Origin of the sequence: Pseudomonas sp. Nvir, from assembly GCF_963778085.1 — a bacterium.
Classification (GTDB): Bacteria; Pseudomonadota; Gammaproteobacteria; order Pseudomonadales; family Pseudomonadaceae; genus Aquipseudomonas; species Aquipseudomonas juntendi.
The window spans coordinates 2,903,322-3,018,664 of record NZ_OY970405.1; the positions used below are offsets into that span (position 1 = coordinate 2,903,322).

The 115,343-nt window shown below is 58.8% G+C and carries 100 protein-coding genes and 10 pseudogenes (1 of these 110 only partly in view); 47 read left to right on the forward strand and 63 right to left on the reverse strand.

The window, feature by feature from the left end:
* From AACG97_RS13985 to AACG97_RS14030, 10 genes are all read right to left on the reverse strand, one after another.
* Window positions 1-321: the 5' portion of an NUDIX hydrolase gene (locus AACG97_RS13985; RefSeq protein ID WP_154211752.1), read on the reverse strand. Its footprint begins 213 nt before the window's first position; only the first 321 of its 534 coding nucleotides appear in the window; it begins with the start codon at window positions 319-321; the stop codon falls past the left edge of the window.
* A gap of 92 nt (window positions 322-413) precedes the next feature.
* A complete protein-coding gene (locus AACG97_RS13990; protein ID WP_154211751.1) occupies window positions 414-1,265 on the reverse strand; it encodes a universal stress protein in 852 nt (283 codons plus the stop codon).
* 11 nt (window positions 1,266-1,276) lie between these two features.
* Window positions 1,277-2,764, reverse strand: a complete 1,488-nt coding sequence (locus tag AACG97_RS13995) for a SulP family inorganic anion transporter (protein ID WP_154211750.1) — start codon at window positions 2,762-2,764, stop codon at window positions 1,277-1,279.
* Between the two features lie 685 nt (window positions 2,765-3,449).
* Window positions 3,450-4,697: an IS256 family transposase gene (locus AACG97_RS14000; protein ID WP_105642849.1), complete on the reverse strand. Its 1,248-nt coding sequence runs from the start codon at window positions 4,695-4,697 to the stop codon at window positions 3,450-3,452.
* 54 nt (window positions 4,698-4,751) lie between these two features.
* The gene (locus AACG97_RS14005; protein ID WP_049275687.1) at window positions 4,752-5,120 is read right to left on the reverse strand and encodes a histone-like nucleoid-structuring protein, MvaT/MvaU family; all 369 of its coding nucleotides are present in this window, start codon (window positions 5,118-5,120) and stop codon (window positions 4,752-4,754) included.
* A gap of 97 nt (window positions 5,121-5,217) precedes the next feature.
* Window positions 5,218-7,266: a DUF3732 domain-containing protein gene (locus AACG97_RS14010; protein ID WP_232555153.1), complete on the reverse strand. Its 2,049-nt coding sequence runs from the start codon at window positions 7,264-7,266 to the stop codon at window positions 5,218-5,220.
* On the reverse strand, window positions 7,263-7,724 hold the full coding sequence (locus AACG97_RS14015) for a three component ABC system middle component (RefSeq protein WP_049275689.1): 462 nt from the start codon (window positions 7,722-7,724) through the stop codon (window positions 7,263-7,265). Before AACG97_RS14015 ends, AACG97_RS14010 begins: the two co-directional genes overlap by 4 nt.
* The gene (locus AACG97_RS14020) at window positions 7,721-8,911 is read right to left on the reverse strand and encodes a hypothetical protein (protein ID WP_154211864.1); all 1,191 of its coding nucleotides are present in this window, start codon (window positions 8,909-8,911) and stop codon (window positions 7,721-7,723) included. The genes AACG97_RS14015 and AACG97_RS14020 overlap by 4 nt, the downstream gene beginning before the upstream one ends.
* Window positions 8,912-9,163: 252 nt before the next feature.
* Window positions 9,164-12,682 (reverse strand): DEAD/DEAH box helicase, encoded by a 3,519-nt coding sequence (locus tag AACG97_RS14025; RefSeq protein WP_110606487.1) that lies wholly within the window; start codon window positions 12,680-12,682, stop codon window positions 9,164-9,166.
* Window positions 12,666-13,445, reverse strand: a complete 780-nt coding sequence (locus AACG97_RS14030) for a Hachiman antiphage defense system protein HamA (RefSeq protein WP_049275692.1) — start codon at window positions 13,443-13,445, stop codon at window positions 12,666-12,668. The genes AACG97_RS14025 and AACG97_RS14030 overlap by 17 nt, the downstream gene beginning before the upstream one ends.
* Window positions 13,446-13,920: 475 nt before the next feature.
* Between AACG97_RS14030 and AACG97_RS14035 the strand changes: the two genes are divergently transcribed.
* The 6 genes from AACG97_RS14035 (at window position 13,921) to AACG97_RS14060 (ending at window position 17,751) form a co-directional block, all read left to right on the forward strand.
* Window positions 13,921-14,082 (forward strand): hypothetical protein, encoded by a 162-nt coding sequence (locus AACG97_RS14035; protein WP_154211866.1) that lies wholly within the window; start codon window positions 13,921-13,923, stop codon window positions 14,080-14,082.
* Between the two features lie 90 nt (window positions 14,083-14,172).
* Window positions 14,173-14,856, forward strand: a complete 684-nt coding sequence (locus AACG97_RS14040) for a metallophosphoesterase family protein (protein WP_049275694.1) — start codon at window positions 14,173-14,175, stop codon at window positions 14,854-14,856.
* A gap of 449 nt (window positions 14,857-15,305) precedes the next feature.
* Complete coding sequence (locus AACG97_RS14045) at window positions 15,306-15,524, forward strand: MbcA/ParS/Xre antitoxin family protein (protein ID WP_049275697.1); 219 nt, start codon at window positions 15,306-15,308, stop codon at window positions 15,522-15,524.
* Window positions 15,525-15,721: 197 nt separating this feature from the next.
* Window positions 15,722-16,252, forward strand: coding sequence for an HAD domain-containing protein (locus AACG97_RS14050; protein ID WP_065426120.1), 531 nt, complete (start codon window positions 15,722-15,724; stop codon window positions 16,250-16,252).
* Window positions 16,253-16,309: 57 nt separating this feature from the next.
* The gene (locus AACG97_RS14055; RefSeq protein WP_049275699.1) at window positions 16,310-16,585 is read left to right on the forward strand and encodes a hypothetical protein; all 276 of its coding nucleotides are present in this window, start codon (window positions 16,310-16,312) and stop codon (window positions 16,583-16,585) included.
* Between the two features lie 134 nt (window positions 16,586-16,719).
* Window positions 16,720-17,751: a tetratricopeptide repeat protein gene (locus tag AACG97_RS14060; RefSeq protein WP_232555154.1), complete on the forward strand. Its 1,032-nt coding sequence runs from the start codon at window positions 16,720-16,722 to the stop codon at window positions 17,749-17,751.
* Between the two features lie 163 nt (window positions 17,752-17,914).
* On the opposite strand, the gene AACG97_RS14065 is transcribed toward AACG97_RS14060, so the two are convergent.
* Entirely contained in the window at window positions 17,915-20,170 is a 2,256-nt protein-coding gene (locus AACG97_RS14065) for a hypothetical protein (protein ID WP_154211867.1), read from the reverse strand.
* 1,293 nt (window positions 20,171-21,463) lie between these two features.
* Here AACG97_RS14065 and AACG97_RS28050 point away from each other — a divergent pair.
* Window positions 21,464-21,640 (forward strand): annotated as a pseudogene (locus AACG97_RS28050) (DUF7693 family protein); the annotation flags it as partial.
* Between the two features lie 287 nt (window positions 21,641-21,927).
* Here the strand turns inward: AACG97_RS28050 and AACG97_RS14070 are convergent.
* Entirely contained in the window at window positions 21,928-23,085 is a 1,158-nt protein-coding gene (locus AACG97_RS14070; protein ID WP_197885094.1) for an alpha/beta hydrolase family protein, read from the reverse strand.
* 173 nt (window positions 23,086-23,258) lie between these two features.
* Window positions 23,259-24,212 (reverse strand): LysR family transcriptional regulator, encoded by a 954-nt coding sequence (locus AACG97_RS14075; protein ID WP_197885093.1) that lies wholly within the window; start codon window positions 24,210-24,212, stop codon window positions 23,259-23,261.
* Window positions 24,213-24,482: 270 nt separating this feature from the next.
* Here AACG97_RS14075 and AACG97_RS14080 point away from each other — a divergent pair, with 270 nt between their 5' ends.
* From AACG97_RS14080 to AACG97_RS14140, 13 genes and pseudogenes are all read left to right on the forward strand, one after another.
* Window positions 24,483-25,424, forward strand: coding sequence for a VOC family protein (locus AACG97_RS14080; protein ID WP_009684878.1), 942 nt, complete (start codon window positions 24,483-24,485; stop codon window positions 25,422-25,424).
* A gap of 3 nt (window positions 25,425-25,427) precedes the next feature.
* Window positions 25,428-25,814 carry a Rieske (2Fe-2S) protein gene (locus tag AACG97_RS14085; RefSeq protein ID WP_009684877.1) on the forward strand — a complete coding sequence of 129 codons (387 nt, stop codon included), beginning with the start codon at window positions 25,428-25,430 and terminating at the stop codon, window positions 25,812-25,814.
* 107 nt (window positions 25,815-25,921) lie between these two features.
* Entirely contained in the window at window positions 25,922-27,043 is a 1,122-nt protein-coding gene (locus tag AACG97_RS14090) for an FAD-dependent oxidoreductase (RefSeq protein WP_009684876.1), read from the forward strand.
* A gap of 85 nt (window positions 27,044-27,128) precedes the next feature.
* Window positions 27,129-28,811, forward strand: a complete 1,683-nt coding sequence (locus tag AACG97_RS14095; protein ID WP_197885092.1) for a DUF1302 domain-containing protein — start codon at window positions 27,129-27,131, stop codon at window positions 28,809-28,811.
* Window positions 28,812-28,825: 14 nt separating this feature from the next.
* Window positions 28,826-30,193 carry a DUF1329 domain-containing protein gene (locus tag AACG97_RS14100; RefSeq protein ID WP_009684874.1) on the forward strand — a complete coding sequence of 456 codons (1,368 nt, stop codon included), beginning with the start codon at window positions 28,826-28,828 and terminating at the stop codon, window positions 30,191-30,193.
* Window positions 30,194-30,250: 57 nt separating this feature from the next.
* Complete coding sequence (locus AACG97_RS14105) at window positions 30,251-31,309, forward strand: WD40/YVTN/BNR-like repeat-containing protein (protein ID WP_009684873.1); 1,059 nt, start codon at window positions 30,251-30,253, stop codon at window positions 31,307-31,309.
* Window positions 31,310-31,312: 3 nt separating this feature from the next.
* Complete coding sequence (locus AACG97_RS14110; protein ID WP_009684872.1) at window positions 31,313-33,772, forward strand: efflux RND transporter permease subunit; 2,460 nt, start codon at window positions 31,313-31,315, stop codon at window positions 33,770-33,772.
* A 100-nt stretch (window positions 33,773-33,872) separates the two neighbouring features.
* The gene (locus AACG97_RS14115; RefSeq protein ID WP_009684871.1) at window positions 33,873-34,646 is read left to right on the forward strand and encodes an SDR family NAD(P)-dependent oxidoreductase; all 774 of its coding nucleotides are present in this window, start codon (window positions 33,873-33,875) and stop codon (window positions 34,644-34,646) included.
* A 10-nt stretch (window positions 34,647-34,656) separates the two neighbouring features.
* Window positions 34,657-35,229, forward strand: a complete 573-nt coding sequence (locus tag AACG97_RS14120) for a cupin domain-containing protein (RefSeq protein ID WP_115294362.1) — start codon at window positions 34,657-34,659, stop codon at window positions 35,227-35,229.
* A complete protein-coding gene (locus AACG97_RS14125; protein ID WP_197885091.1) occupies window positions 35,226-36,218 on the forward strand; it encodes a fumarylacetoacetate hydrolase family protein in 993 nt (330 codons plus the stop codon). The genes AACG97_RS14120 and AACG97_RS14125 overlap by 4 nt, the downstream gene beginning before the upstream one ends.
* Complete coding sequence (locus AACG97_RS14130) at window positions 36,209-37,207, forward strand: NAD-dependent epimerase/dehydratase family protein (RefSeq protein WP_125855196.1); 999 nt, start codon at window positions 36,209-36,211, stop codon at window positions 37,205-37,207. The genes AACG97_RS14125 and AACG97_RS14130 overlap by 10 nt, the downstream gene beginning before the upstream one ends.
* Complete coding sequence (locus tag AACG97_RS14135; protein WP_125855197.1) at window positions 37,194-37,988, forward strand: cyclase family protein; 795 nt, start codon at window positions 37,194-37,196, stop codon at window positions 37,986-37,988. The genes AACG97_RS14130 and AACG97_RS14135 overlap by 14 nt, the downstream gene beginning before the upstream one ends.
* Before the next feature lie 230 nt (window positions 37,989-38,218).
* Window positions 38,219-38,872, forward strand: a pseudogene (locus AACG97_RS14140) (transposase).
* Here AACG97_RS14140 and AACG97_RS14145 read toward each other — a convergent pair.
* The 7 genes from AACG97_RS14145 to glnT form a co-directional block, all read right to left on the reverse strand.
* On the reverse strand, window positions 38,847-39,260 hold the full coding sequence (locus tag AACG97_RS14145; RefSeq protein WP_445261811.1) for a TatD family hydrolase: 414 nt from the start codon (window positions 39,258-39,260) through the stop codon (window positions 38,847-38,849). The pseudogene AACG97_RS14140 and the gene AACG97_RS14145 sit on opposite strands and share 26 nt — an antisense overlap.
* A gap of 454 nt (window positions 39,261-39,714) precedes the next feature.
* Window positions 39,715-40,386 (reverse strand): cupin domain-containing protein, encoded by a 672-nt coding sequence (locus AACG97_RS14155; protein ID WP_115294361.1) that lies wholly within the window; start codon window positions 40,384-40,386, stop codon window positions 39,715-39,717.
* 257 nt (window positions 40,387-40,643) lie between these two features.
* Window positions 40,644-41,969 carry an ammonium transporter gene (locus AACG97_RS14160; RefSeq protein WP_197885090.1) on the reverse strand — a complete coding sequence of 442 codons (1,326 nt, stop codon included), beginning with the start codon at window positions 41,967-41,969 and terminating at the stop codon, window positions 40,644-40,646.
* A 206-nt stretch (window positions 41,970-42,175) separates the two neighbouring features.
* Window positions 42,176-43,498 carry an FMN-binding glutamate synthase family protein gene (locus AACG97_RS14165; protein ID WP_115294359.1) on the reverse strand — a complete coding sequence of 441 codons (1,323 nt, stop codon included), beginning with the start codon at window positions 43,496-43,498 and terminating at the stop codon, window positions 42,176-42,178.
* 15 nt (window positions 43,499-43,513) lie between these two features.
* Entirely contained in the window at window positions 43,514-44,197 is a 684-nt protein-coding gene (locus tag AACG97_RS14170; protein ID WP_115294358.1) for a protein glxC, read from the reverse strand.
* An 11-nt stretch (window positions 44,198-44,208) separates the two neighbouring features.
* Complete coding sequence (locus AACG97_RS14175; RefSeq protein ID WP_115294357.1) at window positions 44,209-45,114, reverse strand: class II glutamine amidotransferase; 906 nt, start codon at window positions 45,112-45,114, stop codon at window positions 44,209-44,211.
* A 73-nt stretch (window positions 45,115-45,187) separates the two neighbouring features.
* The gene (gene glnT, locus AACG97_RS14180; protein ID WP_115294356.1) at window positions 45,188-46,522 is read right to left on the reverse strand and encodes a type III glutamate--ammonia ligase; all 1,335 of its coding nucleotides are present in this window, start codon (window positions 46,520-46,522) and stop codon (window positions 45,188-45,190) included.
* A 275-nt stretch (window positions 46,523-46,797) separates the two neighbouring features.
* Here glnT and AACG97_RS14185 point away from each other — a divergent pair, with 275 nt between their 5' ends.
* The 8 genes from AACG97_RS14185 to AACG97_RS14220 all read left to right on the forward strand — a co-directional run bounded on the left by AACG97_RS14185 (window position 46,798) and on the right by AACG97_RS14220 (window position 55,294).
* Window positions 46,798-47,400: a cupin domain-containing protein gene (locus tag AACG97_RS14185; protein WP_115294355.1), complete on the forward strand. Its 603-nt coding sequence runs from the start codon at window positions 46,798-46,800 to the stop codon at window positions 47,398-47,400.
* A 246-nt stretch (window positions 47,401-47,646) separates the two neighbouring features.
* Window positions 47,647-48,513 (forward strand): formyltetrahydrofolate deformylase, encoded by an 867-nt coding sequence (purU, locus tag AACG97_RS14190; protein WP_115294354.1) that lies wholly within the window; start codon window positions 47,647-47,649, stop codon window positions 48,511-48,513.
* Window positions 48,510-49,415, forward strand: a complete 906-nt coding sequence (gene folD / locus AACG97_RS14195; RefSeq protein ID WP_115294353.1) for a bifunctional methylenetetrahydrofolate dehydrogenase/methenyltetrahydrofolate cyclohydrolase FolD — start codon at window positions 48,510-48,512, stop codon at window positions 49,413-49,415. The genes purU and folD overlap by 4 nt, the downstream gene beginning before the upstream one ends.
* A complete protein-coding gene (locus tag AACG97_RS14200; protein WP_197885089.1) occupies window positions 49,397-50,638 on the forward strand; it encodes an FAD-dependent oxidoreductase in 1,242 nt (413 codons plus the stop codon). The genes folD and AACG97_RS14200 overlap by 19 nt, the downstream gene beginning before the upstream one ends.
* Window positions 50,639-50,648: 10 nt before the next feature.
* On the forward strand, window positions 50,649-50,948 hold the full coding sequence (locus AACG97_RS14205; protein ID WP_115294351.1) for a sarcosine oxidase subunit delta: 300 nt from the start codon (window positions 50,649-50,651) through the stop codon (window positions 50,946-50,948).
* The gene (locus AACG97_RS14210; RefSeq protein WP_197885088.1) at window positions 50,945-53,842 is read left to right on the forward strand and encodes a 2Fe-2S iron-sulfur cluster-binding protein; all 2,898 of its coding nucleotides are present in this window, start codon (window positions 50,945-50,947) and stop codon (window positions 53,840-53,842) included. Before AACG97_RS14205 ends, AACG97_RS14210 begins: the two co-directional genes overlap by 4 nt.
* 1 nt (window position 53,843) lies before the next feature.
* Entirely contained in the window at window positions 53,844-54,425 is a 582-nt protein-coding gene (locus AACG97_RS14215) for a sarcosine oxidase subunit gamma (RefSeq protein WP_115294349.1), read from the forward strand.
* Between the two features lie 89 nt (window positions 54,426-54,514).
* The gene (locus AACG97_RS14220; RefSeq protein ID WP_115294348.1) at window positions 54,515-55,294 is read left to right on the forward strand and encodes an IclR family transcriptional regulator; all 780 of its coding nucleotides are present in this window, start codon (window positions 54,515-54,517) and stop codon (window positions 55,292-55,294) included.
* A 10-nt stretch (window positions 55,295-55,304) separates the two neighbouring features.
* Here AACG97_RS14220 and AACG97_RS14225 read toward each other — a convergent pair.
* Window positions 55,305-55,949, reverse strand: a pseudogene (locus AACG97_RS14225) (LysR substrate-binding domain-containing protein); the annotation flags it as partial.
* Between the two features lie 88 nt (window positions 55,950-56,037).
* Here AACG97_RS14225 and AACG97_RS14230 point away from each other — a divergent pair.
* From AACG97_RS14230 to AACG97_RS14250, 5 genes and pseudogenes are all read left to right on the forward strand, one after another.
* A pseudogene (locus tag AACG97_RS14230) lies at window positions 56,038-56,187 on the forward strand (SDR family oxidoreductase); the annotation flags it as partial.
* A 148-nt stretch (window positions 56,188-56,335) separates the two neighbouring features.
* Window positions 56,336-57,151 (forward strand): annotated as a pseudogene (locus AACG97_RS14235) (energy transducer TonB).
* A gap of 88 nt (window positions 57,152-57,239) precedes the next feature.
* Entirely contained in the window at window positions 57,240-57,962 is a 723-nt protein-coding gene (locus tag AACG97_RS14240; RefSeq protein ID WP_115294346.1) for a MotA/TolQ/ExbB proton channel family protein, read from the forward strand.
* A 1-nt stretch (window position 57,963) separates the two neighbouring features.
* Window positions 57,964-58,365, forward strand: coding sequence for an ExbD/TolR family protein (locus tag AACG97_RS14245; protein WP_115294345.1), 402 nt, complete (start codon window positions 57,964-57,966; stop codon window positions 58,363-58,365).
* Window positions 58,366-58,622: 257 nt separating this feature from the next.
* Window positions 58,623-58,955 (forward strand): annotated as a pseudogene (locus tag AACG97_RS14250) (sigma-54-dependent Fis family transcriptional regulator); the annotation flags it as partial.
* Window positions 58,956-59,482: 527 nt separating this feature from the next.
* Here AACG97_RS14250 and AACG97_RS14255 read toward each other — a convergent pair.
* The 8 genes from AACG97_RS14255 to AACG97_RS14290 form a co-directional block, all read right to left on the reverse strand.
* Window positions 59,483-60,859 carry an LLM class flavin-dependent oxidoreductase gene (locus tag AACG97_RS14255; RefSeq protein WP_197886078.1) on the reverse strand — a complete coding sequence of 459 codons (1,377 nt, stop codon included), beginning with the start codon at window positions 60,857-60,859 and terminating at the stop codon, window positions 59,483-59,485.
* A 227-nt stretch (window positions 60,860-61,086) separates the two neighbouring features.
* Window positions 61,087-61,554, reverse strand: a complete 468-nt coding sequence (msrA, locus tag AACG97_RS14260; protein ID WP_182366038.1) for a peptide-methionine (S)-S-oxide reductase MsrA — start codon at window positions 61,552-61,554, stop codon at window positions 61,087-61,089.
* Entirely contained in the window at window positions 61,551-62,471 is a 921-nt protein-coding gene (locus tag AACG97_RS14265) for a homocysteine S-methyltransferase family protein (protein WP_125855271.1), read from the reverse strand. The genes msrA and AACG97_RS14265 overlap by 4 nt, the downstream gene beginning before the upstream one ends.
* Entirely contained in the window at window positions 62,468-63,529 is a 1,062-nt protein-coding gene (locus tag AACG97_RS14270; RefSeq protein ID WP_371928202.1) for an ABC transporter substrate-binding protein, read from the reverse strand. Before AACG97_RS14270 ends, AACG97_RS14265 begins: the two co-directional genes overlap by 4 nt.
* A 5-nt stretch (window positions 63,530-63,534) precedes the next feature.
* Entirely contained in the window at window positions 63,535-65,622 is a 2,088-nt protein-coding gene (locus AACG97_RS14275) for an ATP-binding cassette domain-containing protein (RefSeq protein ID WP_197886077.1), read from the reverse strand.
* A gap of 317 nt (window positions 65,623-65,939) precedes the next feature.
* Complete coding sequence (locus tag AACG97_RS14280; RefSeq protein ID WP_225786393.1) at window positions 65,940-66,857, reverse strand: ROK family protein; 918 nt, start codon at window positions 66,855-66,857, stop codon at window positions 65,940-65,942.
* A gap of 13 nt (window positions 66,858-66,870) precedes the next feature.
* Entirely contained in the window at window positions 66,871-67,851 is a 981-nt protein-coding gene (locus tag AACG97_RS14285; RefSeq protein ID WP_197886072.1) for an alcohol dehydrogenase catalytic domain-containing protein, read from the reverse strand.
* On the reverse strand, window positions 67,848-68,348 hold the full coding sequence (locus tag AACG97_RS14290; RefSeq protein WP_125855269.1) for a lactoylglutathione lyase family protein: 501 nt from the start codon (window positions 68,346-68,348) through the stop codon (window positions 67,848-67,850). Before AACG97_RS14290 ends, AACG97_RS14285 begins: the two co-directional genes overlap by 4 nt.
* A 91-nt stretch (window positions 68,349-68,439) precedes the next feature.
* On the opposite strand from AACG97_RS14290, the gene AACG97_RS14295 reads away from it, so the two are divergent.
* On the forward strand, window positions 68,440-69,330 hold the full coding sequence (locus AACG97_RS14295; protein ID WP_009684858.1) for a LysR family transcriptional regulator: 891 nt from the start codon (window positions 68,440-68,442) through the stop codon (window positions 69,328-69,330).
* 82 nt (window positions 69,331-69,412) lie between these two features.
* On the opposite strand, the gene AACG97_RS14300 is transcribed toward AACG97_RS14295, so the two are convergent.
* The 5 genes from AACG97_RS14300 to AACG97_RS14320 all read right to left on the reverse strand — a co-directional run bounded on the left by AACG97_RS14300 (window position 69,413) and on the right by AACG97_RS14320 (window position 72,805).
* The gene (locus tag AACG97_RS14300) at window positions 69,413-70,393 is read right to left on the reverse strand and encodes a TerC family protein (RefSeq protein WP_009684857.1); all 981 of its coding nucleotides are present in this window, start codon (window positions 70,391-70,393) and stop codon (window positions 69,413-69,415) included.
* Window positions 70,394-70,544: 151 nt separating this feature from the next.
* On the reverse strand, window positions 70,545-71,003 hold the full coding sequence (locus tag AACG97_RS14305) for a DUF3429 domain-containing protein (protein WP_009684856.1): 459 nt from the start codon (window positions 71,001-71,003) through the stop codon (window positions 70,545-70,547).
* Between the two features lie 34 nt (window positions 71,004-71,037).
* Window positions 71,038-71,598 carry a GTP cyclohydrolase I FolE gene (gene folE, locus AACG97_RS14310; RefSeq protein WP_009684855.1) on the reverse strand — a complete coding sequence of 187 codons (561 nt, stop codon included), beginning with the start codon at window positions 71,596-71,598 and terminating at the stop codon, window positions 71,038-71,040.
* Complete coding sequence (locus tag AACG97_RS14315; RefSeq protein ID WP_197886075.1) at window positions 71,583-71,996, reverse strand: thiol-disulfide oxidoreductase DCC family protein; 414 nt, start codon at window positions 71,994-71,996, stop codon at window positions 71,583-71,585. Before AACG97_RS14315 ends, folE begins: the two co-directional genes overlap by 16 nt.
* 95 nt (window positions 71,997-72,091) lie before the next feature.
* A complete protein-coding gene (locus AACG97_RS14320; protein WP_115294336.1) occupies window positions 72,092-72,805 on the reverse strand; it encodes a DUF72 domain-containing protein in 714 nt (237 codons plus the stop codon).
* A gap of 209 nt (window positions 72,806-73,014) precedes the next feature.
* Between AACG97_RS14320 and AACG97_RS14325 the strand changes: the two genes are divergently transcribed.
* Together AACG97_RS14325 and AACG97_RS14330 are read left to right on the forward strand one after the other, a co-directional pair.
* Window positions 73,015-74,139: a mechanosensitive ion channel family protein gene (locus tag AACG97_RS14325; protein ID WP_009684852.1), complete on the forward strand. Its 1,125-nt coding sequence runs from the start codon at window positions 73,015-73,017 to the stop codon at window positions 74,137-74,139.
* Window positions 74,140-74,264: 125 nt separating this feature from the next.
* A complete protein-coding gene (locus AACG97_RS14330) occupies window positions 74,265-76,619 on the forward strand; it encodes an FdhF/YdeP family oxidoreductase (protein ID WP_225786394.1) in 2,355 nt (784 codons plus the stop codon).
* A gap of 70 nt (window positions 76,620-76,689) precedes the next feature.
* Here the strand turns inward: AACG97_RS14330 and AACG97_RS14335 are convergent, their stop codons facing one another.
* The 10 genes and pseudogenes from AACG97_RS14335 to AACG97_RS14380 form a co-directional block, all read right to left on the reverse strand.
* Window positions 76,690-76,848 (reverse strand): hypothetical protein, encoded by a 159-nt coding sequence (locus tag AACG97_RS14335; protein ID WP_009684850.1) that lies wholly within the window; start codon window positions 76,846-76,848, stop codon window positions 76,690-76,692.
* Window positions 76,849-77,031: 183 nt separating this feature from the next.
* Window positions 77,032-77,523, reverse strand: a complete 492-nt coding sequence (locus AACG97_RS14340) for a DUF1543 domain-containing protein (RefSeq protein WP_054911546.1) — start codon at window positions 77,521-77,523, stop codon at window positions 77,032-77,034.
* Window positions 77,524-77,642: 119 nt separating this feature from the next.
* The gene (locus AACG97_RS14345; protein ID WP_182366031.1) at window positions 77,643-77,987 is read right to left on the reverse strand and encodes a hypothetical protein; all 345 of its coding nucleotides are present in this window, start codon (window positions 77,985-77,987) and stop codon (window positions 77,643-77,645) included.
* Window positions 77,984-78,682, reverse strand: a pseudogene (locus AACG97_RS14350) (GTP-binding protein); the annotation flags it as partial. The pseudogene AACG97_RS14350 and the gene AACG97_RS14345, both read right to left, overlap by 4 nt.
* Window positions 78,683-78,708: 26 nt before the next feature.
* Window positions 78,709-79,050 (reverse strand): annotated as a pseudogene (locus AACG97_RS14355) (SDR family oxidoreductase); the annotation flags it as partial.
* A 6-nt stretch (window positions 79,051-79,056) separates the two neighbouring features.
* Window positions 79,057-79,435, reverse strand: a pseudogene (locus tag AACG97_RS14360) (MFS transporter); the annotation flags it as partial.
* A gap of 53 nt (window positions 79,436-79,488) precedes the next feature.
* Window positions 79,489-81,912, reverse strand: a complete 2,424-nt coding sequence (locus tag AACG97_RS14365) for a TonB-dependent siderophore receptor (RefSeq protein WP_197886070.1) — start codon at window positions 81,910-81,912, stop codon at window positions 79,489-79,491.
* Between the two features lie 108 nt (window positions 81,913-82,020).
* Complete coding sequence (locus AACG97_RS14370) at window positions 82,021-82,944, reverse strand: FecR domain-containing protein (protein WP_197886069.1); 924 nt, start codon at window positions 82,942-82,944, stop codon at window positions 82,021-82,023.
* Window positions 82,941-83,456 carry a sigma-70 family RNA polymerase sigma factor gene (locus AACG97_RS14375; RefSeq protein ID WP_029886101.1) on the reverse strand — a complete coding sequence of 172 codons (516 nt, stop codon included), beginning with the start codon at window positions 83,454-83,456 and terminating at the stop codon, window positions 82,941-82,943. Before AACG97_RS14375 ends, AACG97_RS14370 begins: the two co-directional genes overlap by 4 nt.
* 597 nt (window positions 83,457-84,053) lie before the next feature.
* Window positions 84,054-84,419: a histone-like nucleoid-structuring protein, MvaT/MvaU family gene (locus tag AACG97_RS14380; RefSeq protein WP_009684832.1), complete on the reverse strand. Its 366-nt coding sequence runs from the start codon at window positions 84,417-84,419 to the stop codon at window positions 84,054-84,056.
* 216 nt (window positions 84,420-84,635) lie between these two features.
* Here AACG97_RS14380 and AACG97_RS14385 point away from each other — a divergent pair, with 216 nt between their 5' ends.
* Window positions 84,636-85,043: a DUF2946 family protein gene (locus AACG97_RS14385; RefSeq protein ID WP_009684831.1), complete on the forward strand. Its 408-nt coding sequence runs from the start codon at window positions 84,636-84,638 to the stop codon at window positions 85,041-85,043.
* A gap of 78 nt (window positions 85,044-85,121) precedes the next feature.
* Window positions 85,122-87,173: a TonB-dependent receptor gene (locus AACG97_RS14390; protein WP_197886482.1), complete on the forward strand. Its 2,052-nt coding sequence runs from the start codon at window positions 85,122-85,124 to the stop codon at window positions 87,171-87,173.
* 70 nt (window positions 87,174-87,243) lie between these two features.
* Here AACG97_RS14390 and AACG97_RS14395 read toward each other — a convergent pair whose 3' ends face one another.
* Together AACG97_RS14395 and AACG97_RS14400 are read right to left on the reverse strand one after the other, a co-directional pair.
* Entirely contained in the window at window positions 87,244-89,295 is a 2,052-nt protein-coding gene (locus tag AACG97_RS14395; protein WP_197886481.1) for a TonB-dependent receptor, read from the reverse strand.
* 412 nt (window positions 89,296-89,707) lie between these two features.
* Window positions 89,708-90,748, reverse strand: coding sequence for a zinc-dependent alcohol dehydrogenase family protein (locus tag AACG97_RS14400; protein WP_197886480.1), 1,041 nt, complete (start codon window positions 90,746-90,748; stop codon window positions 89,708-89,710).
* A 180-nt stretch (window positions 90,749-90,928) separates the two neighbouring features.
* Here AACG97_RS14400 and AACG97_RS14405 point away from each other — a divergent pair, with 180 nt between their 5' ends.
* Complete coding sequence (locus AACG97_RS14405; RefSeq protein WP_144188405.1) at window positions 90,929-91,411, forward strand: Lrp/AsnC family transcriptional regulator; 483 nt, start codon at window positions 90,929-90,931, stop codon at window positions 91,409-91,411.
* Between the two features lie 196 nt (window positions 91,412-91,607).
* On the opposite strand, the gene AACG97_RS14410 is transcribed toward AACG97_RS14405, so the two are convergent.
* The 3 genes from AACG97_RS14410 to AACG97_RS14420 form a co-directional block, all read right to left on the reverse strand.
* Window positions 91,608-91,820: a hypothetical protein gene (locus AACG97_RS14410; protein WP_125855654.1), complete on the reverse strand. Its 213-nt coding sequence runs from the start codon at window positions 91,818-91,820 to the stop codon at window positions 91,608-91,610.
* Between the two features lie 179 nt (window positions 91,821-91,999).
* Window positions 92,000-92,404 (reverse strand): RNA polymerase-binding protein DksA, encoded by a 405-nt coding sequence (gene dksA / locus AACG97_RS14415; protein ID WP_009684822.1) that lies wholly within the window; start codon window positions 92,402-92,404, stop codon window positions 92,000-92,002.
* Window positions 92,405-92,434: 30 nt separating this feature from the next.
* Window positions 92,435-93,781, reverse strand: coding sequence for a dihydroorotase (locus tag AACG97_RS14420; protein ID WP_054906192.1), 1,347 nt, complete (start codon window positions 93,779-93,781; stop codon window positions 92,435-92,437).
* A gap of 146 nt (window positions 93,782-93,927) precedes the next feature.
* Between AACG97_RS14420 and AACG97_RS14425 the strand changes: the two genes are divergently transcribed.
* Complete coding sequence (locus AACG97_RS14425; protein WP_009684820.1) at window positions 93,928-94,359, forward strand: DUF4440 domain-containing protein; 432 nt, start codon at window positions 93,928-93,930, stop codon at window positions 94,357-94,359.
* A gap of 81 nt (window positions 94,360-94,440) precedes the next feature.
* Here the strand turns inward: AACG97_RS14425 and AACG97_RS14430 are convergent, their stop codons facing one another.
* Window positions 94,441-95,058: a dTMP kinase gene (locus AACG97_RS14430; RefSeq protein ID WP_197886478.1), complete on the reverse strand. Its 618-nt coding sequence runs from the start codon at window positions 95,056-95,058 to the stop codon at window positions 94,441-94,443.
* A gap of 135 nt (window positions 95,059-95,193) precedes the next feature.
* Here AACG97_RS14430 and AACG97_RS14435 point away from each other — a divergent pair.
* A pseudogene (locus AACG97_RS14435) lies at window positions 95,194-95,514 on the forward strand (LysR substrate-binding domain-containing protein); the annotation flags it as partial.
* A gap of 135 nt (window positions 95,515-95,649) precedes the next feature.
* Here AACG97_RS14435 and AACG97_RS14440 read toward each other — a convergent pair.
* A complete protein-coding gene (locus AACG97_RS14440) occupies window positions 95,650-97,293 on the reverse strand; it encodes an acetolactate synthase large subunit (protein ID WP_054881147.1) in 1,644 nt (547 codons plus the stop codon).
* Between the two features lie 184 nt (window positions 97,294-97,477).
* On the opposite strand from AACG97_RS14440, the gene AACG97_RS14445 reads away from it, so the two are divergent.
* The 4 genes from AACG97_RS14445 to AACG97_RS14460 all read left to right on the forward strand — a co-directional run bounded on the left by AACG97_RS14445 (window position 97,478) and on the right by AACG97_RS14460 (window position 101,847).
* Window positions 97,478-98,359, forward strand: a complete 882-nt coding sequence (locus AACG97_RS14445) for a LysR family transcriptional regulator (protein WP_009682269.1) — start codon at window positions 97,478-97,480, stop codon at window positions 98,357-98,359.
* Between the two features lie 119 nt (window positions 98,360-98,478).
* Window positions 98,479-99,663 carry an MFS transporter gene (locus AACG97_RS14450; RefSeq protein WP_009682270.1) on the forward strand — a complete coding sequence of 395 codons (1,185 nt, stop codon included), beginning with the start codon at window positions 98,479-98,481 and terminating at the stop codon, window positions 99,661-99,663.
* A gap of 134 nt (window positions 99,664-99,797) precedes the next feature.
* Window positions 99,798-100,793 carry an aldo/keto reductase gene (locus AACG97_RS14455; RefSeq protein WP_009682271.1) on the forward strand — a complete coding sequence of 332 codons (996 nt, stop codon included), beginning with the start codon at window positions 99,798-99,800 and terminating at the stop codon, window positions 100,791-100,793.
* 97 nt (window positions 100,794-100,890) lie between these two features.
* Window positions 100,891-101,847: an endonuclease gene (locus AACG97_RS14460; protein WP_029885110.1), complete on the forward strand. Its 957-nt coding sequence runs from the start codon at window positions 100,891-100,893 to the stop codon at window positions 101,845-101,847.
* 33 nt (window positions 101,848-101,880) lie between these two features.
* On the opposite strand, the gene AACG97_RS14465 is transcribed toward AACG97_RS14460, so the two are convergent.
* The 8 genes from AACG97_RS14465 to AACG97_RS14500 all read right to left on the reverse strand — a co-directional run bounded on the left by AACG97_RS14465 (window position 101,881) and on the right by AACG97_RS14500 (window position 110,970).
* A complete protein-coding gene (locus tag AACG97_RS14465) occupies window positions 101,881-102,843 on the reverse strand; it encodes a 2-hydroxyacid dehydrogenase (RefSeq protein ID WP_029885111.1) in 963 nt (320 codons plus the stop codon).
* A gap of 11 nt (window positions 102,844-102,854) precedes the next feature.
* Complete coding sequence (locus AACG97_RS14470) at window positions 102,855-104,147, reverse strand: MFS transporter (RefSeq protein WP_009682274.1); 1,293 nt, start codon at window positions 104,145-104,147, stop codon at window positions 102,855-102,857.
* Window positions 104,148-104,205: 58 nt separating this feature from the next.
* Window positions 104,206-105,156 carry a sugar kinase gene (locus AACG97_RS14475; protein ID WP_197885878.1) on the reverse strand — a complete coding sequence of 317 codons (951 nt, stop codon included), beginning with the start codon at window positions 105,154-105,156 and terminating at the stop codon, window positions 104,206-104,208.
* The gene (locus AACG97_RS14480; RefSeq protein WP_115294322.1) at window positions 105,149-105,928 is read right to left on the reverse strand and encodes a sugar phosphate isomerase/epimerase family protein; all 780 of its coding nucleotides are present in this window, start codon (window positions 105,926-105,928) and stop codon (window positions 105,149-105,151) included. The genes AACG97_RS14475 and AACG97_RS14480 overlap by 8 nt, the downstream gene beginning before the upstream one ends.
* A gap of 67 nt (window positions 105,929-105,995) precedes the next feature.
* Window positions 105,996-107,015 (reverse strand): LacI family DNA-binding transcriptional regulator, encoded by a 1,020-nt coding sequence (locus AACG97_RS14485; protein ID WP_115294321.1) that lies wholly within the window; start codon window positions 107,013-107,015, stop codon window positions 105,996-105,998.
* A 166-nt stretch (window positions 107,016-107,181) separates the two neighbouring features.
* Window positions 107,182-108,429 carry a cytochrome c gene (locus AACG97_RS14490; protein ID WP_009682278.1) on the reverse strand — a complete coding sequence of 416 codons (1,248 nt, stop codon included), beginning with the start codon at window positions 108,427-108,429 and terminating at the stop codon, window positions 107,182-107,184.
* Window positions 108,430-108,441: 12 nt separating this feature from the next.
* Window positions 108,442-110,226, reverse strand: a complete 1,785-nt coding sequence (locus AACG97_RS14495) for a GMC family oxidoreductase (protein ID WP_115294320.1) — start codon at window positions 110,224-110,226, stop codon at window positions 108,442-108,444.
* Between the two features lie 3 nt (window positions 110,227-110,229).
* A complete protein-coding gene (locus AACG97_RS14500; RefSeq protein ID WP_009682280.1) occupies window positions 110,230-110,970 on the reverse strand; it encodes a gluconate 2-dehydrogenase subunit 3 family protein in 741 nt (246 codons plus the stop codon).
* Window positions 110,971-111,191: 221 nt separating this feature from the next.
* Between AACG97_RS14500 and alkB the strand changes: the two genes are divergently transcribed.
* Window positions 111,192-111,839 (forward strand): DNA oxidative demethylase AlkB, encoded by a 648-nt coding sequence (alkB, locus tag AACG97_RS14505; protein WP_009682281.1) that lies wholly within the window; start codon window positions 111,192-111,194, stop codon window positions 111,837-111,839.
* 150 nt (window positions 111,840-111,989) lie between these two features.
* Window positions 111,990-112,277 carry a hypothetical protein gene (locus AACG97_RS14510; protein WP_029885118.1) on the forward strand — a complete coding sequence of 96 codons (288 nt, stop codon included), beginning with the start codon at window positions 111,990-111,992 and terminating at the stop codon, window positions 112,275-112,277.
* A gap of 74 nt (window positions 112,278-112,351) precedes the next feature.
* Here the strand turns inward: AACG97_RS14510 and AACG97_RS14515 are convergent, their stop codons facing one another.
* The 4 genes from AACG97_RS14515 to AACG97_RS14530 form a co-directional block, all read right to left on the reverse strand.
* Window positions 112,352-112,612: a DUF1652 domain-containing protein gene (locus tag AACG97_RS14515; protein ID WP_033690293.1), complete on the reverse strand. Its 261-nt coding sequence runs from the start codon at window positions 112,610-112,612 to the stop codon at window positions 112,352-112,354.
* A 244-nt stretch (window positions 112,613-112,856) separates the two neighbouring features.
* Window positions 112,857-113,723, reverse strand: coding sequence for a pirin family protein (locus tag AACG97_RS14520; protein WP_225786395.1), 867 nt, complete (start codon window positions 113,721-113,723; stop codon window positions 112,857-112,859).
* A gap of 96 nt (window positions 113,724-113,819) precedes the next feature.
* Window positions 113,820-114,692, reverse strand: a complete 873-nt coding sequence (locus AACG97_RS14525) for an alpha/beta fold hydrolase (RefSeq protein WP_029885121.1) — start codon at window positions 114,690-114,692, stop codon at window positions 113,820-113,822.
* Between the two features lie 21 nt (window positions 114,693-114,713).
* Window positions 114,714-115,343 (reverse strand): LysE family translocator, encoded by a 630-nt coding sequence (locus tag AACG97_RS14530; RefSeq protein ID WP_009682286.1) that lies wholly within the window; start codon window positions 115,341-115,343, stop codon window positions 114,714-114,716.

Sequence of the window (115,343 nt, forward strand, 5' to 3'; positions counted from 1 at the left end):
TTGATAAAAATGCGAGGTCATGTGCATCAGATCGTACTGTGGCTTCCAGTAGGGCCGGTACTCCTCGATGTAACCGTAGTGCTGGAGCACCTGTATTTCACGAGCACCAGTCTCTTCCTCAAGCTCACGCTTCAGGCCTGTGACAATGTCCTCGTCACCATCAAGGCCGCCTCCAGGAAAGCTGAAGTCGTTATAACGCTCGGTGAACAGCAACAGGATCTGTTCATCCCGCATCACGATGCCGCGTGCTGCATGTCGACGGAATACTCTGCCCTGTTTGGATTTCAGCTCGGGGTGAACAATTTCAGTTATGAGTTGCATGTGGTCTCGTTACGGCAAAATCAGTTAGTCATCGTCCAGGGTGGCCACGGCATTTCCGCAGTTCTGGAAATACTGTGGCCAGTGGAACTGGCTCAGCGAAGCAGCAATACGGGTAAAGTGGATGTTCGCAGCATCGTCGTGGTCGTGCTGCCTACCAGAAACTGCCTGATGCGTGAGTGCCCGTACGCCCCCATGACTAAGAGGTCAATGCCGTGCTCTGCCTGATACGCATGAAGTACCGACTCTACTTCGCCTGGGCGGATCTCGGCATGCACTAGCAGGCCATAAGAGGCAAGTGTGGATCGTGCTTTCTCCAGCTCGTTCTGGTTTTCTTCAGAGTCCGTACCAACCATGACGATATGAATTGGCAGGCCTTCGCACAGCGGGCTTGAAGCAAGCATCTGTACGGTCTTGTGGCCTGTAGCGCTGCCGTCAAATGCCACCATGACCGTTTCAGGTTTCCTGAAATGGCTGGTTGTAATCAGGATGGGGCGGTGGATAGTTCGGACTACCGCTTCAATCTGGCTGCCAAGACTTTGGGCACTGCGCGTGCTGTCCTCACCGACTCTTCCAATCACCAGTAACCGAATATCGTCTTGGAGATCGCTCAGGCTTTCGACGAGATGGCCATGGCGCTGCTTCATATCAGGTGACATGGCGCCAGAGTGGACTGTTCGCTCGCGAGCTTTTTCAAGCATGTGCTGCCCATGCTCCAAGGCCAGTTTTGCCCGCTGCGCATCCAGCGTGGCCAACTCCTCCAGTAGATGTTCTCTGCTGCCGAGACCGATATTGCCGCTGAGGTCAGCGGATGCAGGATATTTCTCCTTATCCAGCACATGAAGCAAGGTCAGGGGAGCGCTGAGTCGTTGCGAGGCCCATGCTGCGTAATCGCAGACCGCCAATGAGGATTGTGAGTTATCAATGCAGGCCATTATGTGGGTCATTGTCGTTCTCCTTAGTGGCTCATGAGCTTGTCGATGGCACCGGGTTTGTCATGCACGCCGAAGCGGTCAACGATTGTTGCGCTGGCTTCATTGAGACCGAGCACTTCAACCTCAGCGCCTTCGCGTCGGAACTTGATCACGACCTTATCCAGGGCTGCGACGGCGGTGATATCCCAGAAATGCGCCTGTGTGAGATCGATGGTGACCTTGTTGAGCGCTTCCTTAAAGTCAAAAACCTCAGTGAACTTGTCCGCAGAGCTAAAGAACACCTGGCCCACGACGTAGTAAGTCCTATGTGATTTCGTCTCTTCCAGAGTGCTCTTGATATCCAGGTAGTGCCCGACCTTATTGGCAAAAAACAGCGAAGCCAGCAGCACACCTACCAGTACGCCGTAAGCCAGGTTGTGAGTGGCCACGACGACCACGACGGTCGCCACCATGACAAGGTTGGTCGACAGCGGATGCTCTTTCAGATTACGCAAAGAATCCCAGCTAAAGGTGCCGATGGACACCATGATCATCACAGCCACGAGTGCGGCCATAGGGATTTTGGAGAGCCATTCGCCAAGAAATACCACCATCAGCAGCAGGAAAACGCCGGCACACAATGTCGAGAGACGGCTGCGGCCACCAGATTTCACGTTGATGATCGACTGGCCGATCATGGCGCAACCTGCCATGCCGCCAAGCATGCCGGCAGCGATGTTGGCCACACCCTGGCCTTTGCACTCGCGGTTTTTGTTGCTGGTGGTATCGGTAAGGTCGTCGACGATGGTCGCGGTCATCATTGATTCGAGTAGACCCACTACTGCCAACGCAGCCGAGTACGGGAAAATGATGCGCAGGGTTTCAAAATTCAGCGGAACTTCAGGCCAGAGGAAGATCGGGAGCGTATCAGGCAGTTGGCCCATGTCACCGACGGTGCGGATATCCAAACCGAGGTAAATGGCGATGGCAGTCAGCGTCAGAATGCACACCAATGGAGAGGGAATCAGCTTGCCGATCTTAGGTATATACGGAAACAGGTAGATGATTCCAAGGCCCGCTGCGGTCATCGCGTAGACGTGCCAGGTCACGTTGGTCAATTCAGGTAACTGCGCCATAAAAATCAGAATCGCCAATGCGTTCACAAAACCCGTGACCACAGAGCGAGAGACGAAGCGCATCAACGAGCCAAGCTTCAGGTAGCCGGCAAGGATTTGAAGTACGCCACATAGTAGAGTCGCGGCCAGCAAGTACTGGAGTCCATGCTCTTTTACCAGCGTAACCATCAGCAGTGCCATGGCGCCTGTCGCCGCCGAGATCATTCCGGGGCGTCCGCCGACAAAGGCGATGACAGCACAGATACAGAAGGAGGCGTAGAGACCGACTTTGGGATCTACCCCGGCGATGATGGAAAAGGCGATGGCTTCCGGGATCAGCGCGAGTGCGACCACCAGTCCCGCAAGCACGTCGCCACGGACGTTGGAAAACCACGTTTGTCTAAGTTTTTGCAGCATAGAAAATATCCAAGGCAAAGCATCGCGCACGCCAAGGGAATGGCGAGCGAATCGATACAAATTCAAATTTTGAGGATTTTTTGCTGTGTGCTTAAGGTGTAAAACCAGGCGTACAGCAGTGCGCACCCGCGAGCGAGGCTAGCGGAAGCAGGGTGTTGCGAGGGGGCGTAGCGCTAAGGCGGCGTAGGCTGCCAGTAGATCGTTTGGAGTACAGTCATACTGATGTTCCTGTAGCTCAAGGGGTATGCGGAGCAGAAGTATACAACGAAGCCATCGTCTATTGCGACCCGCTGCCAAGCTCAGCATGGGCTACGTCAGATACAGGCTTACTCAATGGGTATACCTGCGGCCAAGGCTTTTTTCCACTCGCTCTTGTTTGAGCTGGTCTGTGTGCTGAGGGGTGAGTTGGCCAGACGGTTACGGTGTCTCAGACTCGGCGATGGCCATCCGGCTCAAGGAGCTGGAGTTGGTGCGCTGGCCTTAGAGCGGGCAGGGCGTTCTGGCTATACCTGGAGCGCGCAGTCGGCGGGAGTTGTTGGATCGCCCAGAGAGGCATCCACTTTTTGGGCAAGTAAAAAAGGGGCCCTCACGAGGCCCCTTATCTTTGCTTCTGAAGGGTTACTTGAGAGTGTCAGTTTTTTTGTGTGCGGGCCGATAACGGCCTGCCGCCAGGCAGGCCAGGCTTTTACCAGGTCGGCCTGATAAATCGATCTCCGTACAGAATCGCAAATTGATTCATCGCATTTTTCCAATCATGCGCCGCCGAGCCCCAGTTTGCCGTAATGTTGCGCAGCCCAAGCCAGATCAGCTTGGTCGCTGCGTCATCAGTCGGGAAGTGGCCTCGCGTTTTGATGATCTTGCGTAGCTGGGCGTTGATGCTTTCGATAGCGTTGGTCGTATAGATCACTTTTCGAATGGCAGGTGGGAAGACAAAAAATGGGATCACTCGATCCCAAGCTCGTCTCCAGGCCGCCACGACCGCTGGGTACTGCTTTCCCCAAGGGCCATTTTCAAAGGCACCCAGTGCTTCCTCAGCCGCTTCTGCGGTGATGGCCTGATAGACCGGTTTAAGCGCCTTGGCCAGCTCACGGCGCTTATCCCACGCCGCATAATCGAGGCTGTTGCGGATCAAGTGGACGATGCAGGTTTGCAGCGTTGTCGCCGGAAACACTGCACTTAGCGCCTCTGGCATGCCTTTGAGACCGTCGGTAACGGCTATCAGCACGTCTTCTACGCCGCGGGTCTTGAGGTCGTTGAATACCTTCATCCAAAACTTCGCACCCTCAGTGTTTTCGATCCAGATGCCAAGAATATCGCGCGTTCCATCGGGTAAAACACCCAGCGCTAAGTAAATCGCCTTGTTGCGGACAAGGCCTTCTTCGCGGATCTTGACCCGCAGCGCATCGAAGAAAATGACTGGGTACATCGGCTCAAGCGGTCGCTGTTGCCACGCACCAATTTCCTCCATCACCTCGTCAGTGACTGAGCTGATGAAGTCATGGGAAACGTCCGTCCCGTATTGCTCAGAGAGGAAAGCGCGGATTTCTCGAACGGTCATGCCTCGGGCATACATGGCGATGATCTTGTCATCAAAACCGGTGTAACGCCGCTCATGCTTGGGGATCAGAATGGGGGCAAAACTGCCATCCCGATCACGGGGAATCTCCAGCCGCAGCGGGCCATCCCCTGTCAAAACCGTCTTGCCCGTTTTGCCGTTGCGCTGGTTGGTTTCATCCTCTGGGCGCTGCGCGCCCGGCGGATACCCCAGGTGGTGACCGAGCTCAGCACTCAATGCTCGCTCAATCAAAGCCTTCTTGAAGGCCGCAGAAGCGTCTTCGATAGCCTCTGCGGTCATCAGCCCTTCACCGAACTGCTCGAGCAGCTCCTTGGGGATTTTTGGTAGGTCACGCAGGGGTTTCTTTTTGGTTGGCATACATGCACCTCTTACTCATGTTATGCCCGAACACAAAATTTCTGACACCCCCGGTTACTTAGCTAACCAGCTCTCGACTTCGTCAGCACCATGCTGGCTTTTCCACTCTTTCAAGGTCTTGTGGTTACCACCCTTGGTTTCGACGCGCTCGCCTGTGTGAGGGTTGTTGTAGACCTTGAGCTGACGGGGCTTGCGACTGGACTTTTCAGCCACAGCTGCTGGTGCACGTCGACTGCCAGATTCAGGGTCAAGAATGGCTATGATATCGCGCAGGCTGTAGCCGTACTCCGATAGCAAGCTACGGAGCTTTTTTTCAAACTCGATTTCGCGCTTAAGGCCATCATCGTTTTTGAGGGTCTCAAGTTCGGCCAGCTGAGCAGCCAGTTGTTGCTCTAACTTACGGAATTCGGCGAGTCTGGACATTTGATGCTCCTGTATATGGTGCGTCGAGTATAGGGGTGGGACTACAGGCCATCAATGCGCAGGTTCAAGCCGATGCCTGAGGCTAAGGTCGACCTCATTAAGTATCCTGGCTTACCTCGCCTTCGGAGTCTCCCACTGGCGGGGAAGCCTGATCAGCGATGAACCCACGATCTCGCCAGCGACGACGAACAAATGAGTTGAAGTCGTAGGGATCTTCGAGATCCAAATTATCTGCGTGGTCTGAGACGATGACCTGGGGCATCAAGCCTGTTTCTGTCTCTGTTTCCACACAGAACGCCGCCAGCTGACTGAACATATTGTTCACTGCCACCAGATCTGCATCCTTTTTGTCGGATCTGTTTGCTGCCTCGGAGGCTTTCGTAGCCTCGAATGCTTTGTGCTTATCCAGCGCCGGGAAGTACACCTGGGTAGGTTGGTCGAGGAAAAGAATTGGCGGGATCCTGCAGTCTTGGTCGTCGTGTCGCGCAAATTGATAGTGCAACGCCATGAAGAGCGCCAGATGGGAGTAAAGCCAATTCGCGCCACTGCCCATGGAGCGCAGGTAAACCCGCTTCTCATCGCTTTGCTGGTACCAAAGCTCAAATGTGGTGAGGTCAAATTTCAGCTTGCAGGGTGTGTAGGTTTCTTCGAAATTGAACCTGTCACCGTATCGAGCGAGCGCTGCATCAATTTTCTCAGAAAGAGCGGCTACCTTGGTCTCTACGTCGTAGGCCTTGATCAACCGTTTGAGCTCTTTCACCTCATCCCTGAGCTTGAGCTCTTGTTCGCTGAGCGAAATGCCCGATTTCAGCTTCTGATTCCTCAGTCCGATCTCCAGTTCCACCTTGACCGAGATCGCCTGTTCATTGGGGTTCTTGGTCGTCTTGAGCTTTTCAAGTTCGGCGTCGAGGGGGTCGATGGCGACCTGGATTTTAGCGAGCGCGTCGTTGAATTTACCGATCTCTTTGATGAGGGCGCGCTCTTCGTCGGCATAGCTCTCTACGGCATAGCTTGAGAGGTTTAGCTCGCCATTAAGCCAGGTAATAGCGTCAAAGAGCTTACCTGCCGCTACAGCGGGTAGATCGGTGTGAGAGTCACACATCGGGCAGTGGGTATGTGAGATCTGAATCGATTTCGGCGTCCCGTCTGCCCGCATAGCCTTGGTCAAACTCTTCGCAGATATTATCGATTCACGCACCTGAGCAAGTTGTCGAGTAGCTGCCCTTTTCTTCGGCAAGATCACGGCAGCGGCATCCTCGTGCGCCTGACGTTTTGCCTCGATCGAGTCCGACTGGAAATTGATTCGCACCGCGCGCTGGGAAATTTCTTCTAGATACTTCTGGGGTTTGGCGTAGAGCTCATCTGCTGTGGCGTTGGTGAGCGGATGACCGGCCAGGGCTTCGTAGGTATCAAGGAGGTGCTGGTAGTGTTCGACAACCTCTGTCTTTTTCTTCGCCTCACGAGGAATCTGATTCTGGATTTTCTTGAGCGCATCCTCGGCGATATTCAGCTCTTTGACTTTGTCAAAATAGTCTTCATGCACGAGCCCCATCAGGATTTTGAAATGCGCGATGGCTTGCTCACGCTTTTCCTTCTCATCGAACCGATAAAAGACGGCATGCTTGTTGGCCACCAAATTTTGGTGTTGGAGCATGAAGCTTGCAAATGTGCGAATTGAAGGCGTGGGCGATTTCGCCCCGGGAACATTCAGCCTCCAGGCCTCCTCATCCACGTTCTTGAGGGTAATGTTGAAATATCGGCCGAGCTCTTTCTTGAAGCGTGCCTCAGGATACTGATGGCGCTCCTCGGTGAACCGTTCTGGGGCTTCCTGTAACGCTTCGAGCAAAGCTTGATGAGTACCTGGCCATTCCGTGAGGTAGCAGCCACCATCCGAACTGGTTCGGGCCGCCACCAGTAGATGGCTCGGGAACTCAAGCGCGATGAGGTAGATCTTCGCCCGTTCGGTGATGCTTCCCACGGGTATGGTGTTTTCACTCGCACCAAGGCAAAAGTCGAAAATTTCCAAGATCGCGCTTTTACCCGTGGAGGATGCGCCAGTGATGATGTTCAGCCCACGCTCAAACGGGACGTGATGCAGCTGGTTGTCAGTGTCCACCACGCCGATGTAACGCAGAAAACAATTCATAGTGATTTGAGCCCTAACATCCTGTAAATGGTAACGATATGCTCTGTCCCAAAGATGGTAGCCAGGCGTTCAGCCGCCTTCATGATCCTTGGATTGGCATTCTCTGCTCTGTTCTCATCATGCAAGGTCACTCCCAACCGCTGGTCGAAGCCGATGCACCCCTCGGCGGACAGGATCAGTAGGCAGTCGTTAGTCAGTGACTTCATTTGCTGGACTCTCTCGACCAGCCCGGCCAACCTCTCGCGCTTTTCGCACATGGTTCGCAGCGAGCTGGTGCTCTTGGCCTTGTGGAGAAAATCTTGAGTAGGTGGATACAGCACCAGCGGGAGAATGAGGTAGCTCAGCAGCACATCCTGTTCCGTGGTCTCTCTGTGGTTGTAAAACTGGTAGATGACGGGCGCCAGCGCGAGGGGCGATCGCTGCAGCGTGTAAAGATGATCGAATGGGCGAGCATTCATTCGTCCCATAGCCTCCAATGAAATTCTTCATTTCGGGTGCCAGGCTCTTCATCCGCCAGCAAGTGATAGATGCCGTTTCGGAACGTATGAGGAGTGTCCTGGAAACTACACAAGGGAGTAACTGGGGCGGCGCAGCTCTCCGAGAAGAAAAGGCGAGAAGCCGCCAGCTTGGTCGACCTGTCTGAATGTGTGTCAAGTTTTCCCATGGCCGAATCTCTCGCCCAAAAAGCGGCCTCGTGATGATTATCTTGGTAACGTGAAATATCTTCTGGGCTAACAGAGCAGTCCCGGATCATCCCTGAGACGTGCTCGTGCGCCTCAAGCAAGTTCAGGGTGGCGCGTGATAAATGTTTCTCCGCTCCGATCTCGATCAGCTTGCGGGCAAACCGCCGGCTTCGCATGTGAGGCTCAGCTGCCTGACGGCTAATTAGCTCAGTGTTGATAGTGGGGAAGGTCACCGGGCCCACCATGTGCCGTTTGGTAAGCTCTTGGAGCTTGGCGTTGAACTCGCGCCCCTTGATTTCCCAGCCCTGGGCGATACGGCTGGCGTCCATCATGAAGCCGAACAGGTCATTGACGTAATCATCTTTCCGGTTCGGGTTGATGCCGCCCAGTTTCTCTTTTTTGTACGCGGCGATAAGGGCGGCCAGGTTTTGCTGCTCTGGCAGAATCCGAATCTTGGGGATAACGGCGAGGAGTGACTCCCGCATCTCCGTGCTTAAGACAGCTTTGCGTTGCGAAGTGAGCTTACCTTGCTTGGGACTAGTACCATCAGAGGGCAGCTCCGACTCCTGCTTACGTGGCTTGCGCTTGCCTATCGCCGCATTGATGGAGGTGAGCAGACCTAGGCGTTGGGAAGGGTCGCTCTCGTTCCATCGACTAAGCGTTGATCGACTGCCGAAGCTTTGCGTCGTAAGTAGGACTAGCTCCTCAAACCGCTCATGATCGAACGCCGGCTTGAGCCAGTTATGCAGAGTATTCCAGAAATTGGTATGCCTGTCGGAGAGGTCGTCTTCCCACATCTTGACCTCTACAGCGCCCTCCCGATCGACGGCAACATCGCCAAATACCTCGATCCAGAGGGATTGATCATCTTCGAGCTTGTGACAGTACTCGATGGCGACGTGGATCTGGTACTTGATGGCTTCGAAGAGCTTTCGAGCTTCAAAATCGATTGTTGACTGCATGGCTAACCTGGCGGGTGCCCGAAGCACACCTCATTATTATTGCCATGAGGACGTTCGGGGGATGGTGAATCCGAGGCTACTGCGCGGCGGCTCATGCATATTACCGTGACCAGTGGCAGATGGCCATTTTGGATCCTGATTGAGCTGCCAGTTCGCCCATTGGAGTACGCCAAGTTAGCACTGTGCACTCGGCATCCTTGGACAGGAGCGGCAGGTCATGCGCAGCGAGCTATGGGGCAAATCCCAAACTACCTATACGTCAGTCAAGTCCTGTGGGCCCAGATAAATGATGTCGATCGTGCTCGTGTCTTGGCCAACGTTGACGCGCAGCAATCCCTTCCGGGCGGGATTCATCGAATTCTGCAGAGTTCCTAGGAGTGCGCCGTCAACCGCTAACACTTGCGCTTTTCCTGCATGTTCGTACAGCTGAAGCGGGGTACTTGGAGGTGGTGAGGCGTCCAGCCAGTCGACCTTTCCCCAATAAGAACGTTTGGCCCACGTGTGACTCTCACGCGGCTCGAAACTGCCCATGAAGTCGAGCCAGATGTTCCTCGTTTCGGCGGTCGGCCAATTGGGCGAAGCGTTTAGCTGTGTCACTTCTTCTGAAAGAAGCCAGCTCCGGAGCCCATCACTTGTATCGAATGTGGCTCCGGTATCAGTGACGGCCTTGATGGCAGCCATCCTTGAGCTGAAGCCCGCTTGAATCAATAGTGCCGCTGCCCGGTTCAGCGTTCCAGTTTCAACTGCTGCGACGGCCAAGCCAAGCTCAAAATTATCGAGGGGTAGTTCAACGACCGTATCGTCGTTAGCTTCTGCCCGGACTCGGATCGCTTCCATTGCCCAAGGCAGGCGATAGACAAGGCCGTTCTCTATAAATCTCAGGGTTTCTGAGGCTTCATCAGCAGAATGGCTGGTTATTGCTTGACCTTGCAGCCATCGCTTTAGAATGTCCTGCCAGTTTGCAGGTAGTGCGTCGGGCATGAAGGGATAAAAGGAAAACACGTGTTGAGCAATAGCAGTGAGAGCATCGATTGCAACGCTTTCATCATCCTGGATTATTCCCGCGTTCGCCGTCACCAGCAATAGATTGAGCTCCTCTGCCAACGCGTCAAGAGTCTTGCCTGTGGCCAGCCCGATACCTGCCAGAAAGTAGCCTCGACGCTGGACGGAGCTAGTTTGGCTCCAAATCAGTGTGGCACGTGACCTCAGACCTGCTTTCAACGCATTCTGAGTGTTTTCATCACAACGAAGTAATCGGCGATGCCATAGCGAGGATTGAAGGATATCGTCAAGTGCAGACTCAATGTTGCTGTCCTCAACGTCACTTCCGCCGATCAAGCTCAGGACGGCCGTGTCGAGAGTGGCCACATGTCGTTCCCAGGCGGCCCGAGCAACCTGGCTTTCCTCAGGCTTCTCTGAGTCAAGCTCAGGGAAGCTCCACGCCATCGCATTGTTGGCGACGTACTCGACTAACGCGTCAATATCGCCCCCAATTTTTTTCGACATGCGCACTAGCAGCGTGCCAACAAGCTGGACTAGTCCGCTTTCCATGTTGCGGGCGCCTAGGTCACTGATCAATGCTTCCCAATTTTTCCGTCGCTGTCCTGCCTTGTCGAAGATGGGGAAAAGCACCATACCTTCGACATCGACGTAAGCTCGTCCTGCCCGACCAATAACATTCTTGAATTCAGAAATATCAATTGGCTCGCCCGATCGGTGCAAGGAATGCATCACCACTGCGGTGGCAGACAAATTTAAGCCTTGCGCCAAGGTAGGTGAGGATATTGTGACCCTGAGAACACCTTCGCGAAGCAAGCGCTCAACCTCCTTGCGATACGCCGTAGGCAACGCCCCGTGATGCAGCGCAACACCCAGGCGCAGGCATTTCAGGATCGAGCTCTCTGCTCCGAGCCATTCTTCGCCAAGTGCGATGGCAGTCCTCAGCGTGGCGGGATCAACCTCAAGGAGAGATCGGAGCGCTTCGCGCTCGTAGAGATCAATAATCACATCCGCATAAGGTTCGACGCTGCTTCGTTGTGGGCAGAAGATGAGTACGGTTTGCCCTTCATCAATAAGGCGCCAGGCTGTAGCGAGGCAGAGTTCGCGTTGATCATTAGGAAAAATCTTCGTCCGGCGGCGTTTTGGCCGCACCCAGGCTGGGGGAACGCTCCCCTCTAGATAACGTTGCACCCAAGGGCGCTCATCACCAACGCGCAGACTGAGACGGGCGGTGGAGTTGGAGGCATTCCAAGTGACTTCACCGAACCGAAGCCGGGTAGGGCGCCAATCGTTTTTGATCAGATCGCCTGGGTGATCTTTGCGCAGCCAGTTAGAGAAGTCTTCCAACTGATCGCCATCTGGAAGGATTGCCGATAGACACACAATTCGGCGTTGATCAGCGTCTGCACGACGCAGCAAGCGTTGGATTTGCACTTCGTAGCGTACTTCACGTTCGTTGAGACCTATCATATGGCCTTCATCGAAAACCAGCAGACCGACGTCGTTCAGGAGGTCTGGGTCATTGCGCAGGGCAAAGTCTATTTTTTCTGGTGTTGCGACGATGATGTTTCGGCCTCTGATTGAGTCCTCATCAATGCCGCTGACACCAATGCTTCCGTAAAGCGCAGAGATCGTTTTACCAAGAGGCCCAAAGCTTCTCTGCAGAGTAACCTCAGTCTGAGCGGAAAGCGCCCGCAATGGTGTGATAAACGCGACACGCTTGCCAGCAGCCAGGCACCGAAGGATGCAAAGCTCTGCGATTCGGGTTTTCCCCGCGCTGGTAGGGAGCGAAACCACGAGATCGTCAGTTTGATCAGATGCTCGGTGGGCAGCATCGATTTGTGAGGGCCAAAGATCAAGCTCAGCACGAGGTCGCTGGTGCAGTAGGGCAATGAACAGCTCTCGGAGCTGTGGCCAGTCGGCTGCCTCTCCTCCGGTGGGTTGAGGCGGTACATTAACGTGGAAAGTGTTAGACCACAGGTCTGTGATCAAATGAATCGCAATTCGGTACGCCCACCACTGGGGAAGCAGGTTCATTTCACTGGAAATGGCGAGGCCAGTTCCAAGCCGATCCTTCGCTTGCGTAAGCAGTACTTCTTCACCCCGTTCAAGCGCGGATATGAAAAGCGCCATTCCCGCCATGAACGTATCGGTCAATGCAGTGCTGAGACTTTCGAAAAGGAAGTCGTCGCTGTCCTCCGAGGGTTCTCCTGCAGCCTCCAACCTGTCGAGGTTTCCCTGAACCTCCGCAGCGATGGCAGCGTCGCTACCTTGCCCAGATGCACGATAGTCGAAGACCATTGCGCGAAGCTCCTGGAGGTTGCGTCGCATAAGCAAAGCGAGTGCACGCTCTATTAAGCTGAAGTTATTCTCGGATACTACAACCTGAAGCAACGAGTAGGCCCTAGCGGAGAGGTGCGCCAGGTGGTAGCTCGCAGCTGTCATGACGAAGTGAAAGTCTCGATCTATTTCCTCGGGATTGCCCTTGGAGATCACTGCCTCAAGAGCTGTCGCCGCATGTTCGAAAGCCGTGCGAGCTTGCGCTGAGTCGCCCTGAAGATCTCGCAACCTTAACCCCAGGCCGAGTAGGGAGTAGCCGTAAGAGTGCAGGTCATAGCTAAGCTGGGGCGCGAATTCAGGGGCATCAGGGGGGAGCACACCGTCGCGCCAGATAATTGCTCTTGCTTGGCCTCGTGCGATGAGGCGGCCGCGGAAACCTGGGGTTGCCGCTTCGGCAATGGTCGCGACAATTGCTTCAGATGTTGTTGGCATTGGCGATCACCCGGTCATAGACAGCCGCCACGAATAGGGGGTGCTCATCCACATGCAAGCCTACAGCCCATTGCTTAATAGCCCCCGGATAGCGTTTTAAAGCAGCGGTCAGAAGCGCCTCAGGCGCATTGCCTGAAAAAGTAAAGAGCAGATGCCGAACGTCCTTAGGCTGTATACCGTCGATAAGCTGAGCATCATCGATAGCATCCGCCAACGGTTCATTGCCTAACTCCAGCAAACGCTCGGCGATGAACGCGAGCGCGTGAGCAGAAGGCAAACCACCGTCCTTATCAAGACCTTCGCGAGCCTCGGTCAGCACTTGGTTTGTGAGCTTGGCGCGGCTCTTTGCTTCTGCCTTGATAAAGACCAGCCGGTGTGTAGCAGGATCCTCCAGCATGCCAATGACGTCATCACCTCGCATCGCCATGTTCCGGTGGTCTTTCCAGCGAAGTCTCTTGATCAACGCCCGAAAGCCGCCGCTCTGCGTATCAATCCACTCCGTTGCATAGATTTCACCGAGGTCACCTGATCGAATCTGCTTGGACGTCGGAAGCTTCCCTTCAATTAATTCTGCTGCAGCCGGCTTACCAAGACGCGCAAGTGCACGTGCTATGCGTTCTTCTGAGGCGTAATGCCCTGGGACGACAGAGGCGGTCGCTTCAACCCCTGTCTGACGGTTGGCTATCTGGCCCGTCAGCACTCTGCGAAAGTGGTTTCCAACAGGCTCATCAGCGCAATCGCACCAATCGTTGAACTGCACCATCTATTTTCTTCCCTGAAGACTTTTCCGCGATTTGATGAAGCTGTCTACGCTTCCCAGCAAAGGCGCGTAGGGGCCGCCGTGAGTATGAGTCTATCCGCGCGGGGCAAGCCCACGCTATTCAAATTCCCTCTAGACGGCCTGGCATTCGATCACGAACAGATAGCTCCCTACGCCTACCGCAGTATTTGTCGTGAGTACTTCGTCAAAGAAAACGCCGCACTCTCTCTAGCAGAGATGATCGACTACCCTGACGTACCTCAGGCAAATCGCCGATTGCTGGTGGGCTCAGCTCAAGGGCCGGCTTTTGGTTTTCAACACCTCCACCGACACAAGCTCATCTACGATGCGGCGATCTCACAGCGGAAGCGATGCCGGTCTGAAAATCAAGTATTCTGCTCCCAACCGGTTCGTTGCTTGGAAGCGCACGTTGAGGCCAGATATTCCCAGGGCTCTGACTGACAAAGAGTTCATTGACATGATGCAAGAATTCAAATTGGCAGGGCAATGGATGCAACAGCAGTTGGCGCTGAGTCGTGCAGCTCAGAGCGCTGCAGGCCCGGAGCAGGGCAGTAATAGTCCTTCGGAACGACAGGATGCCGCGTCGGTTATCCATCCACTGACCGACGTGCGAAGGTAAAGCGGCGGCTGCCCTAGCAGGCAGTGCTGCACCACGAAGCGTAGTGCCAGTGCGGCATCATCATTGGCTACGATTGCATGAGGGAAACGAGTGATTTGGTTTTTGGGTGATGTTCATGGGCGCTTTGATCATGTGATTAGGCTGGTGAAGCTTCACCGTCCCGAAGCAGTGGTCTTGCTAGGTGACCTCGAATGCGGCTTGCCCCTGGATATGATCCTGCGCCCGATCCTCGACATCACTGAGATCTGGTTCATTCACGGCAACCATGACAGCGATCGTCCAGACTACTGGCATAACCTCCATGGCTGCGGCCTCGCTGATCGCAGCCTGCATGGCAGGGTAGTGGAGATTGCTGGCTATCGTATAGCGGGGCTAGGTGGCACGTTTGAGTCACAAGCCTGGCTACCAGGCAGCCCTGATACCGGCATCCAAAATTACGGGGACTTTCTCGAACGCCTCGCGCTCAGACCTCAGCACGAAGACATCGTAGCGACGAAGAAGCAGCACGCGCTTTCTGCAATCTACCCGGACGACTACTTCTCTCTTGCGATGGAGAAGGCGGACATTTTGGTTTGTCACGAGGCTCCGAGCTGCCACCCGCACGGCTTTTCAGAGATCGATGAGCTCGCCCAGGGAATTGGCGCAAAAATGGTCGTGCATGGACATCATCATGATTGCCTAGATTACAGGTCAGAATGGACAAAGCTGGGGTTCGAGGCTCATGGCGTGGCGTTCAGATCCATCATGGCCATCGATGGCTCGATCATCACCTGATAGGTTGATAACGGCGCTGGCGCTATGTAACCAGATTTCATGTTGCACCAACGAGTGGTGTACGTTGACCATCCTGACTCACCTAACGGAATGGCCCAAGCTTGATCAATTCGGAGAGCAGCGGATGCGAAGGAAAGGACGCCGGCAGAGAGCTCGAACTGGGATCGCAAGGCTGATCACCAAGATCGAACGCCTGGAATCGAACAGAGTAGGGAGGCACAGACTTCGGCTCCGACTGTGGGGACGCATGACTGGCCTAGCGCGTAGCATAGGTCTGGCGCTGATTGGCGTTAAGCTCGTTGACCAAGCCCAGCGAGGACGTTGAACCCGGGAATCTCTCAGCGACGATGCCCGCAGTTAAGAGATCGTACCCAGGCCATTGATCTCGTTTGATCTTGACACAGCAACATACCCGACCTGTACATCGCCAAAGCGGAGCGAGCCTTCAGATGAGCACCTTGCCCCCTGATCAACACGATCGTTATCTGGAAATACTCGAAGCAGCAAAGTGCCTATTCGGCTGCGACCCTGATGCAGCTCTGCAATGGATGGCGCGCCCCGTTACAGCGTTTGGTGGCAAAGCTCCTGCCGCCATGATCACAACAAGGCTGGAAACGGACACGGTCATCGAGTTTATCAGGCGCCTGGAGCATGGGTTTGTTGCGTGAGTTGCCTAGACGATGCCCTCTAGGTGGAAGTTTGGACATTGAGCGGAGCCGCCCAAATAGTGCGTCCGGAAGTAATGCCGGAGCCAGCTAACGCCTGAAACAGCTAACAGAAGCGTGGATGCGCACCCCTAGAAGAAGATTTAAATACATTGATAGACAACCGCCCAGTAATCACAGCCAAGGTCTCTGAGACGATGATGGATCCCAGGCCTCGCAAGCTGAAAAGTAATGACTTGGTGCTCTTCTTGGATTACGACGGCGTGCTGCACCCTGACGCTGTGTACCGCACAAAGCACGGCCTGGAGCTGCGCGCACCAGGTGAAATGATGATGCACGCCCACATCCTCACTAGTCTGCTGCAGGACTTTCCAGATGTACGGATAGTGCTGTCCACGAGCTGGGCCAGGCTCCTGGGCTACAGCCGAGCGAAGGCAGCACTACCGGCCGAGCTGCAAGCACGCGTTGTCTCGGCTACGTGGCACTCTCGAATGACGCGATCCCAGATAGAGGGGTACGACAGTTGGTCGAGGCATGAGCAAATACGTGCCGCTGTTACACGCGCCGGCATCACCCGCTGGTTGGCAATTGATGACGACCCTGATCACAGTTGGCCAGCTCGCGACCACCGCCTAATACGTTGCGAACCCACGGTGGGGCTAGGCAGCGAGGCTACTCAGGTGGAATTGCGTACTAAGTTACAAGCGCTGGTAGACACCGCTGCTGACTAGTACTGATGATCACCCACCTCTATACTGGCCTTTTGCCGCAGCATGCTAAGGAACACCATGCCACTCGATTGGAAGCCATGCGATCAGGAAACTGCACCGGAAGGCTTGTATTGGTTCCACGTCTCTACCTATGAGTCAGAAGAATACGTGGATGAAGACGGTGAGATCGCCACGCGATCTACGGGAAGGGTCATCAACGAAGTTGTGCTGGCCGACCACTCCAAAGATGGATCACGCCATTCGTTTCAGGGCTTCAATGCTGAGAAGCATGGAGCAATGGGGTTCGACAACATCCATCACTACGCTGAAGTAGAAAGGCCCGACGTACCTTAAGCGTTTGATGGGGAGGCCTACCTCCCCATCGACAGCGCGCATCAACCTCACCCTCGTCAGCTTCTACAGTCGCAGATGTATTGCTTGGAATGCACTTCCATCCCAGTGCGCTCAAATGTCTAAAGGAGTAGGAGATGAGCATTTTCAGCTGGCTGTTCAACAGACCCAAAGCTCTCAAATCCGATACCGCAGCAAAGCACCAGTCCGCTCAGGCTCAATCCCTTAACGCTCAGCCAGAGCTCCGGGCCGCTCCCCAGATCCGTCGAGATAAGCTTTTTCTCACAGTCGAATCGCTTGATTTCTCGGGCATCTATCAGCTGTCAAAGTCCAAGAAGTGGGCGATCGCCTGGCGAGACTCTGATCCGTCCGCGGGTCGGGGAGGTCACAGAGAATCTGGCTTAGGGGCATACGTGCTTGCAGATGTGAGCAGCGATACCGTTGTCTGCCATGGGAGTATGCCTAGGCCAAACAATGGCCACGTGTGTGATTCCGGCGTGTTTTGCCTGGAAGATTGGCATTTTGGTAGCACCCTGTCTGGGACGTTCAGCGTTTTCGATCCCAGCGGTTCTGTGATCTTAGCTAAAGAGCTGACGGCAAATATTTTCACCAGCGGTATTTCTAGGCACGGGAAATACGCATTCTGCGCCACCGCCAACAGCCCAACCGAGCACGGCAACAAGGTGTTCCTGTTTGACCTGGTCAATCGGGTCGAAATGTACAGCGTCACCCCGAAGGCCGGATGGCCTGATAGCTACGAAGTGGACGAGAGTACAGGAGAACTCATGGCGTTGTTCAAGGACATGGGGAGCTTCCGGTACAACGTCCACGGCCAATTCATCGATGCTGATCAGCTCGGCGATGCCAACCTCAATTCCTCCCGTTACGACCGCATCATCCTCGCCGCAGAGAAGATTTTAGGGGAGGGCGACCTGACAGACGAGCGCACGCTGGAAGTCCTGACCGCTGTACAGCGTGCCCGTACACTCGGCGCAGATGAAAACCCTGCCTGGAGGCCCACCGCACTCAAAGTCCAGGGGCTTGCGCACGAGCAGCTAGGGCAGTACCCCGAAGCAGTCCAAGTCTATGAGGAGGCGCTGGCTTTGAATCCAAAAATTGGCGTTAAGCGCAGGTTGGCTTCAGTGGGTAAGCGGATCAAGGCTGGGTAGCGGAGGCCATTCTCACCCCCCGATGACGATAGAGGTACTGAGCGCCGGCGGCGCCGGCCAAATGCAGAGCTCCTCACGTCGCCTTGTCCTAACTGACCTCACCAACCTTGCCCTAGTTGTCCGTAGGGTAGGGTAGCGCCTGTGTTAATGGGGGAGAACCTGATTACATGAAATGTAAAGCTTCCTTGAATCGATACTCCGAGGGTTTACAAGAGTTCGCTAAAATTCTAATGGTGATGTTGCGTACCGTCGCTGTAAAGTGAGCGCTTTCACCACTGCACTGCATGTCCTCTGCTGCAGCTCGGCAGACTTCAACAAGCAATTTTGAGACCCAGCTATCAGAAACCGCCACCCCAATTACCCTGCCAGAAAACAATGGGCATCTACCGATAGGAGATACATTATTTTTTTGAAGAAACATCCTATAAGGCAAAAAAACTTCTTGAACATATCTGGAGCTAACAAGGAGTGACCTTCGAGTTCCTTTTTTACCAGGCAGGGAGGCAGTCCACGCACCATTGCTTACATCTAAGCAGTCAAACCTAAGAAGGCTGCCGAACGACTTTATATCAGATCTCGACAGCTTGAGTTCGTTAACTGTATATATTAAAAATAGCATTTTAAGCAAATCCCACCCCTTTAGTAGGGTGAAGGCACCATCGATTACTTTCTGAAATTCAGCCTCACTTGCTCCTTGCTGTACTTTAGGGGTTGCCCGTCTTCTGTGGCTGTAGTGAGCAAAAGAATCGAGATTAAGTAGAGGATTGTAATCAACGGCTCGCTTGGACAAAAGGAAATCAAAAAAACTACGGGCAACAGTGAACTGCCCAGCTGAATTTTCAATTGAAGAGTGATATGGCAGATCTTTAAGGCCTTCTCCGCACTTGCCAGCAATCCAAAATGGACGCCAATTCAGATTTGTCACTGTGAGAACAGCGCCTCTACTATAAGAACCTGCTCTAACTTTAGTGAAGCGTCGCTCATAGGAAGTCCTGATCCAATCTTTTGGTGGAGCCTTGCAAAACTCATTAAACTCATGAAGATCAATCTCACTCAATTCATATATCGGCTTGCGCTTTATGATATAAGTCCAAAGCAGAAGTCGCTCAACGTACTTCCTATATGCCTCATAAGTATTTCGATTCCTAAAACCGCACAGATATTCTTTCGCGTGCTCGTAGGCCTCTCGCGGCTTAGCAGCCTCCGAACAGGAAGCTAGATATAGCAGGGTATCGGGATGATCGTTTACGCTCCCGTCGCTGCGTATCACTTCTAGATAATCGGCAAATAGGGGCCTTGGAATCTCATCGAAATCCGGCGGCACCTCCGAAATTGCTGGAGGCTGCGATCTTTTAGGCCCAGGCGCGACAGAATACAACCATACCTTGTACGCATCGTGAAGACTTTGCATCTTTGCTCGCGAGGCACCATTGCTTTCCATATGACGTAGAGCCTCACGAACTGCATCTTTTGTGATTTTCACCAGCGTGCGTCGACTTACCTGACCGCTACCAATTATCCTTGAAATTATGGGGCGTGAACCTTCAATCTGTGGGTATAATCCTTGGAAATCACAGACTCTCAATAAATAGCGCTGAATGAAATCATCCGGAACAGTTATGTCCCCTGAGTCCAACCTTAGTAACCAGGTATCTTCATTGTGGACAAAGGCATCTAAAGTGATGATGTTTCCTTTGGAGTCGAAAAAATCTGAGCATGCAACATTCAAATAAGCCTGCGCAGCAACTACAAATACCGTGCGCTCATGCATTCTGGGATCCGCGACTGCTAACCTCTCAGCAGCAGATAAAATTTCCGCCCAGTGATTGGATGCCAAGGTTAATTCAATTAGAGGGGTAGCCACCTCAGTCTTTGAGACTTGAGAGATCAGCTCCGCAAATGGATTTCGCAGGGCATTTGACGTCTTGACTAAATAAGCAAAGAACGCCGAGCATCCAGTGAGAGTTTTGTACAGGCTTGAAGGCTCAGTGGGCAGCCGTCCCTTCGCAAATGGTCGCCATTTTGGATTCGGAGTAATCGTCTTCAAACCTGAATTAGAAATCTCATTTCTGAACCGCAAAGGGGCTTTTTCACAAATCCATGAATCTGGTGGTTCCTGTACGAACCAAATGAATTCGAAAGCATCGGCTCTATCGAGGGTGAATACTGATTTCCCTCTAACAAGTAGGGCCCATAAAATTAGCCTTTCAATAGCCGTGCGACAACTTTCATAGCTCGGTAATTCGCGGCGATCCGCGAGGAAGTCGTATGCCAGTTCGTGTACTTCGAAGGGCTGCAGGGCAGGATCAAGCTTGCTCAAAAAAGCTGTGGCCAAAACCTTCACTTGTGACGAGGCTGAAAATTCGCAGTCATCTAGAATACGGGCGGAAGCGAATAGTGGATGAGGTAAAAGCTCCATGAGCTATCCAGAACCTGATGGGCTAAAGCCCATCATAGTCCCTACGTGAATCCCAGGAGGCGCAAAATTAAGGAGGTAAAAGCTACTCGGCAGTTCTTCCTGCCGCATTGTACCAAGCAATCAGTGATCAGCTTTGAACTCTAGAGCCGCAGACTGGTGGCATAGGAGGGCGCCTTTGGGGCATTTAAAATAGGATAACTCAACTAAATAGTCATTTAGTTGAGTTGGGATTTCATCGGGCTTAATTGCGAATGGAGCAGGGTGACTAAGCCTTTGAAAGTCCACTGGCACTATCTCTGCGGTGCACAGCATAGGCATTTTAGATCCTGCTAAGGCGTAGGAGCTGCCTCGGGCCACGTTAACATTTCTTACCACTCCATTTCAAATTGCAGCCTGTGTGAGAGTCAGTACCATTGGAGTGACATCAGCATAACTCAACGACCAGGAGACTAGTGTCGGCTGTGACGCCAGCGGGCGCACCCGTGGACAGCTTAGCGGCAGCCTGCCGTGCGAAACCGCCACGGGGAAGCAGATGCACCGCTGGCTGGGCAACACCTCGGGTGATGTGGCCAACGGAAGGCATTTATACAGCTTCCATTGGTTGCGGGCCATCAATGGTGAGCTAGAGACTGTACGCAAACCATGAATGGCTAAGAGCATCATGCGGTAGCGTAATTTGCGAATCAGCACTCTCGTGATCCCGAGGGCGTATTTCCCTGTAGACGGCACCACGGGGCAAGATAGCCAAAAAATGCGTGACTGGTTGACGTGCAATTTGTGCGTAAAGCGTATTGGAGGCTTGGGAACCCCAAAAAAAGCGCATCTATAGATGGGTACCGCGTGTGGCTAGAAGCGCATCTTTAGCTGGGTATTCGTTGGTTCAGGTTGGGAAAAGCGCTGTCGATCTTGAGACTGGCACTAACAAATGCATGCTCAAGCCATTGATTCGTAAGAGGCGCACAATTAGGTAGGCAAAGGCGCATCTTTACGGGGGCCTGACAACCCTCGGCCCCGGCAGCCCCATACGAGGGTGCGCATAACGCATATTATGTTAAATAGAATACTATGTCATAAGCGGGCCAGTTGGCGCTCCCTGAGATTTTGCGGCCATTCTTTAAAACAAAGTACGCTGAAGTGAATCTTTGTACAAAAAGGTCTCTCTCTAGCGTTTACGCCCTAAATACGCGATGTCTAGCGATCACTTCAGCTGTCCGCTGCTCCCGCCTTTTCAGAAGGCTAAGACTCATCTTAAGTTCCAAAACGCTCATTAGCCCCCCTCATTGCTTGTGATATGGCTGGGTGCTCACGTTCTACAACGACTGCGACACGCTCGACTATTGCGACAGCTGCTACAGCCCGGAGGGACGTGCTTACATTTTCGACTCGCTGCAGTCGTACAGTACTGACCCAGTAGAGCTGTTGAGTACCTGGGAGCACGCACAGCTGGAAAAGCTGCTGAGCGATAGCTAGTCGGTCATCGCAGTTAGCTGCATCTATGTGACCTATTGAAAGCGCTGGTGTGTGCCCGTGCGCAACACTTATGGCCCTGCCGCCATGGTTGTCTGGTCAGTAAGGACAAGCCGCTGTGAGCAGCTCTCCATATGGGCGCCAGCGCCGGCAGTCAGTATCACTTCGAAGTCCGTCCGCGCCAGCTCGCCTACAAGCTCCTACACCTACTCAGGGCTGCAAACGGCAAATTAGAAAGCCGAAAAAAAGGGTGGCCGTAGCCACCCCACCCTTCAAGCCAGCAAATGCCGTCAGGCGGTACGACCACCGAGCGTCTCAGCGACCCAATCCGCAATGTACTGGCCCGCGTTGATGCTGTTGTCGAAGCTGGAGTGCTGCACCCCACCCTCACGATCGGTGAAGATCTTCAGCTCGCGCTTAGGGCTGTTGACCAGTTGTTCGAAGGTACGATGAGCCCACTTCAGTGGAATCTGAGAGTCCTTCTCGCCATGGGTGACCAGGAACGGCACTTTGATGCGATCCAGGATCCCGTCGAGGTGAACGTTCTCGGAGATTGGCATGAAGTCCTCGATATCCTTGGCGCCCCATACCCAGCAAACATGTGCCCAGTAATGAGGGACAGGCAAGCTGCCTTCCTTCTCCAGGCGACGCTTCTGGACATCACGCCAATCGTGGTTTGCACCCCAGACTACGCCGCACGCGAATCGAGGTTCAAATGCCACCGCTCTTGGGCAGTAGTAGCCTCCCAGCGAGACACCTTCCATGCCGATGCGCTTGGAGTCGACTTCAGGATGGGTTTCCAGCCAATCGACCACCCGGCTCGCCCAGTGCTCGCTGTCGAAGCGGGCGGTGAGGTCGTGCAGGCGGAGGGCCTCACCAGTGCCAGGCTGGTCAATGAGCAGCGAGGACACGCCCCGCTTGGCCAGCCAAGCTGGCAAGCCCACGCGGTACTTCATTTCCTTGGTCGAGTCCAAGCCGTTGACCTGCAGCAGAATCGGGGCCGGGCCGTTCACGCCTTCAGCGCGCACGAAGAGCCCGGAGAGGACTTTGCCCTCGTAGGGAATCTCCACACGCTCGCAGTTTTCTTTGGACAGGGAAATACCACGTGCGAAGGTGCTCACGAACTGCTTGTACAGAGCCTCGCGCCCTGGAGCTCCGTGTGCTTGCAGGCGCTCGCAGGTCAGGTAGTAGGTGGCAGCCCGGTTGTACTTCTCGCCCGCCGACAGCAAGCGGCCTGCAGCCTCATCTTCTTCAGCCAGGCCACAGAGCTTGTCTGCCATTTTTGACCAGGTTTCACGAAATGCTGCGGTGCCGGCTGCGTCTGGCTGCTTCGCAGCCTCTTGCAACGGCGCGCACATTTCCTCGATCTCACCCATGCGAGCGCCCATCTCGATGGCGAGGTCGACAGACAGGTTCCAAACGTAATTGGTGGGGAAGTAGCGGAACATTTCTTATTTTCCTTTTCAGTCGGAAGGTGAACCCGGGGCTGGGAAGTACACCAGGCACGATCAGAGAAGGACGTTATTGAGCAGGCTCCGCTTTGGCCAATCGCGAGTGCGGATGCAAGGTATCGCGAAACGCGATGCCTGGATTGAAAACCACGCAGTTTCCGTTTTGTTAGTCAGTGCGCAGCGTCAAGAACTGCGGCCGACTCGGGCGCTGAGGCTTGATCCAGTGCCAGGATTGACGCTCGGACAGCCTCTCTCAGCCAACGATGCATGGGGTCACTGTCCATGCTTCGATGCCACTGCATGATCTCCTTCATCACCGGGAGCTCCACCGGTGGCGGGAGAATCCGCAACGGTAGATATTGCGAATAAAGCTCCGCCAATCTGCGATGCATAGTTGCAATGCGATGAGTGCCGACCAGCAACTGGGGAAGCGTGTTGAAGTCGTTCGTGATCACCTCAAGCCGGCGCTTGAAACCGTACTGGTTCACGAACCACTCTTCGATGCTCAACTGGCGAGTGCGGCCGAAACCGACAGATACGTGGCCCATTTCCATGTACTTTTCCAAGGTAAGGGTCTCGCCTACCAGCGGGTTGTGGTTCCAAACGACGCAGACGTGCTCCTCTTCAAACAGCAGCTGCGAGGGATGCCCATCGATGCAATACCGCTCTGGAACGAACATGAGGTCGATCTCGCCACGACTGGCCATCTCCACCGACTGCTCCCCTGGGGCGTACATCTCGAAGGTGATTCCTGGGGCTTCCTGGTGGATGCGTTGAATCACCCGCGAGAACAGGACGCTGATCAGGTAATCCGACATGACCAAACGGAAATGCCGTTTGCTGGTAGAGGGGTCGAAGACAGGTTTTGAAGTGATTGAGGAGCTAATGGTCAGTAGTACTTCACGGACGGGTTTTGCCAACTCAAGCGCGTAGGCTGTGGGCTGCATTGAGCGGCCTACCTGCACAAGCAAGTCATCCTCGAAGTATTTACGGAGCCTACCCAGCACCCCGCTCGTGGCGGACTGGGTCATGTGAAGGCGTTCGGCAGCACGGGTAATGTTTTGCTCGTCCAGGAGCACGTCCAGGGCCACGAGCAGATTCAAATCCAAGTGGTGGAATCGCATTGCGATGCATCCTTGTGATTGTAGTTATTTTTGAAATACCTTCGTCCGCCATAATCGATACGTCAAGAGGCCGTTTGTTACACCACCGCCCCACTCCCGGATTTCCTTGCTCTGCGACTATGTATCGAGTTCGCAGATGGTAGGCATCCCAAGTTGCGATTAGTCAGTTCAAAAACCTGACTGCACTCTCAATCGCGTCATGCGGCATGCCTAGCGCAGAGACCACCACCGGCCCAGCTGCCGGATCATAATTTCAACGGAGTGGTTTCCATGAAGATCCTTGGACTTGATGCCTTGGTTTTTGGCGTCGACGATTTACAAGCTTGCGCTGATTGCCTGCGTGATTACGGACTGAAGCCAGTTCACCTGGACGCCGAAGGTGGCCGTTTCGAGGCCCTGGACGGAACCGCCATTATCATCCGTCAGCCCGATGACTCATCCCTCCCCCCCGCCATGGGCCCGGCTCCTTCCCTCAGGGAGACGGTCTATGGCGTAGAAAGCACTGCCGATCTGGCCGCGATCGAAGATGAGCTGAGCCGGGATCGTGAGGTGCATCGGGATGCTGCTGGCGCCCTACACACAGTCGATGACCTTGGCTTTGCCATCGCATTCCAGGTTACCTGCCGCCGTCCGTTCAGCGCGTCTGCCGACCTCACCAATGCGCCTGGCAGTGAACCGCAACGCCCGATGAACCAGTTGGGTATCACTCCCGACATGGTCGCCCTGCCCCGGTCACTTTCCCACGTGGTGTACTTCGTTCCCGATGTGGCAAAAGGTGAAGCGTTCTACCGAGATCGCCTGGGCTTCGTGACCACTGACAGCTTCATCGGCGTTGGCCCCTTCATGCGCACGAACGGGATGGATGACCACCACTGCCTGTTCATGATCCAGACGCCGCCTCACATGCAAGGCTGTGAACACTTCACCTTCCACATGGGCAGCGGCACAGAAGTGCTCCTGGCTGGTTATCGCCTGCAGCAGAAAGGCTGGACAAGCTTCTGGGGCCCGGGGCGCCACCTCTTCGGCTCCAACTGGTTCTGGTACTTCAACAGCCCTCTGGGCTGCCATATCGAATACGACGCCGATATGGACAAGCACGATGACGCCTGGGCTGCCCGCCATGCTCCGATGTCTGCTGATAACTCTCAGCTCTTCCTCTTCAGCTCCCGCGACAAATGGGCACCAGGTGGGCCACCTCCGCAGCAGGAGTGAGCCATGGATCGTAGCGTGGTGCTTTGCCCGCTCCAGCAACTGCAAGAAGGCACCGCCCTGGGTTTCGATCCGTTCGAGTCTGGGCGCGCGACTGTGTTTGCACTGAAGCATCAGGGAGAGGTGCGCATCTATCGCAACAGCTGCCCTCACCTAGATGTGCCTTTGGAGTACCGAAAGGATCGGTTTCTTTCAGCCAACGGGGAGCGGGTCATCTGTTATGCGCACGGAGCGCAGTTCATGCCGGACACAGGGCTTTGCGTTTACGGCCCATGCCTGGGGAAGTTTTTAACAGCGCTTGAGTTCAAGTGTGAGGACGAGCTGATTCGCCTTTCGATCGACAGCCTTGGTCAGCCTATCGAAGTATCGCGCAGCGCGATAGGTCGCATCTGAGGACTCGATTAGTCAAATCGGTCGTCTCTGGGGAAACTCAGCCCAACCACGAAAAAGGCTGCCTGTGTAACGGGCGAGCCAAACAAGAACAACACGTGAGTACTTTCATGAATATCGAAAAAGTCCTGATCGTTGGTGGTGGTATCGGTGGCCTGTGCGCAGCTATTGCGCTGCGCCGCAAAGGGATCGCGGTCGACCTGGTCGAGATCAAAACCGAATGGACTGTCTACGGTGTCGGCATCATTCAGCAAAGCAACGTGGTACGCGAGATGGCCAAGCTTGGATTGCTTGATGCCTACCTTGACGCCGCGTATGCATTCGAAGATGTCGGAATCTACAACACCGACGGCGTGCCCCTGGTTCGCATTCCAGGTCAGCGCCTCGCCGGGCCTCAATACCCCGCCAACGTTGGAATCTCGCGTCGTGCGCTACACAAGGTGCTGAGCGAAACCGCCATCGAGCTTGGTACCCAAGTACGCCTGGGCCTGTCGATTGAAAGTTACGAACAGAACGCAAACAGCATCGACGTGGTCATGACCGACGGCACCAAGGGTAGCTACTCGGTGGTTGTGGGTGCTGATGGCCTCTACTCCAAAGTACGAACTCTGGTTTTCGGTGACAAATACCGTCCGAAGTTCACGGGCCAAGCTGTTTGGCGTTACAACTTCCCTCGGTCTCCAGAGATCGATCACCTGGCCAACTACCAGGGCTCCTTCGGCAACGCGGGTCTTGTCCCACTGGCAGATGACCTGATGTACCTGTTCACCACCTCCCATGAGCCAGGCAATCCTTGGATGGACGAGAACCATCTGGCGCAAGAGCTGCGTAAGCGCCTGGAAGGCTTTGGTGGGTTGATCGAACAACTGCGTGAACAGATCACCGACAACACCCAGGTCGTCTACAAGCCGCTCGAAGCCGTCTTCGTTGATGAGCAGTGGTTCACCGGCCGCGTCCTGCTGATTGGCGATGCTGCTCATGCCACCACGCCTCACCTTGGTCAGGGTGCCGGCATGGCCATCGAGGACGCCATCGTCCTCAGCGAGGAGCTGACCTCCGGCGGCACGCTGGCGGAACAGCTTGATCGGTTCATGGCCCGTCGTTTTGAGCGCTGCAAGTACATCAGCGAGCGATCGCTGTTTGCCGGCGAAAAAGAGATTCAAAAAGACCGCGACTTCGACCGCATTGCTTTGGTGAAGCAGATGCTTGAGGTCACAGCACAACCGGTATGAATCCTGGGGTGTATCAGGTCGCAACCTGATGCACCTGACTCGAAAGCCAACACTGACAAACAAGAACAATAATGAGGTGACTTAAATGCTGTCTTGCAAACGCTCGCCCCAGAAAAAATTACCGCCTCTCAAGCCGCTCGCACTGGCCACATCTTTCCTCGCAATTACGGCTGGTATTCCTGATATACATGCGTTTGAAATTGAAACTGGCAACCCCGATCTTCGGGTGCGTTGGGACAATACCCTGAAATACAGCGCAGCCTGGCGTACCAAGAGCCAGAGCAACAAGCTGACTGAAGGTCAAACCGCGCTGAACCAGGATGACGGTGATCGCAACTTCAACAAAGGCCTGATTTCCAATCGTCTTGATCTGCTGTCTGAAATGGATATCACCTACCAAAATGTTGGTGCACGTGTGAGTGGCGCTGCTTGGTATGACGATGTCTATAACCAGGGCAATGACAATAACGATCCCACGCGCTCGAACAGCTATTCAGTAAGGTATGACGCTTTCACCGACGACACCCGTACTCTGCACGGGCGTAAAGGTGAGCTGCTCGACGCATTCATCTTCGGCAAAACTGAAATCGGCGACATGCCAGTAACTGGGCGTGTTGGTCAGTACGCCATGCAATGGGGCGAAAGTCTCTTCTACGGCATGAACGGCATCGCCGGCGGCATGGCGCCCATTGACGTTGTGAAGGGCCTGTCGGTACCGAACACTCAATTCAAAGAGCTGATCCGTCCTGTTCAGCAGATATCCGGACAGCTCCAGCTGACGCCAGATGTGTCCATTGGCGCTTACTACCAATTCGAGTGGGAAGCGAATCGCCTGCCTGGCGCAGGAAGCTATTTCTCCAGCTCCGATAACTTTGGCGACGGCAACGAGCGCATGTTCATTGGCGCACCCCTGTTCCCCGGCGCTCAGCCGCTGGCCTTCTACCATGGGAACGACAAGGAGGCTAAGGACTCCGGGCAAGGCGGTATTCAGCTTCGCTGGAGAACCGAGTCGGTGGACTGGGGCCTTTATGCCATCCGATTCCACGACAAGAGTCCGCAACTGAACGTTCGCCCAGACTTCGCCAACCTCAACCCGCAGTCAGGCAAAGCGGGTGAGTACTACTGGGTTTACCCAGAGGGTATTGAAGCCTTCGGTGCGAGCTTCTCCACGACCCTTGGCAACTACAATATTGCTGGTGAGCTTTCCACTCGCTGGAATCAGCCCTTGGCCTCCACCAGTCAGCGCACGCTGGCAGTTGGCGAAGCGATCGACAACGACTCCGACCCACTATATGCAACTGGGCGGACGCTGCACGCCAACATCTCGTGGCTGTCGAGCATGGAGCCTAACTTCATTTCTCAAGAAGCAACGTTCCTCGGTGAAATCGCCTGGAACAGGGTCATGAGCGTCACCAAAAACAAGGACGCGTTTGATCCGAATGCCGATCGCGATGCGACGAGCCTGCGCGTTGTGTACGAGCCCATGTATCGCCAATTCCTGTCAGGCCTGGATGTCTCGGTGCCTGTTGGCTTCAGCTACACCGATGGCGCCTCCGGGGCCTTGGGTACCGGCTTCGGCGCTGACCATGGTGGCGATATCAACATCGGCATCAAGGGCAACTACCTGAATACCTGGAGCCTGGGTTTGACGTACACCCATTACTACGGCCCAGAAAACACCTTCCTGGACGGCAACAACAATTACACCTTTGAACAGCCGCTAAAAGACCGCGATTTCATCGCCTTTACTGTCAGTCGCACCTTCTGACCGAGGATGTCTCGATGAACCACAATAAAAAGTTTCTTGCTGCTCTTACTGCCTTGAGTGCTGCGCTGCTCTTCTCCCATGCGTCGATGGCTGCGGTTTCGGCTGATCAAGCGGCCACACTGAAATCGACACTGACGCCCCTTGGGGGAGAACGTGCGGGCAATTCGGATGGCAGCATCCCTGCGTGGACTGGCGGTCTCACCAAAGTCGATGCTGCCTACAAGGACGGCGGTAAGCGAGGCGATCCGTATGCCGGCGATCAGCCTGTGTTGACCATTACTGCCCAGAATATGGCTCAGTACGCAGACAAGTTGACCCCAGGCATCCAGGCGATGCTGAAGAAGTACTCAGACTCCTACAAGGTTGTCGTCTACCCAACGCACCGCAGTGCTGCAGCACCGCAATCGGTCTACGACGCGACCTTCGCTAACGCGACTAGTGGCAAGCTGGTGGATGGTGCTTCCGGGCCAATGCCTCAGGGTGCGGCAGGCGGCATTCCATTCCCAATTCCTCAGAACGGTGCAGAGGCTATCTGGAACCATCTGCTGCGTTGGCGCGGAGCCTCCTGGCACTCCAGCTTCACGCAGTACCTGACCACTGCCGATGGGAAGCACGTGCTGACCAACGATTCGCGAGCTGATCTGCAGATGCCTTGGTACCTGCCAGGTTTCAGTCCGGAGAAAGGTGTTTTCTGGTCGATTCGCATGACCAACGATGGCCCTCCACTGCGCGCCGGTGAAGCCATCACTGGCCTTGAAAACCTGAATGCCGATAACTCCGCCGCCTGGAGTTACCTGCCTGGCCAACGACGCGTTCGCCGCCTGCCTAATGCCTGCTGCGACACCCCTACCCCAGCCACTGCTGGCGTCATGAGCTTTGACGAGGTGTACGTCTTCAACGGCCGAATTGACCGTTTCGACTGGAAGCTCGTCGGCAAGAAAGAGATGTACATCCCGTACAACTCGAACCGGGTGTTCACCGCATCGTCCCCAGAGGCCCTGCTCGATGCGCACCACATGAAAGCTGATGCCGTGCGTTGGGAGCTCCACCGCGTCTGGGTAGTTGAAGCAACCTTGAAAAGCGGCGCGCGCCACGTCATGCCGAAGAGCACCTACTACCTCGATGAAGACACCTGGACTGCTGTCCTGGGTGATCGATATGACGCTCGTGGTCAACTGGCAAAGGTGGTGTGGACTTCCCCGGTTGTCCTGCCTGACCTCCCAGGCGTCACCTCGTTGACCAACGGCTTCTACGACCTGCTCTCCGGATCCTGGTTCGTGGGCGACGTGTACGCAGGCAAGAACGAGCAGTACCGCATCGTGCCGCCGTACAAGGACTCGGTTTTCACCGCTGACGCAATGGCGGGCGAAGGAGTTCGTTGATGCTGGCGGGGCGCCTGCCCCGCCTGCTTCTTAGAAGAACAAGAAAGGTTTTACGAGATGAAAAAGATAGTCTCAGGAATGCTCTTGCTTGCAAGCTGCTCACTCACGATGGTCGCGCCAGCCGGGGCCAATGATGGACTCTCCCAAGCCTCAGTGCTTGGGCCTCAAGCATTGCATGCAGTGCTACTGGACATCGATCACGCCGGCGCTCGTTTGATTGCCGTGGGCGAGCGCGGCGTTGTACTGCTGTCTGATGATAACGGCCTGAGCTGGCGGCAAGCTCCAAGCCCAGTGAGCACCACGCTGACCAGCGTGCAGTTTGTGGACTCTTCCAATGGTTGGGCCGTCGGCCACTCAGGCGTTGTGCTGCATAGCGCGGACGCTGGGGTGAGCTGGCAAGTACAGCTGGACGGCACGCAGGCTGCAGCGATCGAGCTCCATGCCGCTGAGCATTCTGGAGATGCCAAGCGCCTTGCCTCCGCTCAGCGTTTGTCGGCGGATGGCGCTGACAAGCCCCTTCTGGCGATCAACTTCAGCGATGCCCACAACGGGATCGTTGTCGGCGCTTACGGGCTTGCGTTGCTTACCCGTGACGGAGGGAAAACCTGGCAGTCCAAGATGGGGGATCTCCCGAATCCTCGTGGATTGCATTACTACGCGATGGCTCGCCACCACGACAAGATTCTGATCGCAGGAGAACAGGGCCTTCTGCTTCGCTCTATGGATGGCGGCGCCAGCTTCAGTGCACTCCAAGGCTCCTACGATGGTAGCTACTTCGCAGCCGCGATTCTGCCCAGCGGACGACTTCTCGTCGGAGGCCTGCGAGGCAAGCTTTTCGCTTCTGACGATGACGGGGCCACTTTCAACGCGATCGATACCCCTGCTCCGGCATCGCTTAACGCCATTCGCGTTGAGGGTGAGCAACTGCTCCTGACCAACCAGGCCGGCATGGTTCTGAAAGGCGGCCTCAAGGATTTGAAGCTTGAACCCATCGCTGTATCTGAAGGACTTCCGCTCAGTGCTGTGACAGCCACGCCCGACGGCAACCTGGTTGCTGTGGGTGTAGCCGGAGCACAACGTGTTGCGCCTTCTTCCCTCTCCAAAATCGCGGATTAAGCCATGCATGTACCAACCTCCTCCGCTCCCCCTTCGGGCAATCTCGAAGACTTCAACAGTGCCTCAGGTTCCCTACTGGAGCGCGCGCTGTTCAACAATCGTGCTTTGGTACTGCTGCTCTGCATTGCCGCTACTCTGCTCCTGGGCTGGCAGGCCACACGCCTGACGCTGAACGCCAGCTTCGAGAAGATGATCCCGCGGGAGCATCCGTTCATCGTCAATTACCTGGAGCACCGCGACGAACTCAAGGGCCTGGGTAATGCCGTGCGCATCGCAGTTGCCAATCCCCAGGGCAGCATCTACGACAAGGCATACCTCAAAGTCCTTGAGCAGATCAGTGATGAGGTCTACCTGCTCCCGGGTGTCGACCGCGCTGCCATGAAGTCCTTGTGGACACCGTCTACGCGCTGGACGGGGGTAACAGAGGAAGGTCTCGAAGGTGGGCCAGTGATCCCTGATGGCTACGATGGCGAGCCCAAGAGTTTGGAGGCGCTGAAACGAAACGTTGAACGCTCGAACGAAATTGGCCAGTTGGTTGCCTTCGATCAGCGATCCAGCATTGTCTATGTTCCGCTGCTGGCGCAGACGCCGGATGGTCAGCCACTGGACTACACCAGCTTTGCTCATGAGCTTGAGCAACTGCGTGCCAAATACCAGTCTCAGGGTGTTGAGATTCACATCACGGGCTTTGCAAAGGTCGTGGGTGATTTGATCGATGGTTTGAAGCAGATCCTGGTGTTCTTCGGCGTGGCCATCCTGATCACCGCTGCAGTGCTCTATTGGTACACCCGCTGCGTGCGCAGCACCTTCCTGGTGGTCATGTGTTCGCTGGTTGCCGTGGTATGGCAGTTGGGTCTGCTTCCGATGCTGGGGTACGAACTCGACCCCTACTCGGTCTTGGTACCGTTTCTTGTATTCGCCATCGGTATGAGCCATGGCGCGCAGAAAATGAACGGCATCATGCAAGATATCGGGCGCGGGATGCACCGCCTGGTGGCTGCACGCTTCACGTTCCGTCGGCTGTTCTTGGCTGGCCTGACCGCCCTGCTGTGCGACGCCGTAGGTTTCGCGGTTCTGATGATCATCAAGATTCAAGTGATCCAAGACTTGGCGGTGATTGCGAGCCTTGGTGTCGCGGTACTCATCTTCACCAATCTGATCTTGTTGCCCATTGTTCTTTCTTACATCGGCGTAAGCCCTAAAGCTGCTCGACGTAGCTTGCGTGCAGAAGAGGCTGAGGCGTCTGGCGCGGACAAGCATGCGGTATGGCGCTTCCTTGATCTGTTCACCCGCAAACGTTGGGCAACAGCCTGCGTCATCGTTGCTGCTGCAATGGCCGTCGCAGGCTACGCGATCAGCCTGCAGTTGAAGGTCGGCGATCTTGATGCTGGGGCACCTGAGCTGCGACCTGACTCTCGATACAACCAGGACAACCTCTTCATCACCCAACACTACGGTGCGAGCAGTGACCTCTTTGCGGTCATGATCAAGACTCCACCGGGGCAATGTTCGGCATTCAGCACCCTCAAGAAAGTCGACGATCTGGATTGGCAATTGCGCGGGCTTGAAGGCGTAGATTCGACAAACTCATTGGCGCTGCTCAATCGGCGTGTGCTGGTTGGCCTCTCGGAAGGCAACCCGAAATGGTACGAGCTGGTGAACAACCAAGCGACCTTGAACATGGTCACTGCGGGCGCTCCTCGCGGCTTGTACAACGATGATTGCAGCCTCCTGACAGTCTTTGCCTATCTTAAAGACCACAAGGCCGACACCCTCACCGACGTGGTTTCGAATGTCGAGCGCTTCTCCCTGGCCAACTCCTCGGAGGGCGCGACATTCCTGATGGCTGCTGGGAGTGCAGGGATCGAAGCGGCGACCAACATCGTTGTGAAGAAGGCCAACCATGACATGCTCTGGTGGGTGTACGGCGCGGTCACTTTGCTCTGCCTGGTGACATTCCGCTCCTGGAGGGCCGTGGTTTGCGCAGTCCTTCCGCTTGTACTCACCTCCATTCTTTGTGAGGCCTTGATGGTGGCACTGGGGATCGGGGTCAAGGTCTCCACCCTCCCCGTCATCGCCCTGGGCGTCGGCATCGGTGTCGATTACGCACTGTATGTGATGAGCATCGTCCTGGCGCAACTGCGTCAAGACGCCAGCTTGTCCCGAGCCTACTACCAAGCACTGCTTTTCACAGGGAAGGTCGTGATGCTGACGGGGGTGACCCTGGCAATCGGTGTGGGTACCTGGATCTTCTCTCCGATCAAGTTCCAGGCCGACATGGGTGTGCTGCTTGCCTTCATGTTCATTTGGAACATGGTCGGCGCCCTCATCCTCCTCCCTGCCTTGGCCTATTTCCTACTGCCTCAGCGTGCGCCTGAAAAGTCAGCGGTTGCTGTTCCTGAGCAGAAGCACACTCAAACCCCACCTTGCAGTGAAGTGCACAAGGCAGTGCCGTGGGCGTAGCGACTTTGAAAGGCTCGGTGGGCTGTCGGTTGCAGGCGACGCTATGTGTGCGGCCTAGGACTGACGCCCATCGCTCAGATTATTCAGGCACAGGTGCTGTATGAACGAACTCTTTTCTCTTAGCGCCAGAACGGCGCTTATCACCGGTGCTACACGAGGAATAGGCCTTGCGATCGCCTATGCCCTTGGGCGAGCCGGCGCCAAGTTGATTGTGAGCAGTGAAAGTCATAGCGAAACCTCTAGCGTCGCCCAGACATTGAATGATGCGGGGATTGATGTCATTGGGATTGCTGCTGATTTGAGCAAGCAAGACGAGGTACATGCATTGGCTGCTCAGGCCATCAGGCATTTCGGGCGCATCGACGTCTTGGTGTGCAATGCCGGCGTAGCGCCGCACTTAGGGGCGATGAGCTCGGCGAGCGATGCAGACTGGGAATTGACCCTCAACGTGAACCTGCGAAGTGCTATCTGGCTCACCAATGGATTACTGCCCGCCATGGCTGAGCATGGCGGTGGCAGCGTCATTCTCATGTCGAGTATTGCTGGCGTGCGCGGCAACAAAGCGCTCGGTCTGTATGGGCTATCCAAAGCGGCCCTCTCGCAGCTCGCCCGCAACCTGGCGGTCGAATGGGGGCCACAAAACATTCGGGTGAATTCGATCAGCCCGGGTGTGATTCAAACCGAATTCGCTCGCCCCCTGACCGATAACGCCGAAGTTATGCAGCGCCGTCTCGCACTGACGCCGCTTCGCCGTGTTGGACGCCCGGAGGAAGTAGCTGCTGTTGCCTTGCTGCTGGCCTCGCCGGGCGGAGCATTCATCAGTGGTCAGAACATTATTGTCGATGGTGGCACAACCATCGGTGACGGAAACTAAAGGAGATCCTATGCAAACCCTTCCTACTTTCAAGCGCGTGGTAACCGGTCACAATGGTGAAGGCCTTGCGGTGGTCGCCAGCAGTGCGCCAACGCCGAACAACTTCCCGCTTAAAGCAGTGCCAGGCACTGTCTTCTACGAAGTCTGGAACAGTGCTACGGCCCCTGCGCCTCTGGACAACGCGGACGATCCGACCTCTCAGCCACTTCAACTGAGCCCTGGCCCTCTGGGCAGCGTTATCCGCGTCGTGGACATTCCGCCAGATAGCGTACAGAACCAGGTCAGTGCCGAAGATGCTGCCGCTGCATTTGCAGAAATTGGTGAGTCTCACGCCGGCACCGGGAAAGCGGACTCGAAGCACAAGCTGATGCACCGCACCGAGACGCTCGATTACGGCATCGTCACTGAGGGCGAGGTATGGCTGGTGCTGGATGAAGAGGAAGTGCATCTCAAACGAGGTGACATCGTTGTCCAGCGCGGCACCAATCACGCCTGGAGCAACCGTACTGAACAGATGTCGCGGATGGTCTTCATCCTGCTTGACGGACGTTACGCACCTGAACTGCAGGAGCTGCTGGGATGAAGCTCGCTACGCTCAACGACGATACCCGGGACGGGACGCTGATTGTAGTTTCCCGAGATCTGCACCATGCAGTTATCGCAGGGCACGCAGCGCCCACAATGCAGGCGGCACTGGAGAATTGGGCGAATGTTGAAGCGCACCTGGCGTCCCTGTACCACCAACTGAATTCTGGTGACGCTGCCGACGCGTTCGTGCTCACGTTTGATCAACTGATGGCTCCCCTGCCCAGGGCACGGCAGTGGTTAGATGGTTCGTGCTTCCTGACCCACGGCAAGTTGATGCAGAAAGCATTTAACCTGGAGCCGATCGAGAACGCCGACACCATTCCGTTGATCTACCAGGGTGCGGGTGACGACTTCCTGGGCCCGAATGAAGACGTTGCGCTTCCCTCTGAAGCGGACGGCATCGATTTCGAGGGTGAGTTTGCGGTGCTGCTGGACGATGTTCCCATGGGATGCCCTGCAGACGAGGCGTTGCGCCATGTCCGCTTAGTGCTTCAGTTGAACGACGTCAGCTTGCGTGCCCTCGGCCCACGCGAAATGAAAACAGGTTTTGGTTTTCTCCAGGCCAAACCCTCCAGCAGCTTCGCGCCTGTAGCCGTGACTCCAGACGAACTGGGTGATGCTTGGGGAGATGGTCGGGTGCATCTGCCTCTGAACGTGGAGTGGAATGGTGAATGGTTCGGACACCCGCACGGGGGTGAAATGCACTTCGGCTTCCACCAGCTGATTGCTCATGCTGCGCGCACCCGCCGACTGAGCGCTGGCACCCTTGTAGGGTCAGGTACTGTCTCCAACAACGACCGCTCCGTAGGGTCAGCGTGTATCGCTGAGCGTCGAGCGATTGAAACCATTGCTAACGGTGCACCTAGCACTCCGTTTATGCGCTTCGGAGATCGTGTCCGAATGGAGGCGAAGGGCGCTGACGGTAGCGCACTCTTCGGGCCGATCGACCAGCGAATTGTGCAAGGAGGTGCGCCATGCGTGTAATGATCAGCGGAGCTAATGGCTTCGTAGGTCGCCAGCTCGTCGAGCGCTTGCTGCAGCAAGGCCAACTGCGCGGACAAAAGATCGAAGCCATTCTTGCTGTAGACCAGACTACCGATGGCCTTCTTGACGATAGCCGTCTTCGCCGGCATGAAGGGAGCATCACCAATCCTGCGCTTCTGCGACGAGTACTGGCGGATGGCATCGATGTTGTTTTCCACCTGGTCAGCATTCCAGGCGGTGCAGCAGAGGCCAACTACGATCTCGGCTACCAGGTCAATCTGCAAGCCAGCCTGGAATTGCTCCAGCAACTCAGAAACCGCCAGCGCCCTCCTGTCCTGGTGTATGCGAGTAGCGTTGCGGTCTATGGAGGGGATTTACCGGCTCGTATGGATGAGTCTCAACCTGCGCATCCGCAACTGTCCTATGCGGCACACAAGCGGATGGTCGAAATCGGCATCGAAGACCTGGTGCGCCGGGGTGAACTGGACGGACGCGTTGTCCGCCTGCCTGGGATCGTGGCTCGCCCGAAGCAGCCGAACGGATTGAAGTCCGCCTTCATGAGCGACTTGCTGCATGCCTACGCGGCTGGCGAAGCCTATGAGTGCCCGGTTTCACCTCAAGCAACCTGCTGGTGGATGTCGGCAAGCTGCTGTGTGGACAATCTTATCCGTGCTGCAGAATTGAGCGAGTCTCAGGGGAATCGAGTCTGGCAATTGCCAGTTCTGCAGCTCTCTATAAGTGAAATCCTTGAGGCTCTTGCATCGCGATTCGGCGCTGAGAACAGCAAAAACATCCGGTTCAATCCAGACCCCCAGCTTGAGGCGCTGTTCGGGAGCCTGCCTCCTCTGCGCACCACACGCGCCCGCGAATTCGGCTTCCGGAATGATCGCTCGGCTTCCCAGCTGATTCGGAACGCACTCGGCAAGTACCCACCCTTCACACGCCTCAAGAGCACGGAAGTAGGGATTACTACTCATGAACTTGGCTAAATTTCGCATGCTCGACCTCTCGGTCAGCCTGGACAACAACCCGTATACAGATCCACCACCCCTACTGCCCAAGATTGACTACATGGATCATCAGCAGGGGTGGCCAGAGATGGCCGCGATGTTCCCAGGGCTTCGCAAGGAGGATTTACCTGGTAACGAGTCGTGGGCGGCAGAACGGCTAAGTATCACCACGCACAGCGGTACGCACATGGATGCGCCCTGGCACTATGCCTCGACAACGGATGGTGGAAAGCCCGCCTACGGGATCGATGAGCTGCCTCTGGAGTGGTGCTTGAAGCCAGGCGTCAAATTGGACTTTCGCCACTTGCCAGACGGGTATGTCGTGAGCATTGCCGATGTAGAGGCTGAATTGAGGCGCATCGGTCACGAGATTCAGCCACTGGAGATCGTAGTGATCAATACCCGCGCCGGAAGCCTTTTTGGGCAACCTGGCTATCTCGATGCGGGTGTTGGGATGGGGCGCGATGCCACCCTATACCTTCTTGCAAAAGGGGTTCGGGTCGTTGGTACGGACGCATGGAGTTGGGACGCGCCATTCAAGTTTACCCGCGAGCGCTTCGCACAGACTGGGGATGCATCAATCGTCTGGGAGGGCCACAAAGCCGGTCGTGACATAGGCTACGGTCAAATGGAAAAGCTGGCGAACCTGGATCAACTCCCTTCATCTGGGTTCTGGATTTCATGCTTCCCCTACAAAATCAGGCATGCATCCGCAGGCTTCGTCCGGGCTGTAGCGCTGCTGGATGACGATCGCTCCTGATGCCATTACCGGTGTGGCCTGATGCTTGTTTTTGCATCGGGCCACACATCTCGAAACGACGGCCGTTACCTCACGAATCTTGAGCTCTACGAGATCTACAGGAAGCAGCGGCTTGTGTATCTCGTTCGCGCATGCCCCACGTCATCTATCGCTTTAATGCTCAACCTGTAGTGGTCTACTAACCCCGGACACCCACTTAGGCGAGAATGCTCGCCACAGAGAGGTGTCCGATGACCAAGCAACGCCGTACCTTTACCCCTGAGTTCAAGCGCGAAGCTGCCTGCCTGGTGCTCGATCAAGGCTACAGCCATGCCGAAGCGGCCCGTTCGCTCGGCTTGGTCGAGTCGGCACTGCGCCGATGGGTTAATCAGCTTCAGCAGGAGCGCGGCGGCGTTACGCCGTCCAGCAAAGCGTTGACGCCAGAGCAGCAAAAAATCCAAGAGTTGGAAGCCCGGATCACGCGCCTTGAACGCGAGAAATCGATACTAAAAAAGGCTACCGCGCTCTTGATGTCGGAAGATCTCGAGCGTACGCGCTGATCCGCAAGCTCAGCGATCATGAGCCCGTTGATTGTTTGTGCGAAGTACCAGGGATCGCAATATGGCAGCCGTCAGTTCCGCCAGAGACTGTGGCGCTACCGCATACGCCAGAGCATGAGCCGCCGAGGCAACTGTTGGGATAATGCACCGATGGAGCGAGTCTTCCGCAGCTTGAAATCAGAGTGGATACCGACCACGGGCTACCTGACCGGGCAGCAAGCTCAACGAGACATTGGCCAATACCTAATGGGCCACTACAACTGGATCCGGCCTCATCAGTTCAACGATGGACTAGCTCCAGCGAAAGCAGAAGAAAAACTCAAAACCCTGTCCGGGATGAGTTGACCACTACAGAGGTCAGCATCTGGGAGTTGATTGAGAAATAGCACCCAAGCTCGACTGCCCGCTTGGCTTCACTGGGCGCCCCGGTGAACCAGTAAAGAACCACAGTCCCCCGGTCACTCGGGAGCAGGTGCTCGATATGAGAAAGCACCTTACCGACACTTCGGATGCTGTGGACAGTGAGAATCTTCCCACCCTGCTCCGAACAGGCCTCGAGTACCCTTTTGAACACTCGCTCCTGGGCCTCAAGACTTCGATAGAAATGAGCGCGCTCGCAGCGTATCTTCGCTCCCGCCACCGTCCACCAGTTCGTGCGGAAAGCCCACACGGGCCTGCACATGATTGATCGAAGTTTCTGAAAACCGCTCCTGCAGCGCAGCACGGCAGTCATTCTGATAGGTACTGGTGCTGTTAGTGTCCCAATAATGACTCACAAGATCTGGCCACCCTGTAGCCACCGCCAGTCAGGTGCTGCTTCGCGGTTCGATCAGTGCGGTGCATGCTTGGTCCAGACCGTAAAATGTATATATACAGTACATGGAAATGAGGCACGCCTTAGGCCCCAAGTGCAATATCGGCCCCGATGTTGGATTCCTGATGAGCATCAAAAGCGCGTTGCACGGGGCCTGTAGCCATTTCCCACTCGCGACCACCCGCCATGCTCGACATCGTTAACCAGGTCATTCACTTGGCAGATTCTCGGGGTCACATACAAATGTGTACATATATACAGCATTCGGTCGGCCACGCCCGCATCAGGCACCCTGCCCTTGCCTTGCCCTTTTCCGCACAAGCGCTAGCCGTTTCTGGGTGATGAGCAAGCAATAAGCAAGGCCGCCCGGCGGTCATGACGTTTGCTCAATCGGACTACGCAGATGGCCCGTTTTGATGAACAGGGTCGCACCTTCAGCTCCGGTTACCAGATCCGGATCGAACCCAGGTGGTAAACGCATCCAGCTTCCCTGGCCCAGGGTCTGCCCTTGAGCCTCTACCTGGCCTTCGATGACAAGCAACTCAGCGCCTGCGGAACATCCCTGGAATACAAGCTCTCCAGGTGGCAGTCGTTGGAGGCTGACATGTTCGTGGGCATTGGCGAAGAGCGGGCAAATATCTCGCCCCGCCGAGCGGACCCAAAAGGCGGGGTCTCTGGTATCGATACGCATTGACACCCTTTCCTCTGGCTGCATTTGCCACAGCTTAACGAAGATCACCGTCCCTTCCAGACTGGAGGGCTGATGAGATGATCCAGGAGGGTTGCGCAGATAATATCCAGCAGGATAGTGCCTGTCATTTTCAGAAAAGACGCCTGACAGAACAAAGATCTCCTCCCCGCCAGGATGAAAATGCTCAGGAAAAGCAGATCGCGGTGCATAGCGCACGATACTTGTCGCCCGGGCCTTTTCGCCGCCGACTCGATCGAGCATCACACGCTCCACGCCTGGCTGCGGTGAGGTGACCCAATGGTAATCATCAGCCATTACGGTGGCAGGTCGGGAAAAATCTGCGTTAACAAGCATGGGCGATATCCAAAAGGGGGGGGCGTCGGGCCGAGGGCGCTGGCCACCCGGGCTGGGTGCTTCAGGCCAGAATACGAGCCCCCATCCCCGCATAACTTACGAGGTTCAATATGAATGCGAGCCACTACCTACTCCGCAGATCTGCTTTCCCGGAGGGAATTATCTGCACGCTGACGTCGCCACTAAAAATTTCAACTTGCCGATTCAGAACCAGCTCACGCGAACCACAACAAAGGTCTTGTAAACAATCAAGGGTGTTAATGATTGTACGCCCGCTCGTTATGCTCACCGAGGTCAAGCCCCATTTCCTCAACGGCGTCATGTGCCCGCAAGCCAACGACGGCCTTCAACACTCTGAGAATGATCCAGCTCGCAATGAAGCAGTACACCGTTGTGAATGCCACCCCTTTGACCTGCGCGAGCACCTGGTCAGCCATGGTGACGTTCTCAACCAATCCGCCCAACGATGGAACACAGAAAACGCCAGTCAACACAGCCCCAATCATTCCACCAATACCGTGCAAGCCGAATACATCCAGGCTGTCGTCGTAGCCCAGGCGAGTTTTGAGCACAGTCACGCTGAGATAACAGAACACGCCGCAAAGCAGACCGATTGCCAGCGCACCACCGACACCCACATATGCACAAGCCGGGGTGATACCGACCAAGCCTGCCAAAGCACCACTGGCTAAGCCCAAAGCACTCGGCTTAGCCACCCTGAGCCACTCGGTGAACATCCAGCCGAGAATACCGGCGCACGCACCGAGCTGAGTGTTGAGCATCACGATGCCTGAAAGGCCACTGAGGCCGCCGCCGGAACCGATGTTGAATCCAAACCAGCCGACCCAGAGCATCGCCGCGCCGACCATCGTGAGGCTCAGGTTATGGGCAGGCATAGGCGCGTTTTCGTAACCCTTACGCTTGCCAAGCAGCAAACAGGCGGCAAGCGCCGCTACCCCGGCGTTGATGTGAACTGCAGTACCACCGGCGAAATCCAGCACGCCCCAGTTGTGCATCAAAGCCCCTGCTCCACCCCATACCATGTGGGCCACTGGCGCGTAGACAAAGGTGAACCAAATGGCCATGAACAGTAGCGCCGATGAGAACTTCATACGTTCGGCAAAAGCCCCGGCAATGAGCGCCGGCGTGATGATGGCAAAGGTCATTTGGAAGGTAACAAACACCCCTTCCGGGATGTCGCCAACCAGGCTTTCAGACGTCATGCCTGCCAAAAATGCGCGGTTCAAACCGCCGACAAAGCTATTGAAGCTGATCTCGCCTTCCACCATGTTGGTGGTATCGACAACCATGCTGTAGCCATAAACCACCCACAGCATCCCCACCAGCCCGGCGATACCGAAACATTGGGTGAACAGTGACAGCATATTCTTGGCTCGCACGAGACCGCCGTAAAACAGCGCAAGGCCTGGCAGGCACATGAACAACACCAGAACCGCCGCCGTTACCATCCAGGCGGTGCTGCCGGTGTTCAATGTGGGGGCATCAGCCGCCTGTGCCAGCGGTATACATGCACTGAGCGCGAGCAACGCAAGAAGTGATTTGCCGGGTAGACGATTAACCATTGTGGAAGCTCCTGCGATGAATGGAAAAGTGTCTGGCAGAAAGCGAGGCGGTGAAGCGCTGGGCCGTTGAGGCCTCTTGAATGGATCAAATCAAGAATGGCCTGAACGCAGGGGCGCACTTGCCCTCGGCGGCGGCGTGCCAGACAACAATTCAGTTGCAGACAGATCGCCACCAAGGACACGCGCGCTCCCGCATCAGGTAATGCTTAGTACTGGCTGCCTGGTATCCACGAAGTCCCTGCCAATGGCACGCGAGCCATAGCGGCGGACTCTACGGTCAAGGCCACCAGATCCTCAGGGTCGAGGTTGTGCAGGTGGGATTTTCCGCAGGCCCTAGCCATGGTTTGCGCCTCCAGCACCAACACACGCAAATAGTTGGCCAACCTGCGGCCGCCTTCGATCGGGTCCAGGCGCTTTGACAGCTCCGGATCCTGCGTGGTGATGCCTGCCGGGTCACGACCGTTCTGCCAGTCATCGTAGAAGCCAGCCGCTGAGCCGATCTTCTTGAGCTCTTCGTCCAGGCGTGGATGGTTGTCACCCAGCGCAATCAATGCGGCCGTACCGATGGCCACGGCATCAGCACCCAGCGCCATTGCCTTGGCAACGTCTGCACCGTTACGGATGCCGCCGGAGACAATCAGCTGCACCTTGCGGTGCATGCCCATCTCCTGCAACGCCTGAACCGCCTGGGGAATGGCTGGCAAGATCGGGATACCGACGTGCTCGATGAACACTTCCTGAGTCGCAGCGGTACCGCCTTGCATGCCATCAAGCACGATCACATCGGCGCCGGCCTTAACTGCCAGCTTGACGTCGTAATAAGGACGGCTGGCCCCGATTTTCACGTAAATCGGTTTTTCCCAATCGGTGATCTCACGGATCTCGGCAATCTTGATCGCCAAGTCGTCAGGCCCAGTCCAGTCCGGATGACGGCATGCCGAGCGCTGGTCAACGCCGATGGGCAAGGTACGCATACCGGCAACCCGCTCGGTCACCTTCATGCCCAACAACATACCGCCGCCACCGGGCTTGGCGCCCTGCCCCAAAACGATTTCGATGGCATCGGCCTTGCGCAGGTCATCAGGGTTCATGCCATAACGCGAAGGCAGGTACTGGTAAACGAGGTGCTGGGATTGGCCGCGTTCTTCCGGCGTCATGCCACCGTCGCCCGTGGTGGTGCTGGTGCCTGCAATAGTGGCGCCGCGACCCAGGGCTTCTTTCGCATTGGCCGACAATGCACCGAAGCTCATGCCGGCGATTGTCACCGGAATTTTCAGGTGGATCGGCTTCTTGGCAAACCGGTTACCGAGGATTACATCCGTTCCGCATTTCTCACGGTAGCCTTCCAGCGGGTAGCGCGATACGCTCGCACCGAGCAGCAGCAGGTCGTCGAAGTGCGGCAGCTTGCGCTTGGTACCACCGCCGCGAATGTCGTAGATGCCGGTCTCGGCGGCACGCTGGATTTCCTGGATAGTCAGACGATCAAAGGTGGCCGACTCGCGCAGGACTGGAGTGGTTTTCTCGCTCATTCTCTTGCTCCTGAATCAGTATGCGGAGGCGTTGTCGACTTTGAAGTTGTACAGCTGGCGAGCCGAGCCGTAGCGCTTGAAGTCACTAGCTTTCTCATTGAAGCCAGCTTTGTTCAGAAGCGCTTGCAACTCTTCAATATGCTCTGGGCGCATCTCTTTTTCGATGCAGTCAGAGCCCAGCGACTCGACCTTGCCTTTGACGAAAATCTTCGTCTCGTACAGGGAGTCACCCAGCGCATCGCCGGCGTCACCGCATACCACCAGGCGTCCCGCCTGCCCCATGAAGCAGCTCATGTGGCCGATACTGCCGCCGACCACGATATCGATCCCTTTCATCGAGATCCCGCAGCGGGCGCCGGCGTCGCCTTCGATCACCAACAGACCGCCATGCGCCGTAGCGCCTGCTGCTTGCGAAGCGCTGCCTTTTACTCGGACGTAGCCAGACATCATGTTCTCGGCGCAACCAACGCCGACGTTCCCGTGCACAGTGATGGAAGCCTTCTGGTTCATACCGGCGCAGTAGTAGCCGGCATGCCCCTGGATATCCACGGACACCGCTTCGTTGACACCGACGGCGATGTTGTGCGCCCCCCCAGGATGAGTGACGACCCACTCTCTTTCCTCTAGGGTCTTCGCTTGATCGTGCAGCGCCTGGTTAAGGTCACGCACCGTGGTGTTGCCAAGATCGAAAGTTTTCATGTGCGTGCTCCTTAAGCCGACTCGCGTTCCCAGATGTACATGGTGGCCGGAACAGGTTCCCAGACCTTGGCTTTCTCGATGCCCGGCAGGCTCGACAGCGCCTGATACTCCGAAGCCATTGCAACGTAGTCGTCGGTTTCGGCAAGAATTGCCGGCTTGCACGCAATCGGATCTCGGATCACGGCGAAGCCATTGCGGGTGCCGATTGCAAAGGTGAAAAAGCCGTCCAGTGCTTCGAGCGAACTGTCCAAGGCGGTTTTCAGACTGTCGCCTTGCTGCAGACGCCAGGCCAGATAGCCAGCCGCGACTTCGGTGTCATTCTCGGTATCGAACTTGATGCCTTCACGGCGCAGTTCCTGACGCAGACGGAAGTGATTGGACAGCGAGCCGTTGTGAACAAGGCACAGATCAGCGCCGGTGGAGAATGGGTGGCTGCCTTCCATGGTGACAGCGCTTTCAGTCGCCATGCGGGTGTGGCCGATGATGTGGCTCCCTTTCATCGAACCCAAGCCGAAGCGCTCCGAGATCTCTTTTGGCAAGCCCATCCCCTTGAGGATCTCGATGCTTTTGCCGGCGCTCATGATGCGCACGTCCGGGGCCAGCTCAGCCAAAGCGGAACGTACAGCAGCTTCCTCAGCCTTGATCTTCAACACGATGGCGCTCGCATTTTGGAACCAGTCCAAAGACGCCGCGAGTTTGCCCTCCAGCGCGCCTACCAGCGCTTTGAAGTCGTAGTCATCGGTTGCTGCTTGCAAGGTCAACTTCACCCAGCCATCAGCGACTTCGTCGCCGTAAATAGCGAAGCCGGCGCTGTCGGGGCCGCGATCAGTCATGGCCTCCAGCATGGGTTCGAAGAGTTTGCCGAGCTGGGGCTCCAGCGTCGGATTTTTCAGATATAGCCCCACAATTCCACACATATCGTTAACTCCTGGGCAGAAGACCCCCTACCCACTGGCAGGGTGTCAGAAAGGGTTGGTTAAATTGGCTAGATCAGAAGAACTCGGTGTAGCGCTTCACTTCCCAGTCCGAGACGTGACGGCTGTACTCCACCCACTCCATGCGCTTGAGCTTGATGAACTCCCCCACGATTTCGCTGCCAAGTACCTCGGCGAACAGTGGGTCAGCCTCAAGGGCATCACAGGCCTCCTTGAGCGACTGAGGTAAGGTCTTGATGCCGCGCGCGGCGATTTCCTCAAGACTCAACTTGTAGAGGTTCTCGTTGCAGATTTGGTCGATTTCCAGCTTGCGGTCGATACCGTCCAGGCCCGCCGCGATGATCGCCGCGGTCACCAGGTAGGGGTTACAGCCAGCATCCGGCAGGCGGAACTCCAGACGGCCGTACGGGACACGAACCATGGCCGAGCGGTTATTGGCGCCCAAGGCGATGAAGGCTGGAGCCCAGGTCGCGCCCGACAAAGAATTGCCCACCACCAGACGCTTGTAGGAGTTGACTGTCGGGGCGGCGAAGGCGCACAAAGCCGGGCCATGCGCCAGGAGACCTGCTGCGAAGTGGTAGGCCATTTTCGACAGCCCCATGCCACTGGGGTCACTCGCGTCGTGGAATAGGTTTTTGTTGGTCGCGCTGCTGATCGACAAGTGGAAGTGCATGCCATTGCCCGCACGCTTGGGATCAGGTTTGGGCATGAATGAGCAGATGATGCCCATGTCGTTTGCAATCTCGCCGGCGGCCATGCGGAAAAAGGTGAACCGATCCGCCGACTCCATGGCATCACTGTAGGTGTAATTGATCTCGAACTGGCCGTTGGCATCTTCGTGATCAATCTGGTAAATGTCGAAACCCACGGGCTGCAAGGTTTCGGTCAGGCGCTCAAGAAACTCACGCGAGCGGGACAGGCCCTTGTAGTCGTAGCACGGCTTGTCCAGATCATCGCTGGCGTCGACCATCTGCAGCTTGCCTTGTGCGTCGCGCTTGAACAGACTGAATTCCGGCTCCAGGCCAGTATTCAGCGTCCAGCCACGATCGCTCAATCGCTCCACCTGCTTCTGCAGGACGTAGCGGCTGTCGTATGGCCAAGGCTTGTTTTCAACATGACCAATGCATACCACGCGGCCGTAACCTGGCTGCCATGGCACTGGCGTGAGCGAAGCCAGGTCACCCTTAGCCATGAAATCGGGGCCATGCGGTTCCATGCCCATACCGCAGATTGCGAACCCTGCGAACCCCGCCCCGGCTTCGGCAATCATCTCCAGACCCGATACGGGTACCGATTTGGTCTTGGCTGAACCATGGATATCTACGAACTGGGCCAGGACATACTTGATCCCGTGTGTCTCGATCAGGCGCTGTGTTTCTTGTGGCAACATGGACATGACTCCTGGCTGTAGCAATTCGTTAGTGGGAGGTCAATTAGTCCCCTGATCATCTTTACAATCAGGAAACTTTCTTTCCCATAAGGAATGCAACGAGCTTGCCAACTCGCCCTTGCTACCAAAAAGTCGTTTCAAGGCGGAGCTTTCCTGCCTTGTTTATGGGAAAATATTTTTCTCTTTATGAATACCGCCTGGCGATCCTACCAGACGAGAAAATTTGCACATTCTCAGTGCGAAAATAAATTTACTGTGCGGAATTAGTGCAAGCCATGAACACACACGAAAGCCAACCCAAGCTCAAGCTCGAGCAGTACCTGGGCATCCAAATAAAACGTCAGCGTCAAGCGCAGGAGCTGAAGCTCGCTGACGTCGCCCGGATCGCCGGCATCAGTCAGGGCATGCTCAGCAAAATTGAAAACGCTCAGGTCTCGACCAGCCTTGAAAATCTGAGCCGTCTTTGCGACGTGCTCGGCATGCCAATGTCAAAACTGTTCAGCCAATACGACCAACAAGGCAGCAGTGCGATTCTGGTCAAGCGCGATGAAGGGCTGGAGGTGGTCCGACGTGGTACTGAGAAAGGCCATACCTACCACTTGCTGAACCATACCCGTGGCCCCAAGAAAAGTTTTGAGGCCTATATGGTGAGCATGGATGACGCCAGCGAAGAGTTTCCGACCTTCTCCCACCCCGGCACTGAGTTCCTCCACTTGCTGGAGGGCGAGCTGGTCTACCGCCACGGTAACCAGCTCTACCACCTGGAAGCAGGTGACAGCCTGACATTCGATGCAGACATTCCCCACGGCCCGGAAAAGCTGATAAGCGTCCCGATCCGCCTCCTGTCGGTCATGAACTACGCGCCTGCAGAGGCCTGACCACACAATGTGCCACGAGTCCGGGCCCAACCTGGACTCGCCTTCTCAGCCTCCCTGCGCCGCGCCCCTAATTTCCTATCAGTAAAAATTCTTTCTCTTACGTGTAGACGTGTGGGCTGATTTCGCCTATAAATTTGGCAGTCGGAATATTTAATTCCCTAAGGGAATATTTGTTCACGGGCGAATCTGCATTTCACCGATGAATCACTTGCCGGAAATCACGCCGCGCACCTCTGAGGACTGACCATGCAACATGAAAAAAACCATTTCATTCTCAAAATCAGCTGTCCTGCGACTTCCGGCATCGTTGCGGCAGTGACCTCCTACCTTGCAGGCAACGCTTGCTATATCGGTGAGATGGCGCAGTTCGACGATGAGTTGAGCGGCAAATTTTTCATGCGGGCGGTGTTTCGTTTCAACGATGGCCACGAAGGCGACATCGCTCAGCTGCAAGCCGGCTTCGAAGACGTCGCTCAAGCTTTCGGCATGCAGTGGGAGCTTTACGATACTCGCCAGCCGATGCGCGTACTGCTGATGGTCAGCAAATTCGACCACTGCCTCACCGACCTGCTCTATCGCTACCACAAGGGCGAAATGGACATGACCATCACGGCCATCGTGTCCAACCACCTTGATCTACGTCCTATGGCCGAGCGCGAAGGCATTCGTTTTATCTACTTGCCGGTGACCAAGGAGACCAAAGCTCAGCAGGAAGCAGCGCTGATGAAGGTTGTGGATGAGACCAGGACTGACCTCGTCGTGCTCGCCCGCTACATGCAGATCCTTTCTGATGATCTCTGCAAGCAGATATCGGGCCGTGCGATCAATATTCATCACTCATTCCTGCCAGGGTTCAAGGGCGCCAAGCCTTATCACCAGGCCTATGCGCGCGGCGTGAAACTGATTGGGGCGACGGCTCACTACGTCACCAGCGATCTGGACGAGGGCCCGATTATCGAGCAGGAAGTCCAGCGCGTCGATCATGCCTATCTGCCAGACGACCTGGTCGCCATCGGACGCGACACTGAAACCGTGGCGCTATCCAAGGCGGTCAAATATCACCTGGAACACCGGGTATTCCTCAACGAAGACAGAACGGTGATCTTCCGATGAGTACTTCCAAACTGATTGACGGCAAAGCGGCATCAGCCCGTGTGTTGAGTCAGGTTCGAGACGATGTCGACCGGCTGAGAGCCGACGGCATCTTCCCTGCGCTCGCTGTAATACTCGTCGGGCAAGATCCTGCCAGCCAGGTCTATGTGCGCAACAAGATCCTCCGTGCAGAAAAAGCGGGAATCAAATCGCTCGAATACCGCCTGAGTGCGGAAACCTCGCAGGGTGAACTGCTCAAGCTGATCGCAGACTTGAATGCAGACAAAGCCGTAAACGGCATTCTGCTGCAGCTCCCATTGCCTGAGCACATTGAGGAAACGCGTGCGTTACAGGCCATTGCCCCGGGCAAAGACGTCGATGGGTTTCACAGTGAAAATGTCGGCGGCTTGAGCCAGGGTCGCGATGTGCTTACGCCGTGCACTCCCAGCGGCTGCATGCAATTGCTGGAAGAGGCTTGCGGCGATCTGAGCGGCAAGCACGCCGTTGTCATCGGGCGATCCAACATCGTCGGCAAACCCATGGCCGCTCTGCTGCTGCAGGCGCATTGCTCGGTCACTGTGGTGCATTCGCGCAGCGTCGATGCCAAGGCCCTGTGCCGGCAGGCAGACATCGTCGTTGCCGCCGTCGGACGACCACGGATGATCGATGCAAGTTGGCTCAAGCCAGGAGCGGTGGTCATCGACGTCGGCATTAATCGGATTGAAGAGAATGGCCGCAGCAAGCTTGTTGGGGATGTCGACTTCAACAGCGCCCTGCCTCAAGTTTCAGCTATCACACCAGTTCCTGGTGGTGTTGGGCCGATGACCATTGCCTTTCTGATGAAGAATACCGTTACCGCTGCGGTTCAGCAGGCCCATGCACAACGCGTTTCCTCGGAGGCCGCATGCCTTTCAATCTCCTGAAATACGGGCTCAGCGCTGAATACCCGGTCGAAGTGGATTTGCCTGCTCCCAAGGCGCTCAAACCTTCCTACGATGTGGTAATCATCGGCGGCGGTGGCCACGGCCTGGCAACCGCCTACTACCTGTCCAAGTACCACGGCATCACCAATATCGCGGTCCTGGAGAAGGGGTACCTGGGCGGCGGCAACACGGCGCGCAACACAGCGGTCATTCGCTCCAATTACCTCACGAGCGAGGGAGTGCGCTTTTACGCCGAGTCAGTACGGATGTTTGAAGGGCTGTCCAATGAGTTCGACTTCAACATCATGTACTCCCATCGTGGCCAACTGACGCTCGCCCACACCGACGCCACCGTGCGCTCGTTCCGTCAGCGTGCAGAGGTCAACAAACACTTCGGCGGGCGCACCGAAATGCTTGACCGTCAGCAGATTCGTGAGCTCGTGTCGACACTCAACCTCGACCCTGGGCATCTCCCGGTGATCGCTGGTCTCTGGCACATAGACGGTGCGACTGCCCGGCATGACGCAGTGGCTTGGGGTTACGCCAAACAGGCGGCCAAGCGTGGCGTGGAAATCCATCAGCTCACCGAAGTCCAGGAGCTGGTGATCGAGAACGGTACCATCAAGGCGGTAAAAACCAATCGCGGCACCATCCAGTGCGGCTGCGCGGTGCAGGCAGTGGCGGGCATGAGTTCGCAGTTGATGAAGAAAGCGGGTATCCGTTCGCCTATTCAGACATTCCCTCTGCAAGCCATGGTGACCCAGCCGTTCAAGCCGTTCCTCGACCCGTTGGTGAGCTCCTCTGCCCTGCACTGCTATGTGCAACAGACCAGCCGTGGCGAAGTGGTGTTCGGCGGGGGCTCGGATCCGTACCCGCTGTTCAACACCCGCTCAACTTTGGATCTGAAAGAAAGCCTGCTGGCACACGCGATCGAGATGTTCCCGTTCCTGGCCAATGCCAAGCTGATGCGTCAGTGGGCCGGGATCACCGACATGACTCCGGATTACAGCCCGATCATGGGGTTGTCCCCGGTGAAGAACTATTACCTGGATGCCGGTTGGGGCACTTGGGGCTTCAAGGCTACGCCCATCTGCGGCAAGACCATGGCCGAACTCGTCGCCGGCGGGGGCAAGGTACCTGAATTGATCAAGCCGTTCGGCCTCGAGCGTTTCTCAACCTTCCAGCAAGTCAACGAGATGGGCGCGACAGCGGCCAGCCACTGAGGAGCAAGACATGAAAGTGATGAATTGCCCACTCAATGGGCCGCGCAACATCAGCGAGTTCACCTACGGCGGTGAGTTCAAGCAGATGCCCGACCCGCAGACGTGTACCGATGCCGAATGGGCCGACTACGTGTTCAACAGCGATGACACGTTGGGCGTGGTTTGCGAATGGTGGATGCACACCCCCTCCAGCTATTGGTTCCTGGCCGAACGCCACACTGGCAGCGATGAGATTCTGCGCACCTTCGATCCCAAAGAGCTGTTCACCACCCGTGTGGAATTCACGACCGCCAAGGAGACCGCGCAATGAGCCGCCTACCCGCTCCCATGGGCTTGTTGATCGACCGCAATCAGCCTCTTCATTTCAGCTTTGATGGCAAAGCGTATCAAGGGTTTGCAGGTGACAGCATTGCAAGTGCCCTGCTCGCCAATGGTCGTTTCCTGCTCTCGCGCTCGTTCAAATACCACCGCCCGCGCGGGCCACTGACCATGGCCGGCCAAGACGCCAATACCCTGGTGCAACTGCCGAACGAGCCCAATGTCCTGGCCGACACTCACCTGCTGGAAAATGGTGTGCAGGTAACCGGGCAAAACTTCAACGGTTCTCTGGACAACGACAAAGACGCGTATCTTGGCAAGTTCTCCAAGTTCATGCCGGTGGGCTTCTACTACCGCTCGTTTTACAAGCCCAAGGGTGCTTGGAAACTCTGGGAGCCAATTATTCGAAAGAAGGCCGGACTCGGCGTGTTGGATCTCAAATTCCAGCCCGAGTACTTCGACAAGGCCTACCTGTTCGCTGACCTCGCCATCGTCGGCGCTGGTCCTGCTGGACTGCAGGCGGCTCTGACTGCGGCCAATGCAGGCGCCAAGGTGTTGTTGATTGAGCAACAACCCATTCTGGGCGGCTCACTGACCTATGCCCGTTTCGATGTCGAAAACAATCGTGCCGATACCCTACGCCGCGAGCTGATCAACGCTGTTGAAGGCCATGCCAACATTCAAGTGCTGAAGAAAGCTACGTGCAACGCATGGTTCACCGATAACTATCTGCCGGTGATTCAGGGCAAGCGCATGTACAAAGTGCGCGCCACCCAGTGCTTGATCGCCAGCGGCTCGTTTGATCAGCCAGTGATTTTCCGCAACAACGATTTGCCCGGGGTAATGCTCAGCAGTGCAGCCCAACGCCTGATGAAGCTCTACGCCGTGAAGCCTGGCAAACGTGCAGTGGTACTCACGGGGAACGACGACGGTTACTACGCAGCACTCGACCTGCACGAGCAAGGTGTTCAGGTTGCAGCGCTAGTGGACATGCGTACAAATCCCGCTGATCGCGCATTGTTGATCGCGTTGGAAAAGCGCGGAATCCCCTGTCATCTGAACAGTACGGTGTTTGAAGCGCTGCATGAAAAAGGCATGCGCCATGTCAGCGGCGTCGACATCCGAAAAATCACCGGCCAGGGCCAGGTCACGACTAGCAGCCTGCATCTGGATTGCGATTTGCTCTGCATGTCCGGCGGCTACATGCCGGTCTACCAGTTGCTGTGCCAGGCCGGTGGCAAGCTGTCTTATGACGATCAACTGGCTGAATTCACCCTTAGCGGCCTGCCGAAAAATCTCAGCGTTGCAGGTTCCGCCCGCGGTTTCCACGCACTGGACAACGTGCTTGCTGATGCCACTCGCACAGCTACCGAGATCATTTCGTCGCTAGGTCTGGCAATCCACATCAAGCCCCTGCCGCTGCGCCCTGAAGCGCAAGTCAATTTCCCATGGCCGATTTTCCCGCACCCAAAAGGCAAAGACTTTGTCGACTTCGACGAGGATTTACAGGTGCGCGATATCATTAACGCCACGAAGATCGGCTATCGAGATGTGCAACTGGTCAAGCGCTACTCCACCGTGGGCATGGGGCCGTCTCAAGGGCGCCACTCAGCCCTGCCAACCGCTCGACTGGTGGCAGCGTCCACTCAGCGCAGCGTCAGCGAAACAGGCGTAACCACAGCGCGCCCTCCCTTTGAGGCGGAGAAGCTGGCTCATGTCGCGGGGCGAGCGTTTGATCCGTACCGCCAGACACCCATGCACCGCCGTCATCTGGAAGCCGGCGCAAAAATGATGCCTGCCGGTATCTGGCAGCGCCCTGCCTACTACGGCAAACCGAGCGAGCGGGATAAATGCATGCAGGCCGAAGCGCTGCACGTGCGCCGGAAGGTCGGCATCATCGACGTTTCGACGCTGGGCGGTCTGGACGTGCGCGGCCCGGACGCTGCCGAACTTCTCAACCGCATGTACACCTTCGCATTTCTCAAGCAGCCCGTGGGCCGCTCACGCTACGCGCTGATGACCAACGAACATGGCGTGGTGATCGACGACGGCGTCTGCGCCCGCTTTGCCGAAAACCACTTCTACGTCACTGCCACCACCAGCGGCGTGGAACGAATCTATCAGCAGATGCTCAAGTGGAACGCGCAATGGCGCCTGAACGTCGACATCGCTAACGTCACTGCCGCGATCTCGGCGGTCAACTTAGCGGGGCCCGGCTCACGCAAGGTGCTGGAGAACGTGTGCTCGGATCTTGATCTGTCCGCTGAAGGCTTCCCATACCTGGGCGTTCGCCTGGGCACAGTGGCCGGGATCAAGGCACGGCTCATGCGCGTAGGCTTCGTAGGGGAACTAGGCTACGAAATCCACGTACCAGCACGTCATGCGTTAAAGCTTTGGGACGCACTGATAGAGGCCGGCAAGGAATTCGACATTCGCCCGTTTGGTGTCGAGACCCAGCGCCTGCTGCGCCTGGAAAAAGGCCATGTGATCATCAGCCAGGACACCGACGGCATGACCCATCCTGGCGAAATCGACATGGGGTGGGCGGTCAGCCGTAACAAGCCTTTCTTTGTCGGTCGTCGCTCCGTGGACATCCTTGAAGCGCAGCCACAGAAACGCAAGCTGGTGGGCTTCACGCTGCCCAAGACCAGCCCACAACCGCTCGAGGGCCATCTGGTTCTCAAGGGGCCGGACATCAGCGGTAATGTGACGTCCTGTGAATATTCGCAAAGCCTTGATCAGATCATCGGCCTGGCCTACGCCGCCTTCGATCAGAGCACTCCGGGGCAGCAGATTCCGATCCGAGTTGAAGATGGTGTGGTCGTCCAGGCAACCGTCGTAAAGCTCCCCTTCTTCGATCCAGACAACCAGCGCCAGGAGCTCTGACATGTCCAATCTCAATGACATCGGGCCGGGCCCACTTCAGCAATGTGCGGTGGTCGACCTGACGGGGCTTCCAAGGGTTGGTTTTCGCGGCGCTCAGAGTGGCGAATACCTGCAGTCCCGCGGCTTCAGCCTTCCTGATAAGCCAAACCAAGCCATTACCCAACCGGACGGTAGCCACGTGGCGCGCCTGTCGCAGACAGAGTATTTGCTCCTGGGCAGCCTGCGAGACAGAGGTGAGCGCATCGCCGATGAAGAAGCTCGCTGGGAGATGGATCATTTGGCCAACTACCTTTTGCCTCGCGAAGACAGTCATGCATGGTTGCAGCTCAGCGGCGCTCACGCGGCTGAAGTCATGGCCAAACTGTGTGGGGTTGATTTACGCAGCGCTGCATTTGCGCATGGCGCCGTTGCACAAACATCAGCTGCAAGGATCAACGTGATCGTCATCAACATCAGTGCTCAATCGCACCCGATCTTTCACATCCTGTGTGATCGCGCTTCGCTCGAGTATTTCAAGGGCGCACTTATGGATGCGATGGTCGAGTTTGGTGGGCGAGCCCTACAGATCGACGCGCTGTACTGAGTGATACAAGTCATGCTGTGCTGACTACGCGTCGAAGCTGTGTCGGCACACATGACATCGCTACCCAGATCCCGGAAGAGCAACGAACGATGATCGACGCCCCCGTTAAGGATGCCGACTACAGCGTACCTGCCCTGGCCCGAGGACTCGCGGTGCTTGGCCTGTTCAACGCTCGAACGCGTAGTCTGAGCATGCAGGAGATCGCCGAGCGATTGAAGGTCAGCACCTCGGCGCTTTACCGGATAGTGTTCACGTTGACCGAAATGGGCTACTTGAACAAACACAACAGTCAGTACGAGCTTGGCGCCCGAGTCATCAGCGATGGCTTCAGTTACCTCGCAAGCCGCGACATTGTCGATGTCGCCATGCCTCACCTGAATCAATTGCGAGATCGCACGTCTCTCTCCTGCCATTTGGCCGTGCGGGAGAATACGGAAAGCCTGTATGTCTACCGAGCATTTGCGGCTCAGCGGCTGTCCGTAAACATTCCAGTTGGCACCCGCATCGCGTGCCATTGCACGGCGATTGGCCGCATGCTACTCACCGGCCTTGACCAGGTAGCACTTGCCGCACTTTACCAACGTATCCGTTTAGACGATTACCCAGCCCCTGCCCCACGGACTCAGCTCGAGCTGCAAGATATGATCAAGGAGGACAGAGCGCGAGGATGGGTGCTGCATCGTTCGGATTACTCGACCGCGATTGCGATGGCTGTCAAAGATCACAGGGGCGAAGTGACGGCTGCAATCAACCTGTCAGGCCCAGATGCCGTGATGGATCCTGAGGGTGCCAAGGAGAAGTTTGAGGTACTGTTGCGGGAGTGCAGCACAAAGATTAGCGCCGATCTTGGGTACATTGATGATCGGTAACAGCGCGGCTTCAAAACACAAAGTTATGCCCTAGCTCGCTCTCCATCCACTCCAGAAACCGTCTGACGCGAGGGAAGTTCGAGTGTGCTTTAGGGAACACCAAATGATGCGCTGTTACAGGGGCCGTCAGGCGCTCTGGCGCCACCTCTACGAGCGCGCCTGACGCCAGGTACTTCTGCGCCAGCAACGTACTTTCCAGGGCGAAACCCAGACCATGGCTTGCAGCCTCAAGCGTCATGTATGACCTATCGAAACTCAAAGCGTAGGGATGTTCCGGACGTGCCAGGCCGTGCTGGGCGAACCACGCGGGCCACTTCAGCAGCGTGGCCTCGGAGAGAATCAAGTCCCGCTCGAAAAGATCCGAAGCCCGGGTAACTGGGTACCTGGCGAGCAATGCTGGAGCTGCCAACACTGCAAACGTTTCGTGCCGCACGGTACGCACTTCGTAGCTCGGCCAATTGGGGTGCCCGTGACGGATGTCGACGTCGATCTTGTCTCTGCTGAAGTGCAACGATTCGTAAGAGCAGGAAAGGTTGATCTGAATGTCAGGGTGGCTATTGCGGAACGCTTGCAGACGCGGCATCAACCAGAGCAAGCCAAAACTGGGTGAGGAATGCAGTCGCAGGCAATCCAGGCTCACGTCACTGTAGTGACGTTTACATAATTGCTCGAGCAGCTGCAAGGGGACACTCTGAGTCATCGATCACTGAGTCGAACCATAAAAACAATCAGAGGTACTCTTCATGCTGCTTCAAGGTAAAGTTGCCATCATCACTGGTGCTGCATCCGAGCGAGGGATCGGTCGAGCCACGGCCATCACCTTCGCTAAAAATGGCGCCAAAGTCGTAATCGTGGATCTCGATGAAGCCTCGGCGAGTGTTGGGCAGGCGGCTGCGCATTTACGCAGTTGCGTTAGTTGGTATGTCTCTTGCTTGTGATTATCACGTAGTTCGTCGACAGCGTTTCATCACGCTATTGCTCTACGAAAAAATCATCACGGAACAGCTGTTCCCGTTTCATTCAATAGCCAGGAGTAAATCAATGGCCAATACCCAAACAGCGAGCGCACTGGATGTGCTCTGGCGCCAGGCGCCGGGGGGCGATTTGCTCGAGCTGGGTCGGGTCTATCGCGGCCCTTTGGCACTGTCGAGGCTGCACACCACACCCCGGCGCATTCTGAGCCGACGGGAAGCGGCGCTGCTGGGGGCTTTCGCTCTGGTGCTGCACGGCGCGGTGATTTACTGAGTCAACAGTTCATCCACACCGCCGCTTGCGCTGGTGCCGCCGGAAATTCCGCCCATGACTATCGAGTTCGCCCAGCCGGCGCCACCTGTTGTGGAGCCTGCGCCCCCACCGCCCGAGCCCATTGCTCAGCCTGTGGTCGAGCCGCCACCGCCAGTGGAGGATGAGCTGGCGATCAAGCCGCCGCCCAAGCCGGCCCCCAAGCCCAAGCCTTTGGTCAAACCCGTGCTCAAGCCAGTGGCCAAGCCGCTTCCTCAACCCGTGGCGCCCGCACCACAACCTGTTGCAGCCCCTGCGCCGCCCGCGCCTCCTGCGCCTCCTGCGCCTGCACCGGTGATCCCGGCCTCGGCCAACGCTGGCTACCTGCACAACCCGGCTCCGGAATATCCGGCCATGGCCATGCGCCGTAATTGGGAGGGCACCGTGCTGCTGCGCGTGCATGTGCTGGCCACCGGCAAACCCGGTGAGGTTCAAATCCAGAAAAGCAGCGGTCGCGCTCAGCTGGACGATGCAGCCGTGGCCGCAGTCAAGCGCTGGAGCTTTGTCCCATCCAAACAGGGCGACAAAGCCATCGACGGCTGGGTCAGCGTGCCCATCGACTTCAAGTTGCAGTAATACCTGACACCGACTCATCGCCATTGCGGGCTACCTGACCAAAGGTGCATCGCCAAAACGATTCATTTGCCTTGCTGGAGAGCCTTACATGAACCTCATCGCCTCACCTTTCGAATCCATAGAACACGCGGTCATCTGGTTGCTGATCGGTTTCTCCGTCGCCACGTGGGGCCTGGCCCTTCTCAAAGGTTTACAGTTCGCCCGCCTGAAGGGTCAGGACAAACGCTTCCATAAGCAATTCTGGGCCGCCTCGAGCCTGGATTCGGCTGCCGGACTGGCACACAACACACCGGGTGCGGCGGCCCGCGTCGCGCTCGCAGGTTACGCGGCCATTCAGGTGCCGGACGGTGCGCAGGCCACGGACCTGAGCCAGTCGATCAACCACCAGGACCGCCTCGAGCGCGCTTTGCGCCAGCAGATCGTGCGTGAGCGTCGCTCGCTAGAAACCGGCCTTGCCATCCTCGCCAGTATCGGCAGCACCTCGCCTTTCATTGGCCTGTTCGGTACGGTCTGGGGGATCATGTCGGCGCTCAAGGGCATCAGTGCAGCAGGTTCGGCGAGTCTTGAAACCGTGGCTGGGCCCATCGGTGCTGCGCTGGTCGCCACCGGCGTCGGCATCGCCGTCGCTGTACCGGCAGTGCTGATTTACAACTACTACTTGCGCCGCCTGAAACTGACTGCAGCGGATCTGGACGACTTTGCCCACGACTTCTACAGCCTGGCGCAGAAAAACGCCTTCCGCGTGCTGTTGCATCCGGTGCTCAAGTCCGGCGCTACTGCCACCAGCCATAAAGTGAAGGAGGCGTCCTGACATGGCTTTCTCCACCCAAGATAGCGATGAAGTACTGAGCGAGATCAACGTCACCCCGCTGGTAGACGTGATGCTGGTGCTGCTGGTGGTGTTCATCGTCACCGCGCCCCTGTTGACCAACTCGATCCCGATCAACTTGCCCAAGACCGAAGCTGTAGCCCCTGCGCAGAACAAGGACCCGCTGGTGGTGAGCATCGATGATCAGGGCAAGCTGTACATCAACAAGGACGAGATTCAGCCCGACCTGCTGCAGAGCAACCTGCAGGCCGCCAAGGACAAGGATCCGGACGTGCGTGTGCAACTGCAGGCCGACAACGGCGTGAACTACGGTGAAGTGGCCCGGGCCATGGCGTCCATCGAGAAAGCCGGGATTACCAAGCTGGCGGTGATTACGGCCAAATGAGGTCCCGGGCCACGACGGTTTGCCAGCGGAAGTGATCTCACTGGTCAACCCGCTGGCAACAAGCGCTTCGACCCACCGGGAGGCTACCTGGACAGGGTCCTAAGCCGAGCACGACGCGAAAGAACAACAGTCTGCTTATTCGAAATTCGAATTTATTTGTATTTTTTTATTACTTCCTTGAAGTGCAGCTATTCAGGCACAGTCCGCTACACAAGGACAGGGCCTGCGCCCGTGCCGGTTTTTATTCATAGCTATGCATTGACAGGAATGACCTGCGCCTGTCCAACCTGCGCATTGACCGGCACGCAGAACCGCATGGTACTGATCAGTCCGCACTGGGGTTGCTGGAGTACGCCATGCAGCAATTGTTCGAAGAACAGGTGGGAAACCTGCACGAGCAGGTCCAGCGCACACTGTTGGGCGCAGCGTACCGTTTCTGCCATCACAACCAGGTACACACCGCCGAGCTGTTGGGCCTGAGCCGTAATGTCACCCGCACGCTGCTAATTAACCTGGGTGAGCTGAAGGTCAACAAGCGTCGCCCTGCCCAAGCGCAAGCCGGTGAGCGCGTGCTGCACCTGTCGATCTAAGCACCACGCGAGCACCAGCAGCGGTGCTCGCAGAGCCTGTACTCAAACCGCCTCGCCAAGTATCGATGCGCTGAGTGCACCACAGGTACAGCGCCAGCAGCAGTCAGCCGAGCTTGAACAACACGCCGCAGCCAGTCTGGAACCAGCGTTTTTTTCCATGTAGCCTAGCGAGCGATAGGCGGCCGGCGGCCGGGCAGCGTCTGGGTTGGCAGCAAGACCATCTACACCTTCGATGACGACTGGCCAACAAGCGGACTGTAGCGGCGCCTACGTGGCGGTGGAAATGCGCTATTGAACAGGTTCACCCTGAACAGCGAACAGTGCCCACGGACTGATGCCTGTCAGTTAAGCGTTACTGGGGCTGCTTTGCAGCCCTTCGCGGGCACGCCCGCTCCTACAGGTTTGGCGCTGAAATCCAGAAATGCGCGATCCCCTGTGGGAGCGGGCGCGCCCGCGAAGGGGCGCAAAGCGGCCCCAAATTATTTGACTGACTGGCGTTAGCCCACGGGCCCCGTTTTTGATGTTGTTTATGCGGGAAAGCGGAAGGAGGATCCGTAGGCCGACGCTGGCAGGCGGTCAGATCTGTCAGCCCTCAATCTGGAACGCAAGCTTCCGCTCTGAGCACCGGTTCGGTAAAGACCTCTCTTTTGCAGCGCCGGCACCACCAGCTCCACGAAATCTTCTAATGTGCCAGGGCTCGTCAACGGGTTGAGCATGTAGCCACTCGTACCCGATATCCGGGCATGCGCCTCGATTCTGTCTGCCACCTGCTCCGCAGTACCTACCAGGATCAGATCGGTGCCCCGTGTCACGTTTGCAAAGCGCTTTCTGACATCTCCGGCGGTTAAAGGCTTGCCGCTTGCGTCGGGTCGCATCATGTAGGAAGTAAGGCCCTCGGTATGAGTCGACAACGCATCGCTGTCCGCATAGCGGCTCAGGTCGATGCCTGTGTCACCGGCATAGCTGACCAGTTGTGCTTCCAGGTGATAATTGCGCTGAAGCTCTTCGTACTTGCGCTGGGCTTCGATCTCGGTTTTTGCCGTCACGATGCGCAGCACTGTCAGCGACTTTACGTCATCGCGAGCACGGCCACGTGCCTCAGCCATCGTCCAGATCTCTTCCAGCCCTTGACGGATTTCGTGCGGGTTCGACTTGGCTATGAAGATCAGTTCGGCATGCTTGGCCGCAAACTCCCGCCCTCTCCCAGACCAACCCGCCTGAACCAGCAGTGGCGTTCGCTGTGGAGACGGGGCGCACAGATGAGGTCCCGCCACTTGGTAGCGCGGCCCTACATGGTCGATGGGCCTGACCCGCCCAGCTTGGGCATACACCTGACGCGCTTTGTCGGCGACCACTGCATCGTCGGCCCAACTCCCTTCCCAAAGCTTGTAGGCCACGTCCATGAACTCCTCGGCACGTTCGTAACGATCGCCATGCTTGATCATTTCTTCCAAGCCGAAGTTACGTGCGGCGCTGGGCAAGTAGGACGTCACGATATTCCATCCAATCCTGCCGTTGGTCATGTGATCGAGGGTACTGAAACGCCGGGCATGGGCAAATGGGTGCTCGTAAGTCGTGGACACGGTAGCGCCAAACGCCAGGTGCTGCGTGATTGCTGCCAAGCCCGGGATGATCATCAGCGGGTCGTTTGCAGGAGCTTCGATAGCCCACTTGACGGCTGCTCCTGCATGACCTGCGAAAACATCATAGAAACCCAGAACATCCGCGAAGAACAGCATGTCAAGGTTGGCCTGGTCAGCGATGCGTGCCTGGTTGGCCCAGAATTCGAAGGTGTTGGCTGCCAAGCGTTCATCTGCCGGGTGCGTCCACAAGCTCGGCGCCCCACCGCAACCGACACTCGCTTGTTCGTAGAGCGCAAACATAAGGGGTATGGGTTCAGACATCACTGTTCCTGTCATCATTGGTTTACCGATCAGCCTCTCGCTGATCCTGAAAGCCTTCATGGCGGTAACGCCTGAGTCGGTGCCGAACAATCTCCAGCCCGTTGGCCTGAAGGCATGACGTGAATGGGAGTGGCCAGCATCTGAGCAGGCAATCAAATCCTGCGGCGAGCGTGATCATCCGCTTGCAACGAAGTGGAAGATTCGGTTACTCAGATCGCCCGAGACATTCAGATTGAGCAGCTGCTCGAACCGTGCTTTTCCAGATATCGCTGGTGATCCTCGTGCGCGAGCTCAAAGTTACCCAATGGAAGGATGACGGTGACCACCGGCTTGTCGAAGTAGCCCGAGACTTCCAGGCGCTGTTTGGCCGCCAGTGCCAACGTTGATTGGCGCGCAGAGTGATAAAACACCGCAGAGCGGTATTTGACCCCGACATGCGTACCTTGGCGGTCGCTGGACGTCGGGTCGTGCAATTTCCAGAAATGCTCGATTATCTGATCAAAGGAGACGATCTTAGGATTGAAGTCTATCTGTACAACTTCTATAGCCTCAGGCTCTGCCGCGGTTGCTTGCGCATAACCCACCCGGCTATCCAGCACGCCTGGCAACGCCCTGAAGGCTGCTTCGGCACCCCAAAAGCACCCGCTTGCGAAGGTTGCCTGCTCGATTTCGAACGTTTCATCTACATCTGTCATGCTTCAATCTCTTCGCTGCTGGGTATCAAGTGCAGGTGCAGGTGCTCGATATGTTCAGGGCCAATGCCGCAGCAACCGCCAATGATGGTGGCGCCCGCGGCAACCCAAGATCTGGCCCATTCCAGATAGGGCGCCGGGCCCAGATCGCCACGCACCTCCAGTAAGGTGTTGTTGGCCTCAGCCTCAGCGCTGACAGGTGGGAACGCGTTAGCGTAAACCCCTAGTTCAATGCGCTGGTCAAGCTGCACAATGACGTTTCGAGCCTCAGCCAGCGCGTGCGCCATGACTTCCGGCTGGCTGCAATTGAACAGCACCGCTCTAGCACCTACCTCGACAGCCACCTTGACCGCCTCAATGACCGGCTCCTGAGAACGCAACCTTGGCGGTGCTCCAGCCTCATCGACGAGCGTGAACGACACCCATAGAGGCCCGGGCTCTGCAACAAGCGCTTCAGCCACTGCACGAACCTCAGCGATCGAGCTTTGGGTTTCAGCAAGCCAGACATCGACGTGTGCCTTCAAGCCGGCGATAAGCTCCCTGTGGATGCCGACTGAACGATGATGATCGAAGAGGTCGGGCCGATAGGAACCCAGCGCAGGTGGTAACGAGCCCGCAACGGTCACATGTTCACGACTGCTCGAAGCGGCCTGTCGAGCCAGCTGCCCGGCACTGGCGGCCAGCGATCGTCCTTCTCGCTCAAAGCGCTCATCACCGATATGAAACGGCACCACCGCGTAGCTGTTTGTGGTAATGATCCGAGCACCGGCTTCAATGAATGCCGTATGTGCCTTCAGCACGAAACCGGGCGCTTCGATCAGGGCTAGCGCAGACCATTCAGGCTGACGGAATGGCGCCCCGATACGCTTCAACTCTCTACCCATGCCGCCGTCAAGCAAGCGCAAAATCGGAGTGCTCATTGCGCTTTACTCACCACCGGGGTTGCCGCTGCCAACCATTGATCAACCGTGGCGCCATTGGCTTCGATCCAAGCCCTGGCGGCCTCGTCAGCCGGTATTTTTTCCCTTTCTATTTTCAGTATCAGCTCATTGAGCTGCGCAGGCTCAATAGCGACATTGCGCAAAAACTCAGCGATTTTCGGCGCACGCCTCTGTAAAGCTGAAGACGCTAGGATATGGACCTTGGCATTAGGGAACGCGCAGGTTATCTGGCTCTTGTTCAACCAATCCGGGTCCACCGTTGGGCTTACGAACTTCCAGCAGCCGTCGGCCTTGTACAGCGGGTCATCCTTTTTGTTGTCCTGAGCGTAGCCATCAAATGCCGGCTCTTCGAGACGGCGCAGATCAAAGGCCGAGAAAATCCAGTCCGGGGTATAGGCATAAAAGACCACCCCACGTTGCGCTTTATAGGCAGCGGCCAGTTTTGCGTAGGTCACCGAAGCTTCGGTCGACACAGACTCGAACTTGTCGGCAAACCCATAATCCTTGGCTTTGATCTGCCCAATGTAGGTCGACTCCCAACCTGCCGGCCCTACGAGCAATTGCGCCTTGCCGCCGCCCAAGGGCTCGAAAAGCTTCGCCACTTCTGGCTTTTTGAGATCGTAAATGGATGTGATCCCGTATTTGTCCTGCAGATATCCAGGGATGTAAAACCCTTGTTCGCCAGCATAGGGATGTGTGTTCGGTACCAGTGAGCGGGTCCCACCTGTGACGTACTTGGCCCACGCCGCAGATTGATTGGGCAGCCAGATGTCGGTCAGCACATCGACGGTGCCGTCACCTTTCGCTGCCGCGCTGAAGAGTACCGGAACATCACCCGCCAGATACGACACATCGCCATCCAGCCGGTTTTGAATAAGCTCCCCGAGAATATGTTGAATGGCGATCGCACCTGTCCAGTTCTGCTCGCCGATGACGATTTTTTCTTTGGCAAGTACCGATGTCGGAAGGATCAGGGCGGCCAACACTGCCACGCGCCCTAGCTTACGCAAGAGGTGTGTCTTCACATTAAGTCTCACTGTTATCAGGTATGCAGATGAGCTTGCTTGCGCAAGCTGGATTGAATGATTCGGTCCGGTACAAGCGCGCATAACACAATCGCCACACCCGCCAGAACGCCCTCGCCCCCCTTGATATTGCGCAGAGCGGTCATCACGTCGTAACCCAGCCCGCCTGCACCGATCAGCGCAGCCACGACAACCATTGACAGGCTCATCACCAGTGTCTGGTTGATGCCAAGCAACAATGAGCGACGAGCCAGCGGCAACTGCACCTTCAGCAGGGTTTGCCAAGGGCTCGCACCATGAGCCTTGGCAGCCTCGACAGCATCTTTGGGGACTTCCTGGATACCCAGCGACGTCAGGCGAATCATAGGCGCCAAGGCAAATATCACCGTAGCGATCACGGCAGGTGTCTTACCCACAGAGAAGAACGCAACGGCGGGTATCAAATAGACAAAGGTAGGCAGGGTCTGCATGACATCCAGCAGTGGTGTGAGCACGCGCCTTACGACTGGACGCCTCGCCAGCAGGATGCCCATCGGGACGCCTACTACCAAGGCAATCAGTACCGATGAACCAACCAGTGCCAGCGTGGCAATGGTTCGCTCCCAAAACCCGAACACCCCAATGTAGAGCAGCGCTGCGCCACTGGTGATCACCAGCCCCAAGCTCGCTGAACGCCACGCCAGAAGCATCAGCGCCAGAGCAGGAACGGGCCATGGCAACCAGGAAAGTACGTTCTCAATGCCTTCGATCACTGTCCGCACCGCAACGATGATGCCGACGAATGCACTCTCGAATGTCAGTTGCGACCAGCTGATGAATTGATCGATGCCTTGGGCCACTAGCAGCAGGGCTTGGCGGTTGGCAGGGAACTCTAGCAACGGGCCAGAGGCATCAGGCGTGCCCATGCGCCAAATCACCAGTGCTTGACAAGCCACCAGCACAACCAGTGGCAGCGCCCAACCCGCTCCGCTTCGCCGCGTGGACCGAGTACCGAGCCAACCCGCCGTGAAGCGGCTGAGCGCCACAACGGCGACTGCTGCCAGAATCGCCAGCCATGATGTAGTGGCAATGCCCTGCACCAGGACCGCCAGAGCCGCAAGCTCAGTGGCGAAAGTTAGCCAGAACCCTCCACCCAGGCCTTGCACAGCCATGGCAGCGGGGCCCAGCAGCAGAGCCTGCCAAGGGCGCAACCCAGGGCTGTAATGCGGCACTGACGGCACATTCTGTTGCGTCTCGGTGGCTAGGGCTTCGACGTGTCGCGAAGGTCCGGATCGAGCGGTGCAGTCCTGGAAGAAATCCGCTACCCCCGCATCAGCCGGGTGCTCAAGCACATCACGAGGCGTGCCCAGTTGCACTAGCCGGCCTCGGCGCAGCACCGCAATGCGGTCGGCGAGACGAATAGCTTCCCCCGGGTCGTGGGTAACCAACAAGGTGGTGATACCCCGCTCACGCGCCAGCCCCAGGAAATGGTTCTGGAGATCGCGGCGTATAGTCGGATCCAAGGCACTGAATGGCTCATCCATCAGCAGGATGTCCGGTTGTATCACCAGTGCCCTTGCGAACCCGATCCGTTGCTGCATGCCGCCTGACAGCTCATGAGGATAATGCTCGGCCCATGCTTGCAAACCTACCGCATGCAGTTGCGCCATTGCTGCTGCATGGCGACTTGACTCAGGCTCACCACGCAACTCAAGGGGCAACGCGACGTTATCCAGCACGGTACGGTGAGGCAACAGGCCAAAATGCTGGAACACCATACCGATGCGGCGCGACCTCAAATCGCGCAGGGCCTTGGTGCCCAGGTCGCTAATGGCCTGTCCGTCGATCAGGACCTCACCACTCGAGGGCTCGATTAGCCGGTTGACATGCCGCAGCAGTGTGGACTTCCCGCTTCCAGATGTCCCCATCAAGCACAGAACTTCGCCGCGCAGGACTTTCAAGCTGAAGTTACTCACCGCCGGCAGCGCCGACGCATTTTTGCGGTGATAGGCCTTGGTCAGGTTGCGCAATTCAAGCACGACCTCGCGCTCACCCGCATATCCGTTGCGCGATGCCGAAGCTGCATGAGATGAGTCGGTTGCCACAGTGGCCGAAGAAGTTTGCATGAGTGTCACGGGAGCTCCGGGCGAGCAACCCCAGGATGCGAGCCACCGGCTCGCCCCAGAGTAGAAAAGTTGACTGGGCGACAGGCCGGGAACAAAACACGGTTAGCCTGACGCCGGGAGGTGCCGCACGCGAGGTACAGCAAGCTCCTGTGGCATAAAGCTAATCGATCTTAAAAACTACCAACAAATATCTTTTTGGAATTAGCTTAAACTCTCGATCTGTTTACCGACCGCGCTGTGGTCCATAGGTGCTCTGACGCTCACACGATGTCCTCAATGCGCCGCTTCCACCACCATTTTCTAACCACCCCGGCACACTATGGTTTCAAGGTGCTCTGAACGGCTCGAATCGCCCCTAGTGCCACTACGAAATCTTCCGACTTCACGCGTTCAACAGTACAAGCCTCCCAGAGGGGTTTGATGGCATGGGCTTCGGCTGCCTGCAAAGCAGCCTCCCAGTACCCTTCGAGCTTCAAAGTTCCACCACCCACTGCCAGACGCGAGGGGTTGAGCAAGTTGATGATAGTGGCAATGCCAAGACCCAGGGCCTGGCCGCCGGCCCTGACTGTATCCATGGCGCCAGGGTCTGCGGCCTCTACCAAACGTGCGAGCTTATCGCCACTGATGCCAAGCCGGTTGGCCATAGCGCCACCGCCGGCTATCTCATCCAGCCGCCTGACTGAACCACCAACACGCAGCGGCAGGTAACCAAGCTCGCCAGCCCAGCCATTGGCACCCCGCAACGCCCGTCCGTGCGTCATGAAGGCAGCACCAATGGCCGTGCCAGCCATGATGACGCCGCCCGTGAACTCAGCGCTGGCATCCTGCATTTCTTCCAGCAGGGCGGCCTCTACATCATTGATGACAGCTATCCGGCACCCAAGTGCTTCGAGTGCAAGCGCCGGACGCCAGCCGGTCAGGCCAGGCAGCACGTCGCAACTAACGACTATGCCATCGCAACCGACCAGCCCCGGTACCGCAATCCCGATAAGAGCCGGGCGTAGCCCCAAATCCTCGATGAAGGCGCGGAGCTGGGCGGCAAAATCGTCAGGCGTATACCCGGGCCCGGTTTCACAACGTCGTGAATGGGCTCCGCATACCAGCAGGAGCTTGGTTCCCCCCAGGTCGGCGCCAATGATGATCTCATTTCCTTCGGGGGCACTGTGCATTGGTATACCTTGGCTATGAATGAAACGGAATGCGAATTCTTCAGGGCACGAGTCTGGGTGGTTCATGCATGCCACGCAATTAGTCGTTTGCGACCCGAATCACGCCTTTGCCGCTGAACGTGCGTTGTTGCAGCCCGGTGAGGTGATCTGGAAGACGCTCGAACGAGGCTACGCTGTAACTGTCAGGCGTCCACTGCGCCCGCCCCATTGAGGTAAGCATGCCCTCGCCCGCGTCCACTAGCGCTTGCCAGGCACGATCATCACCGAACGTATGCAATGCCGCGAGAGCGACCTCGTGCAGCGAAATGGTCCGGGTGAACGGTGGTATGGGCGAGGCGTGGAGCCGGTCTTGAACACATACCAGATGGCCGTTGGCTCTGAGCGCGGGTTCGAGTTGCGCAGCATGTTCAGCGTTCACGGTGTCTATAACAGCATCGAACACCATGGGGCCGCTCCAGGCCTGATCCAGTGGACCCTCCATGCACTCTGCCACCCCTAGATCCGCCAGGCGTTGAGCATGTCGTCGGTGGCTCAGTGAAGTGACCTTCAACCCGCGCCGCACCGCTATCTGAATCAGGTGGTTGGCAACGGAGCCGCCCGCCCCGCTCACCAGCAAAGTCCGACATGATTGCGGCAGCTTTTCCAGCGCCAGCCAAGCGGTCAAGCCTGGGCAAGGGAGACTGGCTGCATGCTCCCAGCTAACCATGGCTGGTACACGAAGCACTGCCCTGGCTCTCACCGGGGTATATTCTGCAAAACTGCCGTGCCGACCAAGGCTTTGATGGTAAGCGACGCGCTGGCCGACCCAGGAAGCGCAGACGTTGTCGCCTACAGCAACCACGACCCCCGCACCATCGACCCCGGGTACGTGCCCGGGCTGCCAGTTGACCAGTTGCCCACCCAAGACTTTCCAGTCCACAGGATTGAGGCCGATCACGACGTTGCGGATAAGAACATCGTCCGCTTCCGGTTTGGGAATCTGAGTTTCAGTGAGCAATAGATCAGCCGGGTCAGCACTGCCCTGCCAGGTAAACGCGCGGTGAGTTGTTGGCAAAATCATGATTGGTATGCGCCTGCAGAATAGGTGAGCTCATAGCTGTGGCTGTAGATCTCCAGGATATTGCCGAAGGGATCCTCCATGTAAACCATGCGCAATGGCTTCTCACCTGGAAAATACTCACGTACCGGCATTCGCTGCTTGCCACCTGCAGCCACGATCCTGGCGGCCAAGCCCTCGACATCCGGGTCTTGCACGCAAAAATGAAAGACACCGGTTTTCCAGTATTCAAAGTTGTCGTCAGGGCGCTGGGCGTTGCGGAATTCAAATATCTCGACGCCGATACGATCGCCCGTAGACAGATGGGCGATGCGGAACGATCCCCATCCGGCACCAAAGACGTCCGTACACATCATGCCAATCGCGCTGTCATCTTCAGCGATGGTGGTCGGCGGCATGATCAGGTACCACCCAAGCACCTCTGTGTAAAATTTGACAGCGCCATCCAGGTCGGTGACCGAGAGGCCTATATGGGAGAAATTACGGGGGTAAACGGACATGACGGACAGTCTCCAGAAAGGTTGGTCCCTACCCTACGCCCGGTCATATATAATGAAAACCGTGCCCACATTATGGTTACGATAAGACTTCATGATGGTTAATCCGCAGTGGCTCCGATCCTTTGCAGTGCTGGCCGAACTTGGGAATTTCACTCGCACTGCAGAACATCTGAATTTGACCCAGGCCGCAGTGAGCCAGCACATCCAGAGCCTGGAAAAGCACTACGGCAGCCTCTTCATTCGCCACCACCGGCATGTTGAGCTGACCCCTGCCGGGAGTGCCGTGTTGGACTACTTCAGAGAAATGGAACGAGCTGGCCGTGCACTCGATGCCCGCCTTAGTTCAGAAGACCAAGACGTAGGCGATATCAGCCTGGTGTCCCCCGGCAGTATAGGGCTGGCCTTGTATCCGCTCCTGCTGGATTATCAAGAAAACCATCCTGGCCTCATTATCCGCCACAGGTTCGCCCCCGACGCGGAGGTGCTCGATGCAGTACTGACCAATCGCTTTGAAATGGGAATCGTGACTCACAAGCCAGACAACATGAGGATCACAGCGCAGCGGTTTGGCGAGGAACCCCTGGAGTTGATATTGCCCACCACTACACCTTATGTTGGCTTCGAAACGCTTTCAGAACTCGGCTTCATCGACCACCCCGATGGGGTCGGAATGGCAACACGCCTGCTTAGCCGGAGATATCCAGACGCCGCCGGCATCCAAGCAATCAAGAAACGCGGCTTCAGTAATCAGGTGAGCCTCATTCTGGAGCCGGTTTCACGAGGTTTGGGCTTTACTGTGCTGCCAAGGTTCGCCAGGCGCGCCTTCCATGCACAGAATGCTTTGCAGGTGGTGGAGTGTGGGAACGCAGTTGTGGACACGCTCTGGCTCATTTACCGATCAGAGTGGCCGCTTTCGTCGAGAGCCAGGCGTGTCATTGATCAGATGCAGCAAAACCTGTATCTAGCCGTTGACCGCACGTGACCTTCACCATGGGATTGGCGTGCTGGGCGATGTTACCTCGACCAGCCCACCCCACCCGCGCTGTTGAGCGCCATGCAAGCCTTCAAACCTTGACCGGCGCTCTGGTTTTCCAGAGTGACAGCAGCACGCCGCCAATCAGCAGGCCAATTGTAACGCTTAAAGAAATTTCAGCAGGCACCTTGCCAACGATATCGTGCAGGAATATTTTCGCGCCTATGAAAACCAGTACCAGGGCCAAGGCGTATTTGAGATAGGCGAAGCGGCTTATCATCGCAGCCAATGCAAAATACAGTGCGCGCAAACCGAGTATCGCGAAAATGTTCGACGTATAGACAATGAAGGGGTCCTGCGTGATGGCAAAGATCGCTGGCACACTGTCAACCGCGAACACCAAGTCGGCGCACTCAATCAGAATCAACGCGAGAAACAGCGGCGTCACCCATATTACCCGCCTGCCGGAGCCATCAGGTATACGGACCAGGAAATGCTGACCGTGCAACTCGTCAGTCACGCGTAGATGACTGCGCAGATACTTGACGAAGCGATTGTTTTCCAAGTCGGGCTCATGGTCCAGTCGAGCGAACAGCATTTTCACACCCGTGAATACCAGGAAGGCGCCGAAGCAGTAAAGAATCCAACTGAACTGTGTAACCAGCGCCGCGCCCAGGCCTATCATGATGGCCCTCAATACAATGACACCCATGATTCCCCAGAACAGCACTCGGTGCTGAAATTCTCTGGGAATGGCAAGAAAACTGAAAATGAGGGCAATAACGAACACGTTGTCCATGGACAACGACTTCTCGATCAGAAAGCCAGTCACATAGTCCATGCTTGCGTCGCTGCCTTTCTGGAAATAGACCCAGACTGCAAATAGCAGGCCCATGCTGATGTAGCCAGCTGACAGGAGCAGGCTTTCCTTGACACCGATTTCTCGATTCCCACGATGGAGAACCCCTAGGTCAAGCGCCAGCAGCGTCAACACGACAGCGAAGAATGAAAGCCACAGCCAGAGATCAGTGCCAAGCACGTCTTGGGAGAGATACGTATTAAGGGCAGACATGAGCCCCTCCTATATAGTCGTAGTTTAACAACTATGACTCCGACATGGCGGCTACTTACCGTCAGAGGGGCCCGGCGTCACACCATCAGATTTTATCCAGCGCAAAAATGTTGCAAGGGGGAAAATTTTGCTATTTGTTTCTTCTGTGACTTCAGTTTCCGAACGCCATGACAATGGCACTCAATACCAGACACAAGCTCGCCACGACCGTCAAACGTACCCGCATAGGCATATACCAGCCGGGCATGAAGTTGGCCAGTTTACGGTCTTGCCAAAAGTGCACGGTAAATCCTGAAGCCAGTACCCAACAGCCCCATGACACCGGTAACAACATGGCAACCCAGCCGATAAGGGCTGGCATGACACTCCACACAAGCCGCTGTTGTCGCTCAGTAGCAGGCAAGGCTGGCAACGTCATCGCGAAACCCCAATGCAGGGCCCCGACAAAACTCAGTATCACGGCCCCATAGCCAACCAACGCTTCAGCCAGGTTATCTCGATACTCACCGCCAAAACAAACCAGCAGTGCCAGACCCAGAAATGGAAGCAAGCCACCGTAGCCCAGGATCGTAAAGCGGCTCGGAGATAACGTATCGAACACTGAACCCATGGGTGCGCCCTCCTCCACGACTCAAAACCAAACTTCAGGTGTGTCGGCCAATCAGCGTGAGGAATTCATGCCGCGTCGTTGGCGAGTCTCTGAATTCGCCTAGCATGACCGAGGAAATCATCACCGAGTTCTGCTTTTCCACACCACGCATCATCATGCACATGTGCTTGGCTTCGATGACCACCCCAACCCCTGCCGCATCGGTCACTTCCTGCATGGCACAGGCAATCTGCCTAGTCAGGTTTTCCTGGATCTGCAAACGGCGGGCAAACATGTCCACCAAGCGCGCTACTTTGGAAAGCCCTAGTACTCGCCCTGTTGGCAGGTACGCGACATGTGCCTTCCCAATAAACGGCAACATGTGGTGCTCGCATAACGAGTACAGTTCAATGTCGCGAACGACAACCATCTCGTCATTCTGGCTTTCGAACAGCGCCCCGTTGACGATCTCACCCAAGCTCTGGGTATAGCCATTGCATAGGTATTGCATCGCTTTGGCAGCACGCTGAGGCGTATCCAGGAGCCCTTCGCGCTGCGGGTTTTCACCCACGCCAACAAGGATTTCACGATAGTGTTCGGCTAGCGAATGTGACATTTGGAGGCCTCACCTTTGCAACGTTGCCCGCCATCGGGATGGGGTAACCAGGCCAGACTTGGCCTCAAGCGACAGAACAATCTGTAAAGAACCGAAAGCACTGGACGCAACGGGCGCCACGCCAAGGGTGCTGCCCAAAAACCCAAACCGGCAGCACGCCAGGCCCACAGGGTCGCGTCCAAGCCGGTGACCCACTGCCCGTTCGCGAACCTTGCGTGCAAACAGGACCGTAGTTCCTCAATCGTCAGGCCCAGCGGTGTGGGATCGAACTCATCGCTGTCGATATCAACCAGGATGAGCTTTGCTGCCGTGCAACGCCTGCGCAGAAATGCGACCTCCCTGGCACACAATGGGCAGGCCCCGTCAAAGTAAAGCGTCAGAGGCCACTCGCAATACATGTACAAAACCTCATTCATGTACAGTTTTTTGTACAAGTTAGCTGAAGCAATAAAATACGCAATAGGCAAGGTGGTTGCGACGGCCGCAGAATGCCCTAACTCAGACACCCTTCGAGCGCCAGCGCATTTCCAAGCGCAGCACCCGAAGCCGTGTTGTCGAAGACGCACCATGTAGCCGCACCGGCAGCGTGGCTGCGCCGCAGCCGTGCAGCCAGCTGTTGCAGGTATTGTTGGGAATACTCGCTGCGGTAGATGCGCGGTTCGCCGTGCAGGCGCCAGTAGACCAAGCCTGGCCAGCCCGCGGGTTGTGCGTCGGCGCCAAAACGCGAAGGGCTCGCCGCCACTTGAGCGATATGCAAGTCGACCAGCATCGACTGCGCCGCTTGCCAACTGGCGTGCCTGGGTTCGACCGCCACCGGCCCGGCATGGCGCTGGCGCAGGCGTTCAAAGAAACGCCGGTCCCTGCCATCATCATGGGCCAGCGATGGCGGTAATTGTACGAGCAGGCAGCCAAGGCGGTCACCCAGGTGTTGGCATTGCCCAAGAAACGTATCAAGCGCTGCCTCAAAGCGTTCCAGTTGCAACTCGTGGGTGATGTGCTTGGGTAGCTTCACCGCAAAGCGGAAATCCGCTGGTACAGCGCAAGCCCAACGGGCATAGGTCGCCGGCAGGTGCGGCCGGTAGAACGAGCTGTTGATCTCGACGGCACCCAACCGCGCGGCGTAGCGCTGCAGGTGGCTGCCCTGCTGCGGGAACGCCTCGGCATACTGGCGCGGCAAGCTCCAGCCCGCGCATCCCACGTGGATCATCATGGCACTCCATGGATCGCCGTTGCTGTAATGGAGTCGCCAGGTGCACTTGTCGTTCCATGGACACTACCCTCGGCGCGCTGGCTCACCTAGCGATGACTCAGCATGCCGCCGTGCGGTTTTTGAAATCCGATCGACCGATGGCGCCGTCAGGGCATCCCATGAAAAGACCGTCATATCAATCCAGTCACCCAGGAGACCCACTGCTCATGAATGACCGCCTGATAGCCCTGTTCACCGAGACTAACTTGTTCGGCATCTCCATACTCAATTGGCTGCTGGCCATGGTGGTGGCCATCGCGACTTTCCTGGTCGCCCGCGCCGCCATCAGCTTCCTGCTGCACCGCATCCGGCGCTGGGCCGAACACGACGGCGTGCTCAGCCATGTGCTGGCCAAGGTGCTGGCCGGCACCAGCAATTCCCTGCTACTGCTCGCGTCCTTGCTGGTAGGCCTGAGCATGCTCGACCTGCCCGAGCGCTGGCTGACACGGGTCAGCAGCCTGTGGTTCGTGGTCGCCGCCCTCCAAATCGGGCTGTGGGCCAACCGCGCCATCGGCCTGGGGCTGGATCGCTACTTCGCGGGTCAACGCACCGATGGTCTTACCCAGGCCAGCGCACTGGCCACCCTGTCGGCGTGGGGGGCGCGGGTGCTGCTGTGGTCGGTGGTGGTACTGGCCATGCTGTCCAACCTGGGCGTCAACATCACTGCGTTTGTCGCCAGCCTCGGCGTCGGCGGTATCGCCGTGGCGCTGGCCGTGCAGAACATACTCGGCGACCTGTTCGCCTCCCTGTCAATCGCCGTGGACAAACCCTTCGAGGTCGGCGACTTCATCGTCATTGGCCCGTTGGCCGGCACCGTTGAACATGTGGGCTTGAAAACCACACGCATCCGCAGCCTGGGTGGCGAGCAGATCGTCATGGCCAACGCCAGCATGATCAGCAGCACGATCCAGAACTACAAACGCCTGCAGGAACGCCGCATTGTGTTTGAGTTTGGCCTGTCCTACGACTCGCCCACCGAGGCAGTGAAAAAAGCCCCTGGCATCGTTGAGGAGGCTATCAAGGCGCAATCGCAGGTGCGCTTCGACCGTGCTCATTTGCGTGGTTTTGGCAAGGAAGCGTTGGAGTTCGAGTGCGTATACATCGTCCAGGACCCAGGCTACAACCTGTACATGGACATCCAGCAGGCGATCAACTTCCACCTGCTCGACCGCTTCTCCAAAGTGGGCGCCAAGTTCGCGGTACCGGTGCGGGCGATCAAGGTCACCGCATTGCCGCAAGAAGCCAACTTGTCGGTGCCAGCGCGCGAGGGCCTGGGCATCAGGGGCGCGTGAGCGCCCACCCCATTCGCCCCCCGTTGCGTGCGCGGGGTCCCAGCCGCCCCTTGAATCGCTTCGAACTTAGAGGTTCCCCAGTACTCGTAGCGTTTAGACACACTAAATGGCAAGGCGAGGTCGACATGAAGATGATCCATGGCACATCACATTTTCGGCCCTATACCTCTGCAGCGGGCGGCTGGGGGTCGGCCCACTCCGTGCTGAATATCCTTTGGCGCGAGCAGGCACTGATCAAAGGCACAACCGCCCTGCTCAAGCTGAACAAGCCCAAGGGTTTCGCCTGCGTGAGCTGTGCCTGGGCCAAGCCAGGCGACCCTCATGCCCTGGAATTTTGCGAGAATGGTGCCAAGGCCACGGCATGGGAATTGACGTCACGACGCACCTCGCCCGATTTCTTCAGGTCCCACTCCTTGACCGAGTTGCGCGGCTGGTCGGACTTTGACCTGGAGCAGCATGGCCGGTTAACTCACCCAATGCGTTACGACAAGCACACTGATCGCTACCAGGTCGTGACCTGGGAGCAAGCCTATGAAGCCATCGGCGCGCAGTTGCGCGCGCTCAGCCCCGACGAAGTCGTTTTTTATGCATCAGGGCGCGCATCGCTGGAAACATCGTTCATCTACCAGTTGTTCGCCCGTGCCTATGGCACGAACAATCTTCCCGACAGTTCCAACATGTGCCACGAAAGTACCTCGGTTGGCCTGCAGGAAAGCATCGGGGTCCCGGTTGGCACGGTCTCACTGGCCGATTTCGAGCATACCGACTGCATTCTGTTCTTCGGGCAAAACGTAGGCAGCAACAGTCCGCGCATGCTTCACCCACTTCAGGAGGTGCGCAAGCGCAACGTCCCGATCATCACCTTCAACCCGATCCGGGAACGTGGTCTGGAGCGCTTTGTAAACCCCCAGTCCCCCACTGAAATGCTCGGTCCGCAATCCACAGTCATCAGCACTCAATACCACCAAGTGGCCATCGGCGGTGACACCGCTGCCGTCATGGGGGTGGCCAAGGCGCTTCTGGAAATGGAGGAAAGGGCCAAAAGCAACGGCGAGCCGCCGGTGCTCGATCACGATTTTCTCGCACAACATACGGACGGCCTGGGCCAGTTCATGGAGCGTGTGCAGCAATACACATGGGCTGAACTGGAGCGACGGTCCGGCCTGAGCCGAAGCGCGATGGAGGCCACGGCCACCGTTTATGCGCGCAGCGAGAAAGTGATGATCGTCTATGGCATGGGCATGACCCAGCACCGGCACGGGGTGGCCAACGTGCAGATGCTGGTGAATCTGCTATTGCTGCGCGGGAATATCGGTAAACCAGGGGCCGGTATCTGCCCGGTCAGAGGGCACTCGAACGTACAGGGCCAACGCACGGTAGGCATTACCGAGGACCCTGCGAAAGTACCAGGGGAGAAGATCGAGTCGCTGTTCGGCTTCAAGATTCCGGAGCACAAGGGTCTGGCGACGGTCGACACCTGCGAGGGCGTTCTCAATGGCAGTGTGAAGGGGTTCATCGGGCTTGGCGGTAACTTTCTGCGTGCCGTGCCCGATACCAGCCGGGTGGAACCCGCCTGGGCCCAGCTCAGCCTCAGTGTACAGATCGCGACCAAGCTCAATCGCACCCACCTGGTCCCTTGTGAAAGCACCTGGCTGCTGCCCTGCCTGGGCAGGATCGAGATCGACCGGCAGCTTGGCGTCGAACAAACCTACACCACTGAAGACAGCACCGGCTGCATCCGCGCCTGGCGCGGCCACGCCGAACCCGCAGGAGAGCAGCTGCGCTCGGAGTTGGCGATCATCGCAGAGTTGGCCCTGGCGACGCTGGGCGACACGGTCGCCATTCCCTGGGCACACTGGAAGCACGACTATGCCCTGGTTCGTGAAGCCATCAGCAAGGTTTATCCAAGTATTTTCCATGACTTCGAGACGCGGATGTGGGAGCCCGGCGGGTTCCATCGCCCGCTGGGCGTGGCACAGCGGCAATGGGCTACGCCTTCAGGGAAGGCGCAGTTCATTACCCCAGGCACGCTGGATGAAGACGACGACGTGCTGACGGGCGAAGCCGGCCGTGATGTCCTGCAACTGATGACGTTGCGCAGCAATGACCAGTTCAACACCACCGTGTACGGTTACGACGATCGCTTCAGGGGCGTAAAGGGCACGCGCAAAGTGGTGTTCCTCAACCGCAACGATATCGTCCGCCTGGGCTTCGTGCCGGGGGGCTGGGTTCGCTTGCGTACAGCTGTGGAACCGACAGTTCGCCGCGAGGCAGGCCCTTTTCAGATTATCGCCTATGACATACCGGTGGGCTGCGCCGCCGCTTACTACCCCGAGGCCAATGCGCTCGTGCCCTTGTGGCACTATGCCAAGCGAAGCAAAGTGCCCGCCGCGAAATCGGTGCCTGTCGTGCTCTTGCATGCTCGGCCCGATGCTGAAGATCTGGCACACGCCGTACCCGCAACAGATCAGGTCGTGTAGCACGCTTGAAACCGGCCCCCAGTAGCCAGGGGGCGGGCTGAAACGATGGTCATCCGTGACCCGCTGCTGCTCACAGCGCTTGGCCATCGTCCTCGATGTCTTCTTCAGCCTCTGCGGCATCCGTGGCATCAGCGTCATTCAAAGGCGGTGAACTCGGCTTTTCCGGATCGTTGATGAACGGCACGCCACTCGGTCCGTGCTCTTCATGACCTTTGGTTTCGGGTTGCATGGCAAAGCCTCCAGGCAATTGGGGTTAGCTGTAGGTGGCATGCCACTTACAGCGCTCTGTTACTCATGCGTGTGAGGGGGGAAATGCGGGGAAAATTCAACTGAGAAGCCCGCCGGCCGAATACTACGCCCAGAAACGAGCTTGACCATGCCTCAACCAGCAAGCTGACTGCCACGACCGTTATCAAAGGACAATATACTGGTTCCGGCTGCGTACCCCGGCATGCGGCCCCTCCACAAGGTGCACGAAACGCCCGCCCACCTGGTCGATGGGCAGGCAGTCATCGACATCCAGCACTGCATCGTTGTGTGCTTGCGACCAGTGCGCCATGGCCTGTTTCTTGCCTTTTGCCATGGCCTCCCGTTTGTCCCTGGCGACCACCAGCAGATAGTCGTGCGCCTCGCCAAAGGCCTGGGCGTCGTACCCGCCCAGGTTGATGAAGTAGAGCCGCAGGGATTCAGGCGACGGCGCCAGCGGGCTGAGCTCGACGCGCCAGTTGTCAACCCCATCGACGGCCATCCAGGCATCGACGTGCACGCCTTTGGGGCTGCCAAACCAACCGTCCCGTAGTTGCGGGTATGCCTGCTCCAGCGTATCCGCGGCCGCAAACACAATGTCGTGAACCTCAATCTTTGCCTGGGGGTGTTTGCCCCCAAGCAGCACCACGAAAAGCATCTAGTCGTCCACCTTGGTAAAAGTTCACCGAGCGCCGGCAGGCGCCAGGCTCCGTATCAGATCGGTTCGGCGCTGAACGCTGGCAAGGTTCGCGGCCCTGGCGGCGCGGTGAAAGGCCTTCACGGCTGCGCCACCAGCCGGTCGTACCAGGCAGCATAAGGGGTGTTGGTAGCCTTGTAGCGGTTGTAATCAGGGCTACCGTCATCCCACCACACCGGCCCACGCTCGCCTAATGCAACCTTGGCATCATTGACCGCTGCCTTGGCCCGCTTCAAAGCGGCTGCATCGTCGCAGGCTTTTGCCTGCTTCACGGCCCGCCGCGCCTCCATCAACGCGCCCACCAGGTGCTGGCGCGCTTCGTCTGCAAGCGCAGGGTTGCTGCAGCGCCAGAGCTGGCCGTTGACGACGAAATAGCGCCCGTCCGGCGTGCGTGGGTATTTGGCGCCGGTCTGCGACCGGCTCATTTACCCGCCCGCAAAAAATCAGCCCACTTGCGCACCAGGTAATTATGCTCATCCATCACCGAGTTCCAGACCCTGATACGGCCCACACGCTCGGCGTAGGCGCCCCCTTCGCGTAGCTGCCCAGGCTCGATCAGCGGTTCGCCATCACTGCCCAGCAACTGCTCGCGGGCTGGCTTGCCCTCGTACCAGTAATCCCACTCAGCCGCCGACAGGTGATCGCGCGCGCGCAGTGGATTGGAAATGTAGAACCCTTGCCGGGCCATCATCGCGCCTGGCCAACCTGCCAACCACCAGTTCAGGTAGGCATAGGCCGCATCTTTCACCCCACCCTCAACGGCACGGGACAACGACAGGCCACCAAACCAGCCACGGTAACCCTCCCTGGGCACGGCCTGGCGGTACTGAATGCCTTCGCGGTGCAGCTGCATCAAGGCAGGCGACCAGACACTCTCGATGTGCACCAGGCGCGAGCGCCGCGCCTGCCCTGGCCACTGGCGAAGATGCACAGGCGGATGCAGGCAGTGCTGTACGCCGTGAATGACGATAGGTTGTTCATCATCGATCACATTCAAGATCCCTTTGACCCGCAGAATTCGGTCTCCGTGGCATCTTAGCAGCATCGACAACCAAACCCCGAAGGCAAGCCAGTCCAGCGGTATGTCGTACTCCAGTGCACACACCTGGGCGCCGCCGTGGTGCGGCTGCCCACACATGGCTCACCTCAAGGCATTACATCGCCGGGATTGGGGTTAAGGGTTTGCCCGACGAACAGGTTGCCGCCAGGCTCGCTCGCCAACAGCACGGCGATCGGTGCCACTTCTTCAGCCTTGCCGAAGCGGCCCAACGGCAGCTCCTTGGCCTTGGCAACCTTCCACGCCTGGCTGATCCCCTTCACCAGCGGGGTTTCAAAACGGATGCCCCTGGGGGCAAATTCCACCGCCAGGGAGCGGCACAGCCCGGGCACCCCAGCCTTGGCCGCTGCGTAATGCGCGTGGTCCTGCCAGCCATACACGCCACCGGCAATCGACGAAATGGCCACCAGTGCGCCGCCTTCCCCGGCAACTCCTGGTTATTTGACTGAAAGAGGTTCGACATGCCGGGCGGCAAGCATGATCAAGCCCGACAGGAAGCAAGGCAGCGCGCCGAACCAGAGCGCCGCGCTGTGCCATTCACCGCCAGTGGACAAAACGCTGGTAATCCCCAGCCCGGCGACGATGGCGCCGATCGGCCCCATGGCATGCACGATGGCGCCGGCCAATTCGGTCACCCAGCCAACCGTGAACCAGGTAGCCGATGAAGCCCACCAGGTTGGACAACACCAGGATCCACAAGGAGTTCTCGAACGACAGCTTGTGAACACTCACGATCACCGACGTGCCCAGCACGCTGAACACCTGGATAGCCGACCAGTTCAGCAGGATCGCCAGGCTCAAGAACCTGACGCGCCGGGCTATCTGCAAAGGCTGGCCTGAGGCGTCGGCGGGCCTGCACCCTCCCCGCGTTAAAAAGCGTACCGGGTGCTGAACATGACATTGCGTGGCTCACCGTAGTAGCCGGTGAAGAAGGTCGGGTCCAGGGCGCTGAAATACTGCTTGTCGAACACGTTGTTGACAATGACAGAAGCGCTCAGCTGCCGGGTGATGTCATAACGCGCCATCACGTTGAACACGGCATACTGTTCCTGCGTCGCCTTGCCCTGGCTCGTCGTCACGCTCATGCCACTTTGCCAGTTCAGGCCCCCGCCGATGGTCAATGGGTTCAGGTCCCCTTGAAGACGGTAGGTCGTCCAGAGCTTTATCAAGTTAGCCGGTGCTTCGGTTCTGATGCGCTCATGGTCGGCATCCTTGGTAACGCTATGGCTGTAGCTTGCGCTGACATTCCAGTCCGGGAGCACTTCGCCAAAGATTTCCATGTCGATACCGCGCGTTTTCGCGCCGGCCACCGCGCGGTAGGCCGACTCGCGCACCGTGCCTTCCACGGTTTCGCCCGTGGGAACCCCCAGGTTGTCCTGTTTTATTTCATAAAGGGCAATGGCCGTGTTGACGCGGCCGTCGAAGAACTCGCTTTTCAGGCCAACTTCGTAGTTGTCCCCTTCCCTCGGCTCCAGGTTCCTGCCGTTTTGCTCTCGTAGGGCTTGAGGCTTGTAGATCGTCGTGTAGCCGGCGTACACCGAATGAATGTCGTCGAGGTCATACACCACCCCGGCATAAGGCGTTATGAAGCCGCTTTCACGGCTTTCGGCAGTGCTGGACGAACGCGTGTAAGGCGGGTTGTAGATGGCTTTCTTCTTGTAGCTGTAGTCACCGACACGGGCACCGACAATCAGCGACAGATCGTCCGCCGGCTTGAAGCGTGCCACCATGTACGCCGCATCCTGGCGAATCGTGGTGTCGTCGTTCATCAGTTTACCGACCGATGTCGGCCGCTCGGTGTCGTTGTCCCAGCTATGGATATTGGCCGGGCGCATCTCCAGGTCGTCATCGTCCGGGTCGCTGTAGTCCTTAAACTGCGAAGCGCTCAGGCCCAATACCAGTTCATGCTCGCGGCCCAGGAACTGGAACGGCCCCTGGGCCATGGCGTCGAGACCCAATTGGCGCTGGGAGCCATAGCCATCTCCCCCGTAAAGGTAGGCGCCCTCACCTGTTTCACGGTCAGGTGCCCCACCACTGAGCGAAGCCAGCGAATAGTCACGGGTGCTGTACATGTTGTTCACGGCCAGCTTCAGTTTCCAGTCGTTGGCCAGGCCGTGCTCAAGGGTCGCGAAAGTATTGAGCGTGTTCTGCTGGCGATAGCTCCAGCGTGCCCCGGCGTTGATGGAGCGTGGGAAGTCAGTCTGCCCGCCGTCGCTGTAGAACAACGGAAAGCTGGCGAAGGATACGCCACGCGGGTCATTCTTCTGGTAGTCGAAACCGACCGTCAGCAGCGTACTGTCGGTGAGGTCAGCTTCCAGAACGCCGTAATACGTTTGCTTCTCCTGCTGGTAGTGGTCGATGAAGCTGTTGCCCTGCTGGTAAGCCATGACAGCGCGGCCGCGCAAGCGCGCATCGGTGGTCAGCGGGCCAGACACATCCACTTCGGTGCGATACGTGTCCCACGAGCCTGCGCCGGCACTGACCGAGCCCTGGAACCCGGCGGTTGGCCGCTTGCGGACCAGGTTGACACTGCCAGAGGGGTCGCCGGCACCGGTCATCAAACCGGTGGCGCCCCTGACGATTTCGACCCGGTCATAGACCGAGGTATCGATCAGGCTCTGCGGGCTTGCGCTGGTTTGCACGATCAAGGTGGTCGGGATGCCATCGAACTGGTAACTGTCCAGGGCATACCCACGCGAATAGATGTTCACGCGTTCACTGTCGATGTTCTGCACGGAAAGGCCTGGCGTCTGTTTCAGCACATCGCTTAGTGTGGTGAGTTGCTGGTCTTCCATGCGCTGGCGTGTCATCACGCTGACCGTTTGCGGGGTCTCGCGCAATGACAAGGCAAGCTTGGTGGCGGCGTTGGTGGCACCCGTGGTGTAGGCGCCGGTCCCTTCCGTGATGGCGCCCAGGCCTGCTGCATCGATGGTGGTAGCGCCCAGCTGCAGGGCCCCGCCGGGTTCCATGCTGGCGAGTACGAACCGTTTTTCGCCAGCCTGCACAATGCGCAACCCGCTGCCCTGAAGCACGTGGGCGAAACCTTGCTCCACCTCGTAGCTACCGTGCAGCCCTGGCGAGCTCAAGCCCGCTGTTTGTTCCGAGCTGAAGGTGATCATCACGCCACTGGCGGCAGCGAGCTGACTCAAGGCGGCAGCCAACGTGCCAGCGGGGATGTCATAGTCGATCGGTTTGGCCCAGGCAGGCGTCACCGCCAATACGGCGCCAGCAAAGCACAGGGCCCGTGCTGTGGGTTGGCCGCAAAGGCCAGAAAAGAGGGGGCGTACTTGCATGAAAGGTTTCCTGTCAGCGTTGGCAATGGGTGCGTCTGATGCGCACATGCAGGTAGAGCCGAAACAGGAATGAAAATCTGTTACCCCTCTATGCAGAAAAATTCACCGTCATGCCGCCTGGCGTTCCAGCCTTACCCAGTAACGGGTCAGGCGGCGGACCCGAACCGGCAGTGAGGCCTCCAGGTTGGCCAGCGCGCCCTCGGTATCGTCGAGCAGAAAAGTACCGGAGAGCCGCAGGCCGGCGATATCAGGCGAGCAGCTCAGCACACCGTGGCGATAGCGGGAGAGCTCGGCCAGTACCGCATCCAGGCGCCAGTCCACGGCAACCAGCATGCCGCGCGCCCACGCAGAGCCCTGTTCTGGCGCTGGCTGCAGGGGGCCTATGGTGGTTGCGCTGAAGCTCACGGCCTGCCCCGCTTCGGCGCGCAGTGCCTGGCCGAGGCCCAGTTGCGGCCTGACCCGCACGGCATGCGCTTGCACGGCAACCCGGGTAGTGCCATCGTCCTGACGCACCGTGAATCGGGTGCCGAGCGCCTCGACACGCCCCTGCGCAGTCTGCACGCTAAGGGCGCGAGGATCTTTTGCGGTATCGACCAGAATGGCACCTTGGCGCAACACGATCAGCCGTTGCTGGGCATCGAACAGCACATCCACCCGCGTGGCGGTATCCAGCACCAGTACACTGCCATCGGCCAGCGTCAGCCGCTGCCGTTGGCCGACGCTCGTGCTGTAGTCGGCTGCAAAAGGCGAAGCCCGGTAGCCTGCCCAGCCGGTTGCACCGACCCCAAGCAGCACGACCAGCTGTTTGAGTACCGCCCTTCTATGCTGGCGTGCCTGCTCGATGGTGGTGGAGACCACGCCAGCGGGTGCCAGGCTCAAACGTTGTTGCAACCGCTCTACACGCTGCCAGGCTTGTGCATGCACGGGGTCGGCATCCAGCCAGGCCTGCCATTGCGCGCGGGTGGCCTGGGTGGCGCTGCTGTCATTGAGGCGAACATGCCATTCAACCGCCTGGGCCAGTACCTGGTTCATTCGCCGTCCATCAACAGGCAGTGCATCAGGCCCTTGGCCAGGTGCTTGCGCACGGTGCTGACCGACACATTGAAACGCTCGGCGGTCTTCTCATACGTCAGCCCATCCAGTTGCACAGCAAGGAATATTTGCCGTGTACGCAGCCCCAGGCCGTCGAGCATGCGGTCTATGGCCAGCAGGCTTTCCAGAATGATTGCCCGGGTTTCGGCACAGGGCGCATGAACGTCCGGCCTGGACGCCAATGCTTGCAGGTACGCCTGCTCCAGGCTGCGGCGGCGATACAGGTCGATGACCAACCCCCGCGCGATGGTCGCCAGGTAATGACGCGGTTGCTGCAGCGAATGGGCAGTGCGCGCGACCATTACGCGTACGAACGTGTCCTGGGCAAGATCGGCAGCATCCGCCGAATTACTCAAGCGTTGGCGCAACCAGCCACGTAGCCAACCGTTGTGATCCTGATACAGCCTGTGCAGGTGTTGATGGTGCGTCGTTTCCGTGACCGATCCGGACATCTTGTTACCCACGCGAAAACGAGAATACGAATTCATCGCGATTGTAATGGGCTTGTATCTCGCTGGGAAGCTGTGCACCACCGCTAGCGGGTAGTTCACTTCAGTGTGAGTAATACCCAATGGGGCTGCTGCGCAGCCAATCGCCGGCAAGCCAGCTCCCACGGGGATCGCATCAGGGCTGACAGGTGTTTGCCACAAGGTATGCAGCGCCTGTTAGAGCGAGCGCCGCCCGCGCGGCGCATCGCGAGCTGCGCTCGCTCCTACGTTTGTTTCGGGCCAATTATTCCTGTGGGATTTGCGCGCGAACGCCTTGGCGCATGCCTCAAAATCGCGTCGTACGAACAAGGCGGCCGCGCGCATCTGGCACAGGGGTTACTGGCCCGAAACAAACGTAGGAGCGAGCGCAGCTCGCGATGCGCCGCGCGGGCGGCGCTCAATCTCACAGGCACTGAAGATGCAGCGGCTACCCTTGCCAGAAACCATAGAATCTCCCACAGGACCATGCAATGCTTGAGGGCTGTGCTGTTCCTGTGGGAGCTGGCATGCCGGCGACGGGGCACAGAACGCCCCCACTTGATCAGTTGTGCGCGGTACGAGTTAGCGGGCGACCCAACTTTCGACTTCATCAGCGCCGTATTGCTGCTTCCACTCTTTCAACTGGCGGTGATTGCCGCCTTTGGTCTCGATAACTTCGCCAGAGTGCGGGTTCTTGTATTGCTTGACCTGTCGGGCACGACGCGGTGCTTTCGCTGTGGCAGCAGGTGCTGACTGACGGTTGGCCTGCGGATCGAGCAAATTGATGATGTCCCGCAGGCTGTATCCATATTCGGCGAGCAGGTCGCGTAGTTTTGTCTCAAACTCGATTTCTTTTTGCAGCTCGGACGAGCCTTTGAGCGCTTCAAGTTCAGCCAATTGCTGGGCCAGTTTTTGTTCAAGCTGACGAAACTCTGCCAGACGCGACATGTACTTACTCCGAAATGGGTGGGGTGCTAGTTAGAGAATCCTAACGCGGTTCAAGTTCAAACCCAAATGACAATGAGCTCCAGCCCTGCGCAAGTTCTGTAATGGCGCCAGACACGACGGCGATCATTAGCGCATGCGACAAAATAGCGCGTCACGGAACTTGAACTGCCCGTCACCGATACGGCTTAATGCGCGCGACGTTTTCATGGGTGATTCATGCTTTCAAGAGCGCGTGCGCATCTCTGTCTGTTCGCCTGCTTCGCCGTGCTGTTCAACCTGCTGGCGATGCCGCTCGACCGTGCCTTGCAAACACCCCGCGTCGACAGCCAATCCCTGATTCTCGGTAGCTTTTGCAGCCTGCACGGTGCACAGAGCCTGCCCAAGTCACTGCTGGCCCAGCTCAAGGCCGAGTTGCCACAACTCGATGAACAGCCGGACACGAAACACCAGGCGGGCGACTGCTGCTGTGGCCATGCCGGGCATAGCCTGCTGGCCAGCGACTACTATCGCCACCTGTTCCCGCGGTTCTGGCCCGATGCGCTTCTGCTCGGTGACAGCCACAGGTTGCCACTGCCGCGTGAGCAGTGGCCAAAGCTCAACCCCCGCGCCTCTCCCCTGGCCTGACCCGTCGCTGATTGCCAACAGCTGCCCCGTGACCTGCGGTGCGCAGCCCTGCCCGACTGTCTAGCCAGGAAACTTTCCATGCCTGCGTTCCGTTGTACCGCACGTGCTGCCTTGCCCGTGCTCGCTTTGTTCAGCCTCAGCCCCCTGACACTGGCCGTGGCCGAAACACTGCCTGCTGAAAACTCCACCCTCACCCTTGGCGCGGTCAACGTGACCAGTACCGAAAGCGGCCCGCTGGCCACCAGCAGCGTGCTCAGCTCGGTGGACATCCTGGGCGGAGACATCCTCGAGAAAATGCCGGCGGCCTACAGTTGGGAGCTGTTCAGGCGCGCGCCCGGGGTGTTGCTGACCGAATTCAACCAGGGCACCACCTCGGGTAAGCTGTCGTTTCGCGGCTTCAATGGCGAAGGCGAAGTGAACGCCGTGAAGTTGCTGATCGATGGCATCCCCAGCAACACCAACGACGGCAACATGCCCTTCATCGACTCGGTGTTTCCCATGGACATCGACAGCATCGAGGTGGTGCGTGGTACCAGCGATCCACGCTACGGCCTCAACAACATCGCCGGTAACGTCAATATCCACACCCGCACCGGGGGCAACTACAACAAGGCCCGCCTGCGCTACGGCAGCTTCAATACGCGTGAGGTGCAACTGGCCAAGGGCATCGAGACCAGCAATTGGACGCAGAACTACTTCTTCGCTCGCCAGCAGGTTGATGGCTACCGTGACCATGCCGATACCGAGCGCTACAGCTTCGGCGGCAAATGGTTCTATACCCCCGACGATGGCAGCTACCGCCTTGGTCTGATTGCCCGTCACTACGAGTCAGAAGCTCAGGAGGCGGGCTACCTGACCGAGGATGACGCCCGCCACCATCCGCGCATGAGCAATGACTACAACGCCACGGACAAGGGGACGCGGCGGATGAACCAAGTCAGCGTGCACTTCGATACCGACCTGGCCGACACCTTGTCGTGGTCAGCCAAGACCTACCTCAATACCTTCGACGATCGTCGCTGGACTCAATACTGGCGTACCAGCTCGCAACAGGAACGAGACACCTACGAAGACCAGTACGGTGCCATTACCTCGTTGACCTGGCGGCCACAGGTGGACTGGCTGCACGCCTTCGCGCTGGAAGGTGGCAGCGATGTGCAAAAGCAACAGAACCGCAGCGAGCGCTATCGCACCGTGGAGCGTGTACGCCAGGCGCAGACACGCGAACAGGACTTCGCCTTCAACACGGTCGGTGCCTACGTGCAGGCGGAGATCGAGCCGCTCCCATCGTTGAAGATCGTGCCGGCCTACCGGGTGGACAAGATCAGCGGTGACTTCACCAACAAGATGACCGGGCAGGACTACGACATCAACGACTACGGGCTGATCAAGCAGCCCAAGCTCAGCATTGTCTATTCGCCATGGAAGTTTGCCAGCGTCTACGCCAACTGGGGCCGCACCTTCCAGGTCGGGACCGGCGCCGCAGCCTACAAGGTGCCGCCGCGCAATGAGGACCTGGCCCCTTCGATCAACGAAGGCTGGGAAACCGGCGTCAAGTTCACCCCGGCCAGCTGGGTCGATGGCCGCGTGGCGTACTGGCGTCAGGACGCCTCTGGCGAAGTGAGCCGTCGCCTGAACGACCCCAGCGGGGAGTCGGACAATGTTGGTGAGACACGGCGCTGGGGCTACGACCTGCAGGTCAACCTGCACCCGAGCGAACGCACCGAGATGTGGATGTCGTACTCATGGCAATATTCGAAGATCCTCGAGCCGAGTAGCGCCCTGCCTGGCAGCAAAGGCAAAGAGATCGACCATGTGCCGCACCACCTGTGGAATACCGGCATCAACTACCAGGCCACGCCTGCCCTGCAACTGAGCGCCTGGGCAAACGGCCAGACCCACTACTACCTGGAGCGCGAGAACACCCAAGGCACCTACGGTGGCTATGTGTTGCTGAACCTGGGGGCAACCTACCAGGTCAGTGCGTCGATGAGCGTGGACCTGCAGCTGAAAAACCTGACCAACCGCTATTACGAGTACGCCTGGTACGACCCGGATGGGGCGCACGCTTCGCTGCACGCCCCCGGTGACGGGCGCGCACTCTATGCCGGTGTGACGTTCGACTTCTGATGGCAAAGCGGGCTGGCCACGGTGGCCCCGAGCAGGCGAGCAGACGCTCGCCTGTGGCACGGCCAGCCTGTTACAGGCTCATGTTCAACGACACGAATGCCGAACGGCCTGGGGCGGGCGAGAACATCGGCTGGTCGTTGCCGCCCCAGAAGAAGTTGTCGTACCAGACATATTCATATTCGCGGCCCAGCAAGTTCTTCACCTGCAGATCCACGCTGGTGGACGGGGTGATCCGGTAACTCACGCTGGCATCCACGACCACGAAGCCACCGTACTTGCCCTGCTCGTTGAGCTCATCGATGTAGTAGCTACCCTGTGCCCGCCCCTGCGCGCCGAACTTCCAGTCGTCATTGTAGCGGTACTCGACGCCCACATTGCTGATGTAACGAGGGGTGGAAAACACTTCTTTTCCTGACAGCGACTGGCCGTTGGCAGCCAGGCCCTTGACCACTTTCGCCTCCTGAACCGCGTGGGACGCCCAGACCGTCCACTGTTCATCCAGCTGTGCGCTGATCTGCATGTCCACGCCGCGGCGGCGGGTTTCGCCGAGCCCCACCGTGGTACCGGTGCTGGGCATGTTCGCGACTTCATCGGTCGCATCCTGCTGCCACAGCGCAAGCCGCGCCTGGGCACCCGGGAACGGCTGGAATTTCACCCCAACCTCCTTGCCCGTGTTGATGGACGGGTCGTACGAGGCTTGCCCCGGTAGCAGGTAAGCCGGTTCCGCCGATCCGGTGAGCACCTGGAAGGTGCGCCCCCAATTGGCGTAAACGTCGATTTCGGGGGTGAGGCTGTAGATCACGCTGAGTTTCGGTTGGCGGATCCAGCCATAGTCCTGCAGGGATGCCTTGGCGCCGCCGAGCACCTCGGTGTTGCCGGAGAATTTATCCACCCGCATGGCAGGGATGATCTTCAGCGCATCGGTAGGCTGAATGACCGCCTGCACGTACCCGCCGATATTGCGCAGGGTGTAAGCGTCGTCATTTTGCACGCGCGCCGGCGGCGCGTCGAAGTCGGTTGGTACACCGTAGTTGTAGCGCAGGCGACGGTACAGGTTGTCCTGCTCTTCGTAGTTGATGCCGCCATCGAGCGTCAGCAACTCGTTGGCGCGCCAGGTGAGGTTGCTGAGCATGCCGCGCTGCTGCTCGTCCCACTGGCGTCGCTGGCGAGGTGCGTTGCCAGGCCGGTAATCGGTGAAAGTGACAGTGCGGTCATCGTTGTAGCTGTTGTAGTACAGCTTGCTGCTCAAGCTAAGGTCATCGGCCAGCTGCCAGTCACTGTGCACGCTCACCTGCTTCATGTCGCGGTCGTCACCATCATTGCCGTTCTTGGCAGGTGACTGGGTACGGCTGGCGTGCAGTTGGTCACGGGTGAGGAAGCCCGGCTCCTGGGCTTGGTGATGATAAAGCCGGGCAATCAGCCCGACACGGAAGGTCTGGTCATCGTTGTTGACAAACCATTTGCCGCCCAACGCATATTTGTTCGAGTTGCTGTGGTCGCGGTAGCCGTTGCTGTCTTGCTTGGCGAGCATGTAGTTCTGGGCGAAGTTGCCCTCCTCGTGGCCGACTGCCAACTGCACTTCACGGGTATCGAAGCTGCCGTAGGTCACCCGGCTATCGACATAGTTGCCGCCCTGGCGTGTGGCAAAGTTGATGTTGCCACCGATATTGTGCAGCCCATAACGCGGGTCGTTGGTACCGCGCACCACCTCGATGTATTCGATGTCCAACGGGAAAATCATGTCGATGAAGCGCTGGTTGCCGCTGTTGACGTTGCTTGGCACGCCATCGATCAACGTCTTGATGCCGTTGATGTAGCCCTCGCCGTTGAACGCACGGAAACTGACCTTGCCAGACTCTGCACCTTGGCCGGTTTCGGTCAACTGGATGCCTGGCATCTGCCCCAACAGCTGCCAGCTGTTCATCACGTTCTTGTCGCGCACCTGGTCGCTGCCAAGAACGTCGACCGAGGTCAGCACGTTTTCGGTGCTCAAGGCTACGCCAGCGGTCTGTGTGATGTTCACGTCACCGAGCGTGATGGTCGAGGTGCCGGTCTGTCCGGCGACAAGGTCAGGTGTGAACATTACCGTGAAAATGGCAAACGATGCTTGGGGGAATCGCATGGAGAGTCCTGAGTCGGGCGTGGGTTGTTGTGTGGCAGACAAATGCGCGGCAAGGCCAAAGGCCAGTGCCGTGATGATTTATGTTATACCATAACCTTTCGCGCCACTAGCGTTGACTGCTGTCCACATACCCCCACCCGGTATCGCGTGAGCCCATTCCAGCAGAAGCTACCCGGTTCGAGCGGATTCGAGCTTGGGCAGCAGCATGAGGCCCCACCCATACATCCCACCCAGCGGGATCACAAGGTCGGCACCTTTTTTTGACTCATTTTTCACAAGCGATGGGCGATCGTTGAGCCATCCCTACGTGTGATAGCAGTTCCCATTGGCCCGTCTAGCAGCGGGCTATCTTTTGCCCGCGATTCAGGCCAGCGCCGGCAGTAACCCGTGCCAGCCCACCGTTGCTGGTGTATCAGAACTCGGTAATCACGGTCACACCCGCTGTATCGAAGCGGTCCATGTTCATCAACGCGTCGATGGACTGCGCCAGGTTGATGGTCTTGCCCACCAACTTTTCAGGGGCCAGCTTGCCCGAACCGATCATCTCCATCATGGCATCGTACCGATGCGCTTGCATGCCATGGCTGCCGTAGATCTCCAGCTCATGGGCAATCACCTTGCTCATGGGGATCGCAGGCTGGGCGTGGTCTGCCAGCATCAGCCCGACTTGTACATGCCGGCCGCGACGGCGCAGGTTGTTGATGGAGTTGAAGCACGTGGTCGGGTGGCCCAATGCGTCCAGCGACACATGTGCGCCGCCCCGGGTGATTTCCATCACCGCCTCCGTCACGTCCGCTACCTGACTGGCGTTGATGGTGGCCACGGCGCCCAGTGCCCGCGCCAGTGCCAGCTTGTCATCCGCGATATCGATTGCAACCACGTTGGCACCGATGGCCTGGGCGATCATCACCGCCGAAAGGCCCACGCCACCGCAGCCATGCACCGCGACCCACTGGCCTGCGCCGACCCTGCCCTGGTCCACCACCGCGCGGAATGAAGTGACGAAGCGGCAACCCAGGCTGGCTGCAGTCGCATAGTCCATGGCTTCCGGCAGGGCCACCAGGTTCAGGTCAGCCTGATGGATACCCACGTATTCAGCGAAAGAACCCCAGTGGGTAAAGCCGGGCTGGAACTGGGTGTAGCACACCTGCTGATTGCCACTGTGGCACTGCGCACAGGCGCCACAGCCGCCTACGAACGGAACGGTTACCCGGTCACCCACCTTCCACTGGGTCACATCGCCGCCTACGGCGGCGACCACGCCTGCCAGCTCATGGCCTGGAACGTGGGGCAGCTGTATGTCCGGATCGTGGCCTTTCCAACCATGCCAGTCGCTTCGGCACACGCCTGTGCCTTTGACTTCAATCACCACACCATGCCGCTCCGGGCTTGGATCGGCGATATTCATCAAGCGCGGTGGCTGAGAAAAGGCTTCGTAGACGACAGCTTTCATGACGTTTACCCCTGCTGAAAACGGTTGGATGAGTCGTGCTTCCGGCAGCGCCCGAGCAGCGCTTTTCGGCGGCTATCAGTATGAAGAAAACGGCTGAAATTACCTTTCAGAGTTCGGTTGACATGGGTGCGCAAGTGAAATAAACCTTCAGAAAGCTCATTGATTGTGAAGGATTGGCGCATGGCCGACGCACTGGACAAAGTAGACATTGCAATAGCGGACAGGCTGCAACGTGACGGCAGGCTGTCGAACGTCAAGCTGGCCGAGCAGTTGTGCCTGAGTGAGGCATCATGCTGGAGGAAACAGAAGCGGCTGGAAGCGAGCGGCGTGATAGAGGGCTACCAGGCCATACTCAACCGCAAGAAGCTGGGTTTGGGGGTGATGGCGTTCGTGCAGATTTCCTGCACCGACCACAGCGAAGAGGCGACCGCGAAGTTCGAAAAGATCATCGCGGCGGCTCCGCAGGTGCTGAGCTGCCACAACACCACGGGCGAAGCCGACTTCCTGCTTCAAGTTGTCGCCCAGGACCTGGACAGCTATAGCCGCTTCATCGACAAGGTGCTGCGCAAGTTGCCCGGCGTGGCGAGTATCAGGTCCAACCTGTCGTTGCGCGAGATGAAAACAACCAACCAGTTCCCCGTGGCCGAACTCCTGAGCCTTTGATCAGGCCCTTGGGGTACTGGACGGCAACTCGCCGAAGCGCCGGCGGTACTGCTCGCTGAATGCCTTGTTGATACGGTCTTCCAGTGAATCGATCATCACCAGCCCGCCCCCGCCGGAGTAAACCCCTTTTGGCGTGTGGATGGTCGCGCTGCCTTGTAGCTGGGTGCTGACCAGCAAAAACGAGGTGGGCGTCTGGTCAGACCGGCACGCCAAAGCGCAAACTGGCCACCTGCAATTCACCGACAGCGCGGCGCTGCAGCTGCATGGCAAGCGCACCATCGCGGTTGTCCACGGCGAGCCGGTTCGCGCTGTAATTGGCTGCAAGCACGTCCGACGCCTGCCGCGCATCGCAAGCCTCGACCCGGTCTGCGGTAAAGCTCAACGCGGCTTGTGTATAGGTACGCAGCAACGAAACCGCATGGGCAACGCCGTTGCAAGAGGCCATGGTTGTCACAGCGCGCCACTCTTATTGTTGTTGTGAGTGCTCACGTGTAAGCAATCAGCCGGGGGGAGTCAATGCCGGCCATCGCAAGACCCGCCTACAACGCTGCGGTGACGCGCCCCTTTGGCTTCCTTGCTGACGGCTGTTCAATCCTCGCGAATATGCCGCTCCTGGCGTTCCTGACGCTCTTTCGCTTCGATGCACAGCGTGGCTGTCGGGCGCAGCAGCAAGCGCCTGAGACCAATGGGTTCGCCAGTGTCCTTGCACCAACCGTACTCACCGCGGGCAATACGCTCCAAAGCCTCGTCGATCTTGTCCAGCAGCTTTTTCTCCCGCTCCAGCAAGCGCAGTTGCCAGTGCCGTTGCTCTTCCACGGTGCCCAGGTCGGAGGGGTCGCTGCTGGGTTCGAACTGCTGCATCAACTCGAACTCACGGGAAATTCGCGCTTGCAGCTCAGTCCGCTGTACCAGCAGCAGATCACGGAAAAAGGCCAGCTGTGCAGCGTCCATATAGGCCGCTTCAGGCATGCGGAGCAATTGGTCTTCGGTCATTGCAGTCGTTCTCGCGTGGAGGGTTGCGTTTCAGCGCCGCTGGCCATTGAACGCCAGCGGTAAGCCTTGGCAGTGCGCGTTCAAGCTGTGCTCATGCCAGGCCAACTGCCCGGACACGATCGTGGTCGTGACCCGATGGCGCAGGCAGTGGTGCTGCAAAGGTGTCCACTGGCAGTGGGCAAGGACCGGGTCGAGGCCAACCGGCCTGGGTGCGTCGAGGCGTTCGACCAGGGCCAGGTCAGCCCAGTAGCCTTCGCGCAGGTAGCCACGTGCCTCTATCGCGAACAGGTCGGCGACCGCATGGCTGGTTTTACGCACCAGCTGGGTGATCGGCAGCAGCCCCTGCTCGACCAGCTCGAACAGCGCTGGCAGTGCATGCTGCACCAACGGCAACCCGGAAGGTGCCAAGCCGTAAGGCTGTTGTTTTTCTGCCAGCGTATGGGGGGCATGATCGGTGCCGATCACATCGATGCGGTCCTCCAGCAAGGCCTGGCGCAGCGCGTCACGATCGGCAGTGGTCTTGATCGCCGGGTTGCACTTTATGAGATTGCCCAGGCTTGCGTAGTCGCGGTCATCGAACAGCAGGTGGTGGACGCACACCTCAGCGGTGATCAGCTTGTGGGCCGACGGGCCAGGCTCGAACAGCCGCAACTCCCTGGCAGTGGTCAGGTGCAGCACATGCAGACGGGTAGCGAAACGGTTTGCCAGTTCGACCGCCAGGCTGGACGAGCGCCAGCAAGCGTCTGCATCGCGTATCAGCGGGTGCATCGCCGGCGTGATGCCTGCGCCGAACTGCGCACGGTAGCGGGCTTCGTTGGCAATGATCGAAGGGGTATGCTCGCAATGCGCCAGCAACACCGTCGGTACACAGGCAAAAAGCCGCTCGAGCACCCTGGGGTCATCAACCAGCATGTCGCCGGTGGAGGCCCCCATGAATACCTTCACCCCGGCAATTTGCCGGGGATCCAGACGGGCAACGGTCTCCAGGTTGTCCTTGCTCACCCCAAAATGGAAACCGTAGTTGGCAACCGATGAGCTGGCAGCGCGGGCCTTCTTGTCGTCAAGGGCCGCCAGCGTCAAGGTGGCCGGCCTGGTGTTGGGCATGTCCATGAAACTGGTGATACCACCGGCCACGGCAGCACGTGACTCACTGGCCATGCAGCCTTTGTGCGTGGCGCCGGGTTCGCGAAAGTGCACTTGGTCGTCGATCATGCCAGGCACCAGCCAGCGGCCTTGGGCATCAATCTCCACAGGGGCATTCATGCCCTCGATGCTGGCGGCGATCTTGTCGATTCGGCCGCGGGCAATGAAGACATCGGCCTCGAACACCTTGCCCTCGTTCACCAGCCGGGCATTTCTGATCAGAATACGGCTCATGAACGCGCGTCCCCGTGGCTGACACTGGCTGGCTGCTTGAACCGGAACGGCATGACCCATCACTCACTGCTAAAATGTTATGTTATAACACTGTATACCAGCGGGTATTTCCCCGTCACCCTCTTCTTGCATTACAGGTAATCCGCATGCGCGCTTCTCACACTTCTGCCGCCGAACCCTACGCCGACACTGAACTGGCCTGCCTGGCGGGGGCCAAGGCTGCGCTCTATCGCTGGGCGGCGACGGTCGCCACGCGTGACGTCGACCAGGTGCTGGCGCTTTATGCACCAGATGCGATCCTGGTGCCGACCCTGTCGAACCAGGTACGGGACTGCGACGACAGCCGTCGCAACTACTTCGACAACTTCCTGGCCAATGATGGGCTGGTGTGTGACATCCAGGTATTCAAGAAACGGGTAAGCCGCAAGCTCGGCACCGTGGTGGTCGGTGGGCTCTATACGTTCGTCTATCGCCAAGCAGGCGTTCAGCGGGTGGTGCCCGCGCGCTTCCTGTTCACCTTTGAACGGATCGACGACCAGTGGCTGATCACCGGGCACCACTCGTCGATCGAGGCCTGAGGGTGGTGCCAGCAGGCGGCCGAGGTTCGCATCCGCCGCGAGCACGAGGTGCAGCTACCGGCGAGGGTGGCTCGGTGGGCCTTACAGCTGCCGCAGCACTGCGTGTATTTCAGCCACGATCTGGCAGCTGGCCTGCTCCACCGTGCCTTCATTGCGGCACAGCACCCAGCCCTGTTCGGCAACCGCACGTTCGAACGCCTCGGTGCAGGCTAGCTGTTCATCCAGGGTGTGGATGACGGTACTGCGCAGCCCGCGGGTGCGCGCAGCCGCCCGGGCCCAGGAGGTTTCGGCGGCGGTGACCACGCCCACGTGCAGGTCCGGCACCTGCACGCCGCGCTCAAGGTTCAACTGCAGGATCTGCGCAAACGGCACGCTGCGGCGGAAGGCTGCGTCCGACGGGTACCAGCGATCGATCAGGATGATGCTGCTGGCCGGTTGCCGGGGCAGCACATTTCGGGAAATCCAGGCACGGCTGTCGGCAAAGCGTTGGCAAACCTCATGCTCCAGCGCCTGGCAAGGGTTGCGGGCAAGCCTGTTGACCAGGGCCATGGTATCGCCGCGGTAGGGATCGTTGTTTCTCTCGCACAGGCGGACCACCTTGTGCCCGCCCAGCCTGAGGGCTTGCGTAACGGCCTCCAGCAAGGTGGTCTTGCCGGTGCCTTTAGGGCCATCGAGAGAGACAAAAAGCGGACGGTTCATCGTTCAAAACCCATAAGCGCAAGCGCGGGATGAGAGCATTGATCACACCCCGCTTCAAGCGCTTGCGCTCAAGGAGTACATTTGTACCCCACCCGGGACAGGCGGCCCGTTCGCTAGCGCGCGGGTGCCGCCCCCGTCAGGCGTTTTACCCACGCCGATGGCACGCAACAGGATGTAACACCGCGAGCACCGCTGCGGGTCACCAACTCGGATGCACTGGTGGCGCCGTTGCTGGCAGGTGTCGCGCTTGCCGAACTGCCAGAGTTCATTGCGGCGCATTACCTGGCCGATGGCCGCCTGGAACGGGTATTGCCGGCATGGAGCATGACCCAGGGCGGCCTGTATTTCGTCACCCCTGCGGCGCGGAGTCGGCCACGCAAGGTACAGGCATTGGCCGATTTCTTTATCGAGCGGTTGTCTGCCGCCGCCTGGCGGGGCCCTCGGGCTGAGGGCTGAGCGCAGCTACCTGCGGGTGAAACGATTGGGGCCACCCTGCAGGCAGCCCCAAAGCGTCAGCTGGAGACTCAGGGCCGCATTGCGCTGGCCCTTTCACGGCGCCAGGACGCGCCCACCGAGGTGGGCTGCCCAGGCTCAGACCGCCAGCGCGCGCTCACGCAGCTCGCTGTTGAGGATGCGGTCGTTTTCGCTGTAGTCGACCGGGCAGTCGATCACGTGCACGCCTGGGGTCTTGATGCAGTGCTCCAGCAGCGGCAGCAGGCCGTCGGCGCTTTCCACGCGGTGGCCATTGGCGCCGTAGGCTTCGGCATACTTGACGAAGTCCGGGTTGCCGTAGTCCAGGCCGAAATCGGTGAAGCCCATGTTGGCCTGCTTCCAGCGGATCATGCCGTAGCCATCGTCACGCAGGATCACCACGGTGATGTGCATGCCCAGGCGCACAGCGGTTTCCAGTTCCTGGCTGTTCATCATGAAGCCGCCGTCACCGCACACCGAAATCACCGGGCGATCCGGGTAGACCAGGTGTGCAGCCATGGCCGATGGCAAGCCGGCGCCCATGGTCGCCAGCGCGTTGTCCAGCAGCACGGTGTTCGGCTTGTGCGCCTTGTAGTTACGCGCGAACCAGATCTTGTAGATGCCGTTGTCCAGGGCCACGATGCCTTCGGACGGCAGCACGCGACGGATATCGGCCACCAGGCGCTGTGGGTAGACCGGGAAGCGGTCGTCGTCGGCGCCTTCGGCGATCTGCGCTTCGTTGGCTTCACGAATTGCCATGAGGCGGGTGAAGTCCCAGTGCGAAGTGTCGCCCAGGCCTTCAGCGATCTGCCACACGGCGTTGGCGATGTCGCCGATCACTTCAACCTGCGGGAAGTACACGGCATCGACTTCGGCGGAGCGGAAGTTGATATGGATGACTTCGGTGCCGCCACGCACCATGAAGAACGGCGGCTTCTCGATCACATCGTGGCCGATGTTGACGATCAGGTCCGCCGCTTCGATCGCACGGTGCACGAAATCGCCGGACGACAGCGCAGCGTTACCCAGGAAGCGCGGGCTGCGCTCGTCAACCACACCCTTGCCCAGCTGGGTGGTAACGAATGGGATACCGGTATTATCGACCAGTTGCTTGAGGACCTTGGCGGTCATCTTGCGGTTGGCGCCGGCGCCGATCACCAGGATAGGGCTACGTGCGGTGCGCAATTTCTCGATGGCAGCTTCGATGGCCACGTGCTCGGCCAGCGGGCGGCGGTGCAGGCTGCGCGGGATCGGCAGCGCGTCGGTCTGCTCAGCGGCGATGTCTTCCGGCAATTCCAGGTGCACGGCACCCGGCTTTTCTTCTTCAGCCAGGCGGAAGGCTTCACGCATGCGCGAAGGGATGTTGTCGGCCGAAGCGAACTGGTGGGTGTACTTGGTGATGGGGTCCATCATGCCGCACACGTCGATGATCTGGAAGCGGCCCTGCTTGGACTTCTTGATCGGCTTCTGGCCGGTGATCATCATCATCGGCATGCCACCGAGGTAGGCATAGGCGCTGGCCGTGACCAGGTTGGTGGCACCCGGGCCGAGGGTCGACAGGCTGACGCCGGTCTTGCCGGTCAGGCGACCGTAGGTAGCCGCCATGAAGCCTGCAGACTGCTCGTGACGGGTCAGTACCAGTTTGATCTTCGACTTGCGCAGGGATTCGAGCAGGTCGAGGTTTTCCTCACCAGGAATGCCGAATACATACTCGACACCTTCGTTTTCCAGACATTGCACAACGACATCGGCGGCCTTGGCCATTTAGGATACTACCTCAAAATCTTTGGGGGATTGCAGCGAGATCGGCTGCGTGACTGAGATGTTGCAGGATGTCTCAGTGCCGCGCATCGTAGGCCCTCTGGTTAATAATAATAAATATATTGTTATGATGCGTGGCATCACAGTTCGTTATGAATGCAATGACTACGAAAGGTCGTACGCCCCAATGAACCTCAAGGCACTGCGTTGCTGCGTCGAAATCGTCCGCCAAGGCAGCTTCACCAAAGCAGCGCAACACCTGCACATAGCCCAGCCTGCGTTGAGCATGGCGGTTACCCGGCTGGAGGAAGAGCTGGGCGTGACCCTGTTCAACCGCACCACCCGCAAGGTGCTGCTCACGGCCGAGGGCGAGCAGTTCCTGCCACGCATAGCCTCTGCCCTGCGCGAAATGGATGTGGCCCGGCAGGAGCTGCGCGACATGGCGGACCTAAAGCGCGGCGAAGTGCGCCTGGGTATCCCGCCAATGTTCGGCCTGCACTATGTGCCAGGCTTGATGAACGCGTTCCGTCAGTCGTACCCCGGTATCGCCATGACCGTGTTCGAGGGCAGCGCCGCCGACATCGGCCAGCGCCTCGAACAACGGGAAATCGACCTGGCGTTGCTGGAATCGCGGCGCGTACCTCAGGACAAGGAGTCGATCCTGCTGGGCAGCGACGAGATGCTGGCGTGCATGCACCCCGACCACCCTTATGCCGGCAAGGCATTTCTCACCGCCGAAGACCTGCGCAATACCGACATGGTGGTATTCGACCGGACGTTCGTGCAGCGCCACCTGCTGGACGCATTTTTCGCCGAACACGGCATTACCTACCAAGTGGCCCTGCAGAGCAATTTCGTCTCGCTGGTGGTGCAGGCAGCACTGGACAACATGGGCGTGGCCACCCTGCTGCGCTCGGTGCAGCAGCGTACACCGGGCATTGTCGGCGTACCCTTCCGCCCGGCACAGCAGATGAGCTTCAGGTTGTGCTGGCGTTCAGGGGAATACCTGTCGCTGGCCAGCAAACGCTTCATCGATTTCGCCGCACAAACGCATTATCTGGAGCGCTGATCGGCGCCTGGCTCCTGGTTTGAGCGGCGGCGCTGCCTCGACGTTGCGCCCACCGATTGACTATCATCCCGCCTTGAACGTTTCAGCATGTTTCAACATAGGCCCAACAAGGGATTCAGATGTCAGTCCAGCAACTCCCCCCGCCGCCCAGCAAAAGCGCCGTCGCCAAGATGGAAGCCGCCATGGCGCTGGGCAGCTTCGCCATCGGTACCGGTGAATTTTCCATCATGGGCCTGATGCCCGACATTGCCAGCAACCTGCAGTTGAGCGAACCGCAAGTGGGCCACGCCATCAGTGCCTATGCGCTGGGGGTCATGGTCGGTGCGCCGACCCTGGCGATTCTGGGCGCCAAACTACTGCGCAAGCACATGCTGCTGCTGTTGATGCTGCTGTATGCGCTGGGCAACCTGGCCACCGCCCTCGCCCCTTCCTTCAGCGGCCTGGTGGCTTTCCGCTTCATCAGCGGCCTGCCCCACGGTGCTTATTTCGGCATCGCCGCGGTGGTGGCCTCGAGCATGGTTGCCAAGGACCAGCGTGCCGGGGCCGTGGCCCGGGTGATGCTGGGCCTGACGCTGGCCATGCTGCTAGGCAACCCCGTAGCCACCTTCCTCGGCCAGTACTTTGGCTGGCGCTCGGCGTTCGTGCTGGTCGGCGTGATCGCCCTGTGCACCATTGCCCTGGTCTGGCGCTTCGTGCCCCAGCCGCACGATGAGGTGCGCAGCGACCCACGCAAGGAACTGCGCGCCTTTGCCCTGCCGCAAGTGTGGATGGCACTGGGCATCGCGGCCATTGGCTTTGCCGGCATGTTCTGTGTATTCAGCTACCTGGCGCCGACCATGCTGCAGGTGACCCAGGTCGCGCCGCAGTGGATTCCGTTTGGCCTGGCGGCCTTCGGTGTGGGCGGTATCGTTGGCAACATTGCAGGCGGCAAGCTGTTCGACCGGTTGCAGTTCCGTGCGGTGGGGTGGGTGTTGGTATGGTCGATCGCCGTGCTGCTGTTCTTTACCGTTGCCGCGCAGGCGCTCTGGAGCCTGCTGCTGGGCATCGGCCTGGTGGGCACCATGATCGCCCTGGCGGCACCGTTGCAGATCCGCTTGATGGACATTGCCCATGAAGCGCCAAGCCTGGCCGCAGCGTCGAACCATGCCGCGTTCAACCTGGCCAATGCGCTGGGGCCCTGGCTGGGCGGTATGGCGATTACCGCCGGCATGGGCTGGACCAGCACCGGCTACATCGGCGCGGCTACCGCGCTGGTCGGGCTGGGCATCTACCTGCTCGCCCGGCGGATGCGTGGCGGGCATTGACCCGGCAGCGGTGCTGGGCAGGGGCAGGTTCAGCGTCACACGGCGCTCGATGAACCTCCCCCCATTGCTGAACTCACTACCATCAGCACCAGCCGCAGGCTGGGTTCATCCCTTCCCCTTCCAAGGAGATCACGATGCAATACGTAAAGCTGGGTAGCACCGGCCTGGATATTTCCAGGCTGTGCCTGGGTTGCATGACGTTCGGCGATCCGGATGCCGGCACCCACCCCTGGACCTTGGGCGAAGAGGCCAGCCGGCCGATCATTCGCCATGCCGTCGAGCAAGGCATCAACTTCTTCGACACTGCCAACAGCTACTCTGCCGGCACGTCGGAAGTGATCGTCGGCAAACTGCTGAAGGCCTTCACACGCCGTGAAGAAACGGTCATCGCCACCAAGGTGTTCTACCCACCGAACATGGGGCAAGGCACCCACCGGCCCAATGAACAGGGCTTGTCCCGCAAGGCGATCATGGCCAGTATCGACGCCAGCCTCACGCGCCTGGGCACCGACTATGTGGACCTGTACCAGATCCACCGCTGGGACTACCACACGCCCATCGAGGAAACCATGGAAGCCCTGCACGATGTGGTCAAGGCTGGCAAAGCGCGCTACATCGGCGCTTCGTCGATGTATGCCTGGCAGTTCGCCAAGGCTCAGCAGGTGGCGGCCAGCAACGGCTGGAGCCGCTTCGTTTCGATGCAGAACCACCTCAACCTGCTGTACCGCGAAGAAGAACGCGAGATGATCCCGCTGTGCCTGGACCAAGGCGTGGGCTTGTTGCCCTGGAGCCCGATGGCCCGCGGCCGCCTCACGCGCCCCAACGGCCAGCAGACCGACCGCACCCGTAGCGACCTGTCCGGGCAGTCGTTCTATAAAGATACCGAGGTCGAGGATGGCCGGGTCATCGATGTCGTCGAGCAGATTGCCGGCGAACGGGGGGTGCCAATGGCCCAGGTCGCGCTGGCATGGGTGTTGGGCAAAAACGGCGTAAGCGCACCGATCGTCGGCGCCTCCAAACCCGCCCATCTGGATGATGCGCTGGCCGCGCTGTCGGTGCAGCTCAGTGCCGATGAAGTGGCACGGCTGCAGGCGCCGTATATCCCGCACGCGGTGGCAGGCTTCAAGTAGCGTGGGCCTTTGCCAGCACGCCGGGTATGCCCGGTGTGCTGGCCAATGACGATGAAAGTATTACAATGCGCGTCCTCGCATTTGAATATTTTCTCTCATGAAATCACTGCTTTATGCCGTAACTCTACTATTTTCCTTTAGCTTACCAGCGTGGGCCACACCCCCTGCCACCTTCACCGAGGCCAAGGTCGTGGCCAAGCAGAAGGTGTACCTGGACCAAGCCAGCAGCGCCATGGGCGACCTGTATTGCGGCTGCAAATGGACCTGGGTCGGCAAGTCCGGTGGGCGGGTCGATGCGGCGTCGTGCGGCTATCAGACGCGCAAGCAGCAAAATCGCGCCGAGCGCACCGAATGGGAACACATCGTGCCGGCCTATACCTTCGGCAACCAGCGCCAATGCTGGAAGAACGGTGGGCGCGAGCATTGTGTGGACAGCGACCCCGTGTTCCGCGCCATGGAGGCCGACCTGTTCAACCTGTACCCGGCCGTGGGTGAGGTCAATGGCGACCGCAGCAACTTCAACTACGGCATGGTCAGCGGCAACGCCGGCGAATACGGCCAGTGCACCACCAAGGTGGATTTCGCCCAGCGCGCCGCCGAGCCCCGTGACGAAGTCAAAGGCCTGGTGGCCCGTACCACCTTCTACATGTACGACCGCTATCGCCTGAACATGTCGCGCCAGCAGCAACAAGTGCTGATGGCCTGGGACAAGCAGTACCCGGTGTCAGCGTGGGAAAAGGAGCGCGACCGCCGCATCGCCGCGATCATGGGGCATGCCAACCCTTTCGTCAGCGGCCAGCGCAAGTGGACGGCTGATTACAAACCCAGCGGGGTTGGCGTGGCGCAATCGGCGCCCGCCCAGGCACCAGGCAAGCCGGGCCAGGCCAATGCCGGGGCGCCGGGTTCGGTGCTGGGCAACCGCAACAGCCACGTCTACCACCTGGCAGTGGGTTGCCCCGGCTACACCCAGGTAGCGGCCAAGAACCAGGTCAGTTTCGCCAACGAAGGTGAGGCGCAGGCGGCAGGTTACCGCAAGGCCGGTAACTGCCGCTGACGGCGCGCGGGCGCGCCACAGCGCCGCCTTCTATCAGCCGTTTACCAGGTTCGCAGGCCGCTCGCCCGCCAGCGCGCTGAGCAGGTTGTCCACTGCACAGCGCGCCATGGCCTGGCGGGTTTCCTGGGTCGCAGAGCCGATGTGCGGGGTTGCTACCACGTTGTCCAACTGCAGCAGTGGCGAGTCTATCGGCAACGGCTCCTGCACGAACACATCCAGCCCTGCACCACGGATACGCCTGGCGCGCAACGCGTCGATCAGCGCAGCCTCGTCCACCACCCGCCCGCGGGAAATGTTCACCAGAATCGCCTCGGGCTTCATCAACCCCAGCTCACGCGCACCGATCAGCCCTTCAGTACTGGCACTGAGCGGTACCGTCAGGCAGACGAAGTCCGCTTGCTGCAACAGCGCGTCCAGGCTGCACTGGCGCGCAGCGTGGCGTGCTTCCACGTCGGGCTTGGAGCGCTGGCTGTGGTACAGCACGCGCATGCCAAAGCCTGCGGCAGCACGCCGGGCCAACGCTTCGCCAATGCGGCCCATGCCGACGATGCCCAGCGTCTTGCCATGCACATCACAGCCAAAATGCGCCGGCCCCAGGTTGGCCTGCCAATGGCCTTCACGCACCCAGTTGGCCAGCTCCACCACCCGCCTGGCGGTCGCCAGGATCAGGGCGAAACCGGTGTCCGCCGTGGTTTCGGTCAGCACGTCCGGGGTATTGGTCAGCATCACGCCACGGCGGCTGAGCTGCGCAACGTCGTAGTTGTCCACCCCGACCGAAACGCTGGACACAACCTCCAGCTGCGGCGCCAAATCGAGCAGGCTGGCGTCCAGGCGCAGGCTGGCGCCCAGCAAACCGTGCGCCCCTGGCAAGGCATCGCGCAGGCGCGCCAGGCCATCGGGCTGGGCAATGTCCACCCAGGTCACGTCCACCTGGGCGTGCAGGCGCGCCATCAGGTCATCGGAAAGGCGCTTGTACAAGACGATTCGTTTTTTCATTGCAGTCATTCCTAAGGGTTCAGCGCCAGGCGCGTGCCATTGCGTTTGGCCCGGCCGGAGGTCTGGGAAGTATTGAGGGCGGCCGTCAGCGCCACGGCAGTCAGCAGCGCACCGCACATGAACAGGTACGAGGCGCCAGGCCCACCCGTGGCGCCATTGAGGTAGCCCACCAGCCAGGAGCCGCCGAAAGAGCCCAGCGCCCCCATGCTGTTGATCAGCGCCATGGCACCCCCGGCGACATTGGCCGGCAGTATCTCGGGCACGATGGCGAAGAACGGGCCATAGGGCGCGTACATGCAGGCGCCAGCGACCACCAGCAGCGCGTACGACCACCAGAAGTGATCGGTGCCCAGGGCATAAGAGCCATAGAACGCCACGGCAGCGATCAGCAGCGGCGGCCACACGAAGCGCTTGCGCTTTTGCACGCGGTCAGAGGCCCAGGACACGCCCACCATGGCCACTACCGCCGCCAGGTAGGGCACCGAGGCCAGCCAGCCGGCCTGCACAATGTCGACGTTGGCCGCCTGCTTGAGGATCGACGGCAACCACAGCACGAAGCCGTACACGCCAATGCTCCAGCAGAAGTACTGCAGCGCCAGGATGATCACCTGCGGTGAGCGGAATGCCTCGCGGTAGTTCTTGACCGGCTTGATGCCCTGCTGCTCGGCTGCCAGCGCCTGTTGCAGGTCTGCTTTTTCCTGGGCGCTCAGCCAGCTGACCTGGGCTGGGCGGTCATCCACCAGGCGCCACCAGAAGAACGCCCAGATCACCGCCGGCAGGCCCTCGATGATGAACATCCAGCGCCAGTCGTAATGCTTGATCAGGTAACCCGACACCACCGACATCCACAGGATGGTGACCGGGTTGCCCAGCATCAGGAAGGTGTTGGCGCGGGAGCGCTCGGCACGGGTGAACCAGTGGCACAAGTACACCAGCATGGCGGGCATCACTGCGGCCTCGACCACGCCCAGCAGGAAGCGGATGCCGATCAGCATGTAGACATTGCTGACCATCCCGGTAAGCGTGGCCAAACCGCCCCAGAGGATCAGGCAGACGAATATCAGCTTCTTCACGCTGCGTTTTTCAGCGTAGATGGCCCCAGGTACCTGGAAGAAGAAGTAGCCAAGGAAGAACAACGCCCCCAGCAAGGACGACAGCACGGGCGTGATGTGCAGGTCTTCGGCCATGCCCGAGGCGGCGGCGAAGCCGTAGTTGGCGCGGTCCAGATAAGCCAGGCTGTAGGTGAAGAACACGATCGGGATGATGTACCACCAGCGACGCGGTGCCAGTTTTTGGCTTTGCATGGTCTGTGACTCCTGAGCTTGTTGTTTTTGTGGCAACAGGTGATTCCGGTTAAAGCATTCAGGCACTTCTGCGCAGGTCGTAGGCCTCCAGTTCGTGACGCAGCGGCAGCCCTTCCATGTCGCCGCGCGATTGCACGGCGCGGCTGCCGCACCAGTTGCCTCGCGCCACCGCCTCTCCCACTGGGCGCCCCTCGAGCAGTGCGCTGAGCACGCCCACGGCGAACGCATCACCGGCGCCGACGGTGTCCACGACTCGGCTGACGGCTACAGGGGCGACCTGGCCCTCGCCGTTGCCACTGCGCCAGTAGGCCCCGGCGTCGCCCAGCTTGATCACCACCAGTTCCACGCCTTGGTCGAGGTAGAACGCTGCGATATCGGCGGGGCTGTGCTGGCCCGTCAGCAGGCGGCCCTCTTCCAGGCCAGGCAAGACCCAGTCGGCTTTGCTCGCCAGGGCATTGATTTCGCGCACCATGCTGGCCTGGTCCGGCCATAGCGAGGGCCGCAGGTTGGGGTCGAACGAGATGCTGCGCCCGGCTGCACGCATGGCGTCGAGGAGCCCGTGCGACAGTGCCCGGCAGCTTTCCGACAGCGCCGGCGGGATGCCCGTGGCATGCAGGTGGCGCGCTTGCAGCAAGCCAGGTTGCAGCAGCGCAGGCGACAGCCGGCTGGCTGCCGACCCCCGGCGGAAGTACTCGACCGCGGGGTCGCTGCCATCATCGCAACGGGCCTTGAGCTGGAAGCCGGTGGCGCAGTGGCCATCCACTTCCACCGCCGAACAGTCGAGGCCTTCACGGCGCAGGCTGTCGAGCACGAAGCGCCCCAGCGAGTCGTCACCTACCCGGCTCAGCCAGCGTACCTTGAAGCCCAGCCGTGCAAGGCCGATGGCCACGTTACTGTCCGCGCCGGCGATACGCTTGCCGAACTGCCCGACACTGGCCAGGTCGCCGCAGTGCTCGGCGACGAACATGGCCATGGTTTCGCCAAAGCACAGCACGTCATGCTCATGCATGGGCCACCTCCTGGTCAGCACCCAGCAGCGACAGGCTGTGCACCTGGGCCCGGGTCAGGGCCAACAGGTCGTCGCCGGCCAGGGGGTACTCGACGGCGCGTACCACCCCAGGGGCGAATTCGGCCAGTTGCTCGGCCCAGGCGCGCAGGTCTGATGCTTGCGGCGGCACGGCGACCAGGCGGCCGTCGGCACGGCGCTGTACGCCCTTGCAATGCACATAGCGCACCCACCGGCCAAGTTGCCGGGCAGCGTGCAACGCCACCTCGCCCTGCCAGTGCCAATTACCGATATCGAACGTCATGCCCAGGTTCAGGCCGCATGCATCGGCCTGCTCGAAGAAGCGCTGCAGGGGCTCGATTCTGCCGCCTTGCGGGGTCTGGTCGTTTTCCACCAACAGCAACGGCCCCTGCGCTGGCAGCAGCGCCGCCAAGGCCGAAAGGTCGCAGTGTTCATCGAAATGGCCTAGGGACACTTTCAGCGCCACCGCGCCCAACGCCCGCGCGGTGTCCAGTTTGTGCACCAGCGAAGGGTCGGGCACGCCCTGCGCCGTCCACAGCTCCAGAGGGGTCGAATACAGGCACTCCATGCCCAACCCGGCAATCACGGCACCCAGTGCCGCGGCATCGGGTGCGCTGGCGAACAATTCTTCACGCAACTCCACCCGGCTGACGCCTGCGGCGGCCAAAAGGTCGAGAAACTGCTCCTGGCCACGTTGCCGGACAAAGTCGGCGCCATAGCTGGAGAGGCTGATGGAAACGGGGTTCGGGTACATTGTTTTTATCCTTTTGAAACCGGTTTCATTTTTATACGGCAGCGTCAGGCACAAGGCCTGCCGTTGCTTACTGGGGTCGGGTCGAGCCGCGGATGACCAGGTTGGCCTTGAATTCGATGCGTCGTGCCGCTGCGCCATCGCCGCGAAGCCGGCCGAGCAGGCTTTCGAAGGCTGCTACGCCGATGCGTTCGGTAGGCTGGGCCAATGCCGTGATGCCAGTGCCGACCAGGGGGTACCAGTCAAGATCGTCGAGTGCGACCAGGCCGACATCGGCAAACAGATTGCACCCGGCGTCATGCAGGGCACGGGTCACGGCCAGGGTGGCAACACCGTTGCAGGTAAAAATGGCTTGCGGGCCATGACTGCGGTCAGCCAGGAACTCGGCCAACCGCCCTGCCAGGCCAGCGCCGGTTTCCAGCACCTGCTGGCGCATGCCGGGGCGGCGGCTGACCGAGGCCCCGAACGCCTGCACCCGCTCCAGGCGCGAGCTGGTGCCATCGAGCGGCTCGCTGACCGCCAGGATATCCCGGTAGCCGCGTGCCTGCAGGTGGTCCAGGGCCTGCTCGACGGCGTCGGCATTATCCAGGCCGACCAAGTCGGCATTCAGTTCAGGGAGTTGACGGTCGACCAGCACCATGGGCAGGTCGCGCTGGAGGTTGAGCAGTTCGCCAGGGTGGTGCCCCAGCGTGTTCACGATCAGGCCTTCGACGTTGTAGCTCTGCAGGGCGACCAGGTGGTGGCGCTCCTGGTCGTCGTCACGGTTGGTGTTGCACACCACCAGGCTGTAGCCATGCTGGCGGCAGGCGGTTTCCACGCCATGCATCACGGCTACGGAATAGGGGTTGAGAATATCGGCAACCAGCATGCCGATCAGGCGCGTCTGCCCGCGCTTGAGGCCACGGGCCATTTGGTTGGGGCGGTAGCCAAGGCGTTCGATGACCTCGGCCAGGCGCTTGGCGGTGGCGTCGGCCAGCAACTGGCGATCGCCACCGATGTAGCGTGAGACGGTGGCTTTGGAAACGCCAGCGACTCGCGCGACTTCGCTGATGGTGACCCGTTCGCGGGCATGGGCAGGCGCGTCGGTCATGGGTGTCCTTATGATTATTAGGTGGACGATGAAACCGGTTTCAATACACCAAAACTTGGTGCTTTCGTCAATATGCCGTTGGTCGGCCGAAGCGACCGGGCTGGCCAGCCGGGCAAGGCCAGGTTCGGCGACACAATGCCTCCGCCGAACCTGAGGCAACCCCCTCTCAGCGCAATGCCTTCACATCCCCGGCGGTAACCGCCCCCGCCTGGTTACCCCAGCTGGTCCTGATGAAGTTCACCACCTCGGCAACTTCCTGGTCGCTCAGGCGCCAGCCAAACGCTGGCATGGTGAAGTTCGACGGTGCGGTGTGCGTCGCCGGCACCGTACCGCCTGCCAGCACCACATGGATCAGCGAGGTGGCGTCCGCCGTCTGCACCACCGGGTTGCCGGCCAGGGCCGGGAACACACGGGTGTAGCCCTGGCCATCGGTTCGGTGGCAAGCGGCACAGTTGTCGATGTACACCGCGGCGCCAGGCTTGCTGTCGTCACCGCGCCACAGGGCATCGGCCACCTGCTTGTCGTAGACATGCGGCTGGTCGTTCGGGTCGCTGGGCGGCAGGGTCTTCAGGTAACGGGCAATTGCCGTCAGGTCGGCATCGGTCATGTATTGCATGCTGTGCTCGACCACGTCGCTCATGCCGCCGAACACCGCACTGCGGTCACTGCGCCCGGTCTTGAGAAACTGCACCAGCTCGGCTTCGCTCCAACTGCCCAGGCCGTCCTTGTGATCGCCGCGCAGGTTCTTGGCGATCCAGCCCTCCAATGGCGCGCTGCCGGCAAGGAACTGCTTGCCCTCGGCCGGGCTCAGCGCCTTTTCCTGCATGGTCAGCGCCCGCGGGGTGTGGCAGGCACCGCAATGCCCCAGGCCTTCGACCAGGTACGCGCCACGGTCGACCACCGGGTCAGCCGCTGCCGAGGCTTGCCAGGGCGTTGCCGCAGGCGCGAACAGGCCACGCCAGATGGCCAACGGCCAACGCATGCTCAGCGGCCAGGGAATATCGGTAGCCTGGTTGGGCTGCTCCACCGGCTCGACGCCCTTCATGAAATAGGCGTACAGCGCCTGCATGTCCTGCTCGGTGATCCGCGCGTACGAAGGGTATGGCATGGCCGGGTACAGGGTGCTGCCGTCCTTGCCGATGCCTTTGCGTACAGCCTGGTCGAAGTCTTCGAAGCTGTAATGGCCAATGCCACTGGCGGACGGGGTGATATTGGTGGAGTACACCGTGCCGATAGGTGTTTGCATCGGTAGGCCACCGGCGAAGGGCTTGCCCCCCTTGGCGGTGTGGCAGGCCACACAGTCACCGGCGCGGGCCAGGTATTCACCCTGGCGCACCTGCGCATCCTCAGCGGCAACGGCCTGGCCAGCCACGCCGGCGCCCAGTAGCAGGGTTGCGATCAACATTGTCTTCATGCTCATCGCTCCTCAAGCCTGGACCAGCGGGCCGGGGTTTTTCAGGTACTGCTCACGAATGGCCCGAGCCGACCAGTAGGTCAGCGCCGCCACCAGCCCGGTGGGGTTGTAACCCAGCCCCTGGGGGAATGCAGATGCCCCCGGAACGAACACATTGTGTACATCCCAGCACTGCAGGTAACGGTTGAGCGCGCTGGTTGTCGGGTCGGTGCCCATTATCGCGCCGCCGTTCAGGTGGGTGGTCTGGTAGCTGGCGGTGTTGAAGTGGTCCTTGACCTTCTTGCCCAGCACGGCAATGGCCTTGGGGTTCATCGCCTGGGCAATCTTGCTCAGCTTGTCGACCATGAACTGGTTCATCTTGATGTCGTTTTCCTGCCAGTCGAAGGTCATGCGCAGCAGTGGCTGGCCGTAGGCGTCCCGGTAGGTCGGGTCCAGGTCCAGGTAATTGCCACGGTAGGACTGGTGGGCGCCGTGGGCGTCCATCGACACCTGATGGGTGTAATAGTCGGCCGTGGCCTTCTTCCAGGCGCTGCCCCAGGCCGGGGTGCCAGGCGGGTTGGCAGTACCGGCGATGGGCCGGCTGCCAGCCTGGTTCACCCACATTGGCGAGCCACCGACGAAGCCATGCGGGCCATGGTCGAAGTTGTCGGCGTTGAAGTCATCGATGGCAATGCCATTGCCACCGGCGCCGATGAAGTTGTTGGTGTAGGTGTCCTTGTCGAAGAACGCCTTGACCGTGCCCATGTTCTGGTAGGCAAAGTTGCGCCCGACCACACCCTCGTTGCTCACCGGGTCGTAGGGTTTGCCGATACCGGAAAGCAGCATCAAGCGCACGTTGTTGAACTGGAACGCCGCCAGGATCACCAGGTCGGCCGGCTGCTCCACCTCGCGCCCCTGGGCGTCGATGTAGGTCACGCCGGTAGCCTTGCGCTTGCTGTCGTCCAGGTTCACCCGCAGCACATGGGCGTTGGCCCGCAACTCGAAATTCGGCACTTGGCGCAGCGCTGGCAGAATATTCACATTCGGCGATGCCTTGGAATACATGTAGCACACGTAGCCGCTGCAGAAACCACAGAAGTTGCACGGCCCCATCTGCGCGCCGTAGGGGTTGGTGTAAGGCCCTGACGTGTTGGCCGAAGGCAGGTTGTAGGGCTTGTAGCCCAGGCTGCTGGCGGCCTTTTCGAACAGCCTGGCCGACACCACGTTCTTCTGCGCCGGCAGCGGGAACGGGTTGGAACGGTCGGGTGCATAAGGGTTGCCACCCCGCCCCTCACCTACCAGCTGGCCCTTGACCGTCCAGGCCTGGCCAGAGGTGCCGAACACTTTCTCGGCAAAGTCGAAATACGGTTCCAGCTCTTCGTAGCTGACGCCGAAGTCCTGGATCGTCATGCCCTCGGGGATGAACTTGCGCCCGTAGCGCTCCTCGTAATGGCTGCGCAGGCGCAACTCGACCGGGTCTACCCGGAAATGCACACCCGACCAGTGCAAGCCTGCCCCACCCACGCCCTTGCCAGGCAGGAAGGCGCCCAGTTGGCGGTTGGGCAGTGCCACGTCGTTCACGCTATGGCGAATGGTGACGGTTTCTTTCGACACGTCGACGAACAGCTTCTTGCGCACGCTGTAGGTGAGCTCGTCGATTACCTGCGGGTAGCTACCCTCCGGGTAGGTGTCCTGCATCGGCCCGCGCTCCAGGGCCACCACCTGCAGGCCGGCTTCGGTCAACTCCTTGGCCATGATCGCACCCGACCAGCCAAAACCGACAATGACGGCATCCACCTTTTTCAAAACAGTCGCCATGCCTCAGGCCCTCTCGCCGCGGATCGATACAGCCGGGAACGGGTACGGCTCGTTGCGCTCCACCCAGTCCATGAAGTCGGCGCGCGCGCCCGGGAAGCCGATCTGGGTCCAGCCGACCATGCCCTTGTTGCCGCCATGAATCGGGTCACAGAAGAACCCCTCACGGGTGTTCTGCACCAGCAGGCTGAAGAATACCGTGGCCGGTACTGCCTCGAATGCCAGCTCACCCGCCTCGACCTTGCCGAGTATCCGGTCCTGGGTAGCGCTGTCTTGGGCAGCGAACACTTGCCCACTGTTGGCCTTGCACCAGCCATCCACTGCGGCGATGCCCAGGCGGTAGATCTGCTGCGGGTTCAACTGCAGTTGATAGCCCAGTTCGGGTGGGGCGTCGGCGTTGAACGGGCCTTGCATGTACCACTGGGCCCCGGTCGCGTAGGGGGTATTCATCTGCCGGTCTATGAACTCGGCGGCCCCGGCTTCAAGCGCACCGGGCCCGAGGGCATCGGCAGGGATGATGCGCGCTACGGCGGCCTGCACGAAGGCCCATTCCTCGGCACTGAAGAAGGTTGGCTGGTACGTGCCCGCCGGTGGCGCTGCCGGCACCTTCGGTTCCTGCTGCGGCGCGGCCAGCAGCTGGCTGGCACCTGCCCCGAGCCCGGTGCTGGCGACGGTCACCACGGGGATCAAGGTCAAGGTCTTGCGCAGAAAGTCCCTGCGCGGGTTGTCGGGAGCATGCTCGGGCATGGTGAATCCTCATCGGCTGCGGGCGGCCTTATAAGCGCCATCTGGTGTTGTGCGGGCGGGTCTTGTTGGGCCTTCAAAAAGACAGCCGAGTAATCTAGCGCGTTCAGAAATCTTTTGAAACCGGTTTCAATCTTGACATTGCGACCACGGGTATTGAGCCGCGCATAGGCCTGGGCGACGAAGCCCAGTACAATGGGCCTACCCCATTCGATAACCAGGCCATGATTCAGTCCGACCTCGACCTGTTCGGCCCTCAGCCACAACGCCTGGCAAGCGAAACCGTGCTGTTGCCCAGGTTTGCCTTGGGCGATGTCGAACCACTGCTCGACGCGTTGCGCCCGGTACTGCGTGCCGCACCGTTTCGGCACATGCACACGCCCGGCGGGCTGCGCATGGCGGTGGCGCTGAGCAATTGCGGCACACTTGGCTGGGTCAGTGATGCACAGGGTTACCGCTACAGCCGTTCGGACCCGCTGACCGGCCAGCCCTGGCCTGCCTTGCCGCCGATATTGCTCACCCTGGCCAACCGCGCTGCCGCCATGGCCGGTTTCGACGGTTTCACCCCGGACGCCTGCCTGATCAACCACTACCTGCCGGGCACACGTTTGAGCCTGCACCAGGACCGTGACGAGCACGATTTCGGCCAACCGATCGTTTCACTGTCGCTGGGCCTGCCGGCGGTGTTCCTGTTCGGCGGGTTGCAGCGGGCCGACAAAACCCAGCGCATAGCCCTCAGCCACGGCGATGTGCTGGTGTGGGGCGGCGAAGACCGCCTGCGCTTTCATGGCGTACTGCCGATCAAGCCCGGCGTGCACCCGCGCATGGGCGAGCGGCGCATCAACCTCACCTTGCGCAAGGCGGGCGGCTAGGCTTTGTCGGGCCTGTGCCACACAGGCATGAAACAGGTTGAACGACTGGCCACCCCAAGGTTCAGAGCATAATTACAGTGCTGCCCGCCAGGAGTCCGTCATGCCTTGCCAGACCTGCCGCCCTTGCCGTAATCAACGAGTCGAATCCCTATGAGGATGCCCGGCCGTGCACCCAATGCCTCACTGCAACTGGACTACGTTCGCGATACCCTGTTCGGGCCGGTTGCGCAGTCCGTGGAATGCCAGTGCCAACTTGCGCCCTTGAATCTGCAGGGCCGCGCGGCCCTGCGTGTACACATCTGCCCACCGCTCCCGCACAAGGTCGAGCGTGCCCATAGCGTGGCGTTCATGTGGGACGGTCGCAGCTACCATGGGGTCGTTCGCGACAAGGGCAAGTGTGGCGATGGCGGGTTGAACCTGCTGGTGGAACTGCAGTAGGCGATCTACGGCTGGCGGCTGCGCGCAGCCCTTCCCCCGCCAGCCAAGGGCTGGGCGGGGTTCGCGCACTCGCATCAGGCGATGGACTTGAGCGGTGCAGGCGGGCGGTCACGCAGGGTATGCAATTGCTCCACCAGGTTCAGCACATCGCGGCAGCTGTTGAGGCTGCGCAATGGCACCCCGCTGAGGGTGCAGCACTCATCGAGGCTCTGGCCCTGACCGAGCCGGATGGTCAGGTTGGCACCATCGGTACAGCTGATTTCACAGCGATCTGGCAGGCAAGCATGCTCGATCAACTGCCGCAGCTCGAGCATGGAAACTCCTATCAACGACATGGTACGACCCTCTCGGTGGGATGGCCTGTTGTGAGGAAGTACGCCCTCGTGGGGCTGGGTGCCAATTGATAATGCGCATGCCGCGGCGGGCGTCCATGCGCCGGGGCAATGATGATGCGGGGAATCCTCTAGCACCTTAGTGGAAGATCGCCTGCAGGGATCGGGTGTTCGGTCGCAGCAACGGACTTCACGACGAATGGTTACGCAGGGCTTCGGTGGAGGCCGGCACCAGCCCCATGCCCTTCTACTGCTGCAACTGGCCAAACCGCCCGGCGTGGAAGTCGTCGAACGACTCGGCAATCTCCGCCTGGCTGTTCATCACGAACGGGCCGTAACCCACGATCGGCTCGTCGATAGGCTCACCGCTCAGCAGCAACACGCTGGCACCTTCGAGCGCTTCGACCCGTACATCCGCCTGCTCGCGGTCGAACAGCACCAGGCTGGACGGCCCGGCTTCGCGCTCACCATTGACCCGCACGCGACCGCGCAATACCACCAGCGCCGCGTTGCGCCCGGCGGCCACCGGCAACGCCAAGGCAGCGCCATTGTTCAGGCGCAGGTCCCAGACGTCCATGGCCGTGAAAGTGCGCGCCGGCCCCTGGTGGCCTTGGTAATCCCCGGCTATCACCCGCACACTGCCGGCCTGGTTAGCCAGCGCTACCACCGGGATATCGCTGGCCAGCAGCGTCTGGTAGCCCGCCGCCGCACGTTTGTCGCGAGCCGGCAGGTTGACCCACAGCTGCACCATCTCCAGCATGCCGCCCCGCTCGGCAAAGGCTGGCGAATGGAATTCTTCATGGATGATGCCGTTGGCGGCGGTCATCCATTGCACATCGCCCGGCCCGATCAGGCCGCCGGCACCCGTGGAATCGCGGTGCTCCAGCTCGCCCTGGTAAACAATGGTCACTGTCTCGAAACCACGGTGCGGGTGCTGGCCAACGCCGCGCCGAGCCTGGGTTGGGGTGAACGCATGCGGGCCGGCATAGTCCAGCAGCAGGAACGGGCTGATATGGCTGGCCAGGTGGTCATAGGTGAACAGGCTGCGGACCGGGAAGCCATCACCCACCCAATGGGCGTGGGGGCTGTGGTGGATACCCAGAATGGTTTTCATGAGAAGGCTCCTGTTTCGGTTTGGATCACCTTATCAATGATGACAATCTGCCGGTAGAGGGCTTTAACGGCCCACATCGTTCCACCTACAGAACAATCACCGCTGCAAGAAAGCCAGCACCTGCTCGGCTGCCATCGCCGGGTCTTCCTGCATGAAGCAGTGCCCACCGGCGACCTCCTGCGCACTGATGCTGGCATTCAGCGACACCAAGCGCTGCACCGAGCGTGGCACGAACGGATAGGTGTGCTTGCCATAGATCACGTGGGTCGGGGTATTGATTGCACACAGGCTGGCCCACATGCGCTTGGGGAACGAGCTGAAGATTTCCACTTCGCGGCTGGGTCGGCACTTGAGCACCACGGCCTCGCCGCAATCGCCGATGGCATGCTCGACATACGCCTGCAACGCCGCATCGGCCCAGCCTTTGAAGATGCCCCGGCCCTGCAGCGAAGCCAGCGCCGCTGTGCGATCAGGCCAATGGCTGCGGCGGCTGGCGGCTTTGCGCGCCAAGGCATGACGCTGGTGCAGGCCAACCAGCGCCGCGGCGCCCATCACGCCGAGCATTCGGCGGCTGAACAACACCGGATCGAGCAGCACAGCACGGCCGAACAACTGCGGGTCACTGGCCAACATCAGCCCGGTCAACACGCCGCCGAAGCTGTGGCCCACGGCAAACCGGGCCACCTCGCCGTATTCGCCACGGCCCGCTTCGAAGGCCTCCACGGCCAGCGCCGCCGTACGGTTCCAACCCAGAAACGCCCCGCCATGGTCACTGTCACCGTGCCCTTGCACATCACATAGCCACAGGTCGAAGTGTTCACCCAGGCGCATCAGCAACGGCTGGTAGGCCAAACAGCAAAAACCGTTGCCATGCAAGAAATGCAGCAGTGGCTTGCCGCTGGCCGGGGTTCGCCAACCACGCAAGGTGAAGCCTTCGGCGCATTCATGGGACCAGGGAATCAACTGCATGGGTTTACGGCACTCGCAATGCTAGGGAAACACCGATTCTACAAATAGCAGCGGGTACAGTGAAATCACCAGCAGCAGGGCCATCAGGACATTGAACAGCATCAGCCAGCGCGGGTTCTGCAGCAGGTTGCGCAAGGCGCTGCCGAACATCACCCACACGCCCACGCTCGGCAGGTTGACCAACGCGAACACTGCGGCAATGACCATTACATTGGTCACGTAGCCTTGCGCCGGGGTGTAGGTGGTAATGGCCCCCACTGCCATTACCCAGGCCTTGGGGTTGACCCATTGGAATGCGGCTGCGCCCCAGAAGCCCAGCGGCTTGCGCGCGCCAGGCGAGGCAGCATCCACAGGCCCGGAAGTGGCAATTTTCCAGGCCAGGTACAGCAAGTAGGCCGCGCCTGTGTAGCGCAATACCGTGTACAGCGGCGGCCAGGCCTTGAAGACTTCACCCAGGCCCAGGCCGACCGCCAGCACCATGACCATGAAACCGCAACTGATACCCAGGGCATGGGGTACCGAGCGGCGCACGCCGAAGTTCACGCCCGAGGCCAGCAGCATGGTGTTGTTTGGACCTGGCGTGATCGAAGATACAAAGGCGAACAGCACGAAGGCGCTCAGCAGGTCGACAGAGGCAAGCATGGCGGGCAT

Coding starts and splice junctions, on each gene's coding strand:
- AACG97_RS14330 (WP_225786394.1), top strand. CDS start 74,265: ATGAAGATGATCCATGGCACATCACATTTTCGGCCCTATACCTCTGCA.
- AACG97_RS14005 (WP_049275687.1), bottom strand. CDS start 5,120: ATGTCCAGACTCGCCGAATTCCGTAAGTTAGAGCAACAACTGGCTGCT.
- AACG97_RS14220 (WP_115294348.1), top strand. CDS start 54,515: ATGATCGACGCCCCCGTTAAGGATGCCGACTACAGCGTACCTGCCCTG.
- AACG97_RS14315 (WP_197886075.1), bottom strand. CDS start 71,996: ATGTATTGCGAGTGGCCTCTGACGCTTTACTTTGACGGGGCCTGCCCA.
- AACG97_RS14280 (WP_225786393.1), bottom strand. CDS start 66,857: ATGAACCACCCAGACTCGTGCCCTGAAGAATTCGCATTCCGTTTCATT.
- AACG97_RS14080 (WP_009684878.1), top strand. CDS start 24,483: ATGAAGATCCTTGGACTTGATGCCTTGGTTTTTGGCGTCGACGATTTA.
- AACG97_RS14440 (WP_054881147.1), bottom strand. CDS start 97,293: ATGGCCAAGGCCGCCGATGTCGTTGTGCAATGTCTGGAAAACGAAGGT.
- folD (WP_115294353.1), top strand. CDS start 48,510: ATGAGTACTTCCAAACTGATTGACGGCAAAGCGGCATCAGCCCGTGTG.
- AACG97_RS14205 (WP_115294351.1), top strand. CDS start 50,649: ATGAAAGTGATGAATTGCCCACTCAATGGGCCGCGCAACATCAGCGAG.
- AACG97_RS14510 (WP_029885118.1), top strand. CDS start 111,990: ATGAGGATGCCCGGCCGTGCACCCAATGCCTCACTGCAACTGGACTAC.
- AACG97_RS14075 (WP_197885093.1), bottom strand. CDS start 24,212: ATGCGATTCCACCACTTGGATTTGAATCTGCTCGTGGCCCTGGACGTG.
- AACG97_RS14185 (WP_115294355.1), top strand. CDS start 46,798: ATGAACACACACGAAAGCCAACCCAAGCTCAAGCTCGAGCAGTACCTG.
- AACG97_RS14395 (WP_197886481.1), bottom strand. CDS start 89,295: ATGCGATTCCCCCAAGCATCGTTTGCCATTTTCACGGTAATGTTCACA.
- AACG97_RS14450 (WP_009682270.1), top strand. CDS start 98,479: ATGTCAGTCCAGCAACTCCCCCCGCCGCCCAGCAAAAGCGCCGTCGCC.
- AACG97_RS14170 (WP_115294358.1), bottom strand. CDS start 44,197: ATGAAAACTTTCGATCTTGGCAACACCACGGTGCGTGACCTTAACCAG.
- AACG97_RS14130 (WP_125855196.1), top strand. CDS start 36,209: ATGCGTGTAATGATCAGCGGAGCTAATGGCTTCGTAGGTCGCCAGCTC.
- AACG97_RS14500 (WP_009682280.1), bottom strand. CDS start 110,970: ATGCCCGAGCATGCTCCCGACAACCCGCGCAGGGACTTTCTGCGCAAG.
- AACG97_RS14105 (WP_009684873.1), top strand. CDS start 30,251: ATGAAAAAGATAGTCTCAGGAATGCTCTTGCTTGCAAGCTGCTCACTC.
- AACG97_RS14370 (WP_197886069.1), bottom strand. CDS start 82,944: ATGAACCAGGTACTGGCCCAGGCGGTTGAATGGCATGTTCGCCTCAAT.
- AACG97_RS14525 (WP_029885121.1), bottom strand. CDS start 114,692: ATGCAGTTGATTCCCTGGTCCCATGAATGCGCCGAAGGCTTCACCTTG.
- AACG97_RS14420 (WP_054906192.1), bottom strand. CDS start 93,781: ATGAGCCGTATTCTGATCAGAAATGCCCGGCTGGTGAACGAGGGCAAG.
- AACG97_RS14245 (WP_115294345.1), top strand. CDS start 57,964: ATGGCTTTCTCCACCCAAGATAGCGATGAAGTACTGAGCGAGATCAAC.
- AACG97_RS14165 (WP_115294359.1), bottom strand. CDS start 43,498: ATGAGCGAGAAAACCACTCCAGTCCTGCGCGAGTCGGCCACCTTTGAT.
- AACG97_RS14385 (WP_009684831.1), top strand. CDS start 84,636: ATGCTTTCAAGAGCGCGTGCGCATCTCTGTCTGTTCGCCTGCTTCGCC.
- AACG97_RS14090 (WP_009684876.1), top strand. CDS start 25,922: ATGAATATCGAAAAAGTCCTGATCGTTGGTGGTGGTATCGGTGGCCTG.
- AACG97_RS14400 (WP_197886480.1), bottom strand. CDS start 90,748: ATGAAAGCTGTCGTCTACGAAGCCTTTTCTCAGCCACCGCGCTTGATG.
- AACG97_RS14520 (WP_225786395.1), bottom strand. CDS start 113,723: ATGAAAACCATTCTGGGTATCCACCACAGCCCCCACGCCCATTGGGTG.
- AACG97_RS14045 (WP_049275697.1), top strand. CDS start 15,306: ATGAGCACCTTGCCCCCTGATCAACACGATCGTTATCTGGAAATACTC.
- AACG97_RS14460 (WP_029885110.1), top strand. CDS start 100,891: ATGAAATCACTGCTTTATGCCGTAACTCTACTATTTTCCTTTAGCTTA.
- AACG97_RS14010 (WP_232555153.1), bottom strand. CDS start 7,266: ATGAATTGTTTTCTGCGTTACATCGGCGTGGTGGACACTGACAACCAG.
- AACG97_RS14365 (WP_197886070.1), bottom strand. CDS start 81,912: ATGCAAGTACGCCCCCTCTTTTCTGGCCTTTGCGGCCAACCCACAGCA.
- AACG97_RS14120 (WP_115294362.1), top strand. CDS start 34,657: ATGCAAACCCTTCCTACTTTCAAGCGCGTGGTAACCGGTCACAATGGT.
- AACG97_RS14380 (WP_009684832.1), bottom strand. CDS start 84,419: ATGTCGCGTCTGGCAGAGTTTCGTCAGCTTGAACAAAAACTGGCCCAG.
- AACG97_RS14000 (WP_105642849.1), bottom strand. CDS start 4,697: ATGCCAACCAAAAAGAAACCCCTGCGTGACCTACCAAAAATCCCCAAG.
- AACG97_RS14125 (WP_197885091.1), top strand. CDS start 35,226: ATGAAGCTCGCTACGCTCAACGACGATACCCGGGACGGGACGCTGATT.
- AACG97_RS14085 (WP_009684877.1), top strand. CDS start 25,428: ATGGATCGTAGCGTGGTGCTTTGCCCGCTCCAGCAACTGCAAGAAGGC.
- AACG97_RS13990 (WP_154211751.1), bottom strand. CDS start 1,265: ATGACCCACATAATGGCCTGCATTGATAACTCACAATCCTCATTGGCG.
- AACG97_RS14265 (WP_125855271.1), bottom strand. CDS start 62,471: ATGAGCACTCCGATTTTGCGCTTGCTTGACGGCGGCATGGGTAGAGAG.
- AACG97_RS14210 (WP_197885088.1), top strand. CDS start 50,945: ATGAGCCGCCTACCCGCTCCCATGGGCTTGTTGATCGACCGCAATCAG.
- AACG97_RS14155 (WP_115294361.1), bottom strand. CDS start 40,386: ATGCTTGTTAACGCAGATTTTTCCCGACCTGCCACCGTAATGGCTGAT.
- AACG97_RS14475 (WP_197885878.1), bottom strand. CDS start 105,156: ATGCATGAGCATGACGTGCTGTGCTTTGGCGAAACCATGGCCATGTTC.
- AACG97_RS14340 (WP_054911546.1), bottom strand. CDS start 77,523: ATGCTTTTCGTGGTGCTGCTTGGGGGCAAACACCCCCAGGCAAAGATT.
- AACG97_RS14490 (WP_009682278.1), bottom strand. CDS start 108,429: ATGAAGACAATGTTGATCGCAACCCTGCTACTGGGCGCCGGCGTGGCT.
- AACG97_RS14345 (WP_182366031.1), bottom strand. CDS start 77,987: ATGAGCCGGTCGCAGACCGGCGCCAAATACCCACGCACGCCGGACGGG.
- AACG97_RS14495 (WP_115294320.1), bottom strand. CDS start 110,226: ATGGCGACTGTTTTGAAAAAGGTGGATGCCGTCATTGTCGGTTTTGGC.
- AACG97_RS14035 (WP_154211866.1), top strand. CDS start 13,921: ATGATGCAAGAATTCAAATTGGCAGGGCAATGGATGCAACAGCAGTTG.
- AACG97_RS14325 (WP_009684852.1), top strand. CDS start 73,015: ATGAATGACCGCCTGATAGCCCTGTTCACCGAGACTAACTTGTTCGGC.
- AACG97_RS14110 (WP_009684872.1), top strand. CDS start 31,313: ATGCATGTACCAACCTCCTCCGCTCCCCCTTCGGGCAATCTCGAAGAC.
- AACG97_RS14515 (WP_033690293.1), bottom strand. CDS start 112,612: ATGTCGTTGATAGGAGTTTCCATGCTCGAGCTGCGGCAGTTGATCGAG.
- AACG97_RS14015 (WP_049275689.1), bottom strand. CDS start 7,724: ATGAATGCTCGCCCATTCGATCATCTTTACACGCTGCAGCGATCGCCC.
- AACG97_RS14135 (WP_125855197.1), top strand. CDS start 37,194: ATGAACTTGGCTAAATTTCGCATGCTCGACCTCTCGGTCAGCCTGGAC.
- AACG97_RS14025 (WP_110606487.1), bottom strand. CDS start 12,682: ATGCCAACAACATCTGAAGCAATTGTCGCGACCATTGCCGAAGCGGCA.
- AACG97_RS14240 (WP_115294346.1), top strand. CDS start 57,240: ATGAACCTCATCGCCTCACCTTTCGAATCCATAGAACACGCGGTCATC.
- AACG97_RS14425 (WP_009684820.1), top strand. CDS start 93,928: ATGCGCGCTTCTCACACTTCTGCCGCCGAACCCTACGCCGACACTGAA.
- AACG97_RS14290 (WP_125855269.1), bottom strand. CDS start 68,348: ATGTCCGTTTACCCCCGTAATTTCTCCCATATAGGCCTCTCGGTCACC.
- AACG97_RS14470 (WP_009682274.1), bottom strand. CDS start 104,147: ATGCAAAGCCAAAAACTGGCACCGCGTCGCTGGTGGTACATCATCCCG.
- AACG97_RS14465 (WP_029885111.1), bottom strand. CDS start 102,843: ATGAAAAAACGAATCGTCTTGTACAAGCGCCTTTCCGATGACCTGATG.
- AACG97_RS14115 (WP_009684871.1), top strand. CDS start 33,873: ATGAACGAACTCTTTTCTCTTAGCGCCAGAACGGCGCTTATCACCGGT.
- AACG97_RS14060 (WP_232555154.1), top strand. CDS start 16,720: ATGAGCATTTTCAGCTGGCTGTTCAACAGACCCAAAGCTCTCAAATCC.
- AACG97_RS14305 (WP_009684856.1), bottom strand. CDS start 71,003: ATGGGTTCAGTGTTCGATACGTTATCTCCGAGCCGCTTTACGATCCTG.
- AACG97_RS14480 (WP_115294322.1), bottom strand. CDS start 105,928: ATGTACCCGAACCCCGTTTCCATCAGCCTCTCCAGCTATGGCGCCGAC.
- AACG97_RS14390 (WP_197886482.1), top strand. CDS start 85,122: ATGCCTGCGTTCCGTTGTACCGCACGTGCTGCCTTGCCCGTGCTCGCT.
- AACG97_RS14335 (WP_009684850.1), bottom strand. CDS start 76,848: ATGCAACCCGAAACCAAAGGTCATGAAGAGCACGGACCGAGTGGCGTG.
- AACG97_RS13995 (WP_154211750.1), bottom strand. CDS start 2,764: ATGCTGCAAAAACTTAGACAAACGTGGTTTTCCAACGTCCGTGGCGAC.
- dksA (WP_009684822.1), bottom strand. CDS start 92,404: ATGACCGAAGACCAATTGCTCCGCATGCCTGAAGCGGCCTATATGGAC.
- msrA (WP_182366038.1), bottom strand. CDS start 61,554: ATGACAGATGTAGATGAAACGTTCGAAATCGAGCAGGCAACCTTCGCA.
- AACG97_RS14375 (WP_029886101.1), bottom strand. CDS start 83,456: ATGTCCGGATCGGTCACGGAAACGACGCACCATCAACACCTGCACAGG.
- AACG97_RS14255 (WP_197886078.1), bottom strand. CDS start 60,859: ATGTCTGAACCCATACCCCTTATGTTTGCGCTCTACGAACAAGCGAGT.
- AACG97_RS14020 (WP_154211864.1), bottom strand. CDS start 8,911: ATGCAGTCAACAATCGATTTTGAAGCTCGAAAGCTCTTCGAAGCCATC.
- AACG97_RS14160 (WP_197885090.1), bottom strand. CDS start 41,969: ATGGTTAATCGTCTACCCGGCAAATCACTTCTTGCGTTGCTCGCGCTC.
- AACG97_RS14055 (WP_049275699.1), top strand. CDS start 16,310: ATGCCACTCGATTGGAAGCCATGCGATCAGGAAACTGCACCGGAAGGC.
- AACG97_RS14445 (WP_009682269.1), top strand. CDS start 97,478: ATGAACCTCAAGGCACTGCGTTGCTGCGTCGAAATCGTCCGCCAAGGC.
- AACG97_RS14295 (WP_009684858.1), top strand. CDS start 68,440: ATGATGGTTAATCCGCAGTGGCTCCGATCCTTTGCAGTGCTGGCCGAA.
- AACG97_RS14215 (WP_115294349.1), top strand. CDS start 53,844: ATGTCCAATCTCAATGACATCGGGCCGGGCCCACTTCAGCAATGTGCG.
- AACG97_RS14320 (WP_115294336.1), bottom strand. CDS start 72,805: ATGATCCACGTGGGATGCGCGGGCTGGAGCTTGCCGCGCCAGTATGCC.
- AACG97_RS14300 (WP_009684857.1), bottom strand. CDS start 70,393: ATGTCTGCCCTTAATACGTATCTCTCCCAAGACGTGCTTGGCACTGAT.
- AACG97_RS14275 (WP_197886077.1), bottom strand. CDS start 65,622: ATGCAAACTTCTTCGGCCACTGTGGCAACCGACTCATCTCATGCAGCT.
- alkB (WP_009682281.1), top strand. CDS start 111,192: ATGATTCAGTCCGACCTCGACCTGTTCGGCCCTCAGCCACAACGCCTG.
- AACG97_RS14405 (WP_144188405.1), top strand. CDS start 90,929: ATGGCCGACGCACTGGACAAAGTAGACATTGCAATAGCGGACAGGCTG.
- AACG97_RS14175 (WP_115294357.1), bottom strand. CDS start 45,114: ATGTGTGGAATTGTGGGGCTATATCTGAAAAATCCGACGCTGGAGCCC.
- AACG97_RS14065 (WP_154211867.1), bottom strand. CDS start 20,170: ATGGAGCTTTTACCTCATCCACTATTCGCTTCCGCCCGTATTCTAGAT.
- AACG97_RS14285 (WP_197886072.1), bottom strand. CDS start 67,851: ATGATTTTGCCAACAACTCACCGCGCGTTTACCTGGCAGGGCAGTGCT.
- AACG97_RS14455 (WP_009682271.1), top strand. CDS start 99,798: ATGCAATACGTAAAGCTGGGTAGCACCGGCCTGGATATTTCCAGGCTG.
- AACG97_RS14100 (WP_009684874.1), top strand. CDS start 28,826: ATGAACCACAATAAAAAGTTTCTTGCTGCTCTTACTGCCTTGAGTGCT.
- folE (WP_009684855.1), bottom strand. CDS start 71,598: ATGTCACATTCGCTAGCCGAACACTATCGTGAAATCCTTGTTGGCGTG.
- AACG97_RS14095 (WP_197885092.1), top strand. CDS start 27,129: ATGCTGTCTTGCAAACGCTCGCCCCAGAAAAAATTACCGCCTCTCAAG.
- glnT (WP_115294356.1), bottom strand. CDS start 46,522: ATGTTGCCACAAGAAACACAGCGCCTGATCGAGACACACGGGATCAAG.
- AACG97_RS14530 (WP_009682286.1), bottom strand. CDS start 115,343: ATGCCCGCCATGCTTGCCTCTGTCGACCTGCTGAGCGCCTTCGTGCTG.
- AACG97_RS14430 (WP_197886478.1), bottom strand. CDS start 95,058: ATGAACCGTCCGCTTTTTGTCTCTCTCGATGGCCCTAAAGGCACCGGC.
- AACG97_RS14050 (WP_065426120.1), top strand. CDS start 15,722: ATGGATCCCAGGCCTCGCAAGCTGAAAAGTAATGACTTGGTGCTCTTC.
- AACG97_RS14200 (WP_197885089.1), top strand. CDS start 49,397: ATGCCTTTCAATCTCCTGAAATACGGGCTCAGCGCTGAATACCCGGTC.
- AACG97_RS14030 (WP_049275692.1), bottom strand. CDS start 13,445: ATGGTGCAGTTCAACGATTGGTGCGATTGCGCTGATGAGCCTGTTGGA.
- purU (WP_115294354.1), top strand. CDS start 47,647: ATGCAACATGAAAAAAACCATTTCATTCTCAAAATCAGCTGTCCTGCG.
- AACG97_RS14070 (WP_197885094.1), bottom strand. CDS start 23,085: ATGTTCCGCTACTTCCCCACCAATTACGTTTGGAACCTGTCTGTCGAC.
- AACG97_RS14485 (WP_115294321.1), bottom strand. CDS start 107,015: ATGACCGACGCGCCTGCCCATGCCCGCGAACGGGTCACCATCAGCGAA.
- AACG97_RS14145 (WP_445261811.1), bottom strand. CDS start 39,260: ATGACTGCCGTGCTGCGCTGCAGGAGCGGTTTTCAGAAACTTCGATCA.